This window comes from Streptomyces sp. NPDC020917 (assembly GCF_044333795.1).
GTDB lineage: Bacteria > Actinomycetota > Actinomycetes > Streptomycetales > Streptomycetaceae > Actinacidiphila.
Window position 1 is genome coordinate 339389 of the sequence record NZ_JBIRRR010000005.1, and the last position, 110569, is coordinate 449957.

The 110569-nt window shown below is 74.5% G+C and carries 103 protein-coding genes, 1 pseudogene and 1 riboswitch (2 of these 105 cut by a window edge); of the genes and pseudogenes, 56 read left to right on the forward strand and 48 right to left on the reverse strand.

The window, feature by feature from the left end:
• Together ACH4TG_RS13765 and ACH4TG_RS13770 are read right to left on the reverse strand one after the other, a co-directional pair.
• Positions 1-45 carry the 5' portion of an alpha/beta hydrolase gene (locus tag ACH4TG_RS13765; protein ID WP_398242419.1) on the reverse strand. It extends 1536 nt beyond the left edge of the window, so only the first 45 of its 1581 coding nucleotides appear in the window; it begins with the start codon at positions 43-45; its stop codon lies off the left edge, out of view.
• Positions 46-91: 46 nt separating this feature from the next.
• Positions 92-961, reverse strand: a complete 870-nt coding sequence (locus ACH4TG_RS13770) for a hypothetical protein (RefSeq protein WP_398242420.1) — start codon at positions 959-961, stop codon at positions 92-94.
• 76 nt (positions 962-1037) lie between these two features.
• Here ACH4TG_RS13770 and ACH4TG_RS13775 point away from each other — a divergent pair, with 76 nt between their 5' ends.
• A complete protein-coding gene (locus ACH4TG_RS13775) occupies positions 1038-1919 on the forward strand; it encodes a LysR family transcriptional regulator (RefSeq protein ID WP_398242421.1) in 882 nt (293 codons plus the stop codon).
• Positions 1920-1958: 39 nt separating this feature from the next.
• Here ACH4TG_RS13775 and ACH4TG_RS13780 read toward each other — a convergent pair whose 3' ends face one another.
• The 7 genes from ACH4TG_RS13780 to ACH4TG_RS13810 form a co-directional block, all read right to left on the reverse strand.
• On the reverse strand, positions 1959-2834 hold the full coding sequence (locus ACH4TG_RS13780; protein WP_398242422.1) for an urease accessory protein UreD: 876 nt from the start codon (positions 2832-2834) through the stop codon (positions 1959-1961).
• Complete coding sequence (gene ureG / locus ACH4TG_RS13785) at positions 2831-3520, reverse strand: urease accessory protein UreG (protein ID WP_398242423.1); 690 nt, start codon at positions 3518-3520, stop codon at positions 2831-2833. Before ureG ends, ACH4TG_RS13780 begins: the two co-directional genes overlap by 4 nt.
• Before the next feature lie 122 nt (positions 3521-3642).
• Entirely contained in the window at positions 3643-4314 is a 672-nt protein-coding gene (locus ACH4TG_RS13790; protein WP_398242424.1) for an urease accessory protein UreF, read from the reverse strand.
• 13 nt (positions 4315-4327) lie between these two features.
• Positions 4328-6049 carry an urease subunit alpha gene (locus ACH4TG_RS13795; RefSeq protein ID WP_398242425.1) on the reverse strand — a complete coding sequence of 574 codons (1722 nt, stop codon included), beginning with the start codon at positions 6047-6049 and terminating at the stop codon, positions 4328-4330.
• Positions 6042-6353: an urease subunit beta gene (locus ACH4TG_RS13800; protein ID WP_398242426.1), complete on the reverse strand. Its 312-nt coding sequence runs from the start codon at positions 6351-6353 to the stop codon at positions 6042-6044. Before ACH4TG_RS13800 ends, ACH4TG_RS13795 begins: the two co-directional genes overlap by 8 nt.
• Before the next feature lie 9 nt (positions 6354-6362).
• Positions 6363-6665, reverse strand: coding sequence for an urease subunit gamma (locus tag ACH4TG_RS13805; RefSeq protein ID WP_398242427.1), 303 nt, complete (start codon positions 6663-6665; stop codon positions 6363-6365).
• A gap of 80 nt (positions 6666-6745) precedes the next feature.
• On the reverse strand, positions 6746-7036 hold the full coding sequence (locus ACH4TG_RS13810) for a type II toxin-antitoxin system Phd/YefM family antitoxin (RefSeq protein WP_398242428.1): 291 nt from the start codon (positions 7034-7036) through the stop codon (positions 6746-6748).
• A 59-nt stretch (positions 7037-7095) separates the two neighbouring features.
• Between ACH4TG_RS13810 and ACH4TG_RS13815 the strand changes: the two genes are divergently transcribed.
• The 3 genes from ACH4TG_RS13815 (at position 7096) to ACH4TG_RS13825 (ending at position 9086) form a co-directional block, all read left to right on the forward strand.
• Complete coding sequence (locus ACH4TG_RS13815) at positions 7096-7731, forward strand: ATP-dependent Clp protease proteolytic subunit (protein WP_398242429.1); 636 nt, start codon at positions 7096-7098, stop codon at positions 7729-7731.
• Between the two features lie 6 nt (positions 7732-7737).
• Entirely contained in the window at positions 7738-8055 is a 318-nt protein-coding gene (locus tag ACH4TG_RS13820; RefSeq protein WP_398242430.1) for a hypothetical protein, read from the forward strand.
• 354 nt (positions 8056-8409) lie between these two features.
• Positions 8410-8585, forward strand: a riboswitch (cyclic di-AMP (ydaO/yuaA leader).
• A 3-nt stretch (positions 8586-8588) separates the two neighbouring features.
• Positions 8589-9086, forward strand: a complete 498-nt coding sequence (locus ACH4TG_RS13825) for a C40 family peptidase (RefSeq protein WP_398242431.1) — start codon at positions 8589-8591, stop codon at positions 9084-9086.
• Between the two features lie 156 nt (positions 9087-9242).
• Here the strand turns inward: ACH4TG_RS13825 and ACH4TG_RS13830 are convergent, their stop codons facing one another.
• The gene (locus tag ACH4TG_RS13830; protein ID WP_398242432.1) at positions 9243-10076 is read right to left on the reverse strand and encodes an ABC transporter permease; all 834 of its coding nucleotides are present in this window, start codon (positions 10074-10076) and stop codon (positions 9243-9245) included.
• A 147-nt stretch (positions 10077-10223) separates the two neighbouring features.
• Positions 10224-11183 (reverse strand): ABC transporter ATP-binding protein, encoded by a 960-nt coding sequence (locus ACH4TG_RS13835; RefSeq protein ID WP_398242433.1) that lies wholly within the window; start codon positions 11181-11183, stop codon positions 10224-10226.
• A gap of 55 nt (positions 11184-11238) precedes the next feature.
• On the opposite strand from ACH4TG_RS13835, the gene ACH4TG_RS13840 reads away from it, so the two are divergent.
• Positions 11239-11880: a TetR/AcrR family transcriptional regulator gene (locus ACH4TG_RS13840; protein ID WP_398242434.1), complete on the forward strand. Its 642-nt coding sequence runs from the start codon at positions 11239-11241 to the stop codon at positions 11878-11880.
• Positions 11877-12545, forward strand: coding sequence for a GNAT family N-acetyltransferase (locus ACH4TG_RS13845; protein ID WP_398242435.1), 669 nt, complete (start codon positions 11877-11879; stop codon positions 12543-12545). The genes ACH4TG_RS13840 and ACH4TG_RS13845 overlap by 4 nt, the downstream gene beginning before the upstream one ends.
• Before the next feature lie 31 nt (positions 12546-12576).
• Here ACH4TG_RS13845 and ACH4TG_RS13850 read toward each other — a convergent pair whose 3' ends face one another.
• Positions 12577-13005, reverse strand: a complete 429-nt coding sequence (locus ACH4TG_RS13850; RefSeq protein ID WP_398242436.1) for an ATP-binding protein — start codon at positions 13003-13005, stop codon at positions 12577-12579.
• Positions 13006-13268: 263 nt separating this feature from the next.
• Between ACH4TG_RS13850 and ACH4TG_RS13855 the strand changes: the two genes are divergently transcribed.
• Together ACH4TG_RS13855 and ACH4TG_RS13860 are read left to right on the forward strand one after the other, a co-directional pair.
• On the forward strand, positions 13269-14126 hold the full coding sequence (locus tag ACH4TG_RS13855; protein WP_398242437.1) for a DUF5753 domain-containing protein: 858 nt from the start codon (positions 13269-13271) through the stop codon (positions 14124-14126).
• 23 nt (positions 14127-14149) lie between these two features.
• Positions 14150-14365 carry a DUF397 domain-containing protein gene (locus tag ACH4TG_RS13860; protein WP_398242438.1) on the forward strand — a complete coding sequence of 72 codons (216 nt, stop codon included), beginning with the start codon at positions 14150-14152 and terminating at the stop codon, positions 14363-14365.
• Between the two features lie 96 nt (positions 14366-14461).
• Here ACH4TG_RS13860 and ACH4TG_RS13865 read toward each other — a convergent pair whose 3' ends face one another.
• Positions 14462-15634 (reverse strand): 8-amino-7-oxononanoate synthase, encoded by a 1173-nt coding sequence (locus ACH4TG_RS13865; RefSeq protein WP_398242439.1) that lies wholly within the window; start codon positions 15632-15634, stop codon positions 14462-14464.
• A 385-nt stretch (positions 15635-16019) separates the two neighbouring features.
• Between ACH4TG_RS13865 and bioB the strand changes: the two genes are divergently transcribed.
• From bioB to bioD, 3 genes are read left to right on the forward strand one after another with little or no spacing between them, the layout of a single operon-like run.
• Positions 16020-17348, forward strand: a complete 1329-nt coding sequence (bioB, locus tag ACH4TG_RS13870) for a biotin synthase BioB (RefSeq protein WP_398242440.1) — start codon at positions 16020-16022, stop codon at positions 17346-17348.
• Entirely contained in the window at positions 17341-18675 is a 1335-nt protein-coding gene (locus tag ACH4TG_RS13875; RefSeq protein ID WP_398242441.1) for an adenosylmethionine--8-amino-7-oxononanoate transaminase, read from the forward strand. The genes bioB and ACH4TG_RS13875 overlap by 8 nt, the downstream gene beginning before the upstream one ends.
• 59 nt (positions 18676-18734) lie before the next feature.
• A complete protein-coding gene (bioD, locus tag ACH4TG_RS13880) occupies positions 18735-19466 on the forward strand; it encodes a dethiobiotin synthase (RefSeq protein ID WP_398242442.1) in 732 nt (243 codons plus the stop codon).
• 180 nt (positions 19467-19646) lie between these two features.
• Here bioD and ACH4TG_RS13885 read toward each other — a convergent pair whose 3' ends face one another.
• Positions 19647-20018: a fic family toxin-antitoxin system, toxin component gene (locus tag ACH4TG_RS13885; RefSeq protein WP_398242443.1), complete on the reverse strand. Its 372-nt coding sequence runs from the start codon at positions 20016-20018 to the stop codon at positions 19647-19649.
• Complete coding sequence (locus ACH4TG_RS13890) at positions 20015-20242, reverse strand: antitoxin (RefSeq protein ID WP_398242444.1); 228 nt, start codon at positions 20240-20242, stop codon at positions 20015-20017. The genes ACH4TG_RS13885 and ACH4TG_RS13890 overlap by 4 nt, the downstream gene beginning before the upstream one ends.
• A gap of 101 nt (positions 20243-20343) precedes the next feature.
• Between ACH4TG_RS13890 and ACH4TG_RS13895 the strand changes: the two genes are divergently transcribed.
• The 4 genes from ACH4TG_RS13895 to ACH4TG_RS13910 all read left to right on the forward strand — a co-directional run bounded on the left by ACH4TG_RS13895 (position 20344) and on the right by ACH4TG_RS13910 (position 24163).
• Positions 20344-20772 carry a GNAT family N-acetyltransferase gene (locus ACH4TG_RS13895; RefSeq protein WP_398242445.1) on the forward strand — a complete coding sequence of 143 codons (429 nt, stop codon included), beginning with the start codon at positions 20344-20346 and terminating at the stop codon, positions 20770-20772.
• Between the two features lie 103 nt (positions 20773-20875).
• A complete protein-coding gene (locus tag ACH4TG_RS13900) occupies positions 20876-22213 on the forward strand; it encodes a hemolysin family protein (protein WP_398242446.1) in 1338 nt (445 codons plus the stop codon).
• Complete coding sequence (locus ACH4TG_RS13905; protein ID WP_398242447.1) at positions 22210-23241, forward strand: hemolysin family protein; 1032 nt, start codon at positions 22210-22212, stop codon at positions 23239-23241. Before ACH4TG_RS13900 ends, ACH4TG_RS13905 begins: the two co-directional genes overlap by 4 nt.
• A 115-nt stretch (positions 23242-23356) precedes the next feature.
• Positions 23357-24163: a GDSL-type esterase/lipase family protein gene (locus ACH4TG_RS13910; protein ID WP_398242448.1), complete on the forward strand. Its 807-nt coding sequence runs from the start codon at positions 23357-23359 to the stop codon at positions 24161-24163.
• A 39-nt stretch (positions 24164-24202) separates the two neighbouring features.
• Here ACH4TG_RS13910 and ACH4TG_RS13915 read toward each other — a convergent pair whose 3' ends face one another.
• On the reverse strand, positions 24203-25297 hold the full coding sequence (locus ACH4TG_RS13915) for a protein kinase family protein (RefSeq protein WP_398242449.1): 1095 nt from the start codon (positions 25295-25297) through the stop codon (positions 24203-24205).
• 146 nt (positions 25298-25443) lie between these two features.
• On the opposite strand from ACH4TG_RS13915, the gene purB reads away from it, so the two are divergent.
• Positions 25444-26877, forward strand: coding sequence for an adenylosuccinate lyase (gene purB / locus ACH4TG_RS13920; RefSeq protein ID WP_398242450.1), 1434 nt, complete (start codon positions 25444-25446; stop codon positions 26875-26877).
• Positions 26874-27482 (forward strand): G/U mismatch-specific DNA glycosylase, encoded by a 609-nt coding sequence (mug, locus tag ACH4TG_RS13925; protein WP_398242612.1) that lies wholly within the window; start codon positions 26874-26876, stop codon positions 27480-27482. The genes purB and mug overlap by 4 nt, the downstream gene beginning before the upstream one ends.
• On the opposite strand, the gene ACH4TG_RS13930 is transcribed toward mug, so the two are convergent.
• Positions 27479-27934, reverse strand: coding sequence for a hypothetical protein (locus ACH4TG_RS13930; RefSeq protein ID WP_398242451.1), 456 nt, complete (start codon positions 27932-27934; stop codon positions 27479-27481). The two genes, mug and ACH4TG_RS13930, sit on opposite strands and share 4 nt — an antisense overlap.
• A 151-nt stretch (positions 27935-28085) precedes the next feature.
• On the opposite strand from ACH4TG_RS13930, the gene ACH4TG_RS13935 reads away from it, so the two are divergent.
• The gene (locus ACH4TG_RS13935; protein WP_398242452.1) at positions 28086-29243 is read left to right on the forward strand and encodes an ROK family protein; all 1158 of its coding nucleotides are present in this window, start codon (positions 28086-28088) and stop codon (positions 29241-29243) included.
• Between the two features lie 138 nt (positions 29244-29381).
• Here the strand turns inward: ACH4TG_RS13935 and ACH4TG_RS13940 are convergent, their stop codons facing one another.
• Complete coding sequence (locus ACH4TG_RS13940) at positions 29382-30143, reverse strand: GntR family transcriptional regulator (RefSeq protein WP_398242453.1); 762 nt, start codon at positions 30141-30143, stop codon at positions 29382-29384.
• 290 nt (positions 30144-30433) lie between these two features.
• On the opposite strand from ACH4TG_RS13940, the gene ACH4TG_RS13945 reads away from it, so the two are divergent.
• Both ACH4TG_RS13945 and ACH4TG_RS13950 read left to right on the forward strand, forming a co-directional pair.
• Positions 30434-31180 (forward strand): SDR family oxidoreductase, encoded by a 747-nt coding sequence (locus ACH4TG_RS13945; RefSeq protein ID WP_398242454.1) that lies wholly within the window; start codon positions 30434-30436, stop codon positions 31178-31180.
• A gap of 222 nt (positions 31181-31402) precedes the next feature.
• Complete coding sequence (locus tag ACH4TG_RS13950) at positions 31403-32863, forward strand: NCS2 family permease (protein WP_398242455.1); 1461 nt, start codon at positions 31403-31405, stop codon at positions 32861-32863.
• A gap of 252 nt (positions 32864-33115) precedes the next feature.
• On the opposite strand, the gene ACH4TG_RS13955 is transcribed toward ACH4TG_RS13950, so the two are convergent.
• Positions 33116-36169: a tetratricopeptide repeat protein gene (locus ACH4TG_RS13955; RefSeq protein ID WP_398242456.1), complete on the reverse strand. Its 3054-nt coding sequence runs from the start codon at positions 36167-36169 to the stop codon at positions 33116-33118.
• Positions 36166-37977, reverse strand: coding sequence for an HSP90 family protein (locus tag ACH4TG_RS13960; RefSeq protein ID WP_398242457.1), 1812 nt, complete (start codon positions 37975-37977; stop codon positions 36166-36168). Before ACH4TG_RS13960 ends, ACH4TG_RS13955 begins: the two co-directional genes overlap by 4 nt.
• 281 nt (positions 37978-38258) lie before the next feature.
• Between ACH4TG_RS13960 and ACH4TG_RS13965 the strand changes: the two genes are divergently transcribed.
• Positions 38259-39629 (forward strand): GNAT family N-acetyltransferase, encoded by a 1371-nt coding sequence (locus tag ACH4TG_RS13965; RefSeq protein WP_398242458.1) that lies wholly within the window; start codon positions 38259-38261, stop codon positions 39627-39629.
• On the opposite strand, the gene ACH4TG_RS13970 is transcribed toward ACH4TG_RS13965, so the two are convergent.
• The gene (locus ACH4TG_RS13970; protein ID WP_398242459.1) at positions 39610-40827 is read right to left on the reverse strand and encodes a trans-sulfuration enzyme family protein; all 1218 of its coding nucleotides are present in this window, start codon (positions 40825-40827) and stop codon (positions 39610-39612) included. The genes ACH4TG_RS13965 and ACH4TG_RS13970 overlap by 20 nt on opposite strands.
• Positions 40828-40886: 59 nt before the next feature.
• Between ACH4TG_RS13970 and ACH4TG_RS13975 the strand changes: the two genes are divergently transcribed.
• The 3 genes from ACH4TG_RS13975 (at position 40887) to ACH4TG_RS13985 (ending at position 43792) form a co-directional block, all read left to right on the forward strand.
• Complete coding sequence (locus ACH4TG_RS13975; protein ID WP_398242460.1) at positions 40887-41360, forward strand: Lrp/AsnC family transcriptional regulator; 474 nt, start codon at positions 40887-40889, stop codon at positions 41358-41360.
• 87 nt (positions 41361-41447) lie between these two features.
• Positions 41448-43136, forward strand: a complete 1689-nt coding sequence (locus ACH4TG_RS13980; RefSeq protein ID WP_398242461.1) for a DUF885 domain-containing protein — start codon at positions 41448-41450, stop codon at positions 43134-43136.
• 131 nt (positions 43137-43267) lie between these two features.
• The gene (locus ACH4TG_RS13985) at positions 43268-43792 is read left to right on the forward strand and encodes a GNAT family N-acetyltransferase (protein WP_398242462.1); all 525 of its coding nucleotides are present in this window, start codon (positions 43268-43270) and stop codon (positions 43790-43792) included.
• A 4-nt stretch (positions 43793-43796) separates the two neighbouring features.
• On the opposite strand, the gene ACH4TG_RS13990 is transcribed toward ACH4TG_RS13985, so the two are convergent.
• Positions 43797-44390, reverse strand: a complete 594-nt coding sequence (locus tag ACH4TG_RS13990; protein ID WP_398242463.1) for a rhodanese-like domain-containing protein — start codon at positions 44388-44390, stop codon at positions 43797-43799.
• A 94-nt stretch (positions 44391-44484) separates the two neighbouring features.
• Between ACH4TG_RS13990 and ACH4TG_RS13995 the strand changes: the two genes are divergently transcribed.
• Positions 44485-44931, forward strand: a complete 447-nt coding sequence (locus ACH4TG_RS13995) for an Lrp/AsnC family transcriptional regulator (protein ID WP_398242464.1) — start codon at positions 44485-44487, stop codon at positions 44929-44931.
• Positions 44932-44988: 57 nt separating this feature from the next.
• Here the strand turns inward: ACH4TG_RS13995 and ACH4TG_RS14000 are convergent, their stop codons facing one another.
• Together ACH4TG_RS14000 and ACH4TG_RS14005 are read right to left on the reverse strand one after the other, a co-directional pair.
• On the reverse strand, positions 44989-48669 hold the full coding sequence (locus ACH4TG_RS14000; protein ID WP_398242465.1) for an AAA family ATPase: 3681 nt from the start codon (positions 48667-48669) through the stop codon (positions 44989-44991).
• Positions 48669-49829, reverse strand: coding sequence for an exonuclease SbcCD subunit D (locus ACH4TG_RS14005; protein ID WP_398242466.1), 1161 nt, complete (start codon positions 49827-49829; stop codon positions 48669-48671). The genes ACH4TG_RS14000 and ACH4TG_RS14005 overlap by 1 nt, the downstream gene beginning before the upstream one ends.
• A 241-nt stretch (positions 49830-50070) precedes the next feature.
• Here ACH4TG_RS14005 and ACH4TG_RS14010 point away from each other — a divergent pair, with 241 nt between their 5' ends.
• Both ACH4TG_RS14010 and ACH4TG_RS14015 read left to right on the forward strand, forming a co-directional pair.
• The gene (locus ACH4TG_RS14010; RefSeq protein ID WP_398242613.1) at positions 50071-50859 is read left to right on the forward strand and encodes an ArsR/SmtB family transcription factor; all 789 of its coding nucleotides are present in this window, start codon (positions 50071-50073) and stop codon (positions 50857-50859) included.
• A 36-nt stretch (positions 50860-50895) separates the two neighbouring features.
• Positions 50896-51411: a hypothetical protein gene (locus tag ACH4TG_RS14015; RefSeq protein ID WP_398242467.1), complete on the forward strand. Its 516-nt coding sequence runs from the start codon at positions 50896-50898 to the stop codon at positions 51409-51411.
• A gap of 6 nt (positions 51412-51417) precedes the next feature.
• Here ACH4TG_RS14015 and ACH4TG_RS14020 read toward each other — a convergent pair whose 3' ends face one another.
• Entirely contained in the window at positions 51418-52059 is a 642-nt protein-coding gene (locus tag ACH4TG_RS14020; protein ID WP_398242468.1) for a YigZ family protein, read from the reverse strand.
• 217 nt (positions 52060-52276) lie between these two features.
• Here ACH4TG_RS14020 and ACH4TG_RS14025 point away from each other — a divergent pair, with 217 nt between their 5' ends.
• On the forward strand, positions 52277-52663 hold the full coding sequence (locus ACH4TG_RS14025; RefSeq protein ID WP_398242614.1) for a CoA-binding protein: 387 nt from the start codon (positions 52277-52279) through the stop codon (positions 52661-52663).
• A 35-nt stretch (positions 52664-52698) separates the two neighbouring features.
• Here the strand turns inward: ACH4TG_RS14025 and ACH4TG_RS14030 are convergent, their stop codons facing one another.
• Positions 52699-53229, reverse strand: a complete 531-nt coding sequence (locus ACH4TG_RS14030) for a YbaK/EbsC family protein (protein WP_398242469.1) — start codon at positions 53227-53229, stop codon at positions 52699-52701.
• A gap of 44 nt (positions 53230-53273) precedes the next feature.
• Positions 53274-54122, reverse strand: a complete 849-nt coding sequence (locus ACH4TG_RS14035) for an acyltransferase (protein ID WP_398242470.1) — start codon at positions 54120-54122, stop codon at positions 53274-53276.
• Between the two features lie 237 nt (positions 54123-54359).
• Here ACH4TG_RS14035 and ACH4TG_RS14040 point away from each other — a divergent pair, with 237 nt between their 5' ends.
• Entirely contained in the window at positions 54360-54878 is a 519-nt protein-coding gene (locus ACH4TG_RS14040) for a gamma carbonic anhydrase family protein (RefSeq protein WP_398242615.1), read from the forward strand.
• A 31-nt stretch (positions 54879-54909) separates the two neighbouring features.
• Here ACH4TG_RS14040 and ACH4TG_RS14045 read toward each other — a convergent pair whose 3' ends face one another.
• Both ACH4TG_RS14045 and ACH4TG_RS14050 read right to left on the reverse strand, forming a co-directional pair.
• Complete coding sequence (locus ACH4TG_RS14045) at positions 54910-55566, reverse strand: DedA family protein (RefSeq protein WP_398242471.1); 657 nt, start codon at positions 55564-55566, stop codon at positions 54910-54912.
• A gap of 255 nt (positions 55567-55821) precedes the next feature.
• The gene (locus ACH4TG_RS14050) at positions 55822-56274 is read right to left on the reverse strand and encodes a DUF4442 domain-containing protein (RefSeq protein WP_398242472.1); all 453 of its coding nucleotides are present in this window, start codon (positions 56272-56274) and stop codon (positions 55822-55824) included.
• 72 nt (positions 56275-56346) lie between these two features.
• Between ACH4TG_RS14050 and ACH4TG_RS14055 the strand changes: the two genes are divergently transcribed.
• Both ACH4TG_RS14055 and ACH4TG_RS14060 read left to right on the forward strand, forming a co-directional pair.
• The gene (locus ACH4TG_RS14055; protein WP_398242473.1) at positions 56347-57525 is read left to right on the forward strand and encodes a hypothetical protein; all 1179 of its coding nucleotides are present in this window, start codon (positions 56347-56349) and stop codon (positions 57523-57525) included.
• 115 nt (positions 57526-57640) lie between these two features.
• On the forward strand, positions 57641-58948 hold the full coding sequence (locus ACH4TG_RS14060; RefSeq protein ID WP_398242474.1) for an MFS transporter: 1308 nt from the start codon (positions 57641-57643) through the stop codon (positions 58946-58948).
• Here ACH4TG_RS14060 and ACH4TG_RS14065 read toward each other — a convergent pair.
• Positions 58935-59798 carry a spermidine synthase gene (locus ACH4TG_RS14065; RefSeq protein ID WP_398242475.1) on the reverse strand — a complete coding sequence of 288 codons (864 nt, stop codon included), beginning with the start codon at positions 59796-59798 and terminating at the stop codon, positions 58935-58937. The genes ACH4TG_RS14060 and ACH4TG_RS14065 overlap by 14 nt on opposite strands.
• Positions 59799-59895: 97 nt before the next feature.
• Complete coding sequence (gene tuf / locus ACH4TG_RS14070) at positions 59896-61074, reverse strand: elongation factor Tu (protein WP_398242476.1); 1179 nt, start codon at positions 61072-61074, stop codon at positions 59896-59898.
• A gap of 495 nt (positions 61075-61569) precedes the next feature.
• Between tuf and ACH4TG_RS14075 the strand changes: the two genes are divergently transcribed.
• Both ACH4TG_RS14075 and ACH4TG_RS14080 read left to right on the forward strand, forming a co-directional pair.
• Positions 61570-62781 (forward strand): MFS transporter, encoded by a 1212-nt coding sequence (locus ACH4TG_RS14075; protein WP_398242477.1) that lies wholly within the window; start codon positions 61570-61572, stop codon positions 62779-62781.
• 127 nt (positions 62782-62908) lie between these two features.
• Positions 62909-63655: a TVP38/TMEM64 family protein gene (locus tag ACH4TG_RS14080; protein ID WP_398242478.1), complete on the forward strand. Its 747-nt coding sequence runs from the start codon at positions 62909-62911 to the stop codon at positions 63653-63655.
• Here ACH4TG_RS14080 and ACH4TG_RS14085 read toward each other — a convergent pair.
• Positions 63609-64223, reverse strand: coding sequence for a flavin reductase family protein (locus tag ACH4TG_RS14085; protein WP_398242479.1), 615 nt, complete (start codon positions 64221-64223; stop codon positions 63609-63611). The two genes, ACH4TG_RS14080 and ACH4TG_RS14085, sit on opposite strands and share 47 nt — an antisense overlap.
• Before the next feature lie 176 nt (positions 64224-64399).
• Between ACH4TG_RS14085 and ACH4TG_RS14090 the strand changes: the two are divergent.
• The 3 genes and pseudogenes from ACH4TG_RS14090 to ACH4TG_RS14100 all read left to right on the forward strand — a co-directional run.
• Positions 64400-64495, forward strand: a pseudogene (locus tag ACH4TG_RS14090) (30S ribosomal protein S18); the annotation flags it as partial.
• Between the two features lie 29 nt (positions 64496-64524).
• Entirely contained in the window at positions 64525-64695 is a 171-nt protein-coding gene (gene rpmF, locus ACH4TG_RS14095) for a 50S ribosomal protein L32 (RefSeq protein ID WP_398242480.1), read from the forward strand.
• 59 nt (positions 64696-64754) lie between these two features.
• Complete coding sequence (locus ACH4TG_RS14100) at positions 64755-65168, forward strand: ArsR/SmtB family transcription factor (RefSeq protein WP_398242481.1); 414 nt, start codon at positions 64755-64757, stop codon at positions 65166-65168.
• A gap of 101 nt (positions 65169-65269) precedes the next feature.
• On the opposite strand, the gene ACH4TG_RS14105 is transcribed toward ACH4TG_RS14100, so the two are convergent.
• From ACH4TG_RS14105 to ACH4TG_RS14115, 3 genes are all read right to left on the reverse strand, one after another.
• Positions 65270-66697 (reverse strand): nitrate/sulfonate/bicarbonate ABC transporter ATP-binding protein, encoded by a 1428-nt coding sequence (locus ACH4TG_RS14105; RefSeq protein ID WP_398242616.1) that lies wholly within the window; start codon positions 66695-66697, stop codon positions 65270-65272.
• Positions 66698-66735: 38 nt separating this feature from the next.
• Positions 66736-68490, reverse strand: a complete 1755-nt coding sequence (locus ACH4TG_RS14110) for an ABC transporter permease (protein ID WP_398242617.1) — start codon at positions 68488-68490, stop codon at positions 66736-66738.
• A 404-nt stretch (positions 68491-68894) separates the two neighbouring features.
• The gene (locus ACH4TG_RS14115; protein ID WP_398242482.1) at positions 68895-69839 is read right to left on the reverse strand and encodes a fructosamine kinase family protein; all 945 of its coding nucleotides are present in this window, start codon (positions 69837-69839) and stop codon (positions 68895-68897) included.
• A gap of 218 nt (positions 69840-70057) precedes the next feature.
• Between ACH4TG_RS14115 and ACH4TG_RS14120 the strand changes: the two genes are divergently transcribed.
• The 8 genes from ACH4TG_RS14120 (at position 70058) to ACH4TG_RS14155 (ending at position 78559) form a co-directional block, all read left to right on the forward strand.
• Positions 70058-71299 carry a PP2C family protein-serine/threonine phosphatase gene (locus ACH4TG_RS14120; RefSeq protein ID WP_398242483.1) on the forward strand — a complete coding sequence of 414 codons (1242 nt, stop codon included), beginning with the start codon at positions 70058-70060 and terminating at the stop codon, positions 71297-71299.
• 137 nt (positions 71300-71436) lie between these two features.
• Positions 71437-72300, forward strand: a complete 864-nt coding sequence (locus ACH4TG_RS14125; RefSeq protein WP_398242484.1) for an ABC transporter ATP-binding protein — start codon at positions 71437-71439, stop codon at positions 72298-72300.
• A complete protein-coding gene (locus tag ACH4TG_RS14130; protein WP_398242485.1) occupies positions 72297-73145 on the forward strand; it encodes an ABC transporter permease in 849 nt (282 codons plus the stop codon). The genes ACH4TG_RS14125 and ACH4TG_RS14130 overlap by 4 nt, the downstream gene beginning before the upstream one ends.
• Entirely contained in the window at positions 73103-74458 is a 1356-nt protein-coding gene (locus tag ACH4TG_RS14135; protein WP_398242486.1) for a sensor histidine kinase, read from the forward strand. Before ACH4TG_RS14130 ends, ACH4TG_RS14135 begins: the two co-directional genes overlap by 43 nt.
• Positions 74455-75075, forward strand: a complete 621-nt coding sequence (locus ACH4TG_RS14140) for a response regulator (protein WP_398242487.1) — start codon at positions 74455-74457, stop codon at positions 75073-75075. Before ACH4TG_RS14135 ends, ACH4TG_RS14140 begins: the two co-directional genes overlap by 4 nt.
• Positions 75076-75519: 444 nt before the next feature.
• Positions 75520-75867, forward strand: a complete 348-nt coding sequence (locus ACH4TG_RS14145) for an ArsR/SmtB family transcription factor (protein WP_398242488.1) — start codon at positions 75520-75522, stop codon at positions 75865-75867.
• A gap of 104 nt (positions 75868-75971) precedes the next feature.
• Positions 75972-76979, forward strand: a complete 1008-nt coding sequence (locus tag ACH4TG_RS14150; RefSeq protein WP_398242489.1) for a zinc-dependent alcohol dehydrogenase family protein — start codon at positions 75972-75974, stop codon at positions 76977-76979.
• Positions 76980-77281: 302 nt separating this feature from the next.
• Complete coding sequence (locus ACH4TG_RS14155) at positions 77282-78559, forward strand: ATP-binding protein (RefSeq protein WP_398242490.1); 1278 nt, start codon at positions 77282-77284, stop codon at positions 78557-78559.
• Positions 78560-78562: 3 nt separating this feature from the next.
• On the opposite strand, the gene ACH4TG_RS14160 is transcribed toward ACH4TG_RS14155, so the two are convergent.
• Complete coding sequence (locus ACH4TG_RS14160; protein WP_398242491.1) at positions 78563-79042, reverse strand: MerR family transcriptional regulator; 480 nt, start codon at positions 79040-79042, stop codon at positions 78563-78565.
• 69 nt (positions 79043-79111) lie between these two features.
• Positions 79112-80191 (reverse strand): MDR family NADP-dependent oxidoreductase, encoded by a 1080-nt coding sequence (locus tag ACH4TG_RS14165; RefSeq protein ID WP_398242492.1) that lies wholly within the window; start codon positions 80189-80191, stop codon positions 79112-79114.
• Positions 80192-80519: 328 nt separating this feature from the next.
• Between ACH4TG_RS14165 and ACH4TG_RS14170 the strand changes: the two genes are divergently transcribed.
• Complete coding sequence (locus tag ACH4TG_RS14170) at positions 80520-81743, forward strand: low temperature requirement protein A (RefSeq protein WP_398242493.1); 1224 nt, start codon at positions 80520-80522, stop codon at positions 81741-81743.
• Between the two features lie 91 nt (positions 81744-81834).
• On the opposite strand, the gene ACH4TG_RS14175 is transcribed toward ACH4TG_RS14170, so the two are convergent.
• Positions 81835-83889: a phosphocholine-specific phospholipase C gene (locus ACH4TG_RS14175; protein ID WP_398242494.1), complete on the reverse strand. Its 2055-nt coding sequence runs from the start codon at positions 83887-83889 to the stop codon at positions 81835-81837.
• Positions 83890-84158: 269 nt separating this feature from the next.
• Here ACH4TG_RS14175 and ACH4TG_RS14180 point away from each other — a divergent pair, with 269 nt between their 5' ends.
• Positions 84159-84896: a uracil-DNA glycosylase gene (locus ACH4TG_RS14180; protein WP_398242495.1), complete on the forward strand. Its 738-nt coding sequence runs from the start codon at positions 84159-84161 to the stop codon at positions 84894-84896.
• Between the two features lie 204 nt (positions 84897-85100).
• Positions 85101-86012: a GNAT family N-acetyltransferase gene (locus ACH4TG_RS14185; RefSeq protein ID WP_398242496.1), complete on the forward strand. Its 912-nt coding sequence runs from the start codon at positions 85101-85103 to the stop codon at positions 86010-86012.
• 48 nt (positions 86013-86060) lie between these two features.
• Here the strand turns inward: ACH4TG_RS14185 and ACH4TG_RS14190 are convergent, their stop codons facing one another.
• The 3 genes from ACH4TG_RS14190 to ACH4TG_RS14200 all read right to left on the reverse strand — a co-directional run bounded on the left by ACH4TG_RS14190 (position 86061) and on the right by ACH4TG_RS14200 (position 93559).
• Entirely contained in the window at positions 86061-88616 is a 2556-nt protein-coding gene (locus ACH4TG_RS14190) for an ATP-dependent Clp protease ATP-binding subunit (RefSeq protein ID WP_398242497.1), read from the reverse strand.
• A 353-nt stretch (positions 88617-88969) separates the two neighbouring features.
• Complete coding sequence (locus tag ACH4TG_RS14195) at positions 88970-90502, reverse strand: carotenoid oxygenase family protein (RefSeq protein WP_398242498.1); 1533 nt, start codon at positions 90500-90502, stop codon at positions 88970-88972.
• A gap of 267 nt (positions 90503-90769) precedes the next feature.
• A complete protein-coding gene (locus ACH4TG_RS14200) occupies positions 90770-93559 on the reverse strand; it encodes an NPCBM/NEW2 domain-containing protein (RefSeq protein ID WP_398242499.1) in 2790 nt (929 codons plus the stop codon).
• 281 nt (positions 93560-93840) lie between these two features.
• On the opposite strand from ACH4TG_RS14200, the gene ACH4TG_RS14205 reads away from it, so the two are divergent.
• The 3 genes from ACH4TG_RS14205 to ACH4TG_RS14215 all read left to right on the forward strand — a co-directional run bounded on the left by ACH4TG_RS14205 (position 93841) and on the right by ACH4TG_RS14215 (position 97789).
• Positions 93841-96564, forward strand: coding sequence for a glycoside hydrolase family 97 catalytic domain-containing protein (locus tag ACH4TG_RS14205; RefSeq protein WP_398242500.1), 2724 nt, complete (start codon positions 93841-93843; stop codon positions 96562-96564).
• 203 nt (positions 96565-96767) lie between these two features.
• A complete protein-coding gene (locus ACH4TG_RS14210; RefSeq protein WP_398242501.1) occupies positions 96768-96953 on the forward strand; it encodes a hypothetical protein in 186 nt (61 codons plus the stop codon).
• Positions 96954-97222: 269 nt separating this feature from the next.
• The gene (locus tag ACH4TG_RS14215; protein ID WP_398242502.1) at positions 97223-97789 is read left to right on the forward strand and encodes a DJ-1/PfpI/YhbO family deglycase/protease; all 567 of its coding nucleotides are present in this window, start codon (positions 97223-97225) and stop codon (positions 97787-97789) included.
• Positions 97790-97864: 75 nt separating this feature from the next.
• Here ACH4TG_RS14215 and ACH4TG_RS14220 read toward each other — a convergent pair whose 3' ends face one another.
• The gene (locus tag ACH4TG_RS14220) at positions 97865-98269 is read right to left on the reverse strand and encodes an STAS domain-containing protein (RefSeq protein WP_398242503.1); all 405 of its coding nucleotides are present in this window, start codon (positions 98267-98269) and stop codon (positions 97865-97867) included.
• Between the two features lie 127 nt (positions 98270-98396).
• Here ACH4TG_RS14220 and ACH4TG_RS14225 point away from each other — a divergent pair, with 127 nt between their 5' ends.
• Entirely contained in the window at positions 98397-98744 is a 348-nt protein-coding gene (locus ACH4TG_RS14225) for a helix-turn-helix transcriptional regulator (protein ID WP_398242504.1), read from the forward strand.
• A gap of 54 nt (positions 98745-98798) precedes the next feature.
• On the opposite strand, the gene ACH4TG_RS14230 is transcribed toward ACH4TG_RS14225, so the two are convergent.
• The 3 genes from ACH4TG_RS14230 to ACH4TG_RS14240 are packed head-to-tail and all read right to left on the reverse strand — an operon-like array spanning position 98799 to position 101982.
• Positions 98799-99497, reverse strand: coding sequence for a YoaK family protein (locus ACH4TG_RS14230; RefSeq protein ID WP_398242505.1), 699 nt, complete (start codon positions 99495-99497; stop codon positions 98799-98801).
• 5 nt (positions 99498-99502) lie between these two features.
• Positions 99503-100522, reverse strand: a complete 1020-nt coding sequence (locus tag ACH4TG_RS14235; RefSeq protein ID WP_398242506.1) for a cytochrome d ubiquinol oxidase subunit II — start codon at positions 100520-100522, stop codon at positions 99503-99505.
• Positions 100522-101982, reverse strand: coding sequence for a cytochrome ubiquinol oxidase subunit I (locus tag ACH4TG_RS14240; protein WP_398242507.1), 1461 nt, complete (start codon positions 101980-101982; stop codon positions 100522-100524). Before ACH4TG_RS14240 ends, ACH4TG_RS14235 begins: the two co-directional genes overlap by 1 nt.
• Positions 101983-102336: 354 nt before the next feature.
• Between ACH4TG_RS14240 and ACH4TG_RS14245 the strand changes: the two genes are divergently transcribed.
• From ACH4TG_RS14245 to ACH4TG_RS14255, 3 genes are all read left to right on the forward strand, one after another.
• On the forward strand, positions 102337-103398 hold the full coding sequence (locus tag ACH4TG_RS14245) for an NAD(P)/FAD-dependent oxidoreductase (protein ID WP_398242508.1): 1062 nt from the start codon (positions 102337-102339) through the stop codon (positions 103396-103398).
• A 208-nt stretch (positions 103399-103606) separates the two neighbouring features.
• Positions 103607-104902 carry an NAD(P)/FAD-dependent oxidoreductase gene (locus ACH4TG_RS14250; RefSeq protein WP_398242509.1) on the forward strand — a complete coding sequence of 432 codons (1296 nt, stop codon included), beginning with the start codon at positions 103607-103609 and terminating at the stop codon, positions 104900-104902.
• A gap of 117 nt (positions 104903-105019) precedes the next feature.
• Positions 105020-106372: an IS4 family transposase gene (locus ACH4TG_RS14255; RefSeq protein WP_398242510.1), complete on the forward strand. Its 1353-nt coding sequence runs from the start codon at positions 105020-105022 to the stop codon at positions 106370-106372.
• A 402-nt stretch (positions 106373-106774) separates the two neighbouring features.
• Here ACH4TG_RS14255 and ACH4TG_RS14260 read toward each other — a convergent pair whose 3' ends face one another.
• The gene (locus tag ACH4TG_RS14260) at positions 106775-108079 is read right to left on the reverse strand and encodes a PP2C family protein-serine/threonine phosphatase (protein WP_398242511.1); all 1305 of its coding nucleotides are present in this window, start codon (positions 108077-108079) and stop codon (positions 106775-106777) included.
• Positions 108080-108554: 475 nt separating this feature from the next.
• On the opposite strand from ACH4TG_RS14260, the gene ACH4TG_RS14265 reads away from it, so the two are divergent.
• On the forward strand, positions 108555-109022 hold the full coding sequence (locus tag ACH4TG_RS14265; RefSeq protein WP_398242512.1) for a hypothetical protein: 468 nt from the start codon (positions 108555-108557) through the stop codon (positions 109020-109022).
• 184 nt (positions 109023-109206) lie between these two features.
• A complete protein-coding gene (locus ACH4TG_RS14270; protein WP_398242513.1) occupies positions 109207-109632 on the forward strand; it encodes a DUF3040 domain-containing protein in 426 nt (141 codons plus the stop codon).
• Positions 109633-109715: 83 nt separating this feature from the next.
• On the opposite strand, the gene ACH4TG_RS14275 is transcribed toward ACH4TG_RS14270, so the two are convergent.
• Complete coding sequence (locus ACH4TG_RS14275; RefSeq protein WP_398242514.1) at positions 109716-110180, reverse strand: GNAT family N-acetyltransferase; 465 nt, start codon at positions 110178-110180, stop codon at positions 109716-109718.
• 80 nt (positions 110181-110260) lie between these two features.
• Positions 110261-110569, reverse strand: the 3' end of a protein-coding gene (locus tag ACH4TG_RS14280) for an alpha/beta hydrolase (protein WP_398242515.1). 822 nt of this gene lie beyond the right edge of the window; only the last 309 of its 1131 coding nucleotides appear in the window; its start codon lies beyond the right edge, outside the window; it ends in the stop codon at positions 110261-110263.

A 110569-nucleotide genomic window follows, 5' to 3' on the forward strand; every position in this document is an offset into this window, starting at 1 on the left:
GGCGAGCAGTACACCGGTCGAGACGAGCACGATCGTGCGTCTCATGGTTTCTGACCTCCCCCTGACGGACCGCGGCTTGTGGCCGCGGCGTTCACAGTGATGAGGTGCGAATCTTTTCCCCTGTGTGCCCGCTGTGAACAGGCCGGGAGGGTGATTCTTCATCAAAGCGTGATTCCATACGGGAGTTGGACTGAGCCGTACGGGTGACGGCGGCTTCGGCGAGGCCCCGGACGTAGGGGTGCGGGACCGTGCCGTCGCCGGACAGCTCGGGCTGGAAGAGGGTCGCCAGCCAGAACGGATGGGCGGTCAGCTCGGCGACCCGGACCGCGCCGTCGGGGTCGTGCCCGGTGAAGCGCAGCCCGGCGGCCTCCAGTTGCGGCAGCAGCCCGGGAACGGGCCCGTACGCGCAGTGGAACCGCTCGACGCTCTCGCGGCTGCCGAGCAGGCGCTCGGCGAGGCTGCCCGGCGCGGTCCGCAGCCGTCCCTCGTGCCCGACCAGCGAGCAGGCGAGCGGGGCGATCAGCACGGCCTCTCCGGCGCCGTCCGGGTCGTTCTCCGCGTGGCGCGCGTCCGCCAGCCCGCACACGGTCCTGGCGTACTCCAGCAGCGCGTGCTGGAAGCCGCCGCACGTCCCGAGGAACGGGATGCCCTGCTCGCGGGCGGTCCGGACGGCGGCGAGCGCGCCTGCCTCGCTGCGGTACGGGCTGCCGGGCAGCAGCCACACTGCGTCGAAACCCGCGACAGCGCCGGGTACTTCGGCGTCGGGCGTCGGGATCCAGTAGCCCTCGACGGCCAGTCCGTGGCGGTCCCGGAGCGCCCGCAGCAGGCGGGGCACGCGCTGGTGGGCGCGGACGTTCGGGGAGCGGTCGCCGACGAGGGCGAGCCGCGCGGGGCGGGCAGCGGGTGCGGCGGCGGACGCGGGCGCGGTCCTGGACGCGGGATGGGCCGGGTTCGTGGTCATGGCGTCATCCTGCGGCGCGGGGCGCTATCGCGTCCAACGATGATTCATGGTGACGACATCAGTGATACTGATGACCATGGATCCGCATCTGCTGCGTACGTTCACCGCGGTCGCCCGGCTGGGGTCGTTCTCGGCCGCGGCACGGGAGCTGGGGTACACGCAGTCCGCCGTCTCGCAGCACATCGCCGCCCTGGAGGCGGACCTGGGCGTCGAACTCCTGGGGCGCAGGCCGGTGGCGCCGACGGAGGCCGGCGCCCGGCTGCTGGACCACGCGGGCCCGCTGCTGACCCGGCTCGCCGCGGCCCGCGCCGACGTCGCGCGGGTGGCACGCACCCCCGGCGCGCGGCTGGCCGTCGGCGCCACCGCCCTGGCCTGCGGCGCGGCGACGTCGCGGGCGATCGCCGGGGTGCGGGCGGCACTGCCGCGCGCCGAGGTGTCGGTGCGGCTGATCGGCCGGAGCGCGGTGGTCCGCGGCGTCGCCGAGGGCGACTTCGACCTCGGTCTCGTGGACGGTGCCGTGGCGCCGACCGACCCGCTGCACCTGCCGGAGGCCGAGGGGCTGGCCGTGCGGGCGGCCGGGGAGGAGCCGCTCGCGGTCCTGCTGCCGCCGGGCCATCCGCTCGCCGGGCGACCGGGCCTGTCGCTGCCCGATCTCACGGACGCCCTCTGGCTGGACGCGCCCGCGGCCGCCGTGCCCCTCCCGGACCTGCGCGCCGCCGCCCCCGGCGGCTACCCGGCCGCCCTGCGCTACGAGGGCGCGGACACCCGGGTCCTGCGGCACCTGGTCGCCGCCGGGCACGGGCTGGCGGTGCTGCCGGTGTCGGCGGCGCCCCGGTCCGCCGTACCGCTGACCGGGCCGCGCCTCGTCCACCACGTGGAGGCCGTCCTGCGCCCGTCCCCGCCCGCTGCCGTCACGCTCTTCCTGGACGCGCTCCCCGAGGCGGACCCGGTGCGCTGACGTCCCGTCGGACGTACGGCAGCCCCGGCGGAGGGCCGGTCAGCGCCGGGTGGCCGCTTCCGGGCGGACGGGTGCGGTACCGCCGGCTGTTCCGGCACGCCCTTCTGCCGTCGCTTCCCCTGGCGCGAGGACGGCGTGCAGCGTGCGGGCGAGCAGGGGGCGGAGCCGGTGCGCGTCCGGGGCCAGGGCGGTGACCAGGGTGGCGGGGCCGCCGGCCAAGGGGGTGGCGACGGCCTGGACGGGATCGGCGGCATCGGTGAGCAGGACGCGCAGGCCGTCCGCCATCTCGGTGCCCACCAGCAGCAGTTGGCCCACGGCCCGGTGCCCGCCGAGGCCGGCGGGGCCGTCCCAGCCCGGGGTGGCGCCGGGGCCGAAGGACAGCTCCTGGTCGAGCAGCGGCCGGCCGTCGCGGCGCACGGTCAGGCGGGAGGCGAGCCTGCCCGGGGTCTCGCCGTGCCGGCCGAGGATCTGCTCCTCGCGCAGCACCAGGCGGGCGCCGGGGGCGAGCCGGACGCGGGTCGTCATCCGGAGGTCGCTGCCGCGCGCGGCGATCACCGGTTCGGGCAGCCACGCCAGCTCGCCGCCCTCCTCCACCGTCAACTGCACGTCGTAGTGGGCTGGTTCGCCACCGCGGCCGGGCAGGGCGAGCGTGGCGGCGGCCGAGCCGGCGGTGAGCCGCGCCCCGGCGCCCACCACCACGTCGACGTGCAGCAGGTCGCCGCCCAGCGGTGCGCTCATCGCCCCGACCAGCGTGACGGCCGCGCCGCGCGCGTCGGTCCGGGTCCTGCGGACGGCGAGGGCGCCCTGCCCCGCGAGCAGCGGCAGCGCGGTGCCGCCCCGGCCGTCCGGCACGGCCCGGATCCGGACCGCACCGGTCGGCTCGCCGGCCGCGCCGGCCCCGGCCGGCCTGCTCACGCCCCTCCCGCCCCGCCCGCCGAAACCGCGGCGAGCCGGTCGCGGACCCACGCGGCGACGGGGGCGACACCCTCACCCCGGCCCACGGACGTGAACACCGTGGGCAGGTCGCCGCGTTGGGAGGCGGCATCCCTGGCCATCCGGTCGAGGTCCGCGCCGACGTGGGCCGCCAGGTCGACCTTGTTCACCACGAGCAGGTCGGACGTGGTGACGCCGGGACCGCCCTTGCGCGGGATGTCGTCGCCCCCGGCGACGTCGATGACGAAGATCTGCACGTCGACGAGCCCCTTGGAGAAGGTGGCGGTGAGGTTGTCGCCGCCCGACTCCAGCAGCACGAGGTCGAGCGGCCCGGTGCGCTCCTCCAGCTCCTCGACCGCTTCCAGGTTGGCCGAGATGTCGTCGCGGATCGCGGTGTGCGGGCAGGCGCCGGTCTCGACGGCGACGATCCGCTCGGCCGGGAGCACGGCGTTGCGGAGCAGGAAGTCGGCGTCCTCGCGGGTGTAGATGTCGTTGGTGACGACCCCGATCGCCAGCTCGTCGCGCAGCGCCCGGCACAGCGCCGCCACCGTGGCGGTCTTGCCCGAGCCGACGGGCCCGCCGAGCCCGACGCGCAGCGCGCGTGCCCCCGCGCCGGGTGCGGACAGGGCGTACCGCTCGGGGAAGACCTCGGGGTGGTCCTGGTGCATGGTCGGCTCCTCGGCTGGCTGAGGGAACGGGGCGGCGGGCAGGCGGCACGGGCCGGCGGTCCGCGGGGAGGCGGCAGACATCGCTGGACGCTGACGCCGCTGCGGGCCGCCGCCGCGGGGCGTCATGACGCGAACAGCCGGGTCGGCCAGGCGGCATGGCGTTCGGCCGCGATGTCGAGCAGCGGAGCCGACGCGGCCGGGAGCGCGTCGGTCCCCTCGGTGCGGGCGCGTTCCGCGGCGGCCGTCGCTGCCTCCGCGACCGCGTCGATCTCGGGCGCCAGCCGGGCGAGGACCGCGGTGGCCGCGAAGGGGTCGAGGCCGAGCAGCCGTACGGTGGCGGTGGCCGGGGACCCGGCCGCCTCGTAGGCGGCGGCGCGCGCCGCGTCGAGAGGGGCGAGGCCGGCCGCGCGGGCGGTGACGCCGAGGACGACGGGCTGGTGGGCGCCGCGGGGGCGGGTGGCGGCGAGCAGGTCAAGCGCGGGTGAGGGCCAGGCGGCGCGGGCCGCCCGCAGCAGCTGTCGGCCGAGCCGGCGGGAGATCGCGCGCAGCGCAGGTGAGGGCGTGCGGGCGTCGGCGGCGTCGTCCAGCGCCGGCGGGTCGAGGCCGGCGGCCGCCGCCGCGGCCAGTGCGGCGGCGACCGGTCCAGTGGTGTGCAGCCGCCCGCGGCAGAAGGCCGCGAGGGTGGCCGCGTCGGTGATCCGGCCGTCCGCGACGGCCGCCTCCGCGCCGCCGGACTGGGCGTGCCCGCCGGCCGGGAACCGCCCGTCGGCCAGCAGGAGCAGGGCCGCAGTCATCGCCGGGGCGCCATCAGAAGAGGAAGTACCGCTGGGCCATGGGCAGTTCCGCGGCCGGAGCCGGCTCGACGACCTCGCCGTCGATGCGGACGGTGAACGTGTCGGGCTCGACCTCGACCCGGGGCAGCGCGTCGTTCTCCCGCATGTCGGCCTTGGTCACACCGCGGGTGCTGCGGATCGCGGTGAACGGCTTGGCCAGTCCGAGGCGTTCGGGCAGTCCCGCGTCGAGGGCCGCCCCGGTCACGAAGTTCACCGAGTTGCGGGCCGGGGCGGCCCCGATGGCGCCGAACATCGGCCGCGGCAGCACGGGTTGGGGTGTGGGGATCGAGGCGTTCGCGTCGCCCATCTGCGCGTAGGCGATCTGCCCGCCCTTGAGGACGAGTTGCGGCTTGACGCCGAAGAAGGCCGGGTCCCACAGCACGAGGTCGGCGACCTTGCCCGGCTCGACGGAGCCGATCTCGCCGTCCATGCCCTGTGCGGCGGCCGGGTTGACGGTGTACTTCGCCACGTACCGCCGTGCGCGGTGGTTGTCGGCCCGGCCGTCGCCCGGCAGCGCACCCCGCCGTCGCTTCATGACGTGCGCGGTCTGCCAGGTGCGCAGCGCGATCTCGCCGATCCTGCCCATGGCCTGGGAGTCGGAGCTGACGATGCTGATGGCGCCGAGATCGTGCAGCACGTCCTCGGCGGCAATCGTGGACGGCCTGATCCGGGATTCGGCGAACGCCAGGTCCTCCGGGACGGCGGGGTTGAGGTGGTGGCAGACCATCAGCATGTCGAGATGCTCCTCGACGGTGTTGACGGTGTGCGGGCGCGTCGGGTTGGTGGACGACGGCAGCACGTGCGGCCGCCCGACGACGGTGATGATGTCCGGCGCGTGGCCGCCGCCGGCGCCTTCGGTGTGGTAGGCGTGGACGCCCCGTCCGGCGATGGCGGCGAGGGTGTCCTCGACGAACCCCGCCTCGTTCAGCGTGTCGGTGTGCAGGGCGAGTTGGGCGCCGGTCTCCTCGCAGACGCCCAGGCACGCGTCGATCGCGGCGGGCGTGGCCCCCCAGTCCTCGTGAATCTTGAATCCGACCGCCCCGCCCGCCAGCTGGTCGTACAGGGCCCGCGGGTTGACGGTACTGCCCTTGCCGAGCAGCCCGATGTTGACCGGTGAGGCGTCCAGGGCGGCGAACATCGCCGCCAGATGCCAGCCGCCCGGCGTGACGGTGGTGGCCTTGGTGCCCTCGGCGGGCCCGGTGCCGCCGCCGACGAGCGTGGTGACGCCCGCGGCCAGCGCCTGGTGGACCAGGGTCGGGGTGATGAAGTGGACGTGCGCGTCGACGGTTCCGGCGGTGAGGATCCTGCCGTTGCCCGCGATCACCTCGGTCTCCGGCCCGATCACCAGGTCCGGGTGGACGCCGTCCATGGTCTCGGGGTTGCCGGCCTTGCCGAGCGCGGTGATCCGGCCGTCGCGGATGCCGACGTCGGCCTTGACCACGCCCCAGTGGTCCAGCACCACGGCCCCGGTGACGACGGTGTCGGGGGCGCCATCGGCACGGGTCGCGCGGCCCTGGCCCATGGATTCGCGGATGACCTTGCCGCCGCCGAACACGGCCTCGTCGCCGGCGAGTCCGGGCCCGCCGGCGAGGTCGCGCTCGACCTCGATCAGCAGGTCGGTGTCTGCGAGCCTGATCCGGTCGCCGGTGGTGGGCCCGTACAGGCCGGCGTATACGGCGCGGGAGAGGTCAGGCATCCAACGCTCCCCCGGTCTCGCCGCGCAGCCCGGCCACCACGCGGGTGCCCGCCACCGGCACCAGCTCGACGTCGACCGGGATGCCGGGCTCGAAGCGCACCGCGGTGCCCGCGGGGACGGCCAGCCGCAGCCCGCGGGCCGCGGCGCGATCGAAGCGCAGGCCGGGGTTGGCCTCGGCGAAGTGGTAGTGGGAGCCGACCTGTACGGGCCGGTCGGCGGCGTTGACCACCGTCAGCCGGGTGACCGGCCGTCCGGTGTTCAGGGGCACGGGGCCGTCGCCGTACAGGATCTCGCCGGGGATCACGCCGCCCCCTCAGACGATCGGCTCGTGCACGGTCACCAGCTTGGTGCCGTCCGGGAAGGTGGCCTCGACCTGCACGTCGTGGACCATCTCGGGGATGCCGTCCATGACGTCCGCGCGGGTCAGCACGGTGCGGCCGGACGCCATCAGCTCCGCGACGGTGCGGCCGTCCCGGGCCCCCTCCAGGACGTGGGCGGTGATCAGCGCGATCGCCTCGGGGTGGTTGAGCCGCAGCCCGCGGGCGCGCCGCCGTCCGGCCACATCGGCCGCCACATGGATCAGCAGCCGTTCCTGCTCATGGGGGGTCAACTGCACAGCCGCACCTCGCCGTCCTCGGATCCCGCGACCGTAGAGCGGCCGTGGGTCGGGACGGTTTCCGGCGTGTGTAGCGGCTGTTACGGACGGTGGTCCCCGGCTGACGGACCGCGGTGCTCGGCGGCGATGCCGAACCTGCGGCGTTCGCCCGTGGCGGACGCGCGGCTGCCGACGGCCGACACGGTGCTGATCACCTGCGCCTCCGCGGGCGCGTCGAGATCGCGGAGTCGCTGCAGGTCAGCAGCGGAAACCAGGGCGACCAGGGGTTTGCCGTGGCGGGTCAGCACCACCTGCTCGCCGCCGTAGACGACGCGGTTGATGAGGTCGGCGAGCTCGGCACGCGCTTGTGTCACCGGGACGTCATGGGTCATGCTCCCCATCATAACGGGACGTACGTCCTGTACATTTTTTACAGACGGAGGTGCACGCGATGTTCCGACCCACCGCCCGCTACGTGCTGCCGGAGTTCACCGAGCGCAGCAGCAACGGTGTACGCACCATGGACCCGTACTCCAAGCTGCTCCAGGAGCGGATCGTCTTCCTCGGCACCCAGATCGACGACACCTCGGCGAACGACGTGATGGCCCAGCTCATCCACCTGGAGAGCGCCGCGCCCGAGCAGGACATCCACCTGTACGTCAACTCGCCGGGCGGGTCCTTCTCCGCGATGACCGCGATCTACGACACGATGCAGTTCGTCACCTGCGATGTGGCGACCGTCTGCATCGGCCAGGCGGCGTCGGCCGCCGCGGTGCTGCTCGCCGCGGGAGCGCCGGGCAAGCGGATGATCACCCCCGGTGCGCGGATCCTGATCCACCAGCCCTCGCTGAGCGAGGCGATCCAGGGCGACACCTCCGACCTGGAGATCCAGGCCAAGGAACTGCTCCGCACCCGCGAGCAGTTGGAGACACTGCTGGTCCGGCACACCGGGCAGGACGCGGAGCGCATCACGGCCGACATCGAACGGGACAAGGTGTTCGACGCCGAATCGGCGGTCGCCTACGGCCTGGTGGACCAGCTGACCACCAGCAGGAAGTCCAACACCACCCCGTACGGCCTGCGGTGACCCGACGTGGTGCCGGAGCTGCCACCCCTGCCCGCCCTCACCCGCTCCGAGGGTGAGCTGGTCGACTGCTATCTGGAGGTCGTCGATCTGCTGGGGAAGATCAACCCCAGCCGCACGACGGACACTTACCGGGCGCTGCGCGCCGCGCAGGCGCTGGTGGGACGGGCCGCGGCTCTCAAGGAAGCGCTGACCACGATGCACCTGCGCGGCGAGACCGAACTCCATCACGCCACGCTGGGCCGGGCGCTGCGGGTCCTGGACGGTGAACGCCGGTCCGCACTCGCCACGGTGACGCCGGATCCGGGAGCGCCGCCGACGCACTGACACGCCGAGACCCGGCCCGATGACGGCCGTTCGGCCCCGACACGCCCGACACGGTGACGGATTCGCTCAGTCCATTGGGCGTATCCAACAGGGTTTGTCAATTCGGTGCTGAATTGCGCATGTCGGCTGGACCCGCCGGCAAGCCGCTTCATCGGGCCAGGTCAGAGCGACGGACGCGGCGTCAGCGGACATGCTCCGGAGCCGCGTTCACTCGGATAGGTGAAACGTGACGAGGCTCACATAGCGCGTTTTCAGTCACACATCGCACCGTTTCGTGCGTAACCATCCGTGGTGACGACAAGCCCCCGTCGCCGTGACGGGGCGGTCCGTGCGGACGCCCAATCCTGCCGCCGCACGGATGCCAGGTCGACACGAGTGCACGCGGCAGGAGCGGAGGACCCAGCACGACGGGGCGGCACCGGACCGGATCCGGACCGCCTCTTGGGGTGAAGCCGCAGGTCAGCGGCCGGGCATTCTTCGCCTGCTCGAACCCGACAGGTCATCCTTCGCAGGCTGACGACGAAGGGTTGCGCATGCTCGCGCTCCACCACATGAACGTCCATCCCGTGTCCGCACGGCTCTCCCGGTTCGGGGCGGCGTCCGTGCTCACCGCGGCGGCCGTCGCCGCACCCGCCCTGATCCCCGGCGCCCTCCCGTCCGCGCAGGCCGCCTCGCTGTCCACCCTGGCCCTGGACATCGCCGCCTCGAAGCAGGGCGCCCCGTACCAGTGGGGGGCGACCGGCCCCTACCGGTTCGACTGCTCGGGGCTGACCCAGTACTCGTTCAAGCGTGCGGGCAAGACCCTGCCCCGCACCGCCGCCGCCCAGTACAACAGCACCCGGCACATCAGCGCCTCCGCGCGCCGCGCCGGTGACCTGGTGTTCTTCCACGCCGGCTCCTCGGCCTCGTCGGTGTACCACGTCGGCATCTACGCCGGCGACGGCCGCATCTGGCACGCGCCGAGGACCGGCGCCTCGGTCCGCCTGGAGCGGATCTGGACCAGCCGCGTCTGGTACGGCCGCGTCAGGTGAGCAGCTCCGGCTCACTGGGGCCAGGACCGCTCGACGACCTCCTCGCCTTCCTCCTCGGCGGCCGCCCCGGCGTCTTCCCGGACGTCGCGGCGCGCCACAGGCCCGCGGGCGGGAGCGCGACCGGGGCCGGGGACGGTCCCTGCGACGGGTCCGCCGTCATACCGCCAGCGCCCGGCCCCAACCGCGGGCCACCCGCCAGCAGGCCACCGCACCGCATGCGGCGCCGACGGCGAGCAGCACGGCAGCACCCCGGAGGGTGGGACCCGTGTCGCCCGCCGCGGCGTGCCTCAGGGTCTGGGCCGCCCAGTACCCGGGAGAGGCCGGGCTGACCGCGCGCAGCCACCCCGGCAGCAGGTCCAGCGGGACCAGGGCGCCGCCGAGGGTGGTCAGGAACAGCGCGCCGATGTCGAATGCGGCGCTCAACTGGCCGTAGCTGCGCACCAGCACGCCGGCCGCGGTCCCCAGGCCCAGCAGCGCCAGCCCCCAGGCGCCGCAGGCGACCACCAGCAGTCCCGGTGCGGCCACCGGCATCCCGAACGCCACGATGCCGAAGCCGAGCACCACGGCCTGCTGCACCACGAGCACGCCCAGGACCGGCACGGCCTTGCCCACGAGGAGTTCCACCGGCCGCACCGGGGTGGCGCGCAACCGGTCCCACGTGCGCCACATGCGCTCGGACAGGATCGAGCCGCCGACGATGGACAGGGCCAGCAGCGAGAACGTCACCAGCGACCCGACCACGGCCTGGGCGGTCCCGCCCGGCCCCTGCGCCTGCTCGTACAGCGGCCGCGTGGCCGTCAGCAGCATGAGGGGCATCACCATCCGCCCGGCGAGCGGCCCTGGTTCGTGCAGCAGCACGGTCGTGTTGTGCCGGATCAGGACGCCGGTGCGGTGCAGGGCGTCGCGGGTGCGGCCGGGCTCGGTCAGCCGGCCGGATCCCGGCGCGCCGGCGGCCGCCACGGTTCCGCCCGGTCGGACGTCGAGGTGCATCTGAGGCTCCTTCAGGTGTGCGCGCGTCACAGGGAGTCGGGTGGGACCGCGGCGGATCGGCGGATCGGCGCGGCAGGGCGGCCGTGCGCCCGCCGCTTCCCCGCGATGCGGGCCTGCGGCCCGGAAGCAGGCCGGAGAGGGGGCCGGTCAGGCCACCCGGGCCGCAGACCCGGCGGCCCCGGCGCCGGAGGTCTCCGCGCCCGCCGTGCTCTGCGGGCCCTCCGCGGCCAGCGACCGGTACAGGTCCAGGTCGGGGCGGCGCACGTCGACACTGACCGGGGCGCAGCCCGCGGCGAGCAGTTCGGCGAGGTCCGCCGGCGGGTTGCGGGTGGCGATCCGCAGCCCGTGCGGCCCCTCCTCGCGGGTCCGCCGGTCCAATTCCGGCGACAGCACCGGACGCGCTCCCGCCGGATCCAGGCTGATCCGGATCTCCCCGGGCAGGTCGGCGGTGAGCCCGGCGCGGTCCCCTCTGGCCACCACCCTGCCGCGTCTGACGACCGCCAACGTGGCGTCCAGGTCGACCAGTTCGGGCAGGTAGTGGGTGGTGTAGAGGACGGCCGCGCCGGCCGAGGCGCGGGCCCGCACCGCGGCCAGCAGCGCCTGCCGCGTCTCGGGGTCGGCACCCGCCGTCGGCTCGTCGAGCAGCAGGACGCGCGGTGTGGCGACCATGGCGGCCGCGGCCTGGGCGCGCCGCCGCTGACCGCCGGAGAGCACCGCGCACCTGCGGTCCAGCACCTCCCCGAGCATCAGCTCCTCCGCCACGCCCTCGACCGACCGCCGGGCGGCGGCCCGGCGCAGCCCGGCGAGCCCGGCGAAGAGCTGGAGGTGCTCGCGGACGGTGACGGTCGGGTAGAGGGCGAGTTCCTGCGGCGCGACGCCGAGCAGAGCCCGTGCGGCGCGCGGGTGTTCACGGGCGTCGATGCCGCAGACCCGCACGGTTCCCGCTTCGGGCCTCACCAGCCCGGTGACGACCTCGACGAACGTGGACTTGCCGGCGCCGTTGTGCCCGATCAGCCCGGTGATCTCACCGGGGCCCACCTCCAGGCTGAAGCCGTCCAGCGCCCGGCGCTCGCCGTAGCGCATCACCAGCCCCTCGGCCGAGAGCATCGGCCACCACCCCCATAAAGTTGATCTACACCGTATAGATCTACAGTGTAGAGGCATGAGCGGGAAACGGGAAGAGATTCTGGACGCCGCCGTGGCGATCGCCGACGAGCGCGGCCTGGCCGGGGTGTCCATGCGGTCGGTCGCACAGGCCGTCGGCGTCACGCCCATGGCGCTGTATCCGCACGTCGGGGACAAGGCCGGACTGCTCGACGCGATGCTCGGCCGGCTGCTCGGCATGGTCTTCCAGACCGCGCCGGCGCTGTCCGTCGTCACCGACTGGCGTGAGCGCGTGCGGTTGTTCGCACGGACCGCGCGGACGCTGGCGCAGGGCCACCCCTGGGTGACGGGGCTGCTGTTCTCCCGTCCCGCCGTGACGCCCGACGCGGTGACCACCGTCGACCTGCTCTATCTGGCGCTGCTGGACGCCGGCGTGCCGAAGTCCCAAGTGCCGCGCCTGGAGCGGCTGGTGAGTACCTACATGCTCGGCTGGATCGCGTCGGAGGCGGGCGGCAGGTTCGGGCCCGGCACCCTCGACCCGCGCGGGCGCCGCGGCCGGCTCCCCGACGGTGCGCTGCCCGGACACGACGCGGTGATGCCGTGGCTGGCCCAACCGGTCGACTGGGACGCCGAGTTCGACCGGGACCTCGACGACCTGGTGATGATGATCGAGACGCTGGCGGCGAGGGGGCAGGAATGACGTCCGGCACCTCCACCCGCCTGGCGGGCATACTCGCGCGCGCCGCCCGCGGCACCTTCCCCCCGCCCGACGGCTCGGTGACCTTCCTCCCCCAGCCCTCCGAGCGGGACGCGGGAGTGATCGCCTTCACCGCGCACACCGTGGTGTTCACCGACGCCGACCACGCCGAACTCGCGGCGCTGCTGCCGCCGGACGACCTCGGCGCCCCGCTGTGCCCGCCGTTCCTCTCGGAGCTCACCGCGCGCACCGGGCGGGAAGTCGTCAACGTCGACCTGCTGACCGTGGCCGACCCGCTGCCGGGGCCGCCACCCCTCGACCTGCGCGAGACGAAGGACCGCGGGCACCCGCGCATCCTCCGCGCCCTGCGGCACCGCGACGAGGTGCGCGCCTGGACGGTGCCCGGCGGCACGCTGGTGATCGGGCGCGGCGTGGCCGGGCGCTGGGAGACCGCGCTGGAGGTCGATCCTGCCGCCCGCGGCAAGGGCCTGGGCCGCGCGCTCGCCGCTGCGGCCCGGCACCTGGTGCCCGGCGGCGCGCCGCTGTGGGCGCAGGTCGCGCCCGGAAACGCGGCCAGCGTACGGGCGTTGCTGTCGGCCGGCTTCGCGCCCGTGGGGGCGGAGGCGCTGATGGTGCGTCCGCACGGTGCGGCACGGACACCCGGCTGACGGAACGCCGGTGCGGCGGCCCGGCCCGGCGTCAGGCCACGGTGACGGCCCAGGGGATCGTGATCCAGACCGTCTTGCCGCCGTCCGCGGTCGGCGTCACCTCGAGCCGGCCGCCGGACTCCTGGGTGAGGTGGCGCACGATCACCATGCCCCGGCCGTTGTCCTGCTGGACGGCGGCCGGTTGCCGCTGGGGGCGGCGCGGGTGGCTGTCGGTGACGCCGATGTACAGCTGCTCGGAGCGTTCCAGGCGGACGTCGACGGTGAAGGTCGGCGAGAGCCCGGACGTGTGCAGCACCGCGTTGGTGGCCAGCTCCGAGACGATGAGCCGGACCGCGTCCGCCGCTTCGTCGCCCGGTGGCATGCCCCAGTCGGCGAGGAGGCCGCAGACGTAGCGGCGGGCCGTCGTGACCGACGCCGGGTCGCTCGGCAGCGTGACGGATGCTTCCTGAAGATCTGCCATGGCGCCGCCGTTCCCTTTCCCGCCCTGACCTCCCTCCGACGCGGGACCCGGGGCCGCGCGGCGGGCAGGCCGCCACCGCGACGCGACGGGTTCGCGCCAGAGTGACACCAATCGTGCCGCTCCTCCGGTCGCTCCACAGCTGTCTGCATATATCTGTCGCTCGAACCAGTGAACCGCGCTACCCGGATGCGCCCGCGATGGGCAGACTGGACTGACGCATGCCGCCCGGCGGACAGCCCGGAGTGCAGGAGGCGCCTGACCCCATGGAACGAGTTCCGGCCGTGCGCCGGCGGCGTCTCGGCGAGGAGCTGCGGCGGCTGCGCGACCTTTCGGGCCTCACCAGCGGCGAGGCCGCGCTGCGGGCCGGCTGGCACCAGTCGAAGGTCAGCCGCATCGAGACCGCCCGCAGCACCGTCACCGTCGCGGACGTCGGCGTGCTGCTGGACGTCTACGCGGTACGCGACCGGCGGGTGCGGGACCTGCTGACGATGCTCGCCGGGCGGGCCCACCGGCGCGGCTGGTGGCACGAGTTCCGCGAGGTACTCCCGGTGGAGTACCGGGACTTCATCACCCTGGAGACCGGCGCGGGCCGGATCCTTTCGCTGGAGAACAGCGTGGTGCCCGGGCTGCTGCAGACCCCCGCCTACGCCCGCGCGCTGACCGCGGGCGTGATGCCGCAGCTCGCCGCGGACGAGGTCGCCGCGCTGGCCGAGGTGCGCACGGCGCGGCAGTCGGTGCTGCGGCAGGACCCACCGCCGCGGCTCGAAGCGGTGCTGGACGAGGCGGTGTTGCGGCGGGACGTGGGCGGCCCCGAGGTGATGGACGGTCAGCTGGCGCACCTGGAGGAGGCCGCCCGGCTGCCCCATGTCCGGTTGCAGGTCGTGCCGTTCGGCGCCGGCGGGCACCCGGGCGTGACCAACTCCTTCGTCATCTTCGTGTTTCCGCAGATGCCCGAACTTGATGTTGTGGTGGTCGACCATCTGACCGGTAGTCTCCACGTCGATCGCACAGAGGACGTCGCGGCCTACACCGCGGCGTTCACCGGCCTGCGCGCCCGTGCGCTTCCATGCGAGGAGTCCGCGGCCCTGATCGCCGGGATCCGCGCCGGGTCGGCACGGTAGCGCTCCCGCATCGAGGAGGCATCATGACGACCGCCGGTCTGACGTGGCGGCGCAGCAGTCACAGCACCGCGGCCAACAACTGCGTGGAGACCGCCCTGCTGGATCCCGGGCGGCTCGCCGTCCGCGACTCCAAGGACCCGCAGGGCCCTGCGCTGCAGTTCACGGCGGACGCCTGGACGGACTTCGTACGGGCGCTGTCGGACGGATCCGGTGCGGCGGGCGGCCTGCGCCCGCGCTGAGCACCCCTCCCGCCCGGTACGGGACGGCGGCGCCGCGCGTGACATCCAGCCGCGCGGCGCCGCCGGTGCGTACGGGGGCGCCGCCGGGCCCGCCGCTCAACCGCGCGGCGCGGTGCGGACGATGGTGGCGACGGCGCGGTCCACCTCCGCGCCGGTCAGGTCGCAGCGCGCCGTCAGCCGCAGCCGCGAGATGCCGTCCGGGACGGACGGCGGCCGGAAGCAGCCGACGGCCAGGCCCTCCTCGCGGCAGCGGGCGGCCCACGCGACGGCGTCCTCGGGCGAGGGCGCGCGCACCGACACCACGCAGGCGTCGGGCGCCGTCGCGTCGAGCCCGGTCGCGACGAGCCTGCGGTGGAAGTCGCGCGCGACGGCCCGCGCCCGCCCCGCACGCTCCGGTTCCCGCCGCAGCACCCGCAGCGCCCCGAGGGCGGCACCCGCGGCGGCCGGGGCCAGCCCGGTGTCGAAGATGAACGTGCGGGCCGCGTTGACCAGGTGCTCGATGACCGCGGCCGGCCCCAGCACCACGCCGCCCTGCGCGCCGAGCGACTTGGAGAGCGTCGCCGTGCACACCACGTCGGGCGCCCCGGCGAGGCCCGCCGCGTCCAGCGCGCCGCGCCCGCCGTCACCCAGGACGCCGAGCCCGTGCGCGTCGTCCACCAGCAGCCCTGCCCCGAACTCCCGGCCGACGGCTGCCAGTTCGCCGAGCCGAGCGGCATCCCCGTCCACCGAGAACACCGAGTCGCTCACCACGAGGGCGGGGCCGTCGTGCCCGGACAGGGCCTTGCGCACCGCGTCGGGATCGGCGTGCGGGACGACCTCGGTGGCCGCCCGGGACAGCCGGCAACCGTCGATCAGCGAGGCGTGGTTGGCCGCGTCGGAGACCAGGAGCCCGCCGCCCGCGGTGAGCGCGGTGACCGCGGCCAGGTTCGCGGCGTAGCCGGACGCGAACACCAGGGCGGCCTCGGCGCCGGTGAAGTCGGCGAGTTCCGCCTCCAGTTCGGCGTGCAGGGCGGTGCTGCCGGTGACCAGGCGGGAGCCGGTGGAGCCGGCCCCCCAGCGCAGGCACGCCTCGGCGCCGGCGCGCGTCACCTCGGGGTGCCGGGTGAGTCCCAGGTAGTCGTTGCCGGCCAGGTCGAGCAGCGCCGAGTCCGCGCCGCGCGGGCGCAGTTGGCGGCGCAGTCCGGCGCGGCGGCGGACCGCGTCCTGCTCGGTGAGCCAGGCGAAGGGGCCGGGCCCGGATCGGTGCGCGGCCGGCGGCGTGCTGTTCACGGCGGTCCCTCGGGTCGGTGGGCGGCGGTCGGAGGCGGTGACGGCTGGGGGGCGCATGCTCGGTGTGGCGACTTCTGCGTTGCGGCTTCGGTGACGGCTTCGATGTGGCGACTTCGGTGACGGCTTCGGTGCTGCGGCCTCGGAAGGGCGCGCGGCGGCCTCGGACACCGCCGCCCACCCGGTGGCGGTCGGCGGGCCGCGGCCGTTCGGCGGTGGCCGGTCGCTGCCGCCGGTGGCAGTTCCCGGTGCGCGCCGAAGTGCGCCCTGAAGCAACGTACTGGCTGGCGACACCTCTACAGGGTGTGGTGATGCACACACCCGCGGCCACCGGTCTTGTGCGGTCCGCCATTGGCCCGGGGTGCCCGGATGGGACAGGATCGCCCGTATGGATCTGCTGACCACTCTCGTGGACAAGGGGCTGCGACGCGAGCTGCCCACCAGGGACGAGGCGCTCGCCGTCCTGGCGACCCCGGACGACGAACTGCTCGACGTGGTGGCCGCGGCAGGCCGCGTGCGCCGCCAGTGGTTCGGGCGCCGGGTCAAGCTGAACTACCTGGTGAACCTCAAGTCGGGGCTGTGTCCCGAGGACTGCTCGTACTGCTCCCAGCGGCTCGGCTCGACGGCCGGCATCCTCAAGTACACCTGGCTGAAGCCGGACGAGGCGGCCGCCGCCGCGACTGCCGGGGTGTCCGGCGGCGCCAAGCGGGTCTGCCTGGTGGCCAGCGGGCGCGGGCCCACCGACCGGGACGTGGACCGGGTCTCGCAGACCATCGCGGCGATCAAGGAGCAGAACGAGGGCGTCGAGGTGTGCGCGTGCCTCGGCCTGCTCTCCGGCGGCCAGGCCGAGCGGCTGCGCGCGGCCGGCGCGGACGCGTACAACCACAACCTCAACACGTCCGAGGGAACTTACGGGGACATCACCACCACCCACACGTACGCCGATCGGGTGGACACGGTGCAGCAGGCTCAGGCCGCCGGGCTCTCGGCGTGCTCGGGCCTGATCGCGGGCATGGGCGAGACCGACGCGGACCTGGTGGACGTGGTGTTCAGCCTGCGCGCGCTCGACCCCGACTCGGTGCCGGTGAACTTCCTGATCCCGTTCGAGGGCACGCCGCTGGCCAAGGAGTGGAACCTCACGCCGCAGCGCTGCCTGCGGATCCTGGCGATGGTGCGGTTCGTCTGCCCGGACGTGGAGGTCCGGCTCGCCGGCGGCCGCGAGGTCCACCTGCGCACGCTGCAGCCGCTGGCCCTGCACCTGGCCAACTCCATCTTCCTCGGCGACTACCTGACGAGCGAGGGCCAGGCAGGCCAGGCCGACCTCGACATGATCGCCGACGCCGGCTTCGAGGTGGAGGGCGCGGGCACCACCACGCTTCCCCGCCACCGGGCCGACGCCGCCGCCGGGTGCGGCTCCCCCGCCGGCTCCTGCGGCACGCACGGCGGTTCGCCCGAGGCGCACGAGGGCGGGTGCGGTGCGCACGAAGGGGGTTGCGGTACGTGCGCGGCGCCCCCGGAACCGGCCGGCGCGTCCGCCTCCCCGGCCGCGACTTCCGGAACCTCCGCAACCTCCGCAACCTCCGCGACGGAAACCGCGGTGGAGCCCGCCGCCGTCCCCGCCGCGGCACCGGCTGCGGCTCCTGCCGGCCCGGCCCGCACCGACCTGGTCGCCGTGCGGCGGCGCGGCGCGGGCACGGACCTCCCGCCCAATGCCTGACCCGCGCACCGAGCCGGCCGGCGGCGCCCGGCCGCTCGCGCCTAAGGCCCTGCTCGATCTGGACCGGCGGCACGTCTGGCACCCCTACGGCCCGATGCCCGGCCGCCAGGAGCCGCTGGTCGTGGACTCGGCCTCGGGGGTGCGGCTGCGGCTGGCCGCACCCGCCGAGGGGCAGCACGAACTGGTGGACGGCATGTCGTCGTGGTGGTCGGCCATCCACGGCTACCGCCACCCGGTGCTCGACGCGGCGGCCCGCGACCAGCTCGACCGGATGAGCCATGTGATGTTCGGCGGGCTCACCCACGAGCCCGCGGTCCGGCTCGCCGCGCGCCTCGTGGAGATCACGCCCGAGCCGCTGCAGCACGTCTTCCTGGCCGACTCCGGCTCGGTGTCGGTCGAGGTCGCGCTCAAGATGTGCCTGCAGTACTGGCGTTCGCTGGGCCGGCCGGAGAAGCACCGCCTGCTGACCTGGCGCGGCGGCTACCACGGCGACACCTGGCAGCCGATGGCGGTGTGCGACCCGGACGGCGGGATGCACCACCTGTGGTCGGGGCTGCTGCCCCGCCAGGTCTTCGCCGACAGCCCGCCGCCGGGCGTCGACGCCGAGCCGGACCCGGCCTATGCCGCGCATCTGCGGGAGCTGATCGGCCGTCACGCGCACGAGCTGGCGGCGGTCGTCGTGGAGCCGGTCGTGCAGGGCGCGGGCGGCATGTCCTTCCACTCCCCCGGGTACCTGCGGGTGCTGCGGGAGGCGTGCGACGCGCACGACGTCCTGCTGGTGTTCGACGAGATCGCCACCGGCTTCGGCCGCACCGGGCGGCTGTTCGCCGCCGAGCACGCCGGTGTCGCACCGGACGTGATGTGCGTCGGGAAGGCGCTGACCGGCGGCTATCTGACGATGGCGGCCGCCCTGTGCACGTCCCGGGTCGCCGACGGCATCTCGCGCGGCGAGGTGCCGGTGCTGGCCCACGGCCCCACCTTCATGGGCAACCCGCTGGCCGCCGCGGTCGCCTGCGCCTCCATCGACCTGCTGCTCGGCCAGGACTGGCCGCTGGAGGTCAAGCGGATCGAGACCGGCCTGCGCGAGGGGCTGGCGGACGCGGCCCAGCTCCCGGGCGTCCGCGACGTGCGCGTACTCGGCGCGATCGGCGTCGTGCAGCTGGACCGTCCCGTCGACATGGCGGCGGCCACCCGTGCCGCGGTCAGGGCCGGCGTCTGGCTCCGCCCGTTCCGCGACCTGATCTATACGATGCCGCCCTATGTCACCTCCGACGCCGACGTGGCCCGCATCTGCGCGGCCGTCCGCGCCGCCGCGCAGGCCGGCTGAGGGGCGCCAGCCCCGGCGGGCCGCGGACGTTCGAGGAACTTCGAGGAAGGGAGAGACCCATGGCCATCGTGGTCGTCACCGGGACCGGGACCGAGGTGGGCAAGACCGTGGCGACGGCAGCCGTGGCGGCGGCGTCGCTCGCCCAGGGGCTGAGCGTCGCCGTGCTCAAGCCCGCGCAGACGGGCGTGGCGCAGGACGAGCCGGGGGACGCGGCCGAGGTGGCCAGGCTGGCCGGCGCGGTGACGGCCGTCGAGCTCGCGCGCTACCCCGAGCCGCTGGCGCCGGCGACGGCAGCCGCCAGGGCGGGGCTGCCGCCGGTCGGGCCGACGGACATCGCCGAGGCCGCCGCCAAGCTGTCCGCCGTCCACGACGTGGTGCTGGTCGAGGGCGCGGGCGGCCTGCTCGTCCGGTACGACCAGGAGGGCTCGACGCTGGCCGACGCGGCGGCGCTGCTGCACGCGGGCGTGCTGCTGGTCGCCCCGGCGGGACTCGGCACCCTGAACGCGACCGCGCTGACCGCCGAGGCGCTCCGGGCGCGCAAGCTGCCCTGCCTCGGCCTGATCATCGGCAGCTGGCCGGCGGAACCCGACCTCGCCGAGCGGTGCAACATCGCCGACCTGCCGGTGGCGGCGTCCGCGCCGCTGCTGGGCGCGCTCCCGGAGAAGGCGGGCACCCGGGAACCCGAGGCGTTCCGCACGTCGGCGCCGGACTGGCTGGCCCCGCAGCTCGGCGGCGTCTGGGACGCGGAGGCGTTCTCCCGCGTGTACGCGCCGGCGCCCCGCGCCTCCTAGGAAGCGCCCGCCGACCCGCCGGCACCCCTGCCGGCCCGCCCGTGCCGGCCCGCCCGTGTCCGCGCGGGCCGGCGCGGTTGTCCGCACCTCCCCGACCGCACCGACGCGACCGCACCGCCGGAACCGCACCGCCCGGGCGCGTCGCGTCGCCGTGCCCCGGATGCCACCCGCGTCAGCGGGTCAGTGCGTCCAGCCACGCAGCTCCTCCGCGATCCGGTCCACGCCGGCGTGACCGTCCTTCACCAGCCGGGCCAGGTCCCGTACCTGCTCCGGGGTGGTGGTGACCTTGAGGCCGCCGGCCACCAGGTAGGCGTAGGCGACGGCGGTCGCGAACAGCGCGTTGGAGCGTTCGAGCGCGGGGACGTGGACCAGCAGCTGCAGCAGCGCCGCGGCCCGCGCGGGGGCGTCGCCGTAGACGGGGCGGCCGAAGATCTCGGCCTCGTGCCTGCTGACCGCGGCCACCAGCGCGCCCCAGTCCGTGACCTGCGGGTCCCCCGGGGTGTTGTGCTCGGCCACCATCAGCAGCCAGGCCAGGTCGATCCTGAGCGTCAACGGATGCCGTCTTCCCTGGCCTCGAACTCCTCGGCGAAGACCGCCTCGTACTTCTTCATGAACTCCGCCGCGGCCTCGACGAACGCGCGGCCGTTCTCCCCTTCGTCCTGCCGGACGAGTTCCTCGATGTAGCGGTTCACGCTGATGCCGCGCTGCGAGGCGCGTTCCCGCGCCGTCTCGGCCGTGGCTTCGTCCACCCTCACGTTCAACTGGGTCTTCGCCATACGACAAAGCTAGCGCCGTAGCGCTAGTAGCGGCAAGGGCGGGTGTCTCGGATCGCGGAAATGTCCGAGCGGGCCGCGCCGGGCCTGATGGGATGCGGGGCATGAGCGATCTCCACATCCGCCCGGCCGGCCTCGCCGACGTCCCGGCCGTCCTGGCGTTCTGGCAGGTGGCGGCCGAGGGCATCAGCATCAGCGACGACGAGGCCGGCGTCGCCCGGCTGATCGCGCGCGATCCGCAGGCACTGCTGCTGGCCGAGCGGGACGGCACGCTGGTCGGCAGCGTCGTCGCCGGCTTCGACGGGTGGCGCTGCCACCTCTACCGGCTCGCGGTGCACCCGGAGGCCCGCCGCCAGGGCGTCGCCCGGTCCCTGCTCGACGCGGCGGAGGAGCGGTTCGCGGCGCTCGGCGGCCGGCGCGGCGACGCGATGGTGCTGGAGCGCAACGAGCGCGCGCAGCACGCCTGGCAGGCCGCGGGGTACGCCCGCGAGGAGCAGTGGCGGCGCTGGACCAAGCCGCTGACGGCCGGCTGACGCAGCGGCGGGCCGCGCGGCCGGCGGCTGCCGTCCGGGCGCCGCGGCCCCGCGGTCGTGCGTCCCGGGCGGACTTGGCCGATCATGGGACCGAGGTGTCCCGATGACCGAAGCGCTCCTGCTGGTGCCGGCCCTGCTGCTCACCTTCGCCTCCGGCGTGTTCGTCGCGGCGGAGTTCTCGCTGACCACGGTCGACCGCGGTGAGCTGGAACGGGCCGCGCAGCGCGGGGAGCGCGGCGCCTCGGCCGCGCTGGCGGCCGTCCGTACGCTGACCGTCCAGCTGTCGGGTGCCCAGCTCGGCATCACCGCCGCCGGCCTGATCATCGGCATGCTCGCCCGCTCCTCGATCGCCGAACTGCTGCGCGGGCCGCTGCGCGCGGCCGGGCTGCCGGCCTCCGGCGCGTCGTCCCTGGCCCTGGTGCTGGGGACGGCGCTGTCGACGGTGGTGCTGATGGTCGTCGGGGAGCTGGTGCCGAAGAACTGGGCGATCGCCCGGCCGCTGCCGGTGGCGAAGGCCGTCGCGCCGCCGCAGCGGGCGTTCACCGCCGCGTTCGGCCTGCTGATCCGCCACCTGAACAACACCGCCAACCGGGTGCTGCGCTGGATGGGCCTGGAGCCGATCGAGGAGCTGGCGTCCGCCCGCGGACCCAAGGAGCTGGTCGCGCTGGCCCGGCACTCGGCGAAGGAGGGTGCACTGGAACCGGACACGGCCGAGCTGTTCGTCCGCACCCTGACGCTCGGCGACCTGACCGCGGAGAACGTGATGACGCCCCGCGTGCAGGTCACCGCGCTGGAGGCGCAGGCGACGGCGGAGGACGTCGCCAACGCCACCCGGGCCACCGGCCTGTCCCGGTTCCCGGTCTACCGCGAGAGCCTGGACCAGGTCGTCGGCACCGTCCACATCAAGGACGTGCTGGCCGTGCCGGCCCGCCGCCGCCATCGGCTGCCGGTGACCGAACTGCTGCGCGAGCCGCTGCTGGTGCCCGAGTCGCTCACCGTGGACCGGCTGCTCGACCAGCTGTCGGGCCGCCGGACGATGGCCGTGGTGATCGACGAGTACGGCGGCACCGCCGGGGTGGTGACGCTGGAGGACATCGTCGAGGAGGTCGTCGGCGAGGTCCGCGACGAGCACGACCCGCAGGAGCTGCCGGACCTGCTGTTCCTGCGCACCGACCCCGAGGGGCGGCGGATCTACGACGCGGACGGCGCGACGCGCACCGAGGACCAGCTGGAGCGGATCGGACTGCACGTGCCGGACGGCCCGTACGAGACGCTGGCCGGCCTGCTGGCGCAGCAGCTGGGCCGGATCCCGGAGCGCGGCGACACCGTGGAGGTCGGCGGCTGGCGGATCGAGGTGACCGAGGCGCACGGGCGGCGGGCGGCCCGCGCCCGGCTGATGTCGCCGCCGGCCGCGGGCGAGGGGGGTGGGCAGGCCGGATGACCGTCCTGCAGCTGCTGATCGGCGCCCTCACGCTGGTGGTGAACGCCTTCTTCGTGGGCGGCGAGTTCGCGATGATCTCGGTGCGCCGCAGCCAGATCGAGCCGCGGCACGAGGCCGGCGACCGGCGGGCCGGACCGGTGCTGTGGGGCCTGGAGCACCTGGCACCGCTGCTGGCGACCGCGCAGCTGGGCATCACCGCCTGCACCCTGGTCCTCGGCATCGTCGCCGAGCCGGCCATCGCGCATCTGCTGGAGCCGCTGTTCCACGCCACGCACGTGCCCGAGGGCGCGGTGCACCCGGTCTCGTTCGTCATCGCGCTGGTGGTCGCCACCTATCTGCACATGCTCGTCGGCGAGATGGTGCCCAAGAACGTGGTCCTGGCGGAGCCGGTGCGGGCCGCGATGCTGCTCGGCCCGCCGATGGTGGCCCTGACCCGGGCGCTGCGCCCGCTGATCTTCGCGGTGAACGGGCTGGCCAACGCCGGGCTGCGGCTGCTGCGGGTCGAGCCCCGCTCGGAGGTGGTGGCGGCGTTCTCCGACGACGACCTGGAGCGGATGGTGGTGGACGCGGGTGCCGCGGGACTGCTCGACGAGCGCGCGACGGGACGGCTGCGGGACGCCCTGGAGCTGGGCCGGCGGCCGGTCGGGGAGATCGTGATGCCGCCGGACCGCGTGGTGCGGGCCCCGCTGGGCATCACCCCCGAGGGCCTGGAGGCGCTCGGCGCGCGGTCGGGCTTCTCGCGCTTCCCGGTGGCCGACGACGAGGGGCGGGTGCTGGGCTATCTGCACGTCAAGGACGCGCTGGACGCGGAGCCGCGGGACGCGCCGTTCCCGCGGTCCGCGCTGCGTCCCATCACCCGTGTCGGCGCGGCCACCCCGCTCGACGACGTGCTCACCGCGATGCGCGCCGGCCGGGCCCATCTGGCCGCGGTGGTGGACGACGAGGGCCGCGGCATGGGCCTGGTGACGATGGAGGACGTGCTCAAGGAGCTGGTCGGGCGGCAGCAGAACGGCGGAAGCCAGGCCTAGGCCGCCGCACGCGGCACCGCGCGGCAGCGGCAAGCCGGCCTCGCGCACGTCCCGTTCACGGTCCCGGCGCGCTGGTTTCCCGACCGACCGAGCGGTCGCATAGGATCGCGGCGCCATGCAGACGCCTGTCACCTACACCAGCTTCGTCGCGATCGGGGACTCCTTCACGGAGGGCATGTCCGACGCGCTCCCGGACGGCTCCTACCGCGGTTGGGCCGACGTGCTCGCCGGGCGCCTCGCCGCCCGGCATCCGGACTTCCGCTACGCCAACCTCGCGGTGCGCGGCAAGCTGATCCGGCAGATCTCCGAGGACCAGGTCGACGCCGCCGCGGCGATGGGCGCGGACCTGGTGACGCTGGTCGGCGGGCTCAACGACGTGCTGCGCCCCAAGTGCGACGTGGACGAGGTGTGCGCGCAGCTGGAGAGTTCGGTGCGGCGGCTGGCGCCCTCGTGCCGGCAGCTCGTGCTGATGCGCAGCCCGGCCCGCAGGGGTCCTGTGGCCACCCGGTTCGCGCCGCGCATGGAGCAGCTGTTCGACTTCGTCGAGGACCTCGCGCGGCGGCACGGCGCGCTGGTCGTGGACCTCTACGGGGCGGAGGCGCTCGGCGACCCGCGCATGTGGGCGGACGACCGGCTGCACCTGACGGCCGAGGGCCACGCACGGGTCGCCGAGGCGGTGTGGCAGCGCCTGGGCCTGCCCGCCGAGTCCGACTGGACCGTCCCGCTGCCGCCCGCCGAACGAGCCGGCTGGGTCGCCCGCCGCACCTCCGACGTGCGCTTCACCCGCACCCACCTCCTCCCGTGGATCGGGCGCCGCCTCACCGGCCGCTCGTCGGGCGACGGCCGTCCCGCCAAGCGCCCGGACCTGCTCCCCTACCCCTCGTCCGGTGCCGCGCCGGAGACCGCCGCTTCCGACGCCTGAGCGGCCCCGGGCCCATGCCCCGTCCGGGCCGCGCCCTCCTCAGCCGGACTCCGGCGCGCCCTGCGGACCGGCGCCGTCCAGGGCCTGGCGGATCTCCCGTGCCGGGAACGGCGTGCGCTTGGTCTCGCCCACCAGCCGGCGGGCGAAGTCGTCCATGACCGCGGCGTGCCGCGCGTGCCGGTCGACGAGCGCGCCGATCCCCGGGCTGACCCCGTCCGGCCGGCGCCCCGCGGCCCACGCGCGCAGGAACGCCGCGTGCTCCGCGCCGCCGGGCACGGGCGGCGGCAGGTGGTACCGCAGCAGATGCCACGGCACGTAGCTGCGGTCGTAGACCAGGTGGTCGTCGAGGAACCGCGCTTCGGCGGCCGAGAGCGCGAAGTCCCGGCTGAGGGCGAGCCCGAAGTCGGCGAAGTACACCTGCCGGCCGTCGGTGAGCACGTTGAGGAAGTGCGCGTCGAAGTGCACCAGACCGCGGGCGCTCATGAACCGCGTGCCCTCCGCCAGCTGGGCCTCGACCCGCAGGTACGCGGCATCGCGGTCGCCGTCCGGGGCGGCCGTGCCGCGGACGTCGCCCAGCCGGGCCGCGAGCGTGGCGGGCAGGTGTTCCAGGAACAGCACCAGGCTCTGCGACGACCGCCCGATGGCCTCCAGGCGGGCGCGCACCGCGGGTGATCCCTCCCAGTGCGCCACGGCTCCGTCGACGCCGCCGAACTCACCGGCGAGGTCGGCGGGCGGCCGGTCGGGCAGGATCCGCCAGTGGTACAGCAGCGGGAAGCCCGGGTACCCGCCGCCGAGGGCCCAGGCGGTGGTCATCCGATGGGCGGCCAGCTCCCGCCACGCGCCGAAGCCCGCGGACCCGACGCCGTACTGGTAGTACAGCGGCAGCCCGAAGAGGTTGGCCGTCGCGTGCGCGTTCGCGGGCCGCGCCTCCAGCTCGGTCAGCGGCACGCGCTTGACGAAGACCGGCGTGCCCGCGATCTCCAGCTCGCCCCGGCGGCCGCCGATGCCCGAGCCGAGGGCCCGTGACGCGGCGACGGCGCCGGAGAGGGCGCGGTCGCCGAGCCCGGCGAGCCGCGCTCCGACGGCCGCGTGGGCGGCGGCGCGCGCGGCCAGGCGCTCCCCTGTCTCGTGCATCGGCGGCTCCCCACGTCCGGCGGTCCGTTGCCGAGGATCATCCCAGCACGCGGCTCGGCCGCGCGGGGAAGCGGGCCCGGCGCGGTCCGCGGGCGGGCCGGCGGCGGGGCCGGGACCAGCGGCGACGCCCGGTAAACTCTGCTCTTGTGACTGCCAAGCCGCGTATTCCGAACGTTCTCGCCGGCCGCTACGCCTCCGCGGAGCTCGCCGCCCTGTGGTCCCCCGAGCAGAAGGTGGTGCTGGAGCGCCGGCTGTGGCTGGCGGTGCTGAGGGCCCAGAGGGACCTCGGGATCGAGGTGCCGGAGCAGGCGCTCGCCGACTACGAGCGGGTGCTGGAGCGGGTCGACCTGGCATCGATCGCGGAGCGCGAGAAGGTCACCCGGCACGACGTGAAGGCGCGGATCGAGGAGTTCAACGCGCTCGCCGGACACGAGCAGGTCCACAAGGGCATGACCTCGCGGGACCTGACGGAGAACGTCGAGCAGCTGCAGATCCGGCTGTCGCTGGAGCACGTGCGGGACCGCACGGTCGCGGTGCTCGCCCGGCTCGGGCAGCTGGCCGCGCAGTACGCGGAGCTGGTCATGGCCGGCCGCTCCCACAACGTGGCCGCGCAGGCCACGACCCTCGGCAAGCGCTTCGCGACGGCGGCGGACGAGCTGCTGGTGGCCTACGAGCGCGTCGAGGACCTGATCGCCCGCTACCCGCTGCGCGGCATCAAGGGCCCGATGGGCACCTCGCAGGACATGCTGGACCTGCTCGGCGGCGACAGCGGCCGGCTGGCCGAGCTGGAGCACCGGATCGCCGACCACCTGGGCTTCTCCCGGGCGTTCACCTCCGTGGGCCAGGTGTACCCGCGCTCGCTGGACTACGACGCGGTGACCGCGCTGGTCCAACTGGCCGCCGCGCCTTCGTCGCTGGCCAAGACCATCCGCCTGATGGCCGGTCACGAGCTGGTGACCGAGGGCTTCAAGCCGGGCCAGGTCGGCTCGTCGGCCATGCCGCACAAGATGAACACCCGCTCCTGCGAGCGGGTCAACGGCCTGATGGTCATCCTGCGCGGCTACGCGTCGATGACCGGCGAGCTGGCCGGCGACCAGTGGAACGAGGGCGACGTGTCCTGCTCGGTGGTGCGCCGCGTCGCGCTGCCGGACGCGTTCTTCGCCTTCGACGGGCTGCTGGAGACGTTCCTGACGGTGCTCGACGAGTTCGGCGCGTTCCCCGCGGTGGTCGCCCGCGAGCTGGACCGCTACCTGCCGTTCCTGGCCACGACCAAGGTCCTGATGGGCGCGGTGCGGGCCGGGGTCGGCCGGGAGATCGCGCACGAGGCGATCAAGGAGCACGCGGTGGCGGCCGCGCTGGCGATGCGCGAGCAGGGCACCGAGGGCAACGACCTGCTGGACCGGCTGGCGGGCGACCCGCGCATCCCGCTCGACCGGGCGGCCCTGCAGGGGCTGATGGGCGAGCCGATCACCTTCACCGGCGCCGCCACCGGCCAGGTCGCCGAGGTGGTGCGCCGTATCGAGGACGTGGCCAAGGAGCGCCCGCAGGCGGCCGCGTACCGGCCGGGGGCGATCCTCTGACGCCGGAGCAGCTCGCGCAGGCTCGCGACCGCACGCTGGCGGACGTGGTCGGCGACGGGCTGCGGGTGCTGTTCTGCGGCATCAACCCGGGCCTGATGTCGGCCTGGACGGGTCACCACTTCGCCCGTCCCGGCAACCGCTTCTGGCCGGCGCTGCACGCCTCCGGCTTCACGCCGCGGCGGCTGGCGCCGGCCGAGCAGCAGCAGGCGCCGGCCTTCGGGTTCGGGCTCACCAACGTGGCCGGGAGGGCGACGGCGCGCGCCGACGAGCTGTCCGCCGAGGAACTGGTCGCCGGCGGCCGCCTGCTGACCGCCAAGGTGCTGCGGTACCGGCCCGGTTGGCTGGCGGTGCTGGGCGTCACCGCGTACCGCACCGCGTTCGGGGAGCGGCGGGCGCAGGTGGGCCCGCAGGAGCGGACGATCGGCGGCACCCGGATCTGGGTGCTGCCGAGCCCCAGCGGCCTCAACGCGCACTGGACGCCGGCCGCGCTGGCCGCGGAGTTCGCACGGCTGCGCACCGCGGCCTGGGCGGAGCCGGTGGCCCCGGCGGAGAGGGCGCCGGGCCCGGCGACCAGCACCGCGGGCCGCGCGGCCCGGCTGCCCTAGGCCGGCCCGGCGGTCGGCAGCGCGGCGCTGTCCCCCACGGCCAGCACCAGCTGGAACGGCAGTTCACGGTCCCCCTGGCCGACGCCGAGCGCTATCCAGCGGCCGTCGACCGTCCAGCCGTACACCTCCGAGACGTAGCCGCAGAGCATGTCCAGCGGCGGGGGCACGCGCCCGCCCTCCTCCATGCGTATGAGGTACGGGTACAGGTCGAGCGGTTGCGGTTCGCCCCAGCGCTGCGCGAGGAGTTCGATCAGGGCCTGGCAGGCCGCCTCGAAGTCGTCGGCGACCGCCTCCACGCGGTCGAGGTCCTCCTCGTGGAAGTCCTGGCTGACGGCGAGGTCCGCGAGGTGGTAGCCGGGGCCGCTCTCGACGGCGGGTGAGGTGACCCGCTGCGCCGGGAACTCCCGGGAGCGCAGCCGGTCCACCTCGGCGAGCTGGGCAGCAAGATCCATGTGTCCAGTAAAGCCCGACCCTCTGACAATTGGCAGTCCGTCAGCCTGCCGCCCGCCCGACGTCACGCAACCGGTACCCGTCCGTACTCGCCGTGTGGCGCCTCGCCGGGTACGATCCGCCACACACAGGTACAGGCTGGGAGGACAGACCTTGGGGCGACTCACCGGCGGGGATCCGTCCCTGCTCAGGCGGATCAACTCCGCGGTCGTCCTCCACGCGCTGCGCGGGGCGCAGACCCCCACGCTCACCGAACTGGTGCAGAGCACCGGACTGTCCCGGCCGACCGTCGAGGGCGTGATCGAGGGCCTGTCGGAGTCGGACCTGGTGGTCGAGGTCGCCCCGGAGACCGCCGACACCCGCAAGCAGGGCCGGCCGGCGCGCCGCTTCCGCTTCCACGCCGAGGCCGGGCACCTGCTCGGCATCGAGATCGGCGCCCACCAGGTACGGGTCGTCCTGGCGGACCTCGGCGGCGAGGTGCTCGGCTCGCACAGCCGGGAGGTCCCGGAGGCCGCGTCGGCCGACGACCGGCTCGAGCGGGTGCGCGGCACGGTCGCGGAGCTGCTGCGGAAGGCGGGCGTGGCGCGCAGCACCCTGTGGGCGGTGGGCGTCGGCAGTCCCGGCATCGTCGAGGCGCACGGCGAGGTGCGGCTGGGCACCGCGCTGCCCGGCTGGACCGGGCTGCCGCTCGGCGAGCGCCTGCAGCGCTCGTTCCGCTGCCCGGTCCTGGTGGAGAACGACGCGAACGTGGCGGCGGTCGCCGAGCACTGGAAGGGCGCCGCGGTCGGCACCGACGACGTGGTGTTCGTGCTGGCCGGGCTGAGCCCGGGTGCGGGGTCGCTGATCGGCGGCCGGCTGCACCGCGGTTTCGGCGGCGCGGCCGGCGAGATCGGCGCGCTGCACCTGCTGGGCCGCGAGGTGACGCCGGAGCACCTGCTGTCGACCACCGGTACGCCGCTGCATCCGCTGGACGAGCCCGCCGTGGAGCGGGTGTTCGCGCTGGCGCGGGAGGGCGACGCGCAGGCCAAGGACGCGGTGGAGCGATTCCTGCGGCGCCTGGTGCACGACGTGGCGGCCCTGGTGCTGGCGATCGATCCGGAGCTGGTGGTGATCGGCGGCTGGGCGTCCGGGCTGGACGGCGTGCTGGAGCCGCTGCGGTCCGAGCTGGCCCGGTACTGCCTGCGGCCGCCGAAGGTGGTGCTGTCGGCGCTGGGTCAGGCGGCCATCGCCACCGGTGCGCTGCGGCTGGCCCTGGACCACGTCGAGGAGCAGTTGTTCGCCGTCGAGCAGACGGCGCTGTCGCGGCACTGAACGTGGTGCTGCGGCGGCACTGACCGGTACCCCACCGGCAACTGACCCGGCGCAGGAAAGAACCCCGGCACAGGGCCCCTGGACGCACGGCTGCGGCCCGCCTCCTGGGAGGCGGGCCGAGGCGGGTCGTGCGGTCGGTCAGGAGGCCCGGCGGCTGTCCGACTGGTGGTGGGTGACCTCCAGGTCACCGGAGTCGCCGAAGGTCAGCCGGCAGGTGTCAGCACGGTAGGTGGCCACCGAGGCGGCGGCGACCCGGCCCTGCGCGAAGTAGCGGGTGGTGACGACGAGGACGGGCGCGCCGGGCAGCCGGTCGAGGTGCTTGGCGTCCTCCGCGCGCGCGGAGCCGAGCTCCACCGCGCGGTCCTCGCCCTCCAGCTCCAGCGCGTGCAGCTCGCGCAGCACCGCGGGGGCGTGGTTCGCCGGGGTGAGCATCGGCGACAGCTCGGGCACCGAGGCGGTGGGGACGTAGAGCAGCTCGGTGGCGACCGGCTGGCCCTGCATCACGCGCTCGCGGTGCAGGGTGTGCACGGCCTCGTCGGACGCGGTGCCGAGCAGCGCGGCGACCGCCGCGGGGGCGACGGCCTCGACGCAGCCGATGGTGTGCCAGGCGTCACGCCCGGCACCCGGCCAGTCATTGGCGGAGGGCCCGACCGAGATGCCCATCCGCGGGGGCGCGACCGTGGTCCCGACGCCGCGGCGGCGCTGCAGCCGGCCCTCCAGCTCCAGTTGCTCGAGCGCCTGGCGCAGCGTGGCGCGGGCGACTCCGAAGCGCGCGGCGAGGTCGCGCTCGTTGGGCAGGATCTCGCCGACTTCGAACTCGGAGTCGAGGGCGTCGATCAGCACGGTCTTCAGGTGCCAGTACTTCGGCTCCTGCACCGCTTCGAGCTGCGTGGTCCCCACCCTGTCCTCGCAATCGCCACTGGTTTGCGGCCGGGGCGGCCGGGCTTCGACGCGCCGGCGGTCCGCTTGTCCAACCTTGTTTAGGAACCCCTGTTTATTAAAGGTCCTTGCACTACTGGGACCATAGAGCGCGGGCGCGAACTTGGTCAAGACCAATCCTCGTTTCCCGCCCAGGGCGGCCGGAACCGGATACATGAGACGTTCATGCGGTGTTGACGGGGCGCTGCGATAGCGTTCGTGATCTCCGCGGGACATGAACGGCAGGTCCCGGGCACTGGGAGGGAACGTCGATGGAGCAGGTCACGGTGGTGACGGGCGGCAGCCGGGGGATCGGCGCCGCGGTGGCGGTGCGGCTGGCCGCGGCCGGCCATCGTGTCGGCATCGGCTACGAGCGGGCCGCGGACAAGGCGGAGGAAGTGGCCCGCGCGGTGCGCCAGACGGGCGGCCAGGCCCTGGTGCACCAGGTGGACACCAGCGACGAGGCGCAGGTCGACGCGTTCTTCGACGCCGTGCGCGACGGCCTCGGCCCGGTCACCGGGCTGGTCAACAACGCGGGCGTCACCGGGCCGCTGGGCCGTTTCGCCGAGACCGGGGTCGAGGTGATCCGGCGGGTGGTGGACGTGAACGTGATGGGCGCGATGATCTGCGCGCGCCGGGCGGTCCGGGAGATGTCCACCGCCTACGGCGGCAAGGGCGGCGCGATCGTGAACATCTCCTCGGGCGGCGCGACGCTGGGCAGCCCCGGCGAGTACGTGCACTACGCGGCCAGCAAGGCGGCCGTCGACGCCATGACGCTGGGCCTGGCCAAGGAGCTGGCGCAGGAGGGCGTGCGGGTCAACTCCGTGCAGCCCGGCATGATCGTCACGGACATCCACGCCGCGATGGGCGACCCGGAGCGCCCGTGGCGCAACCCCGACCGCATCCCGATGCGCCGTCCCGGCGAGCCGGACGAGGTCGCGGGCGCGGTGGCCTGGCTGCTGTCGCCGGAGGCGTCCTACACCACGGGTGCGGTACTGAGGGTCGCCGGCGGGATGTGAGGGGCACCGGCGGGCCCTGGGGTCCGCCGTCCTCTCCCCTCTTCCGGGCCTTCTCGACCGGTCCCGGGCATTGACGTGACCATGGCTGAAACTGGACGGTGATACGGGGTAACGCCGCGGTAACCCGCGCGTGTCCCGGCACGGGCACAATCCGTGTCCGCCCGCCTGTTCGCCGTCCGGGCCGGCCCGCGCGAACGGGCCGGCCGAGCCCGAAGGAGCACGATGCCCGGAACCCCCGTGGACACCGTGAAGCCCACGTCCGCCCCACCGCCCGCCGGCCGCGGGCTCGACCGCTGGTTCCGCATATCCGAGCGCGGCTCGACCCCGGGCCGGGAGGTCCGGGGCGGCCTGGCCACGTTCTTCACCATGGCCTACATCCTGGTGCTCAACCCGATCATCCTCGGCAGCGCCGCGGACAAGTACGGGCACCACCTGTCCTCGGCCCAACTGGTCACCGCCACCGCGCTGGTGGCGGCGGTGATGACGGCGGTGATGGGCGTCGGCGGCAACCTGCCGCTGGCCATCGCGGCCGGCCTGGGCCTCAACGCCGTGGTGGCCTTCCAGCTCGCCCCGCGGATGAGCTGGCCGGACGCCATGGGCCTGGTGGTCCTGGAGGGCCTGCTGATCTGCGTGCTGGTGGCCACCGGCCTGCGCGAGGCGATCATGAACGCCATCCCGCAGGCGATCAAGCAGGCCATCAGCGTGGGCATCGGCCTGTTCATCGCGTTCATCGGCTTCATCGACGCGGGCTTCGCCAGCCGCATCCCGGACGCCGCCAAGACGACGGTGCCGGTCCAGCTGGGCGGGACCGGAACGCTGACCGGCTGGCCGGTGCTGGTGTTCTGCCTCGGCGTGCTGCTGACCGTCGCGCTGGTCGCACGGCGGGTCAAGGGCGCCATCCTGATCAGCATCGTGGCGATGACGGTGGTGGCGATCATCGTCAACGCCATCGCCGACATCCCCGCGGCGGCGTGGGGCCTGACCGTCCCCAAGGTCCCGCACGACGTGGTGGCCACCCCCGACTTCGGGCTGCTCGGCCACTTCAGCCTGCTCGGCGGCTTCTCCGCGGCGGGCGTGGTCACCGCCTCGCTCTTCGTCTTCACCCTCGTGCTGTCCGACTTCTTCGACGCGATGGGCACGATCGTCGGCATCTCCAACGAGGCCGGGCTGCTGGACGACCGCGGGCGGGTGCCGAACATCGGGCGGGTGCTGTTCATCGACGGCGCGGCGGCCGTGGCCGGCGGCGCCGCGTCCTGCTCGTCCAACACCGCCTACGTCGAGTCGGCGGCCGGGGTGGGCGAGGGGGCGCGCACCGGGCTGGCCAGCGTGGTGACCGGGGCGCTGTTCGCCGTGGCCCTGTTCCTGGCGCCGCTGGCCGCGGTGGTGCCCTCCCAGGCCGCGGCACCCGCGCTGGTCGCGGTGGGCTTCCTGCTCATGGCGCAGGTCAGGAACATCGACTGGACCCAGTACGACATCGGCATCCCGGCGTTCCTGACGATCGCCGTGATGCCGTTCACCTACAGCATCACCAACGGCATCGGCGCCGGGTTCCTGTCCTTCGTCGCCATCAAGGCGGTGCTCGGCAAGTGGCGGGAGGTGCACCCGCTGGTGTGGGGCGTGTCGGTGTGCTTCGTCGCCTACTTCGCGATCGACCCGCTGCAGCAGCTGCTGGGCGCCAAGTAGCGGGAGGCGGGGCGGCGCTCGGCGCCGGCAGGAGGAGGGGACCCGCGGGCGCCGAGCGGTACGGCGCCCCGACCGGGACGGGGGCGCCCGGTCGGGGCTGCTGGCCGGGCCGGCGACACGCACCGGCCCGTACTGTCACAACTCCCCCCAACCCGGCGGAGTTCCCGGTGGACGCCAGGGAATTCACCGCCACTTCCCCGCCGCCGTGCCCGCCCCCGCCCGAGGTGGCGGTCGCCGGTGCCCGCCCCCAGGTCAGACGGGGTCGTCGGCGGGCAGGTGGGCGATCAGACCGGCCGCCTCCTCGCGGCAGGAGACGGCCTCCGGCGTGTCGATCCCCTCGTACTCGGCGGTGGCCGCCTCGGCGCTCCTGCGGGCCTCGGGCAGCCGGTCGAGCGCGGACTCCAGGCGGGCGGCCAGCAGCAGCGCGGCCGCCCGGTCGTCGCGCCCGGCCGGGCCCAGCGGCGCCAGGACCCCGCCGGCCCGGCCCACCAGGGCCAGGGCCGCGTCGTAGGCGGGCCGCGGGTCCTCCTGGGCGGCGGTGCGGATCACCATCTCCGCCGTCTGGCGGTAGGTGTCGGCCAGCGCCAGGCCCATGTCGACGGCGTCCGGCCCGTCGTCCGCCGCTTCCAGCGACTCGCGGGCGCACAGCAGCGCACCGGTCATGTAGGCATGGGCGGCCGGGAGTCCGCCGCGGCCGTCCGCCAGCTCGATCCAGGCGCGCGCCCGCAGCGTCCTGACGACCGCCAGCGCGGCCTGCTGGGGTTCGCCGGTGCCGGCCGCCGGCAGCTCCCCGACGGCGCGCCACAGCTCCTCGGCGCGGGCGTACGCCTGCACCGCCTCGTCGTGCAGGCCGGCCCGGTTCAGCGCGTCGGCGGCGAGGTTGGCCAGCATGGCGTGGTCGTGCGGGTCGTCCCAGCCCTCGGCGACCCGGGCGGCCAGCAGGAACTGCTCCGCGGCCTCGCGGCACTCGCCGAGATCGAGCTGGCACTCGGCGAGCCACCAGCGCGCCTGGACGTACTCCCCTTCATCGTGGGCGAGTTCGAGGTCCGGCATGACGGACTCCAGGACCGAGGCGGCCTCCTCGGCGCGGCCCAGCCGGCGCAGGGCGCCGCCGAGGCGGAGCCGGGCGCTGGCCCCGAGTCCCTCGCTGTCCCCCGCGTCGTCGGCCCACTGCGCGGCCTCCAGGGCCTGCCGCACCACCGCGTCGTCCTCGCCGAGGACGGCGTGCCCCTGGGTGGCGATCATGTGCAGGTGGGCGCGGTGCGGGGCCTTGAGGACCTCGCCGCCGTGGCCGAGCGCGGCGAGCGCCCAGCGGGCGGCGCCCGCCGGATCGTCCTGCCGCAGGGCCAGTTCGGCGAGCGCGGCCTCGGGCTCGACGGCGTACCAGGGCTGTTCGGCCTCCAGGTGGAGGGCAACGGCCCGGGTGAGCAGGGCGATCGCCTCGGGGCCGTCGCCCCGGCCGGCGGCCAGCCGCCCGAGCAGGATCGCGGCGTCAGCCATCCGCCCGGCCACGCCCGGCTCCGTGCGGTGCCGGGCGCCGAGCACCAGTACCTCCTCGGCCTGCGCGGCGACGGCGGCCAGGGCGTCGTCCCGCCGCTCGGGGTCGCCGGCCTGCTGGAGCAGGATGCGGCAGCGCATCAGGATCGCCCCGAGGTGCTGCCTGGGGGTGGCCCGGTCGAGGACCAGCAGCCGCTCCAGCCGGGCGCACTGCTCGTCGGCGGCCTCCAGCGCGGCGTCGGCGGTGCTGCCGCTCATCGCCCGGGCGTAGGCGGCGCGCACCTGGCACGCGGCGGCCTCGCCGAGGTCGCCCTCGGCCTCGAACTGCTCGGCTGCGGCCCGGAAGAGCGCGAGGGCCCGCTCGGGTTCGCCGATCGCGGCCATGGCCGCGTAGTCGGCGATCTCGGCGCGGGCGAGCGCGTCGGGCGCCGTGCCGGTGCGGTCCGCGGCGGCCTCGACGGCCGCCCAGGCCGCCTGGGCGCGGGGGTGCCCGGCCTCGCTCAGCCGCCGCGCTTCGGCGACCAGCGCGGGCACGTCGTCGGCGGTGGATCCGGCGCCGTCGGCGGAGGCCGTCCGTGCGTCGGCGGTCGCGGCAGCGTGCGGGGGCGCGGCGGATCCGGCGGCCGGGTCCGGGGTTTCGGCCGCCTGGCGGGGCGGGGCGCTCCCGTCGAGGACGGCGGGGCCGGACAGCGGCGCGGCCCGCAGGCCCAGCGGGAGCCGGGCGGTGAACGGCTGCTGGGCCATGCGGGCGCGCACGCCCTCCGACACGGCCGTGCTGCCGTTGCGGGTGTCGAAGCGCGCGGCGAGGTCGAGGGCGCGCCCGGTGGCGTGACGGTGCAGCCGGGCGGCGGTCCAGGCCTCCGCGCCGGGTCCGGGGACCGGCTGGTCGGCGTGCCCGAGGGCGACGATGCGGCCGGTGAGCAGCGCGGTGACGGCCATGTGGTCCATCAGGCTGTCGGGGTCGCCGGTGGTGGTGAAGTGGGCCGGCTGCGCGGCCAGGATCTCCAGGCCGCGCGGCTCGTTGCCGGTGAGGGCGCAGAACTCCACGTGCCGGGCGACGGCCGAGCGCATGCTCTCCATGGACCGCACCATGCGGTAGCCGCGCAGGTGGTGCGCGCGGGCGGTGTCGCCGCGGCCCAGGCGCAGCAGGGGGAGCAGCGAGGAGGCGAGCACGGCGTGCGGTTCGTGCGCGCAGTGCAGTGCGCCGTCGAGCACCGGCTGCCAGCTGGCGAGCGCCTCCTCGTCGCGTTCCCGGCCGGCCTGCCAGCTGCCGCTCAGGTGCAGTTCGCACGCCTGGCAGTCGGTCATCTCGTCGCGGTCGGCGGACTGCCAGGCGGCGTAGGCGCGTTCGGCGCGGGCCGTGTCGCCGATGTGCCGGGCGATCCTGAACTCGCCCTGCCGCACGGCGCGTTCGGAGTGCCCGGCGAGGCGGTAGCGGTGCTCCATCTCGGCCTGCCACTTCTCGATGGCGGCGAGCGGGATGTGCGGCTGGTCGAGCATGCCGCTGGAGACCCACTTGAAGTACCAGTGCAGGCTGTGGGACGCGAACTCGTCGAAGTCGGCCGGGTTCTCGTCCCACATCCGGAGCGCCTTGGCGAACGGCACGAACTTCTTGTCGGACTCGGAGCTGTAGTTGTAGGCGGTGAGCAGGTTGAACAGGGCCTCGATCAGCAGCGGCCGGTCGCCGGTGCGCTCGGCCTCCTCGGCCAGGCGTTCGGCGTGGGCGTTGCGGGCGGGGCCCTCGCACTCGGCGCGGTTCTCCTCCAGCGCCTGGCGGAGGGCGTCGGCGTCGCGGGCGGGCGTGCTCATCGGCCCTCCTCCCGGTCGCCGTCGGGGTGGGTGGCCCACTGGAGCAGGTCCAGGAAGGCGCGGTTGAGCAGCGCGGAGTCGGCGGGGCGCAGCGGGCGCTGGGCCCGCAGCAGCGCCTGGCCGTACAGCGCCTCGACCGCGGTGCCGACGAGTTCCCGGGTGGGCAGGGTGCTGATCGTGCGGATCAGCGGGTTGAGGTGGTTGAGTACCAGCCGGGCGCGGGGCGCGCTGCTGCGCAGGCTGCCGAGGATGCCGGCCCACAGGTCGTCCGCCTGCTCCTGCTCGTCCTCGCGGGCCCGTTCGTGCCTGGCCGAGCGGTCGTCCAGGTGGAGGGCGGGGACGGACAGGGGGTGGAAGGTGCGCAGCGCGACGTCGCAGCCGAGCGGGTCGAGGGTGGCGCGCGCGGTGCTGAGGAAGCCGGCCAGCGCGAGCTCCTCGCCGGGCTCGACGGTGTCCAGGTGCGCGGTGACGGTGTCCGCGTCGAGTTCGGCGACCGGGGTGCCGGGCAGCACCAGCGGCAGCTGCTCGACGAGTTCGGCGTCGTAGGTGTAGCCGCCGTTGACCACGCCCATGCCCTGGGCGCCGGCGATCGCCGCGACCTGGCGGAACTCCTCGACGGTGCGGGTGAAGTGGACGGTGGGGTGGCGGCGGGCGAACTCCTCCAGCGACATCCGGCCGTCGGTGGTCTCGAACGGCAGCCAGGGCAGCATCACCCGCAGCAGGTCGGGGTCGTGCCGGGCGAGCGTCTTGACGCCGAGGTGGTGCACGCCGAGGAACCGCGCGAGGCGGTCGGGCTCTGCGGCGGCGAGCCGGGTGATCCAGCCGCGGATGCGGTCGCCGAGCGCGTCGCGGACCGCGGCCAGGGTCTCGTCGGCGTACAGCGTCTCCCGGGAGGCGGTGGGGCGCAGGGTGTCGGTGTCGATGACGCAGCGGACGAAGAAGGCCCAGTCCGGCAGGAGTTCGTCGGCCCGGTCGGTGAGCAGCATGCCCTTGAGGTGCACCCGGTGCCCGGCGCGCTGGGCGGGGCTCACCGCGGAGGGCAGTACGAAGGCCACGCCGCGGACGCCGGCGAGCGGCACGTCGAGGTCGATGGTGTCGAGCGGTACGAACCCGAAGCGTTCCCGGCAGTAGCGGGCGAGTTCGGCGGCGCGGGCGGCGGCGCCGGGGTGGCTGCGCTCCCAGACCGGCGGCCGGTCGGTGACGACCTCCCCGTCGACGCGGACGTCGTAGGGGAGCAGGGAGCCGAAGTCCCGTGCCAGCGCCGCGACCCGCTCGCCGGTGAACCACTCGGCGGCGCCCGGCCGTGCGGTGAGGTGCACGGTGGTGCCCGGTTCGGTGCGGGCGTCGGCGGGCAGGGTGCGCACCGTGTAGGAGCCGTCGTCGCGGGCGGTCCACTCCACCGGCGGGGCGTCGGGGGTGCGTGCCGAGCGGCTGACTACCCGCACGGTGCCGGCGACGACGAAGCAGGCGAGCAGCCCGATGCCGAACTGGCCGAGGAAGTCGCTGCGGGCGCTCTCCACGGACTGCCGTTTGGAGCTGCGCCCGATGGTGGCGAGCAGGTCGTGCACGTCCGCCTCGGTGAGGCCGACGCCGCTGTCCTCCACCCGCAACCCGCCGGGGACGGTGTGCAGATGGACGCGGCAGGGCGCGTCCGGATCCTGCGCCCTGCGCGCGGTGACCGCGTCGACGCCGTTCTGCAGCAGTTCCCGCAGATAGACCTTCGGACTGGAGTAGAGGTGGTGGGAGAGCAGGTCCACCAGACCGCGGAGGTCGACCTGGAAGGTGTGCGGAGTCTGTTCTGCAGTCATCGTCGCTGCGCCGTCGTGGTGCCGGGGGCGGCGCGGGGTCGGGCGGCACGGGCCGCGGAGATCAGGTCGGGCCATCGTAGGGGCCGCGGGGCGCTGTTGACCATGGCGCCCCCGGCCGCCGGCCCTGCGCGGGCCGCACCGCCGGGGCACCCGGCGGACCGCGGGGCGGCCTAAGGGGGGCATAAAGGTTGAAAGCCCAAGTTAACCGAAACGCCCGGTCCTTTACCGTCTGGTCACGGAACGTTCGTGATCGCGCAACACGGCTTCGTCATCGTACTTGTATGCCTCACACGCCAGCAGCGCAGACCCGTTCCCGCCACCGCCGCTGGGGCCGCGACCTCGTGGAGGTCGCCGCCGTGTTCACGGCCATGGCGGCCGCCGACTTCGCCGCGGACCTGGTCGGCCACGGGCCCGACGGCCGCATGCTGCTGGCCGGTTCGGCCGCGGCCCTGCTCTCAGCGGCCGGCGTCCACACCTGGTGGGCGCATCGCAACGGCCGCGCACACGACGCGGGGAGCCCGCAGGATGCCGCACCGCAGGTCGGCACGGAGGGCGGCGACGAGGAGTACGCGCTGTGGCGGATGCGCACCACCGTGGCGGACGCGCCGGGCAGCCTGGGCCGGGTGTGCACGGCGCTTGCGGCCAGCCGGGTCGACATCGTCACCCTGCAGACCCACCCGCTGGGCGAGGGCACCGTGGACGAGTTCCTGCTGCGGGCCCCGTCCGCGCTGCCGGCCGCCGCCCTGGTGCTGACCGTCGCCGACGCGGGCGGCACCGACACCTGGCTGGAGCGGGCTGACGCCCACGATCTGGTGGACGCGCCGACCCGGATGCTGGCCCTGGCCACCCGCACCGCCCTGGACGCCGCCGAACTGCCGCTGGCGCTGCGCCGGTTGTTCGGCCGCTGCACCATCAGGTCCACGCCGCCGGTGCCGGGCGGGGAACCCCCGGAGGACGCCCTGGAGGCCACCGAGATGCGGCTGCGCGACCCGTCGGGCGGCACCATCACCGTGCGGCGCGACTACCTGCCGTTCACCCCCACCGAGTTCGCCCGCGCCCGCGCCCTGGTCGAGCTGGACGCCCGGCTCGGCGTGCGGATGCCGGCTGTCCGCAACGTCGTGACCCTGCCCGAGGGCAACGAGATCACGGTGCGCCGCGCGGGCCCGGAGGACCGGGCCGCCGCGCTCGCGATGCACGAGCGGTGCTCCCCCGCGACGCTGGCCATGCGCTACCACGGCCCGGCCGCCGACGCCGACCGCTACCTGACGCATCTGCTGGGCCCGCGGTTCGGCCGGTCGCTGGCCGTGGAGACCGCCTCGGGGCGGCTGGTGGCCCTCGGCCACCTGCTGTGGGACGGCGAAGAGAACGAGGTCGCGCTGCTCGTCGAGGACGCCTGGCAGCGGCGCGGCATCGGCGCCGCGCTGCTGCGCCGGCTCGTCGAACTCGCCGCGGAGGCCGGCCGGGAGTCGGTCTACGCGGTCACCACGTCGGGCAACACCGGGATGGTGGCGGCCATGCGCGAGCTCGGCCTGCCGCTGGACTACCAGGTCGAGGACGCCACGCTGGTGATCACCGCGTCCCTGCCGCGGGCGGAGGGCGCCGACACACCGTCGGTCGACGCCCTGCCCTGGGTCACGAGCCGCCGGCGTTGATCCGCCCGGCCGGGCCTGCCGCCTCCCGCGCGGGCGCACCGGCCGCGGCGGCGCCCAGCGCGGCGTCCAGGTCCTGCCACAGGTCCTCGACGTCCTCAAGGCCGACCGACATCCGCAGCAGCCGGTCGCTGATCCCGCCGCGCCGCCGGTCCTCGGCGCCGACGATGCGGTGGCTGATCGAGGCCGGATGCTGGATGAGGGTGTCGACGCTGCCCAGGCTCACCGCCGGGGTGATCAGCCGCACGGCGCGGATCACCTCGTGTGGGTCGCCCAGCACCTCGAACGACACCATCGCCCCGCCGATGCGCGGGTAGTACACCGCGCCCACCCGGGGGTCGGCCGCCAGCCGGGCCGCCAGGTCGGCGGCGGTGGCGGACGCGGCACGCATCCGCACCGGGAGCGTGGCCAGTCCCCGCAGCAGCAGGTATCCGGCGAGCGGGTGCAGCACGCCGCCGGTGGCGAAGCGCACCTGGCGCAGCTGCCGGGCGAACTCCTCGTCGCAGGCCACCACGCCGCCGAGCACGTCGCCGTGCCCGCCGAGGTACTTCGTCGCGCTGTGCAGCACGATCCGCGCGCCGGCCTCGGCCGGCCGCTGCAGCACGGGCGTGGCGAAGGTGTTGTCGGCCAGCAGCGGCACCGCGCCGCAGGAGTGGGCGACGGCCCGCAGGTCGAGTTCGGCGAGCGTGGGGTTGGCGGGGGTCTCGACCATGACCAGGCCGGTGTCGGGGCGGATCGCGTCGGCGATGCCGGCCGGGTCGGTCCAGGTGACCTCGGTGCCCAGCAGTCCGGCGGTCAGCAGGTGGTCGCTGCACCCGTACAGCGGCCGGACGGCCACGACGTGCCGCAGCCCCGCCGCCGACCTGGCCAGCAGGCAGGCGCTGAGCGCGGCCATCCCGCTGGCGAAGGCGACCGCCGCCTCGGTGCCCTCCAGCCGCGCCAGCGCGGTCTCGAAGCGGGCGGTGGTCGGGTTGTCGAGCCGTCCGTAGATCGGCGGTCCGGCCGGCTGCGCGCCGGTCGCGGCGAAGGCGTCGATCCGGGCCGCCTCGCCCCGGCTGTCGTGCGACGGGTAGGTGGTGGACAGGTCCAGCGGTACGGCGTGCACGCCCAGGTCCGCGAGGTCCTCGCGTCCGGCGTGCACGGCCTCGGTGGCGAGGGCCTGTTCGGGGCCCCGCGGGGTTGCGCGCTGATACGTCTGCATGCGTCCAGGCTGAACGTCCACCGGCTCTGGCCGGGAGAACTCCGTGCTACGTTCGGCCGATGACCGATTCCGTCGCACTCGATCCGGTCGATCTGCACATACTCCGCCTGCTGCAGAACGATGCCCGGACGACGTACCGCGACCTGGCCGCCGCGGTCGGCGTGGCGCCGTCGACCTGCCTGGACCGGGTGGCCCGGCTGCGCCGCAGCGGGGTGATCCTCGGCCACGAACTGCGCCTGGACCCGGCGAAGCTGGGCCGCGGCCTGGAGGCGCTGCTGCTGGTGCAGGTGCGGCCGCACCGCAGGGATCTGGTCGGCCCGTTCGTGGACCGGCTCCGCGAGCTGCCGGAGTCGCGCGCCCTGTTCCATCTGACCGGCCCGGACGACTTCCTGGTGCACGTGGCCGTGACCGGCACCGCGGACCTCCAGCGGCTGGTGCTGGACGAGTTCACCGCCCGCCCCGAGGTGGCCCGGGTGGAGACCCGGCTGATCTTCCAGCAGTGGGAGTGCGGCCCCCTGATGCCGCCGGCGTGACGTTCGTCGGGATTTCGCGTGACGCGTAAGGAACACGGCACTTTTTGGTGGTGACGCGAGGGCCCTCGCCGTACCAGGATGGGCCGCATGTCCACTACTACCAGCAGCCCGCTGCCCCGCGAGGTCGCCGACGGCTACGTCGACGCACTCCTCGAACTCGACCCGCTGCTCGGCACCTACCTCGGCGTGCCCGGCAGCGCCCGCCGCCTGCCGGACTTCTCACCGTCCGGCGCGGACGCCCGCGCCGCCCTGGCCCGCACCACGCTGGCCGGGCTGTCCGAGGCCGAGGCGCTGTCCGGGGCGGAGAGCGACGCCGAGCGGCGCTGCGCGCGGCTGCTGCGCGAACGCCTGACCGCGGAACTCGCCGTGCACGAGGCGGACGAGCACCTGCGCGCGGTCAGCAACCTCAACTCCCCGGCGCACGCCGTCCGCGAGGTGTTCACGCTGATGCCGAACGCCACCGCGGAGGACTACGCGGACATCGCCGCCCGCCTGCGGGCGGTGCCGGCCGCCCTCGACGGCTACCGGGCGTCGCTGGCCGAGGGCCTGGCCCGGAACCTGCCGGCCGGCCCGCGCCAGGTGGAGACCGTCGTCGGCCAGGTCACCGAGTGGGTCGGCGACGGCGCCGGCGGCAGCTGGTTCGCCGGGCTGGTCGCGGACGGCCCGCAGGAGCAGCGGGCGGACCTGGACGCGGCGGCGGCCGACGCGACCGCGGCGTTCACCGCGCTGCGCGACTGGCTCAAGGACACCTACGCACCGGCCGTCGCGGGCGCGCCCGACACCGTCGGCCGCGAGCGCTACGCGCTGTGGACCCGGCTGTGGAACGGCACCGACCTGGACCTCGACGAGGCGTACGACTACGGCTGGTCGGAGTTCCACCGGCTGCACACGGAGATGGTCGCCGAGGCGGGCAAGATCCTGCCGGACGCGACGCCGTGGGAGGTGCTGCGGCACCTGGACGAGCACGGGCAGGCCGTCGAGGGCGTCGAGGAGGTGCGCGCCTGGCTCCAGGCGCTGATGGACGAGGCCATCGAGGCGCTGGACGGCACCCACTTCGAACTGGCCGACCGGGTCAAGCGGGTGGAGTCCCGGATCGCCCCGCCCGGCGGCGCCGCGGCCCCGTACTACACCGCGCCCTCGGAGGACTTCAGCCGGCCGGGCCGCACCTGGCTGCCCACCATGGGCAAGACCCGCTTCCCGATCTTCGACCTGGTGTCCACCTGGTACCACGAGGGCGTTCCCGGCCACCACCTGCAGCTCGCGCAGTGGGCGCACGTCGCCGAGACCCTCTCCCGCTACCAGGCGACGGTCGGCATGGTCAGCGCCAACGCGGAGGGCTGGGCGCTGTACGCGGAGCGGCTGATGGACGAACTGGGCTTCCTCACCGACCCCGAGCGGCGGCTGGGCTACCTGGACGCGCAGATGATGCGGGCCAACCGCGTCATCGTCGACATCGGCATGCACCTGCAGCTGGAGATCCCCGCGGACTCCCCGTTCCACCCCGGCGAGCGCTGGACCCCTGAGCTGGCCCGGGAGTTCTTCGGCAGGCACAGCGGACGCCCGGCCGCCTTCGTCGACAGCGAGCTGATCCGCTACCTGGGCATGCCCGGCCAGGCGATCGGCTACAAGCTGGGCGAGCGGGCCTGGCTGACCGGCCGCGCGGCGGCCAGGGCCGCGCACGGCGACGCGTTCGACGCCAAGGCGTGGCACATGGCCGCGCTGTCCCTGGGGTCGCTGGGACTGGACGACCTGGTCGCCGAGATCTCCGCGCTGTAGGGCGCCCCGGCCACCGGTGGGACCCGGGAGCGCGTACTCCCGGCCCCACCGGAACCGGCCGCCGTGCCGGGCCGTTACCCTGCTGCCTCCGGCGCGCGCCGGACGCTGTGACGACAAGGCGGTACGCACCGATGACCCTGCACGCTTCCCAAGACGGCGGACGGCTGGTGCTGACGCAGGGGCGGTTGGTCCTGCGCGAGCAACTGCCGGACGACGCCGCCCAGCTGGCCGACGGCAAGCCCGCCTCGCTGGTGTGGATCGACGGGGTCCCGGGCGACGGCACGACGGGCGCGGCGTCCATGACGGTCGCCGCGGCCGGCGCCGGCGTGTACCGGCCCGGCTGGGGCCTGTTCGCGGTCATACGCGCCGAGGACGGGGTGGCCGTCGGCGGCGCGGGCTTCCACGGCCCGCCGGACCGCGGCGCCGTGGAGATCGGCTACGACCTGTCCGTCTCGGCGCGCGGCGCGGGGTGGGCCACGGACGCCGCCCGCGTCCTGTGCCAGTGGGCCCTCGCCCAGCCCGAGGTGATCGTGGTGCTGGCCACCACCGAACCCGGCAACGGCGCCTCGCAGGCGGTCCTGGAGCGCGTCGGGTTCGCCCGGGTCGCCGACCGCGGCGAGTTGTGGGCCTACGAGCTGACGTCGCCGCCGGCCTGAGCGGTCAGCAGCCGCAGTCGGCGATGCCGACGGGCGCGGTGAGCGGGTCGGCGTCGCGCCGCGCGGCGCCGCCGGCCGTCTCGTGGGCGAATCCCTCGCGGATCCAGTACTCCATGCCGCCGAGCATCTCCTTGACCTGGTAGCCCAGGACCGCCAGGGCGAGGGCGGCGCGGGTCGCGCCGTTGCAGGCCGGGCCCCAGCAGTGGACGACGACCGGGCGGTCGCGGTCGAGCAGCAGGCCGGCCTGCTGCGGGATCAGCGCGGTGGGCAGGTGGAGCGCGCCCGGGATGTGGCCCTGGTCCCAGGCGGCGGTGCTGCGGGTGTCGACGAGCGTGAACCCGGGGTCACGGCCGGCCGCGAGCGCCGCGGCCACGTCGGAGACGTCGGTGTGGAAGGCGAGGCTGGCGGCGAAGTACGCGGCGGCCTCCGCGGGGGTGGCGGGCGGGACCCGCAGCACCGGGTTGCCGGTGGGTGCCGTGGTCCCGGCGGGCGCGCCGTTCCCGGCGGGCTCCGGCGCGTTGCTCCCGGTGTGCGCCGGTCCGTCGGCGCCGGGCGGGATCGGGCAGGTGGCGGCGGTGAGCTGCTGCTGTGCTGTCATGCCGGGAAATCTACGGCGGCCGGCCCCCGCATTGAATGGGCATTCCCCGGGGCTCGTGTTGCTCCGCCGGGGATTCACCTGCTATCCCTCGGGCATGACCGTGTTTTCCCTGGACGCCACCGACTGGCGCCTGCTGGAGGCCCTGCAGCGCGACGGACGGGCGAGTTACGCCGAACTGGCCCGTACCGTCGCGATGTCGCCGAGCGCGGTGACCGAGCGGGTGCGGCGACTGGAGGAGGCGGGGGTGATCACCGGTTACACCGCCGTCGTCGACCACGAGCGGATCGGGCTGCCGGTGCTGGCGCTGGTCAGGCTCCGCTACCCCACCGGCAACTACAAGCCGTTCCACGACCTGCTGGCGACCACGCCCGAGGTGCTGGAGGCCCATCATGTGACCGGCGACGACTGCTTCGTGCTGAAGGTGGCGGCGCGCTCCATGCGGCACCTGGAGGAGATCACCGGGCGGATCGGCGGGCTAGGCTCGGTCACCACGAGCGTGGTCTACTCCTCGCCGCTGGAACGGCGGCCGCTGGTGCTGTGAACGACCGTGGGGACGCGCCTGTGAACGGCCCTGTGACGGGCCGGTGAACGACCGCGTTCACGGCGCGGGCGCGGCAGCCTGCTCGTGGTCCTGGTCCTGGTCCGGCACGGCACGGCCGCCCCCGGCGGCGCGCAGCCGGATCGTGGAGCCGTTCCTGCCCTTGTCGACGCGGAGTTGGGCGGGGATGCGGTGGCGCAGGTCCGCGACGTGGCTGACGATGCCGACGGCGCGGTCGCGTTCGCGCAGGCCGTCGAGCACGTCGAGCACCTCGTCGAGGGTCTGGTCGTCCAGGCTGCCGAACCCCTCGTCGATGAAGAGGGTGTCCAGCCGGGTGCCGCCGGACTCGTCGGTCACCACGTCGGCCAGGCCGAGCGCCAGGGCGAGGGAGGCGAAGAACGTCTCGCCGCCGGAGAGGGTGGCGGTGTCGCGTTCGGTGCCGGTCCAGGCGTCCACGACGACCAGGCCGAGGCCGGAGCGGGCGCGCCCGGAGCCGCGGGCGTCGGAGTGGACGAGCGTGTAGCGGCCCGCGGACATCCGCTGCAGGCGCACGCCGGCCGCGGCGGCCACCTGTTCCAGCCGGGCGGCCAGCACGTAGGTCTCCAGGCCCATCCGGTACCGGTTGTCCGCGGACGTGCCGGCGGCCAGTTCGGCCAGCCGCCGGATCCGCTCGTGGGCGGCGCGCGCCGGGGCCAGCGCGCGGATGCGGGTGGTGGCGGTGGCGCTGAGCCGGTCGAGTTCCGTGCAGCGGTCCCGTGCGGCGGACGCGGTGGCGGCCGCGTGCTGCAGCCGGCGGTTGGCCGCGTCCAGGGCGGCCTGCGCGGCAACGGGATCCGCCGCCGGGCGTGTTGCGGCGGCGGCCGGTTCCGGGGCGGCCAACTCGGCCTCCAGCGCGGCCTCTTCCTTCGCCCATGCCGCGGTCTGCCGTTCGGCGTCCCAGAGCCGGGACTGCGGCATGAGGGCCGCCGACGCCTCGGCGGGCGTGGCGAATCCGGCGCGGGCGGCGGCCCCGGTGAGGGCGGCGTCGGCCTCGGCGAGCCGTGCCGCGGCCTCCCCGCGGCCCCTGACGGCCCGCTCGGCCCGCTCCAGCAGCGAGATGCGGGCGGCCAGGCTCGCGCGGCGCGCGGCGACGCTGGCGTGGCCCGCCCGGGCCCTGGCCAACTCGCCGCTCAACCGCTGGTGCTGCTCGTCGAGTTCCTCCCTGCGGGAGGTGCGGGCCGCGCTGCGGCTGGCGGCCTCCTGCCGCCGGGCGGCGTGCTCGTCGCGTTCTGCCTCGGCGCGGCCGAGCGCGGAGCGCGCCTGCCCGGCGTCGGCGGCCTGTGCGGCGGCGGCCGCATGGGCCTCGGCCGACCGGTCGTGCGCGGCGCCGAGTTCGGCGAGCGGCGTCTCGCCTGCGGCGGCGACGGCGGCGTCGCGGGCAGCTGCCAGGCGCTGGGCGGCGTCGCGGGCCCGCTCGTAACGGGCGGTCTCCGCCTGGAAGCCGGCGTAGGCCGCGTCCTCGTCCGCCCGGCTGACGTGGTGTGCGGTGGCGCGGGCCGGGGCGGGGTGCTCCTCGGCGCCGCAGACGCGGCAGGGCGCGCCGTCGACCAGGTCCGCCGCCAGCTCGGCGGCGATACCGGAGATCCGGGACTCGCGCAGGTCCTGCCATGCCTCGCGGGAGGTCGCCGCGCGGTCGCGGGCGTCGCGGGCGCCGTCCTCGGCCGCCGCCAACTCGCGTGTGAGCCGGTCGCGTTCGGCTGCGGCGTCCATCCGCCGGCGGGCGGCCGCGGTGTCCGCGGCGAGTTCGGCCGCGCGGGCCGCACCCTCCATGGCGGTGTCGACGCGGGCCTGCAGTCCGGCGCGCAGCCGCGGCCAGCTCTCCAGCCACGCGCGGGCCTCCCGGACGGCGTCCTCGTCCTCGCCCTCTTCCCGCTCCAGCAGGTCGCGCCGCGCCGTGATCTCCGCGAGCCGCGCCTCGCTCTCCGATGCGGCCCCCAGCCCTCCGAGCACCTCGCGCAGCTCACCCGCCCGCTGCGCCAGCGCCTCCGCCCGCGCCACGCTCGCCGGGTCCACGACCGAGATCGCCCCCCGTCGCGCCCTTCCGGCAGCCGCACTCCCCCCACGCCCGCCCAACAGGCCGTCCGCAGTGTCCCGTTCCTCGTCCGGCACCTCCGCGCGCGGCGCACCGACCGGGCCCGTGGCCGAGTCCGCCCCGGCAGCCGCACTCCCCCCACGCCCGCCCAACAGACCGTCCGCAGTGTCCCGTTCCTCGCCCGCCACCTCCGCCCGCGGCGCACCGACCGGGCCCGTGGCCGTCGCCCCTCGCCGGGCCGCCCCGGGACCCGCACTCCGCCCACGCCCGCCCAACAGGCCGTCCGCGGCATCCCGTTCCTCGCCCACCACCTCCGCACGCGGCGCTGCGTGTCCGTCGGCCGGGTCGGCGGTTCGTGCGTGCGGCACGCCGGCCGCTGGACCGCCGGTCGCCGGACCGCAGCCGGACTCGGCCGCCTCCTTCCGGGCTCCGGAGGTGGGGGCCTGCTCGGGCGCGCTCGGGGTGATCGGGTCTCCCGGGGGGCCGGCGGTGCGGGCCGCCGGGAGAGTGGGGGGCAACGCGTCCGCGGTCGTCGCCAGTTCGGCAAGGACGCGGGACTCGAGGGCCGCGGCCTCGGCGTGCTGGGTGGCGGCCTTGTCGCGCAGGGAGAGGGCGGGTTCGACGGTGGCGGCGCGGTGCGCGGCGTCGAGGGCGGCTCGGGCCCTGGCGCGGGCGGGGAGGTGCCCGGCGAGCGCGGCGGCGCGTGCGGTCGCCTCGCGGTGGCGGCGCTGGAGGGCGTGCAGGTCGCGGGCCGCGGAGTGCGCCGCTGCGGCACGGCCGTGGTCGGCCTCGGCCGCCGCGGCGGCGAGGGCCGCGATGGTGGCGTGCTCGCGCGCGTCGCACCGCAGCCCGGCGGCCCATTCCAGCAGGGCCTCGGGCGTGTCCTGCTCGGTGTCGGCAGCGGCGTCGGAGCGGTCCGCGCGATCCGGGGGACCCGCGAGAACCGGGCGATCCGGGATTCCACTGCGATCCGCCGTGCCGCTGCGGCCGGAGCCGTCCGCACGGTACCCCGCGGCCTGCCGCAACGCCGCGCCGAGCTGGAGCAGTTCCTCGTCGCTGCGGGCGAGTTGCTGCGCGGCCTGCTGCCGGCGGTCCCGCAGCCACGCCTCCACCGAGGTGAACCGCCGGGTGTCGAAGAGCCGCCCGAGCAGCGCGCCGCGCTCCGTCGCGCTCGCCCGCAGGAAGGTCGCGAACTCGCCCTGGGGCAGCAGCACCACCTGGCAGAACTGCTCGCAGCTCATGCCGAGCAGCTGCTTGACCTCCTCGCCGATCTCCTGGTGCGAGGTGGACAGCCCGCGCCATTCGCCACGGGACAGCTCCCGCAGCAGGGTGACCGGCTTGTCCATGGTCGTGCCGGTCCCTCGCCGCTTCGCGCGCGGCTGCTCGGGCCTGCGGGTGATCTCCAACCGCCGTCCGCCGACGGTGAGTTCGAGGACGACCTCGGTGGGCGTGCCGGGCGCGGCGTGGTCGCTGCGCAGCCGGTTGGCGGGCCGGGCGCCCGGCACCTGGCCGTAGAGCGCGAAGCACACGGCGTCCAGCACGGACGTCTTGCCGGCGCCGGTGGGCCCGTGGAGCAGGAACAGGCCGGCGGAGGACAGCTCGTCGAAGTCGACGCTCTGGGCGCCCGCGAACGGCCCGAACGCGCTGATGTCCAGGCGGTGCAGCCGCATCAGCGGGCCTCCTTGCGTACCGCGTCGGCGCCGACCGCGTCGAACGCGTCCTGGAGCAGGGCGCTTTCGCCGGCGTCGGGCCCCTCGCCGCGCACGTGGGCCACGAAGTCCTCCGCGATCTGCCGGTCGGTGCGGCCGCGCAACCGCTGGGCGTAGGAGGCGAGCCGGTCCTCCTCGGTGCGCTCGGGCTCGAAGACGAGGCTGAGGACGTGCGGGAAGCGCCGGGCGAGCGCGGCCATCGGCTCGTGGGGGCGGGCCGGGTCGGTGAGCGTCGCCTCGATCCAGGAGCCGGTGTGCGCTTCCAGCGCGGGGTCGTCCAGCAGGTCCGCCAGCCGACCGCGCAGCCGCGCCAGGGGCCGCGGCACGGGGGTGTCGACGCGCTCGGCCGCGACCGCGCCGCCGCCGTCGAGGGTGACCAGCCACATGCTCTTGCGGTGGTGCTCCTCGGAGAAGGAGTAGGCCAGCGGCGATCCGGAGTAGCGGATGCGCTCGGCGACGGTCTGGCAGCCGTGCAGGTGGCCGAGGGCCACGTAGTCGACGCCGTCGAAGAGTTCGGGCGGCACGGCGGCCACTCCCCCGGCGGTGATGTCGCGTTCGCTGTCGCAGGCCGCGCCGCCGGTGACGAAGGCGTGGGCCAGGACGACGCTGCGGGTCCCGGCCGGCCGGGCGGCCAGGTCCGCGCGCACCCGGTCCATCGCGGCTCCCAGCACCGCGACGTGGTCGGCGCGTTCGGCGGCGAACTCCTCGCGGACCAGCACGGGTTCGAGGTACGGCAGGCCGTAGAGCGCGACGTCGCCGTGCTCGTGCGACAGCACGACCGGCCGGTGGCAGGTCGCCGGGTCGGTGCGCAGGTGGATGCCGGCGCGCCCGATGAGGCCGGCGCCGACACCGAGGCGCCGCGCCGAGTCGTGGTTGCCGGAGATCATCACGGTGGGGACGCCCAGGTCGGCGAGCCGGTGCAGCGCGTCGTCGAAGAGTTCGACGGCGGCGAGCGGTGGCACGGCCCGGTCGTAGACGTCGCCGGCGACGAGGACGGCGTCGACGTCCGCACTGCGCACGGTGGCCACGAGGTGGTCCAGGAACGCCCGTTGCGCGTCGAGCAGGCTCACCCGGTGGAAGGACCGCCCGAGGTGCCAGTCCGAGGTGTGCAGGAAGCGCATGGTCTCCAGAGACTAGCGCCCCCGTCCGGCCGCCCGTGCAGGGACCCGCGGGAGTCACCCGCGCGTGCCCGCAGGGGGCGGCGCGGGAGTGCGAGCAGGATCTCCACGGCGCCGCGGCCGGGGATCTCCATCCGCCACATGGGGGACCGCAAGGCCCGGCGCGACACCTTCCGAGCAGGACGTTTGACAATAGGCAGGCAAACACCTGCATAATCGAAGGGTGAGCTTCGAGGCGCAGGAGATGGACGCGGTGTTCAAGGCGCTGGCCGACCCCACGAGGCGGCTGCTCCTGGACCGGCTGCGCGAGCAGAACGGCCAGACCCTGCGGGAACTGTGCGACCGCCTCGGCATGACGCGGCAGTCGGCGACCCAGCACCTCGACGTCCTCGGACGCGCCAACCTCGTGACGGTCGTGCGGCGCGGTCGGGAGCGGCTCCACTACCTCAACCCGGTGCCGATCCAGGAGATCGACGCCCGCTGGATCGCGGGGTTCGACCGGCCCCGCCTGCACCTGCTCAGTGCCATCAAGAACCAGGCGGAGGAGTACGCCATGACCGACTCGTCGACTTCAGTGCCGGACTACGTCTACGTCACCTACATCCGTGCGAGCGCCGAGCAGGTGTGGCGGGCCCTGACGGACGCCGATCTGACGGCCCGCTTCTGGGGGCACCGCAACCTCTCGGACTGGCAGCCGGGTTCACGCTGGGAGCACCACCGCGCCGACGACTCGGGCGTGGTCGACGGCGTCGGGACGGTGCTCGCCGCCGAACCCCCGACGCGCCTGGTCATCACGTTCGAGGACCGGCCGGAGGCCGAGCTGCAGCGGGAGCCGTCGGTGGTCACCTTCCTGGTCGAGCCGCACCAGGACATCGTCCGCCTGACCGTGACCCACGAGAAGCTGCCCAACCTGGAGATGTTCGGCGGTATCTCGCAGGGCTGGCCGGCCGTGCTGGCCAACCTCAAGTCGCTGCTGGAGACGGGCGAGGTGCTGCCGCAGGCGCCGTGGGAGATGTCGTCCGCGCACTCCTGACCGGACCGCCGCATTCAACCGAGAGGAAGGCCACCGATGGACCCGATGGACACCGCACCGCTCGGGACCGCGTACCGCACGCTGCTGGACGCCGCCGCCACGGTGGCCGGCGCCGGCGCGCCCGGACCGGTCCCCCCGCCCGGCGAATGGGACGCCGACCACATCCTGGCCCACGTCTCCGTCCTCACCGCGACCACGCTCGTGACGGTGTCGACCGTCGCCTCGGGAGCCGGCGCCACCTATGACAACCGCGGCGCGCTCGACGAGTGGAACCTCGACCGCACGATCGCGCGGGCCGGCGGCGGCGAGGGCCTGCCGGAACGCATCCGCCGCCAGGCAGAGGCGCTGTGCGCCGCGGGCGCGGCGCTCAGCGAGCCCGAACTCGACACGCCGGTACCGACCCTCCTGCTGTCCCACGGCGCCCTGATGCTCGACCGTCCCATGCCCCTCCGCGACCTCCTCACCGGCCTCGCCGAAGCCGAACTCCCCGGCCACACGACCCAGTTGCTCTCCCTGCTCCCCCAGGAAGCATCAGCCCGCCCTGGGGCCTGACGGAGGTCAGGGGGTGGAGGGGTGGACGTCGACGTAGTCGGTGCCGTCGGTGGTGAGGAGGGCGGTGCCGGACGTGCTGTCGGCGAGCCAGGAGCGGAACGCGGGGACCTCGGGCTCGGGGATGCCGAGGTGGAAGGTGACCTCGGCGCCATAGGAGACGTCGCGGACCGGGTGGCCCGCCGCCCGCAGGTCGTTCTCCAGCCGGCCGGCCCGCTGGTGGTCGGCGGTCACCGTGACCAGAGCAAGGCGGCGGCGCTCGATGGTGCCGATCTCGTCCAGGGCGGCGGAGACCGCCCCGCCGTAGGCGCGGGCCAGGCCGCCGGCGCCGAGCTGGATGCCGCCGTAGTAGCGGGTGACGACCGCGACGGTGTCCCGCACCTCGCGGCCGAGCAGCACCTGCAGCATGGGCGTGCCGGCGGTGCCGCCGGGCTCGCCGTCGTCGCTCGCGCGGTGCAGCCGGCCGTCCGGCCCGATGACGTACGCGAAGCAGTTGTGGCTGGCCGACTGGTGCTCCTTGCGCACGCGGCGCACGAACTCCTGGGCCGCCTCCTCGCTCCCGGCGGGCGCCAGCGCGCACAGGAAGCGCGAGCGCTTGATCTCGCTCTCGTGGACGCCCGCGCGCGCCACCGTCAGATACCGGTCGACCATCCGTTCAGCCTAACGCCAGGGGAATGGCCCGGCGCCGGGCGGCGTTCGTGCAGGTAGGAGCGCAGGACGAGGACGACGTGCGGCCTGGCGGCCGCACGGAGGGCAGGAGGACGGCGTGTCAGGCGTGGACGGCATCGAGGGCAGCGACGGCAACCAGCAGGACCGTGGGGACCAGGGCGGCACGACCGGCTGGGAGCCGCAGGACGACAGGGAAGCGGTGCGCCGGATCCTCACCGCGACCGGCGACACGTGGGCCGTGGTGGGGCTGTCCGGCAACACCCGCCGCGCGGCTTACGGCGTCGCGGCGGTGCTCCAGCGCTACGGCAAGCGGATCGTGCCGGTGCACCCCAAGGCCGAGACGGTGCACGGCGAGCAGGGGTACGCCTCCCTCGCGGACATCCCGTTCCCGGTGGACGTGGTGGACGTGTTCGTCAACTCCGGCCTGGCCGGCGGGGTCGCCGACGAGGCGGTGGCGATCGGCGCCAAGGCGGTCTGGTTCCAGCTCGGGGTGGTCGACGAGGCCGCGTACGCGCGCACCCGCGCGGCCGGGCTGGACATGGTGATGGACCACTGCCCGGCCATCGAGATACCTCTGCTGGACTGAGCGCGCTCAAGGTCCCGGGCCTCGGGCGTCGATCCTCAGATGCCGAGCCCCTCCAGCAGCGCCGCGCCCGGCAGCGCGGCAAGGGTCTTCCCGGGGACGATCAGCTTGCCGCGGCGGGCGCCGCTGCCGATCACCAGGTAGGGCGTGGCGGCGACCGCCGGGTCGATCAGCAGCGGCCAGTGCGCGGGCAGGCCGACGGGCGTGATGCCGCCGTACTCCATGCCCGTCTCCCCCACCGCGGTGTCCATCGGGGCGAACGACGCCTTGCGCACGCCCAGGTGCTTGCGGACGGCGTTGTTGACGTCGACCCGGGTCGTGGACAGCACCAGGCAGGCCGCCAGGGTGATGTCCTGGCCGCGCTTGCCCGCGACCACGACGCAGTTGGCTGACTGGTCGACCAGTTCGGGACCGTACGCGGCGACGAAGTCGGCGGTGTCGGCCTTGGCGGGGTCGGTGTCGACGAAGACCATGTCCGGGGTCACGGCGGCGGCGACGGTTGCGGGGAGCAGGTCGCGGACGTCGGTGGCGGGGTGGGCTTCCTCGAAGTTCCCGATGGGTGCGCGCATGCCGGGAACCTAACAAAGTCAGCGGGGGTGGCCGCCACGCGGCCTCAACTGCGCTCGTCGATCCCCTCGTTGACCGGCTCGTGCTGCGGGCCCGGCACGGCGCCCGGCGGGGGGCCCTGCAGCACCTCGGTCAGCCGTGCGCCGAGCTGCTCGTCCAGCGTGCGCAGCGCGACGAGCTGGTCGGGCGTGACGTCGTCGGGGATGGGCACGGGTGCCGGGGTGCGCAGGGGCGGCTGCCAGCCGGTCTCCGGCTCCCAGCGGCGGACGATCCGGGCCGGGGCGCCGGCCACCACCGCGAAGTCCGGCACGTCGCCGCGGACCACCGCGCCCGCGGCGACGACGACGTTCCTGCCGAGCCGGGCGCCGGGCAGGATCACGCAGCCGGAACCGAGCCAGCTGCCCGCGCCGATCTCGACCGGCGCGGTGCGCGGCCACTGCTTGCCGACGGGTTGCGCGGTGTCGTCGTAGGAGTGGTTGTCGCTGGTGACGTAGACGTACGGCCCGCAGTACACGTCGTTGCCGAAGACGACGGGCACGGACGCGACGACGTGGCTGCCGCGGCCGAGGACCACGCCGTTGCCCAGCCGCAGGATCGGCTCGGGGCCGAGGTCCAGCCCGGGCATCATGCCCGCGGTCAGCGTGACCTGCTCGCCGATGATGCAGTAGTCGCCGAGGTGGATCCACGGCTCGCCGAAGACGGTGCCCTGGGGGAAGGCCAGCCGGGTGCCGTGCCCGATCGCCCCGAAGCGGTACGGGCCGGGGCGCGCCGCGGTGACCGCGCCGGCGCTCTGCAGCCGCCGCCAGCCGGCGTGCACGAGGCGCGAGGCCACCCGGTGGCGCCAGGCGCCGGCCCGGGCGGCCGCGGAAAAGAACACGTTCTCGTTCTTCGGCACGAGCCCACCGTATACGGTGCCGGGAGCGCAGCGGCCGCTTCTCCGGCCGGGGCGGCGTGTGCCCTGCGGCACACGGGTGCCGGGCCCGGGTGCGCGACGACTCTTCAGGACAGGACGGTGGCCATGACAGACCGGGCGGAGGAGCCTGAGCAGCCGGAGCAGTCCGCACAGGAGCGCGGGCAGGGCCTCGGCCGGGAGCCGGACGCAGGCCGAGGCGGTCCGGGCGCGGGCGGCGCCCTGGTGGCGGCGGTCGCGGGCCGCACCCCGGTGGTCGATCCCGCCGCCTACGCGGCGCCGACCTCCGTGGTGCTCGGCGACGTCACGCTCGCCGCGGACGCGAGCGTCTGGTACCACGCGGTGCTGCGCGGCGACTGCGAGTCGATCAGAGTCGGGGCGGGCTCCAACATCCAGGACAACTGCACGGTGCACGCCGATCCCGGGTTCCCCGCGGTGATCGGCGCGGGCGTGTCCGTCGGCCACAACGCGGTGCTGCACGGGTGCGTCGTCGAGGACGGCGTCCTGGTGGGGATGGGGGCGACGGTGCTCAACGGCGCCCGGATCGGCGCCGGTTCCCTGGTGGCCGCGGCCGGCCTGGTGCCGCAGGGGATGACCGTGCCGCCGGGGTCGCTGGTCGCCGGGGTGCCGGCGAAGGTCCGCAGGCCGCTGACCGAGGAGGAGCAGGCGGCCCTCGCCCTCAATGCCGAGCATTATGTGGCGCTGGCCACACTCCACCGGGACGCGCTGGGCGGCTCCTGACGCAGGCTCCGGCCGGGGAACGGGGCGTGGTTCAGTCCACGGCCGGGGCGACGGCGACTTCCTGTGCGGCGGCCGCCTCCAGTTCGGCCTGCGCCTTCGCGGCACGCCGCTTGACGAACACCAGCGAGGCGATGCCGAAGAGCACCGCGATGGCGAGCCCGACGTACCCGAACCGCTTGAGCCACGGCTCGGCGACCACGCCGACGTAGTAGATGATCGCGGTGATGCCGCCGGCCCAGACGATGCCGCCGAGCGCGTTGGCGAGCAGGAACCTCGGGTAGGGCATGCGCAGCACGCCGGCCAGCGGTCCGGCGAAGATCCGCAGCAGCGCCACGAACCGGCCGAAGAACACCGCCCACACGCCCCAGCGCTGGAACGAGCGCTCGGCCGTGGCGATATGGCCTGGTGAGAAGTGCCTGGGGAAGCGGCGGCCCAGCCGTTCCAGTAGCGGTTTGCCGCCGCGGTGGCCTATGGAGTAGCCGATCGAGTCGCCGCCGACCGCGCCGATGATGGCGCTGATGCCGACGAGCCAGGGGTTGGCGTGCCCCTGGGAGGACAGCAGGGCCGCGGTCATCAGGACGATCTCGCCGGGCAGGGGGATGCCGAGGCTCTCCACGCCGACCACCAGTCCGACCATCAGGTAGACGGCGACCGGCGGGATGCCGTCGAGCCAGTCCTGGACGTGCACAGCCGGTCCCCTCCCCGCGACAACGATCAGGTGTGCGCAGTTCGCGCGCCCCGTCGAAGCCTAACCGACCCACCGGACAAACCACTCCCGGCGACGAGCGATCCGCCGGCCCCCGGCCACCGCACGTCCGGCCGGACGAACACCGCGCGCCCGGCCGGACGAACGCCGCGGGCGGGCGCACAGCGCACCCGCCCGCGGCCTGCGGGCGCCCAGCGTCCCCGACCGGCCACCGGGCGCCCAGCCACGAGGGGGCCCTCAGCTGTTGGGGCGGAGCGTCCAGACGATGGTCATGTGCGAGGTCTCGGCGCCGTCCTCACGGCGGACGGACACCTCCACGGGGAACTCCGGGCGCTGCCCGGCGTCCAGTTCGGCGACCACGTCGGCGGCCGGCCGGCCCAGCACGGCGGTGGCGGTCACCGGGCCCTTGGCGAGCTTGGTCCAGGCGAGTTCGCAGCGGACCGGCAGCGGCACCGCGCGGCCGAGCTGGTCGCCGAAGGCGCCGAGCACGACCGCGCCGCTCGCCGACTCGGCGAGGGTGAACATCGCGCCCGCGTGCGGGCCGCCCACATGGTTGCGGTACTCGGGCTGGTCGGGCAGCACGACCACGGCGCGCTCGGCGGTGGTCTCGGTGTAGTCGAGGTTGAGGGTGCGGGCCATCGGCACGGTGGCCGCCATCAGCTCGCCTATGGAGGGCATCGTCTCGGACATGGCTGGATGTTACCAGTCAGTAGCGGGATCCGGCATGGAACCGCGGGCCGCCCTCCCCTAGTGTTTCCAGCCATGTGGCCAGGAGACCAGCAGTCCGGGGGACAGCAGTACCCGCAGGGCGCACCGACACCCCCTCAGCAACCGCCAGGCGGATACGGGCAGCCGAATCCCTACGCCCAGCCCGCACCGACGCCCCCGCCCGCCCAGCCGCCGGGCTATCCGCAGCAGGGCGGCCAGCCTCCGGCCCCGCCGTCCGGCCAGCAGCCGCCGCCGTACGCGGCGCCCACGCAGCCGTACGGGACCCCGACGCCCTCGCCGTACGGCCAGCCCGGGTACCAGCAGCCAGGTTCGGGCTACCCCACGCCGCAGCAGTGGGGTCCCCCGGTTCCCGGAGGGCCGGACGCGCAGCCGCCGAAGAACCGCAACAACCTGACCATCGCGATAGCGGTCACGGCCGCGGTCGCGGTGATCGCCGCGGTGATCGTGGGCGCGGTGTACTTCACCGGCGGAGACAAGAAGAAGGACGCGCAGGACGACAAGTCCCCGACGGCGACCGCCACGGTCTCCACGTCGCCCACCCCGACGCCCACGCCGACCGACACCAGCGGCACCTCAAGTTCCGGGGGCAGCGACGACAACTCGCGCGGTGCGCCGGTGGACGTCAAGCCCGTGATCCCCGGGTGGAAGGTGGTCGAGCGCGACGAGCGCAACGTGCTGTTCGACGTCCCGCCGGACTGGAGCGTGGCCAGCCAGGGCATGACCATCGGCTTCGAGGACAAGAGCGGCAACCCCGCGGTGGCCATGAGCGCGCCCGCGTACTTCAAGCACGACTTCTGCAAGGCGGGCAACAGCACCTTCGACCGGGCCGCGGTGGGCACCAAGGGCGCCAACGGCGCCACCAGCGTGCGCAACGCCGCCGAGGTCCAGGCCAAGTCGTGGGCCTACTGGGCTTACCAGGACAACGGCAAGGGCACCTTCTCCAACGTCCTGGACAGCAAGGCGTTCCACAACTCCCACGGGATCAGCGGCTGGCAGGCGCGGGCGACGGCCACGAACATCCCCACGCCGACCAAGTGCTCGTCGCCGGGCGGTGAGGCGTTCACCGTCGCCTGGCTCGACCCGACGCAGTCCGACCCGACCAAGAAGCTCGTGGTGTGGGTGCTGTACGCCGACCGCGGGGTCTCCGACGCGCTGGCGCAGTCGACGATCGACAAGATCAAGAGCACCATCCGGCTGATCAAGACGCAGTGACGTAGGGCACCTGCGAAGGCGGCGGCCACGGCGTTCCGGACATCTCCGGGCGCGTGGCCGCCGCCTTCGCCCTAATCACGTTGCGGTACGGCCGCCGCTCCGGGACAGTGCCCCAATGGCCGGCGACGACTCCCCCACCGCACTCCCCCGCATGCCCTCGTGGGCGAACCGCAACTTCCAGTTGCTGGTCTCGGCGTCGTTCATCAGCGGCCTGGGCAACTCGGGCGCGACCATCGCCGCCGCGTACGCGGTGATCAACGACGGCGGCAGCGCGACCGACGTCGGCCTGGTGGCCGCCGCCCGCACGCTGGCCATGGTGGTCTTCCTGCTCGTCGGCGGGGCGATCGCGGACCGGGTGTCGCGGCAGCGCGTCATGGTCACCGCCAACACGGCCAACGCCCTGTCCCAGGGCCTGTTCGCGCTTCTCGTGCTGACCGGGCACCCGCCGCTGTGGCAGATGGCCGCGCTGACCGCGGTGGGCGGCACGGCGCAGGCGTTCTTCTCGCCCGCCTCGCAGGGCCTGGTGATGTCGACCGTCGAGCCGGCGCACGCCGGCAAGGCGTTCTCCGTCTTCCGGCTCGCGACGAACGGCGCCAACATCGGCGGCGCGGCGGTCGGCGGCGCGCTCATCGCCGCGCTCGGACCGGGCTGGGTGCTGGCGGTCGACGCGGCCGGCTTCGCGGTCGCGGCCGGCCTGCGCGCCCGGCTGTCGGTCAAGGAGGTCGCCCGCGCGGGCGGCAGCGGGATCGTGCGCGATCTGCGCGAGGGCTGGCGCGAGTTCGTCTCCCGGTCCTGGCTGTGGGGCATCGTCGTGCAGTTCTCCGTGGTCAACGCGATGACGAACGCCGGCGAGGCGGTGTACGGGCCGCTGGTCGCCCGCGACCACCTCGGCGGCGCGGGGCCGTGGGGTCTGGCGCTCGCCGCGGGCGGCGTCGGCACGGTCGCCGGCGGCGTGCTGATGATCCGCTGGAAGCCGCGGCGGATCCTGCTCACCGGCACCCTCGGCGTCTTCCCGCTGGCCCTGCCGCTGATCGGCCTCGCACTCGCGCTGCCCCTGTGGGCGCTGGTGCTCGCCATGCTCGGCGCGGGCGTGGCCATCGAGGTGTTCGGCGTCGGCTGGATGGTCGCGCTGCACCAGGAGATCCCGGAGGACAAGATGTCCCGGGTCTCGGCGTACGACTGGCTCGGCTCGATCGCCGTCATGCCGCTCGGCCTCGCGCTGGCCGGTCCCGCGGCCGCCGCCTTCGGGCGGACGCAGGCGCTGTGGGGTGCGGCGGCGCTCGTCGTGGCGCTGACCGGCGCCGTGCTGCTGCTGCCGGACGTGCGGCACCTGGAGCGCAGGGAGGGCGGGGCGCACACCGCCGCCTCCGGCGCGGACGACACCGCGCCGCGGGGGGCGGCGGAGCCGGTCACCCCACAGTGAAGGCGCCGTCCGGCGGTTCCGGTGACGGCACCGCCGCGGCGTCGTGCACCGGCCGGCGGACGAGGTCGTCCACGGCCGCGCCGGCCACGACCCGCGCCGGGAACGCGTCGCCGGCGCACAGCCGCGCCAGGGCGTCCAGCGGCAGCGGGCGGCGCGCCGCGGCCAGCACCGCGTTGCCGTAGCGCCGGCCGCGCAGCACGCCGGGTTCGGCGAGCAGGCACACATGCGCGTCCTGGCCGCCGAACGCCTCGCGCACGTTGGCCAGTTGGCCGCCGACGAAAGCGAAGGGCGCGGAGTCGGCCAAGTTGGCCACGTAGAGCCCGTCCGGGCGCAGGACCCGGGCCGCGTCGCGCGCGAACTCCACGGACGTCAGGTGCGCCGGCACCCGGGAGCCGCCGAAGACGTCGGCGACGACCAGGTCCGCGGTGGCGTCGCCCGCGGACGCCAGCCAGGTCCTGGCGTCGGCGGTGTGCACGGTGACGCCCGGGCCGGGCAGCGGCAGGTACTCGGCCACCAGCGCGGCCAGTTCCCGGTCGGCCTCCACGACCTGCTGCCGGGAGCCGGGCCGCTCGTGCGCGAGCCAGCGCGGCAGCATCATCCCTCCGCCGCCCAGATGGACCGCGTCCACCGGCCCGTCGGGGAAGGCACTCGCGATCGCGTAAGCGATACGCCGTGCGTACTCGAACTCCAGGTGCGCCGGATCGTCCAGGTCGACGTACGACTGGGGCGCGCCGTCCACGGTCAGCAGCCAGGCCCGCTCCCGGTCCACGTCCGGCAGCAGCCGCGCCTCCCCGAACGCCACATCCCGCCGCACGGGCACCGCTTCCGCTGCCCCGCGCTCCCGTTCCATCCCGCCATTCTCCCCCACCCCCGGCACCGGACGGACGTCCGCCCGCCGCGGCCCCGTACCTGCGTACGGGACCGCGACGGACCGGCGGGCGAGCGCGTCACCCGACGGCGGACACCGTCCCGGCGCCGACCGTGCGCCCGCCCTCGCGGATGGCGAAGCCGAGCCCGGGCTCCAGCGGCAGGGCCCGCCCGAGCTCGACGGTGATGTCCGCCGTGTCGCCGGGCAGGGCGATGCCGCCGGGACCGAGGTCCACGTCCCCGACCACGTCCGCGGTGCGGATGTAGAACTGCGGCCGGTACCCGGTGGACACCGGCGTGTGCCGTCCGCCCTCCGCCGCGGGGACGACGTAGACCCGCGCGGTGAAGCGGCGGTGCGGCGTCACGCTGCCCGGCGCGGCCAGCACGTCGCCGCGCCGCACCTGGCTGCGCTGCACACCGCGCAGCAGCAGCGCCACGTTGTCCCCGGCCTGGGCGGACTCCATCGGCTTGCCGAAGGTCTCCAGCCCGGTGACGACGCTGCCGATCACCTCGGCGTCCTCGCCGTGGAGTTCGACGCGGTCGCCCGGCCGCACCACGCCGCGCTCGACCGCGCCCGTCACGACCGTGCCGCGCCCGGTGATGCTGAGCACGTTCTCCACCGAGAGCAGGAACGGCGCGTCGGTGTACCGCTCGGGCATCGGCACGTAGGTGTCAACGGCGTCGAGCAGCGCCTCGATCGCCCGGATCCACCGCGGGTCGCCCTCCAGCGCGCGCAGCCCGGAGACCCGCACGACCGGCAGGGTGTCGCCGGCGAACCCGTGCGCGGACAGCAGGTCGCGCACCTCCAGCTCGACCAGGTCGGTCAGCTCGTCGTCGCCGGCGTCCGCCTTGTTGAGCGCGACGACGATGTGCCGGACGCCGACCTGACGGGCCAGCAGGACGTGCTCCGCGGTCTGCGGCATGACGCCGTCGAGCGCGGAGACGACCAGGATCGCGCCGTCCAGCTGGGCCGCGCCGGTGATCATGTTCTTCACGTAGTCGGCGTGACCGGGCATGTCGACGTGCGCGTAGTGCCGGGTGTCCGTCTCGTACTCGACGTGCGAGATGGTGATGGTGATGCCGCGGGCCGCCTCCTCCGGGGCCCGGTCGATGCGGTCGAACGGCACGAAGGTGCCGGTGCCGCGGTCGGCCAGGACCTTGGTGATGGCGGCGGTGAGCGTCGTCTTGCCGTGGTCGACGTGACCCATGGTGCCGATGTTCAGGTGCGGCTTGGTGCGGACGTATGCCTGCTTGGGCATCGGAAGTCTCTTCCTCGCGAACGGGAGTGGCGCGATGGCCGGGACCCCTGGCGGGACCGACCCTCCCCCTGCGGGGTCCGCCGGTCGGTCTGTCCGGGGAGGGTCAGCGTCGCGCGCCGTCGAAGAAGGCGTTCCGGGCGTTCTCGGCGATCCGGGCAGCCTTCGGCGCGACCGCTGCTGCGGTGGCGTCTGCGAGGAAGGCGAGCCGGAACATGCAGGGATCATGACTCCGGGCCGGGTCCGGCGTCCAACTGTTTTCCGCGGCACGCCCGTTGCGCCCGCCCGCAGGAGCACCCGGGCGCCGTGCCCTGACCGCGAGGCCGCGAGGGCGTACCCGGTCCCCTCAACGGGGGCGCCCGGCGCATCCGTGCGCGCTGTGTGCTTGTCGCCCTGACGTCATCTCATGGTGACCGGCTGGAATCAACGGCGTGCGAGAATTTGTTCCGCGAGTGAACTTAGAAGCTCGCACCTGTCCCCGTTCATGAAGGAACATCCATGCCCTTGGCCATCCTGGCCCTGGCGGTCAGCGCCTTCGGCATCGGCACCACCGAGTTCGTGATGATGGGCCTGCTGCCCGACGTCGCGCACAGCCTCGGTACGTCGGTGCCGACCGCCGGCTATCTCGTCTCCGCCTACGCGCTGGGCGTCGTGGTCGGCGCGCCGCTGCTCACCGGGCTCGGTGCCCGCGTCCCGCGCAAGCGGATGCTCCTGCTGCTGATGGCGCTGTTCACCCTCGGCAACCTCGGATCGGCCCTGGCGCCCGGCTACGTCACGCTGCTGCTCGGCCGTTTCCTCGCCGGGCTCCCGCACGGGGCGTTCTTCGGCGTCGGCGCGGTGGTGGCCGCGCGTCTCGTCGCCGAGGAGCGCAGGGCGCGGGCGGTCGCCGCGATGTTCCTCGGCCTGACCATCGCCAACATCGTCGGCGTCCCGGTGGCGACGGCGCTCGGCCAGCACCTGGGATGGCGGGCCACGTTCCTCGTGGTGTCCGTGGTCGGCCTGCTGGCGCTCGCCGCGCTGGCCGCCCTCATCCCGCACCTGCCGCCGGAGGAGCACACCGGGGTGGTCCACGAGCTGCGCGCCCTGCGCGAGCCGCAGGTGCTGCTCGGTCTGCTGACGGCGGTCTTCGGCTTCGCCGGGGTGTTCGCGGTCTACAGCTACCTGTCGTCGATGATGACCGAGGTCACCGGCTTCGCGGAGTCGTCCGTCACCCTGCTGCTGGCCCTGTTCGGCATCGGCATGACGCTCGGCGCGCTGGCCGCCGGCCCGCTCACCGACCGGGCGCTGCGGCCCACGCTGTACAGCTCGCTCGGCGCCCTCGCCGTGGTGCTGGTCGGCTTCCACTACGCCGCGCCGTCCAAGGTGGCGGCGCCGATCGCGGTCGTGGTCCTCGGAGCCGTCGGCTTCCTGACGACGACGCCGCTGCAGATGCTGGTGATGAACAAGGCCAGGCGGGCGCCCACGCTGGCCTCCGCCTCCAACCACTCCGCCTTCAACCTCGCGAACGCGGGCGGAGCGTGGCTCGGCGGCGCGGCCATCTCGGCGGGCTGGGGCTGGACGTCCCCCGCCCTTGTCGGCTCCGTCCTGGCCGTCGCGGGCCTGGCCATCGCCGTCACGGCGGGCGTCCTCGACCGCCGCGCCCCCCGCACGGCGTCCGCCGTCATCGCCACGAGCCGGCCCGTCAGCCGCGAGGGCGTCAGGGCCGAATAGCCCCTGCCCGGCACGGGGTTGCCGATGCGCCTCCGGCGCCGGGCTCGATGCCCGCCCCGCGCCCCGGCGTGCGTCCTCCCCGGGCCGAGGCCGTGGCAACGCGCACCCGCTCGGATAGGCTCGGCGCGTGCCGGTTGAGACGTCCTCGCTTGCGGCCGCCGCACGCCGGTGGGCCGGGCCGCTGCGCGCGGTGGGGTCGCCCTGGGGGCGGTTCGCCGTGCTGGTGCTGCTGCTCGCGGCGGGTATCGCGGGAGCGGTCCTGCTGGAGCCGCAGCGGCTGCTGACGCACGGCTGGCCGCCGGGGACCTCGGGGACGGCGGCCGTCGTGGTGTTCGCCGTCGCGTACGGGGTCGCCACCGTCGCCTTCGTGCCGCGCCCGCTGCTGAACGCCGCCGCAGGGGCGCTGTACGGGATCCACGCCGGGCTGCCGGCGGCGATCGCCGGCACGATGCTCGGGGCGGGCCTGGCCTTCGTGCTGGGGCGGTTCCTCGGGCGCGACGCGCTGCGGCCGCTGCTGCGCGGCCGGCTGGTGCTGTCCGCCGACCGCCAGCTCAGCCGGCACGGCTTCCGCAGCACCCTCGCGCTGCGGCTGTTCCCCGGCGTGCCGTTCGCCGCCGCGAACTACGCGGCGGCGATCTCCCGGGTCCGCCTGCTGCCCTTCCTCGCCGCGACCGGCGTCGGCTCGGCCGCGAACACCGCCGCGTACGTGGTGGCGGGCAGCCGCGCCGCCTCCCCGACGTCGCCGGTCTTCCTGCTGGCGGTCGGCTTCATCGGGGTGACGGGCGTGGCCGCCGCGGCGGTGGCGCGCCGCCGGCGGGGTGCCGGGGTCAGGCGTGCAGACCGTCGGGCCACTCCGCCAACGGGATCCGCTTGATCTCCAGGACCTCGCCGACGGTCCCCCACTCGTCCTTGCCCATGCGCGTCAGCGGTCGCAGCTGCCGCACGTCGGGGTGCTCGCCGTCCATGACGGCGTCGGACACCGCGGCATGGACCACGCGTCCGAAGACCACCGTGGAGTCGCCCAGCCGGACGGTGCTGTGCAGCTCGCACTCCAGCGCGACCGGGGAGGCGGCCACCCGCGGCGGCTTCACCCGCAGGCTCGGCTCGCGCGCGATGCCCACCGCGTCGAACTCGCTGACCCCGCGCGGGAAGTCCGTGGCGGTCGCGTTGATCTGCTCGAAGAGGTGCTCGGGCGCGAGGTTCACCACGAACTGACCGGACTCCTCCACGTTGCGCACCGAGTCCTTGCGCCCCACCGACGTGAACTGCACGACGGGCGGGCTCACGCAGGAGACGGTGAAGAAGCTGTGGGGGGCGAGATTGTCCGTGCCGGCGGCGGAGGTCGTGGAGACCCACGCGATCGGCCGCGGCACCACCGTGGCGGTGAGCAGCCGGTAGAAGGAGTTGCGGTCCATCTCGCTCGGATCGAAGTCGATGCGCATGGGGTCAGTATCCCCGCCCTCCCCTCGGCCCCTCACAGCGGATCGCTGTGGCGCCGAGCACAACCGCACCGCCGGCCTCCGTCCCGGCACCCGGCCCGCCGATCCGCTGATCCGCCGATCCGCACCCACCGCTCGGCGCCGGGACGACCCGGCTGACGAGTTGGACATGAAAGCGGCGGCTGACCGTCCGGCAGCAGCGGCAGATGGCCCGGGCCGTCAAGAACGCCCGCGAGATGGCCCTGCTCCCCTACACCGAACCCGTCGGCCGCTGAGCCGGCCGCCGCTCCGGAGGATCCCGACCATGGCCGTGCCCAAGCGCCGGATGTCCCGCAGCAACACCCGCCACCGTCGCGCCCGGTGGAAGGCGGGCACGCCCGACCTGGTGACCGTCACCGTCGACGGCCGCGCCCATCTCGTCCCCCACCACCTGAGGCGCGCCTGCGAGCGCGGGCTGCTGCGTCCCGACGGGTGAGCGACCGCCGCGGGCCGCCTCCACCTGCCGCCCCACTCGGCACCGGCTACCATATTTGCATGGAGACGCAAGTACCACAGTGGGACGAGGAACAGGCCGGCCGGTCGGTGGCGGTGCTCAAGGCCGTCGCCGATCCGTCGCGGTACCGGCTGCTGTGGGCGCTCTGCGAGCGGGAGCTGCCGGTCAGCCGACTGGCGGGGCTGATCGAGGCGCACGTCGCGGCCACCTCCCAGCACCTGGCGAAACTGCGCGCGGCCGGGCTGGTCACGTCGCGGCGGGAGGGCACCCGGATCTTCTACCGCGCCACCGGCCCGCAGGTGCGGGCGCTGCTGGAGAGCGCGCTGCTGGCGGCGGACGAGGCCGCCACCGCCGGGGACGGCGAGGTGGCCGAGGCGCCCGAGGCGGCGGCCGTACGGGAGCCGGGGGCCGCGGTCCGCAGGGCCGGCGTACGGCGCACGGCCGCCGGCCACTGAGGCCCCCGCGCCTGGCCCGTCGGTCCGGCGCTCCTGCCCCGCCCGGCCGGTGCCGGCCGTCCTGCCCGGGACCGCTCCGCCCGGCGCGCCGGCCGCCGCGGTCAGTCCCGCCCGGCCGCGAGCGGGGCCGGCAGCGCGGCGTCGTTCTCGTCGAGGTGGTACTCCTGCGGCTCCGCGTCGTAGGAGTACAGCTCGGCGTAGCGGCCCCAGTCGGTGGCCGTCTCCAGCTGGCGGGTGACCTGCTCGCCGGTGAAGTGGTGGGCGAGCAGGTCGCGGAAGAAGCCGGCGCGCAGGGTCCCGGCCGGGTTGGTCCGCAGGCTCCTGGTGATCAGCGTGACGAGCGGGGCCCGCGACACCGCCTCGGCGAAGATCCTCTTCGACTCCTGGACGTCGGCGCCGGCGAACGCGGTGCCGCTGCCGGTGAGGACCAGGTCGTCGGCGCTCAGGGTGGTGAAGCCGAGCAGGTCGAGGGCGTCGACCTGCGGCAGCAGATCGTCGACCTCCAGGCCGAGTTCGTCGGCGAGGTCGGCGAGGTCGCAGCGCCCGCCGCGGTGGAGCACCATCTCGGCGAGTCCTGACAGCCCGTCGACGCTGGCCCTGGGCAGCGGGGTGTTGGCCGGAGTGCGCTTCTCCAGTTCCACGGGCTCGTGCCTGCCGGGGACGCGCCCTTCCTTGTGGCGTCCGGTCATGGTCCGGTAGACGCGGTCGATCAGCTCGTCGAAGGCGGCGGAGTCCCGGTCGCGGGGCCGGTCCAGGCCCACGTCGAAGACCTCGCGGATGGTGCCGTAGGGGCGGGCGCCCAGCACGATGATCCGGTCGGCCATCAGCACCGCCTCCTCGATGTTGTGCGTGACCAGCACGATGGCGCGGGTCGGGAACTGCCCGGACTCCCACAGCTCCATCAGCTCGCCGCGCAGGTTCTCCGCGGTCAGCACGTCGAGGGCGGAGAACGGCTCGTCCATCATCAGCACGTCCGGCTCCACGACCAGAGCGCGCGCGAAGCCGACGCGCTGGCGCATGCCGCCGGAGAGCTCCTTGGGGTAGGCGGTCTCGAAGCCGTCCAGTCCGACGAGGTCGATCGCCTGCCGGGCGGCGTCGGCGCGTGCGGCAGCGGGCACCCCCTTGGCCTCCAGGCCGAGTTCGACGTTCTGCTGCACGGTCAGCCAGGGCAGCAGCGCGAACGTCTGGAAGACCATCGCGGTGCCGGGGTTGGCGCCGGTCAGCGGGGTGCCCTTGTAGGTGACGGTGCCGGAGCTGGCGGGCAGCAGGCCGGCCAGGCAGCGCAGCAGGGTGGACTTGCCGGAGCCGGACTTGCCGAGCAGCGCGACGACCTCGCCGGCCCGCACCTGCACGTCGATGCCGGACAGCACGGGCAGTTCGCCGTCGGCGCCCGCGTAGGACTTGGTCAGGCCGACGGTCTCCAGCAGCAGTTCCCCGTCGGCCGGCCCGGCGGGCCCGGCGGGCCCGGCGGCGAGGCCGGCCCGCGCCCGGCGGTCGGCGCGGACGTTGCGCAGGGTCTTCATCAGCACCATGGCGTGCTCCACAACACTCGGGTTCGGCGGGAAGGTCAGAGGGAGTACCGGGTCTCGGCCAGCCGGTACAGGCGGCGCCACAGCAGGCGGTTGAGCGCGACGACGTAGAGGCTCATCACCGCGACCCCGGCGAGCAGGTGCGGGTAGTCGCCGTGCTCGGTGGCCCTGGCGATGTACGCGCCCAGGCCGGCGGCGGTGAGCGTGGTGCCGCCGAAGGTGACGACCTCGGAGACGATCGAGGCGTTCCAGGCGCCGCCGGAGGCGGTGATCCCGCCGGTGACGTACGCGGGGAAGATGCCCGGGATGATCAGCCGGCGCCACCGCTGCAGGCCGCGCACCCCCAGGTCGTCCATGGCCTCGCGCAGGTCGGTCGGGATGGCCATGGCGCCGGCGATGGTGTTGAACAGGATGTACCACTGGGCGCCCAGGGCCATCAGCAGCGTGCCGCCGACGTCGATGGACACGCCGCTCCTGAGGAAGAACCAGACGGCCAGGGGGAACAGGAAGTTGGCGGGGAACGACGCCAGCACCTGGACGACCGGCTGGGCGATGCGGGTCAGCCGCGGCGAGAAGCCGATCCTGACGCCGATCGGCACCCACACCACGGTGGCCAGCGCCACCATCACCACGACCCGGGCGAGGGTGGCGAGCCCCAGGAGCAGGGGCTCGCCGAAGACGCCGAGGCCGGTGCGGTCGTCGAGGTAGTGGCCGAGGTCGGCCAGTCCCCACAGGATCAGCCCGCCCGCGACGACGGCGAAGACCACGTCTCCGGTGCGCTGCCGGGTCCGGTCCACCACCAGGGCCCGGTCGTCCCGGCCGAGGACCCGGCCGGCCGTGCCCATCGCCCGGCCCACCGGGCGCAGTGCCCGGCCCAGCAGTTGCGGCCAGTGGGAGCGGCGCAGGAAGTCCAGCACGAGGGACCGCTGGACCTCGCTCGCCTCGGACTGCTCATTCTTGAACTTCTCCGCCCACGCGGTCAGCGGCCGCCAGAACAGGAAGTTCACGCCCATCACCATGACCGCCATGGTCAGGATCGCCCAGCCGACCCGGCCGAGGTCGCCGTCGGCGATGGCGGCGCCGGCGTAGGACCCCACGCCGGGCAGCGCGAAGCGCTGGTCGTCGACGGTGATCGCCTCCGAGGCCACCAGGAAGAACCAGCCGCCGCCGAAGCTCATCATGCCGTTCCAGACCAGGCTGATCATCCCGGCCGGCACCTCCACCTTCCAGAACCGCATCCAGCGGGTGAACCCGAACGACCTGGACAGCTCGTCGAGTTCACGCGGGAGGGAGGTCAGGGAGCAGTAGAAGCCGAACGTCATGTTCCAGGCCTGCGAAGTGAAGATCGCGAAGATCGCCGCGCATTCCAGGCCCAGCATCGAGCCGGGGAACAGGGCGATGAACCCGCTCACCGCCACGGTCAGGAAGCCCAGCACCGGCACCGACTGCAGGATGTCGAGGGCGGGGATGAGGATCCGCTCCAGCCGCCTGCTCCTGGCCGCCGCGTAGCCGTAGCCGAAGGTGAACGCGACCGACAGGGCGAGCGCGGTGAACATCCGCAGCAGCGAGCGTGCCGCGTCGTACGGCAGCCGTGCCGGATCGGTGTCGACACGCACGCTCTGGTGGGTGGTGAAGGCGACCGTGGTGCCGTGCCCCACCCTCAGCACCGCGTACACGAGCACCAGTACGGCGGCGGCCACCGCGGCGTCCACCCACGAGAGACGGGACAGGCCCCTCGGCGGCCTCGCCGCCACGGGGGTGCGCACCGCCGTCTCGGCGGGCCGGTCGTCCATCCGGATCGGCATCACGGAACTCCTCCGCCGCCCTGGACACGACGGGACGCCGCACGCGGTCGACACGACGGCGGCAGGCCGGAGCCCGTCCGGGCAGCACGGAAAAACGGGTGGGCGGGAAGAAGGGCCCGGGCGGGTGGCGGTCGCGGGGGCGCCGCGACCGGGCGTCACCCGCCGCGGGTGGCAGGGGCGAGACGGCCCCGGCGGGAAGCGTCAGCGAATGCCCGGGAGGCAGCGCGGACTGGGAGGGTCTGCACCCATGGCCGCCTCCGTTCCGTGATGTGGCTGCGCCCCACGCGCCGCTCGGCATGCGCGCAGGGCCCGACACCAAGAGTGTGCCCCTTGTTGCATTTACACGCAAATAAGCAGGTGGGAGGCCGGAACGGGCCGTTGTCCCGCAGCTGTCAGGGTCGGCGAGCGATCCCGTGGGCTTCCTGCCGCGGGATCCCCGGGGCCGACTGCGGCGGGCGGGTCCGGCGCGTCACGCGGAACGGGGCGACGACCTCGCGCACGTAGCCGACGGCGTCCCAGTCGTCGTCGCCGTGGGCGATGGTGCTGAGGACCTCGCGCAGGTGCAGCACGCGCATCCGCTCCTGCCAGCCGTCGGCGAGCGTTCCGGCCTCGGCGTACGCGGCGAAGAAGCGGTCGGAGCGCGGCGGCCGGGGGGAGCACCACATCATGCTCAGGTCGACCTCCGCCCAGGTGTAGGAGACGGCGGGGTCCACGACCGCGACGCCGCCCTCGGGGGTGCCGAGGATGTTGCCCGGCCACAGGTCGCCGTGGGTGAGGCAGGCGGGCAGGTCCGGGACCAGGTCGGGCAACCGGGCGCAGAGCCGTTCGACGGCCCGGCGGTCGCCGGCGTCCAGCTTCCCGTCGATCGCCGGCAGCCAGCGCAGGATGCGGTGCGCGGCGAAGAACGCGTGGCCGTCGGAGGTCCAGGTGTTCACCTGCCGCATCCGGCCCAGCCATCCGTCGCGATGCCAGCCGAACCGGTCCTGCACGGTCGAGCCGTGCAGCGCGGCGACCGCCCGGCCCAGCGACTCCCATGCCTGGTCGGTGTCGGGGAAGGCCGGGAAGGCGGCGAGGACCAGCAGGCCGGACGAGGCCGACAGCACGTCGGGGGTGTTCAGGCCGGCGCCGCGGAGGGCGGCGAGTCCCGACGCCTCGACGGCGAACAGGTCCTGGACGTCGCCCGGAAGGGTCTTCGCGAAGACCCTTCCACCGTCGCGCAGGGTCGCGATCCCGGCCTGGGCGACCACTCCCCCGCCGGCCGGGCGCACGCTGTCGGCGTCGAATCCGGCGTCCCTCAACCGCCGTAGCAGCAGGGGCGGTTCAGGATGATCCGTCATGCGGGCCAGGATAGGCGGCGGCCGGACGGCCGGCGCCGGCCCGCGGGACGCGGCGTCCGCTGCCGCCGGGCCCGCCACCTGGGCGGCGGGCCACCGCGTGTGCTCTGTTAGGGCGAGTGGTGGGCCGCGTCCCCTGCCGGTGGCGGACGGCCGGGGTTTCCTGGGGGGACGGCGGAGCAGGCCCTGCCGCCGGGCGGACCAGGAAGGGTGGCACCCGGGTGAGTGAGCCAGGACATGGCGGAATCGACTATGCCGCGCTGTTCGCCGCCATGCCGATCGCCGTCGTGGTGCTGGACCGCCGGCTGCGCATCGTCGCCGCGAACGACGCCTATCTCGCGGTCACCGAGCGCCGGTCCGACCAGCTCCTCGGCCGCAGCTTCTTCGAGGCCTACCCGCCCGATCCCGAGGACCCCACCTCGCACGGCGCCGAGATGCAGCGGCGCTCGCTGGAGGCGGTGCTGCGCACCGGCGAGCCCAGCCTTCTGCTGCTGCACCGCTTCGCCATCCCGCGTCCGAACGCGTCCGGCTCGTACGAGCCCCGCTGGTGGAACGTGGTGAACCAGCCCGTGTGCGGCGCCGACGGGCAGGTCGAGCTGATCATCCACCGGATCGAGGACGTGACCGCGTTCGTGAAATCCCCCCGCTCCGACACCGGCGAGCCGCCGGCGGTCACCGCGCCCCGTGCCGAACTGTTCAACCAGGCACAGGAGTTGCAGCTGGCCAACGCGAGGCTGCTGGCATCCACGGCGGAGGTCCGCGACACCGCGCTGCTGCTGCAGCAGGCCATGCTCGCGACGCCCGACCTGGCCGGCCATCCGGAGATCGCGGTGCGCTACCGGCCCGCCGTGGAGGGCATGAACGCCTGCGGCGACTGGTACGACGTGGTGGACCTGCCCGAGGGCCGGCTGGTCCTGACGGTAGGCGACGTGGTGGGGCACGGCGTCGCGGCGGCCAGCATCATGGGCATGCTGCGCAGCGCGCTGAGCGCGGCCGTGCGGGTCGCCGACGGGCCCAGCGGCGCCCTGGAGACGCTCGGGCTGTACGCGCGGGCCCACGAGGGCGCGCTGGCGACCACCACCTTCGCCTGCCAGGTGTTCCCGGCCAGCCGCCTGCTGACCTACAGCAACGCCGGCCACCCGCCGCCCGTCCTGGTGCACCGCGACGGCACCCACGAGTTCCTCGACGGGGCCACCGACCCGCCGCTGGGCGTGCGGTCGGAGCACGTGCCGCGCCCGCAGGCCACCGTCGAGTACGCGCCGGGCGACACCCTGGTGCTGTACACCGACGGGCTCGTCGAGCGGCGCGGCGAGGACATCGACGCCGGGCTGGCCCGGCTGACCCGCGCGCTGGACGAGTTGCACCAGGAGCCGGTGCAGGACCTCGCCGACGTGCTGCTCGCACGGCTGGCCGACCCGGCCGGCCAGCGCGACGACGTCTCCCTGCTGGTGGCCCGGTTGTAGCCGGCCCCCTTCGGCGGCCGGCGGCGCGGGGCCGGTGGGACGCAGGCGACCCGGTGCCGGGTGTCCACCGTTCGATGGACAGCACAGGGGCCGGTCGGGCGATGTCCCCCGGGCCCGCGCCGCGGGACGCTGGCGGCATGACGGAGTACGCGGTGAGGGTACGGGGGCTTCGCAAGCGGTACGGCGAGGTCACCGCGGTGGACGGGGTGGACCTGGACATCCGCAGGGGCGAGGTGTTCGGGCTGCTGGGGCCCAACGGGGCGGGCAAGAGCACGACGGTGGAGATCCTGCGCGGCCATCGGGCCCGGGACGGCGGCGAGGTGAGCGTGCTCGGCGCGGACCCGGCGCGCGCCGGGCGGGCCTGGCAGGCCAGGATCGGCATCGTCTGGCAGGACGAGTCGGCGGCGGAGGAGTCGACGGTCGCCGAGACCGTACGGCACTTCGCGCGCTACTACCCGCGGCCGCGCGACCCCGAGGAGGTCATCGCGCTGGTCGGCCTGGAGGCCAAGGCCCGCTCCCGGACGAAGACCCTGTCCGGTGGGCAGCGCAGGCGGCTCGACGTGGCGCTCGGAGTCATCGGGCGGCCCGAGTTGCTGCTGCTCGACGAGCCGACCACCGGGTTCGACCCGGTGGCACGCCGCCGGTTCTGGAGCCTGATCCGGGCGCTGGCCGAGGAGGGCACGACGATCGTGCTCACCACGCACTACCTGGAGGAGGCCGAGGCGCTCGCGGACCGGCTCGCGGTCATCGCCGCAGGGCGGCTGCTGGCGACCGGCGAGCCGGCCACGCTCGGCGGGCGCGGGGAGGCCGAGGCGCTCGTGCGCTGGACCGGCCCGGACGGCACGGAACGCGAGTCGGCGACCGCGCACCCGACCGCGCTGATCGGCGAGTTGGCCGCGACGTTCGACGGCGAGATCCCGGGCCTGCAGGTCACCAGGCCCACCCTGGAGGACGTCTACCTCGGCCTCATCGGCCACGACCGCGACGGGAGCACCCGATGACGACCACTGCCGTTAGCACCGCGCGTGCCGCCACGGGAGCCGAACCGCTGCCGAGCGCCTGGCGGTTGGGCCTGCTGCGCGGCGCGATGGAGATCCGCCTGTTCTTCCGCCAGCGCGAGCAGGTGGTCTTCACCTTCGCGTTCCCGATCGTCTTCCTCTTCCTGTTCGCGTCGATCTTCCGGGACGACATGGCGCACACCGGCGCCACCGCCTCGCAGTACTACGTGGCGTCGATGACGGCCGCCGGCATCATGTCGACGAGCTTCCAGTCGCTGGGCGTGTCCATCGCGATCGAACGCGAGCAGCACGCGCTGCGCCGGCTGCGCAGCACCCCGATGCCGCCGGCCGCGTACTTCCTCGGCAAGATCTGGCTGGTGCTGGTCACCGGGGCGCTGGAGACCGCGCTGCTGCTGGCGTTCGGCGCGACCGTCTACGACGTCAGCCTGCCCACGGACGTGACGGGCTGGCTGACCTTCGGCTGGATCTTCGTGCTGGGCATCACCGGCTGCGCGCTGCTGGGCATCGCGATCAGCAGCGTGCCGAAATCCGCGGCCAGCGCCTCGTCGGTGGTCGTCCTGCCGTTCCTGGTCCTGGAGTTCATCTCCGGGGTGTACATCCTGGTAGACACGCTGCCGAACTGGATGCTGACCGTCGGCTCGTTCTTCCCGCTGAAGTGGCTGTGCCAGGGGCTGCGCGGGGTGTTCCTGCCGTCGGCCGCCGCCGCCCTGGAACCGGCGGGCAGTTGGGAGTACGGCAAGGTCGCCCTGGTGCTCGGGGCCTGGTGCGTCGGAGGATTGCTGCTGTGCCTGCTCACGTTCCGGTGGAAGCCACGCAGCGAGAAGTGACGGCGGCGGCCGTCCCCGCCGAGGGCGAAGTGCACGCCTGGGAGCGCACGTTCGCGCCCTGGGACGGGTACTTCGCCCTCGCCTGGATCGCGACCGTGCTGTTCGCCCTGGCCGCGGAGAAGCCGGGCTGGCCGGTCCGCCTGGTCGCCGCGGCGCTGTTCGTGGTGCTCGTGCCCTGGTACGTGGTGGCCGGCCGCCCGGCGATCCTGGAGGAGAACAGCGACTCCCCGCAGGCGCTGCGCTTCCCGGAGGGCGGCGACAGCCCGGCGGCGCTGCGCTACCTGGGCGTGCTGATCACGGTGTTCACGGCCGCCGCCACGCTCGTCGGCGAGCTGCGCCTGGGGACCTTTGCCCTGGTCCCGCAGTGCTTCATGCTGCTGCGGGTGCGCAGCGCGCTGGTCGCGGTCGCGGTGATCAACGTCGTGCCGGTGGCGGGCTGGGCGGTGCTGTGGCGGCCGAGCGAGCACGACCTCTACTACAACTCGGTGTTCGCGGTCGTCACGCTCGGCTTCTCCATGGTGGTGGGCAGCTGGATCATGCGGGTCATCGAGCAGAGCGCCGAACGCGCCGACACCCTGGCGGAGTTGCAGGCCAGCCGGGAGGAGGTGGCGCGGCTGTCGGCCGAACGCGGCGCGCTCGCCGAGCGCGAGCGGATGTCCCGGGAGATCCACGACACCCTCGCGCAGGGCTTCACCAGCCTGCTGATGCTGGTGCAGGCCGTGGAGTCGGAGGTCGAGCGGGATCCGGCGGCGGCCCGCCGCCATCTGGCGCTGATGGCCACCACCGCGCGGGAGAACCTGGCCGAGGCCCGCGCGCTGGTCGCCGGCGGCACGCCGGCCGACCTGGCCGACGGCGCCTCGCTGCCCGACGCGGTGCGCCGGCTGGCCGCCCGGCACCACGACCAGGCGGGCGGGCCGGCCGGCGCGGGCGCGCCCGGCGGTTCCACCGTCGCGGTGGAGGTGACCGGCGCGGTGCGCGGGCTTCCGGCGGCGGTGGAGGTGGTGGCACTGCGTGCCTGCCAGGAGGCGCTGGCCAACGTCCGCCGGCACGCCGGGCCGGGCGTGCCGGCGCGGGTGCGGCTGGCCTACGGGGAACGGGAGTTGACGGTGACGGTGCGCGACGAGGGGTGCGGGTGGACCCCGGAGGCCGCCGGGGAGGCGGCCGGCGAGCCGGGGGCGCGGCAGGGCGGCGGTTTCGGCCTGCGCGGTCTGCGGGCGCGCGCCGCGGAGCTGGGCGGCGCCGCGCATGTCGCCGCGGCGCCGGGGAAGGGCACCACGGTGACCGTCGTGCTGCCGCTCGGGGACGCCCGGTGATCCGGGTCCTGCTCGCCGACGACCATCCCGTCGTCCGGCAGGGCCTCGCGGCGATGCTCGGCGCCGAGGAGGGCCTGGCCGTGGTCGGCGAGGCGTCGAGCGGGCCGGAGGCCGAGGCGCGGGCGGCGGCGCTGCGGCCGGACATCGTGCTGATGGACCTGCGCATGCCGGGCGGCGACGGCGTGGAGTCCATCGAGCGCATGACGTCGGCCGGCCTGCCGTGCCGGATCATCGTGCTGACCACCTACGAGACCGACACCGACATCCTGCGGGCCGTCGAGGCCGGCGCCGCCGGCTACCTGCTCAAGGACGTCACGCCCGGCGAGCTGGCCGGCGCGATCAGGGCTGCGGCCCGCGGCGAGACGGTGCTGGCGCCGTCGGTGGCGGCCCGGCTGGTCGACCGGCTGCGGTCCCGTCCCGACGCGCCCCGGCTGTCCGAGCGGGAGACGGCGGTGCTGCGCCTGGTCGCCCAGGGCTGCACCAACGCCGAGATCGGCCGCCGGCTGTTCATCGGCGAGTCCACCGTCAAGACCCATCTGCTGCGCGCCTTCGGCAAGTTGGACGTCACCGACCGGACGGCCGCGGTCACCAGTGCCATGCGGCACGGGCTGCTGTGACCGCGGCCGGCCGGCGGACTGCGCCGGGCGGCCCGGGCCGCGGCACGGCTCAGGCGCCCCTGGGGAAGGCGTACGGCAGGCAGCGCCGCGTGCCGGGGCTGCGCCGGGAGGAGCTGGCCCGTCCCCGCGGCGTACTGCACCCGTCTCGAGCCACGGCAGCATGCGGCCGGCGCATCCGCTGGTCGGCGAACTGACGCTGCGCTAGGAGACGTTCACGCTGCCCGGCGATCCGGAGCAGTCGCTCACCACCCACCACGCCGAGCCGGGCTCGGCCGCGCAGGAGGCGCTGCGCCTGCTGGCGAGTGGGGCGAGGACGCCGCGCGGGACTGGCCGGACGCCGCGCCGGAGTGAGCCCCCGTGGCCCTCGCGGCCCGGAGCCGGGCGGGACTTCGACGGCGGTCGTACGATGGGCGGACCGCACCGCAGCACCCCAGGGAGTTCACCGTGACCCGCCCCCGTACCGCCGCTCGCACCGTGGAGCACCCCGACCTGTCGGAGGTCTCGCTGCAGCAGGTCATGGAGGCGCTGGTCGATCCGGTCCGCCGGACGCTGGTGTCCCAGCTGGCGCGGGCGGGCGAGGACCTCACCTGCGGCACCTTCGAGGCACCGGTGGCGGCGTCGACGCTGACCCACCACTTCAACGTGCTGCGCGAGGCGGGCGTGATCCGGCAGTACTACCGCGGCACGGCGAAGCTGAACGCGCTGCGCGCGGACGAGCTGGAGGAGCGCTTCCCCGGTCTGCTGTCCGCGGTGGTGGGCGCGTCCGTGGCGGAGGGCGCGGAGGTCGCTTAGTTTGATGCGCATCAAAATTTGACGCCCATCGAACTTTGGGTCAGGGTGGAGGCCGCACCGGCTGCCGGTGCGCTTCGGTGTCCCTTCTCCAGGACGGATCCACCATGGCAAGGATCGTGCAGTTCGACCGGACCGGCGGCCCCGAGGTCCTGACCCTCCGCGACGTGGAGGTGGGCGCGCCCGGGGCCGGAGAGGTGCGGATCCGGGTCGAGGCCATCGGCCTCAACCGGGCGGAGATCATGTTCCGCGAGGGCGCGTACTTCGACCGCCCCAGCTTCCCCTCGTCGCTCGGCTACGAGGCCGCCGGCACGGTCGAGGCGCTCGGGCAGGGCGTGACCGGCTTCGCCCCGGGCGACCCGGTGGCCGTCGTCCCCGGATTCGCGCAGAGCCGCTACGGCACCTACGGCGACCTCGTCCTCGTCCCGGCGACCGCGGTCGTCCCGCGCCCGGCGGACGTCGACCCGGTGCAGGCCGCGGCCGTGTGGATGGCCTACCTGACCGCGTACGGGCCGCTCGTCGAGTCCGGCCAGGTCCGCCCCGGCGACCACGTGCTGATCACCGCCGCCTCCAGCAGCGTCGGCACGGCCGCGATCCAGATGGCGCGCCACATCGGCGCGGTCCCGATCGCCACCACGCGCGGCGCGGCGAAGAGGCAGCGCCTGCTGGACGCCGGGGCCGCGCACGTCGTCGTCACCGACGAGGAGGACCTCGTCGCCCGCGTCAAGGAGATCACCGGCGGGGAGGGCGTGCGCCTGGCCTTCGACCCGGTCGCCGGCCCCGGCGTCGAGACCGTGGCGCTGGCCGTCGCGCCCGGCGGCACCCTCGTGGTTTACGGCGCTCTCGACAAGCGGCCGACCCCGCTGCCCAACGCGCAGTCCTATCCGGCTCTGAGCACCAGGACCTACACGCTGTTCGAGATCACCATGGATCCCGAACGGCTGCGCCGCGCCGTCGCGTTCGTCAACGCCGGGCTGGCCGGCGGCTCCTTCACCCCGGTCGTCGACCGCACCTTCGACCTCGCCGACATCACCGGGGCCCACCGCTACATGGCGGCCAACGGCCACGTCGGCAAGATCGTCGTGACCGTGGGCCGCGAGGACGCGGATTCCTGAACCGTCCGCGGCGGTGAGCGGCCGACCGCGGCGGGTGAGGCCGGTGGCCGTCCGGAAGGGGCCGCCCGGCGCGACCGGGACGGCCTTGCGTACGCCGGCGGCCAGCCCGGCACGGCCTGCCCCGCGCACGACCTGCGTGGCGCGGTTCGCCCGGCCGGGTGATCCTGGATCCACGGAGTTGCACGGGGACGCGCGGGCCGGAGCCCGCGGCCGCACGGTGCCGTGCCGGCCCGCGGACGGCCCCGCGGCGGCGTTCCGCGGCCGGGCGGGGCCCCGAGGGGGACGCCCGGGAAGGAGGCACGGTGTCGCTGTGGCGCCTGCGGGAATTCCATGACGACGACCTCGACCAGGCCATCCGCCTGTGGGACCACGGGCGGGCGGCCGACCCGTCCACCGAGGTGTTCCCGGTGTCCGAGGTCGTCTCCGCCGCGCGCAGCGGCGAACCGACGATCGTGGCCGTGGTCGGCGAGGAGCTCGTCGGCATGGTCGTCGCCCGGCTCGAGGGCGAGCGGGCGTGGATCCTGCTGCTCGCGCTGTCCGGCGGCTGGCGCAACCGGGGCCTCGGCAGCGCCCTGATCACCGAGCTCGAACGGCGGCTGCGCGCCGCGGGGGTGCGCCGCTTCGGCGCGCTGCTCGCCCCCGGCGCGACCGGGACGACCGCGCTGGAGCACTGCGACTACCGCCAGGTGAGCGGGCTGGTGTACTTCGAGAAGCTGGAGCACCTGGACGCGACCGACGCCGGCCTGCTGACGGAGCTGGGCGGCCGGGTCCTCCCGCACGGGCTGTGGGAGCGGCTCGCCGGGATGCACGAGGCGAAGGGCACCATCGAGCGGCGCATCGTGCTGCCGCTGGTCGAGCCCGAGGTCGCCGACCGGTACGGGGTCTCCCCGCCCAAGGCGGTCATCCTGTTCGGGCCGCCGGGCACCGGGAAGACGAGCTTCGCCAAGGCCGTCGCGTCCCGGCTGGGCTGGCCGTTCGTCGAGCTGTTCCCGTCGCGGATGGCGGCCGGCGGCGACGGCCTGGCCGCGTCCCTGCGCGAAGTGTTCGCGGACCTGGCCGAGCTGGAGAGCGTGGTGCTGTTCATCGACGAGGTGGAGGAGATCGCCGCCGCGCGGTCGGGCGCCGCCGTCGACCCAGGCCACGGCGTCACCAACGAACTGCTCAAGCTCATCCCCGCGTTCCGCGAGTACGACAACCGGCTGATGATCTGCGCCACGAACTCGCTGCGCACCCTGGACGCCGCCTTCCTGCGCCCGGGCAGGTTCGACTACATCCTGCCGGTGGGCCCGCCTGACGAGGCGGCCCGCGAGGCGATCTGGCGCCGCTACCTGGACTCCGCGGTCCGGACCGTCGATCTGGGCCGGCTCGTCGACGCCAGCGCGATGTTCACCCCCGCGGACATCGAGTTCGCCGCCCGCAAGGGCGCCCAGCGGGCCTTCGAGCGCGAGGTCTCCGCCCGCACCGGTACGCCGGCCGGCACGGACGACTACCTCACCGCGATCGCCGACACCCGGCCCACCCTCACCGAGGCGGCGCTGACCGCCTTCCACGAGGACATCGAGCGCCATCTGCGTACCTGACCCTCACCCGGGAGGACGGGACTCGCCCTCCCCCGCCGGGCGTTGCAGGGCCTTCAGCGCGTCCCTGAGACGGGTGAGCCGCGCGATCTCGTCGTCGAGCGCGGCGATGCGCCGGTCGACGACGCACCTGCCGGCGGTGGACCCGGCGGGCGCGGGCGCGGCGGCGGACAGCGTGGCGGACGCTCCCGCGGGGGTCGCAACCGCACCGGAGCGCGCGGGCCGAGCGCTCGCCGGCGAGGTGCAGTCCGGGGCCGGTTCGGCGGCGAGCATCGGCAGGCTGTCGGCGATGCCGTGCAGGTCCTCCACGGTGAGCCCGAGGCCCAGCAGCCGCCGGATGACGCGCAGCAGAGCGAGTTCGTCCGGCGAGTAGTCCCGCTGGCCCGCGCCGGTGCGCCGCGGCGGCGGCAGCAGGCCGCGCTGCTCGTAGAAGCGCAGTGCCCTGGGTGTCGTCCCCACCGCTGCCGCCGCGTCGGCGATCCGCATGCCGTCTCCCTCCCCGTCCCGCCCGGTCGCGATGCCGCCCCCGGCGCCGGCTCCGTGGCGTACCGGCGGTCAGCCGCGCCCGTCCTGCTCGACCACGACCGTGCCGAAGTACGCGCCCTCCATCAACTGCTCGAACGCCCGCGGAGCCTGTTCGATGCCCGCGATCCGGGTGACGGGCAAGCGGATCCCGCCGGAGCGCAGCCAACCGGCCAACCTCGTCCGCCACTCGGCCTCCACGTCGGGGTGGTCGCTGCCGAGGTAGCCCCTGACCGACGCGCCCAGCAGGACGAGCCGGTAGGCGTCGATCTCCGCCGGGGCCCTCCCGCCGCCGCCCTCCGCGACCAGCTGCCCGGAGAGCGCGCCGACCAGGGCGATGCGGGCGCCGGGCCGGGCCGCGTCCACGGCCGCGCCGAGCTGCGGGCCCGCGACGAGGTCGAGCACCACGTCGACGCCGTCCGGCGCCGCCTCGGCGAGTCGGCCCGCGAACTCCCGGTACGCCGCCGCCCGTTCGTCCGGGCTCCCGCCCTTGCGCAACGACTCCGCGGTCACCACCGCGTCGTAGCCCGCCTCCGACCTCAGGCGCGCGGCCTTCGCCGGCGTTCCCGTCGTTCCGATCACCCGGGAGGCGCCCAGCAGCCGCGTGATCTGTCCGGCCAGGGTGCCGACCCCGCCGGCGGCCCCGGTGACGAGGACGACGTCACCCTCCCGGACGGGCGCCACCCGGGTCAGTGCCCCGTAGGCGGCGGATCCGGCGGAGAGCAGGGCCACCGGATCGGGGAACGCCGGGTCGACCACGGCGCATTCGGCCACGGGCACCAGGGCGTACTCCCGCCAGCCGAGCATGTGGACCACCAGGTCGCCGGGGCGCGCCGGGCTGCCGGGCGGCGCGGTGACCACCTCGCCGAGCGCGGGCCCGAACAGGCTGGCGCCCGGGCGCAGTGCGGGCAGCGGCGTGCCCTGGACCGCCCCGCCGATCAGCGTGCGCAGGGCGGCGAAGACCAGGAACTGCCGGTTGCGCACCAGGAGATGGTGGGCGTCCGCCTCGGGCAGCGGAACCTCGGCGACGGCCAGGTCCGAGGCGGCCGGCAGCCCCTCGGGGGTGACGGTGAGCCGCACCTCGCGGCTGGTTCGGGGCAGGGGGGACGCCATGGTGGGCCTCCTCGGGAAGGGAGCGGGCGCGGCGGCGGTCCCCGCGGCACGGCCGCCGGGCGCCTCCGCCCGCCGCGCTCGGACGTGTCGGGCGCCCGGACGCTAACCCCTGACCCGCGCGTCAAGGGCAACCCCGACCGGTCCGTGGCGAGGGGAAGGCGGCCCGGGCCGGAACGGGCTCGGTCCGTGGCGAGGGGAAGGCGGCACGCGAAGGTGGCTCCGCGCGTGTCCCTGGGGGCGTGCGGTGCCGCCGGGCACTTCAATGGCCGCAGCGCCGTCAGCGGGACGGCGGCGGGGCCACGGGCGGGAGTTCCTTGGAGTCGACGCGATGAGCGGTGCAGCGGGGCCCGCGGTGAACGGCGGCGGCGCGTCGTGGTGGCGGCGGTTGCGCCGCCAGCTGTGGCAGCCGCCGCGGCCGCACGGCGAGCAGCCGCGCGAGCGGGTGGTCGGGCCGCTGGAGCTCTTCTACGACCTGGTGACCGTCGTGCTCGTCGCCCAGGCCGCACACCACCTGTCGGCGCGGCTCGACTGGCGCGGCGTCGGGCAGTACGCCGCGGTCTTCGGGCTGGTGTGGCTCGCCTGGGTCAGCGGGAGCCTCCACCACGAGCTGCACGGCCGGGAGGACGCCCGCGGCCGCACCGCGTTCCTGGCGCAGATCCTGGTGCTGGTCCCGCTGGGGGCCTTCATCCCGGAGGCGGGCGGGGAACGCGGTGCCGCGTTCGCCGTGACGGCGGGGATCCTGTTCGCCGTGCTGGCGCTGCTGTGGCTGCTGGCCTCGCGTGGCGACCAGCCCGAATTCCGGCGCCTGAGCGAGGAGTTCGTCGCGGGGACCGCGGTCTGCGCGGTCGCCCTGGGGCTCAGCGCCCTGCTGCCGGCCGGCGCCCGCGTGTGGACCTGGGGGCTGGTGGACCTCGCCTACCTGGGCGGCTTCGCGGTCACCATCCGGCAGGTCATGGGGAGGTCGCCGGCCGCCTTCACCGTCACCGACGCGGTCGTGGAGCGCTTCGGGCTGCTGATCATCATCGTGCTCGGCGAGACCGTGACCGGGGTCGTCACCGGGCTCGAGGCGCAGCCGGTCGGCGCGCTCGTGCTGGCCGTCGCCCTGGTCTGCGTCGTGGTCGGCTTCGGCGCGTGGTGGACGTACTTCGACTTCTCCGGCGGGCGCGAGCCCCGGCGGACACCCGCGGCGTCCCTGCAGTGGATGCTCGGCCATGTCCCGCTGACGGCGGCGGTGGCCGCGATGGGTGCGGCGATGGTGGACCTCGTGGAGCAGGCGCACCACGCACGCACCTCGGCCGCCACCGCCTGGGTGCTGTGCGGCGGCGCCGCGCTGGTGCTCGCCGGCACCCTCGTGGTGGCCGGCAGCCTCAAGGACTGGCGCGCCAAGTGGGCGCTGTACCGGCGCCTTTCCTGGACGTGCGCGGCGACCGCGGCGGCGTGCCTGGTGCTGGCCGCGCTCCGCCCCGAGCCGCTGGTGCTCGGCATCCTCCTGGTGGTGCTGTTCAGCATCCCGTGGAGCGTGGCGGTGGCCTACCGGGTGCGCCGGGCCTGAGCATGCGGGCCGGTTTCGGTCCCGCGCGGCGCCGGACCGGGCCGGTGCCGCGCGGGACCGCGCCGTGCGGGGCGAATGCCGCCGTGCGGGTTCAGACGGTGGCGGTCGCGGGGTCGCTGGTGCCGGCCGCGCCGGTCTCCACGTGACCGGCGAACCGCCGGACGAACGCGCTGTCGGTGTCGGAGGTGACGGTGACGTCGTACCAGTGGTGGCCGGCGGCCACGCCCCAGGCGGCGACGGTGCGGGAGGCTCCCGGCTGCACCGTGTACGAGTAGTGGTCATCCGGCGCGTACGCGTCGGTCGCGGTGAAGGTGACGGCGGCGCTGCCGGCGTTGGTGAACGTCAGCGTGACCTGTCCGGCGGTGTTGTCGTGGCGGGCGGTGACCTCGGGGCCCACGGCGGTGTTGGTGCCCGCCTGGCGGCGCAGGAAGCCGTTGGGGCCGTGGACGGAGAAGTCGTAGCGGGTTCCGGGCAGCGCCCAGCTGTCGGTCAGGCTCTTGCCGCCCTCAACGGTGTAGGGCCAGGGGCCGTCGCTGCGGGTCGCGGAGGTGACGTGGAAGGCGGCCCCCGCGGCGCCGAGGCTGGCGAAGGTGAACTGCATGCGGCCGCCGACCGCCTTGGTGTCCACGGCGAGGTCGTAGGGCAGCGGCCGGGCGTTGCGCAGGCCGCTCTCCTGCTTGGGCAGCGTGCCGGTGGCCGGTGGCGCCGGCACGTAGTCACCGGGGTTCCCGTGGTCCGGCGGCGCGTAGCCGGTGGTGTCGGGCAGGCCGGGGGCGCCGGCGTCGCTGCGGGAGAAGTCGAACGCCGACGTCAGGTCGCCGCAGACGGCGCGGCGCCAGGCGGAGACGTTGGGGTTGTGCACGCCGAACCGCTTCTCGATGAACTGCACGATGGACGTGTGGTCGAAGGTCTGCGAGCAGACCCAACCGCCGGTGCTCCAGGGGGAGATGACCAGCATCGGCACCCGCGGCCCGAGCCCGTAGGGCCCGGCGGCGTACCCCGACGATCCGCCGAACAGGTCCTGCGTGACGTCGGCGGTGGACAGGCCGCGGGCCGCGGAGGCGGGCGGGAACGGCGGGATCACGTGGTCGAAGAAGCCGTCGTTCTCGTCGTAGGTCAGCAGCAGGACAGTGCGGCTCCACACGTCCGGGTTGGAGGTGAGCGCGTCCAGGACCTGCGAGACGTACCAGGCGCCGTAGTTGGCGGGCCAGTTGGGGTGCTCGCAGAACGCCTCGGGGGCGGCGATCCAGGAGACCTGCGGCAGGGTGCCGGCGGCCACGTCGGCCCGCAGCCGGTCGAAGTAGCCGTCGCCGCCGGCCGCGTGGGTCCCGGTGCGGGCGCGGTCGTAGAGCGGGTCGCCGGTCTGGGCGTTGCGGTACTGGTCGAAGTACAGCAGCGAGTTGTCGCCGTAGTTGCCGATGAACGCGTCGCTGGTCCAGCCCCAGCCGCCCGCGGAGTTCAGCCCCGTCCCGATGTCCTGGTAGACCTTCCAGCTGACGCCGGCCTGCTGGAGGATCTCGGGGAACGTCGTCCAGGAGTAGCCGGCCTCCTCGTTGCCGAGCACCGGCCCGCCGCCCTTGCCGTCGTTCCCCGAGTAACCGGTGTACATGTAGTAGCGGTTGGGGTCGGTGGAGCTCAGCATCGAGCAGTGGTAGGCGTCGCACACCGTGAACGCGTCGGCGAGGGCGTAGTGGTACGGGATGTCCTGGCGGGTCAGATAGGCCATCGTGGTCGTGGACTTGGCCGGGATCCAGCGGTCGTACGCGCCGCCGTTCCACGCCGCGTGCGTGCCCGACCAGCTGTGGTCGAGGTCCTGGATGAACTGCAGGCCGAGGTCGTCGGCGTCCGGGCGGAACGGCAGGGTCTCGTGCCCCGAGGTGGCGGCCTGGTGGAAGGCGGTTCGGCCGGAGGGCAGCACGAGCGGGCGCGGGTCGCCGAAACCCCGCACCCCGCGCAGCGTCCCGAAGTAGTGGTCGAAGGAGCGGTTCTCCTGCATCAGGACGACGACGTGCTGGACGTCGGCGAGCGTGCCGCTCCCGGCGGCGGGCCGGATCGACGCGGCGCGCGCGATCCCGGCGGACAGGCTGGTGGCCGCGGCTGTGCCCGCGGCGAGTTGCAGAAACCTACGGCGGCTGACGTCGGTCACAAACTCTCCTGGAGGTCCGGTGGGGGGCTCAGACTCAAGGGCGGCGCACATCCGGGTGCGTGAGTGAGCAACGCGTCACGGTCCGCACACGTGACGCGGACATGATGTGGACCGCGGTGATGTGCTGTCAATGACGCCTTCGGCGGGCGTACCGTCCGCCCGAGCGCCCTCACGCGCGGCGCGTCATGCGCGAAGGTGCGTGAACCGCGGTCGCCCCGCGCATGTCCGCTCGGCGGAGGCCGGGCAGGCCGGGGCCGTACGGTGGAGGTATGGAGGGCAACGGTCTGGCGGACCTGGACGCGCGCATCGCCGGGTGCCGGGCCTGCCCGCGGCTCGTCGCCTGGCGCGAGGAGGTCGCCCGCACCAAGCGCGCCGCCTTCGCCGACCAGACGTACTGGGGGCGGCCGGTCCCCGGCTTCGGTCCCGCCGACGCCTCGCTGCTCGTCGTCGGCCTCGCGCCCGCCGCCCACGGGGGCAACAGGACCGGCCGGATGTTCACCGGCGACCGGTCGGGCGACGTGCTCTACCGTGCGCTGCACGACGTGGGGCTGGCCTCCGCGGGCACGGCGGTGAGCAGGGACGACGGGCTGGAGCTGTACGGGGTCAGGATCACCTCGCCGGTGCACTGCGCGCCGCCCGCCAACAAGCCGACGCCGGCCGAGCGGGACACCTGCCGGCCGTGGCTCGTCGAGGAGCTGGAGCTGCTGCGCCCGACGCTGCGGACCGTGGTGGTCCTGGGCGCCTTCGGATGGCAGGCGGCTCTGCCCGCGTTCGCGGCGGCGGGCTGGCAGGTGCCGCGGCCCAGGCCCGTCTTCGCCCACGGCGCCCGCGTGTCACTCCCCCGCGACGGGGCGCGGGACGTGCCGGGCGCCGCCGGCGCCCTCGAACTGTTCGGCTGCTTCCACGTCAGCCAGCGCAACACGTTCACCGGGCTGCTCACCCCCGAGATGCTGCGGGACGTGCTCAGGGCCGCAGCGTCGGCCGCCGGTCTGCCCACACGCGGGTAGGCCCCTGGCTGCCTCCGCCCCTGAGAACGCCCCGCCCAGGCGGGGCTTTATTGCGTTGCCGCCGCTGCCCGCGACCGATAGCGTCGCCGCGCCGTCCGCAGCGGGCGGCCGTCGAGGAGGAGGTGTGCAGCAGATGCGCAGGAGCCGTCGGCACCAGAACCCGGGTACCGCCCTTCACCTTTTCCCCTTCTCGATGGAGTCACCTTGTCGATCCGCATCACCGCACTGACCGACGCCGACACCGGGACCGTCACCGGCACGGACGGCGGCGCCGGACCCACCAGCAGGCGGCTGGCCTGGCTGGCGTCCCGGGACGCCGGCATCCCCGTGGGCTCCGCGTTCCTGCGCCTGCAAGCCTCGCCCGGCCGCGACCACGTGGCCGAGCTGGAACTGGCCGTCCATCCGGCCGAGCGGCGCGCCGCGACCGGCACCCGGCTGCTGGACGCGGCCGTGGCCGCCGCCCGCGCCGACGGCCGGCGCTGCGTCACGGCCCAGGCCGAGGCCGGCTCGGCCGGCGACGGCTTCCTCGCCGCGCGGGGCTTCCGCCCGGTGCTCACCCTGCTCTACACCCGGCTGCCGCTGGCCGGGGCGGACGTCCCCGCCCTGCGCGGCACCGTGGAGCGGCCGCATCCCGGCTACCGGCTGGAGTCCTGGGACGGCACCGTCCCCGACGACCTCGCGGACACCTTCGCCGCGTCCCGCCGGGCCATGGACGACATGCCGATGGACGACTGCGACTACGGCACGGTGGTCTGGGACGTGGACCGGGTCCGCGCGGCGGCCCTGGCCGTCGAGCGGCGCGGCGAGCATCTGCACACCGTCGCGGCCGTCGCCGAGGCCGACGGGACGATCGCCGGGTTCACCGAACTCGTCGTCCCGGCCGACGGCACGGGCGACGCCCAGCACTACGGCACGGGCGTGCTGCCGGAGCACCGCGGGCGCGGCCTGGCCCGCTGGATGAAGGCCGCCGCGATCCTGCAGGCCCGCGAGCGCCACCCGCGGCTCGACGGCCTGCTCACCGACACCGCGTCGAGCAACCCGCCGATGCGGGCTGTCAACGACGCGCTCGGCTACCTGCCGACGCACACCTCGTTGATGTACCAGCTCGACGTGTAGCGACCGCCGGGCCCGGGGAGCGCGGCGGAGCTCTCCGGGCCCCCGGGCTCAGCCGGCGGGCGCGGCAGGGGGTGCGGGGTCCCCGTCCTGGGTGCGGAACTGCAGCCGGCCCTCGGCGGCGTCCACCGTCATGGTGCTGCCCTCGCCGACCTTGCCGTCGAGCAGCAGCCGCGACAGGTGGTTGTCCACCTCGCGCTGGATGGTGCGGCGCAGCGGCCGGGCGCCGTACTCGGGCTGGTAGCCACGCTGGGAGAGCCACTCCACGGCGGCGCCGGTGAACTCCACGGTGACGCCCTGCGCGTGCAGCAGCCGCCGGGTCCGCTCCAGCAGCAGGTCGGTGATCTGCCGCAGCTGCTCGGCGGTGAGCTGCCGGAAGACCACGATCTCGTCGATGCGGTTGAGGAACTCGGGCCGGAAGTGCTCCCGGAGCGGGCGGAGGATCTGCTCGCGCCGTGCCTCCTCGTCCGCGTCGGCGCCGCCCGCGCCGAAGCCGATGCCGGCGCCGCGCCGGGTGATGGCCTCGGAGCCGAGGTTGCTGGTCATCACGATGACGGTGTTGGTGAAGTCCACCGTGCGGCCCTGGGAGTCGGTCAGCCGGCCGTCGTCCAGCACCTGGAGCAGGATGTTGAAGACGTCGGGGTGCGCCTTCTCCACCTCGTCCAGCAGCAGCAGCGAGTACGGGTGGCGGCGCACCACCTCGGTGAGCTGGCCGGCCTCCTCGTGGCCGACGTACCCGGGCGGGGCGCCCACCAGCCGGCTGACGGTGTGGCGTTCCTGGTACTCGCTCATGTCCAGCCGGACCATGCGGTCCTCGCTGCCGAACAGCGCCTCGGCGAGCGCCCGGGCCAGCTCGGTCTTGCCGACGCCGGTCGGGCCGAGGAACAGGAAGCTGCCGATCGGGCGGTCGGGGCTGGCAAGGCCCGCCCGGGACCGCAGCACCGCGTCGGCGACGACGGTCACCGCCTCCTCCTGGCCCACCACCCGCTCGTGCAGCCGGTCCTCCAGGCCCAGCAGCCGTTCCTTCTCCTCCTCGGTGAGGCTGCTGACGGGGATGCCGGTCTGCCGGGACACCACCTCGGCGATGGCCTCCGCGGTGACCTCCAGGTGCTGGCCCTCGTCCGCCTCGTCCTCGCCGCCGGCCTCGGTGATCCGCTTGTTCAGCTCGGCGATGCGGTCGCGCAGCTTCGTGGCCTGCTCGTACTCCTCGCTGGCGACGGCCTGGTCCTTGTCGCGGGTCAGCCGCTCGGTCTCCCGCTCCAGCGCCCGCACGTCGGTGCCCCTGGTCCGTGCCTGCAGCTTGACCCGGGCGCCCGCCTGGTCGATGAGGTCGATGGCCTTGTCGGGCAGCCGCCGGTCGGTGAGGTACCGGTCGGACAGCTCGACCGCGGCCACCAGCGCCTCGTCGGTGTACCGCACCTGGTGGTGCGCCTCGTAGCGGTCGCGGAGCCCGCGCAGGATCTCCAGGGTGTCGGGGACGGTCGGCTCGGGCACCAGGATCGGCTGGAACCGCCGGGCGAGCGCCGCGTCCTTCTCGATCCGCCGGTACTCCTCCAGCGTCGTGGCGCCCACGATGTGCAGTTCGCCGCGGGCCAGGGCGGGCTTGAGGATGTTGGCCGCGTCCATCGAGCCGCCCTCGCCGCCCCCGCCGGCGCCGACGACGGTGTGCAGCTCGTCGATGAAGATGATCAGTTCGTCGGAGTGGGCGCGGATCTCCCCCACGATGCGGTTCAGCCGCTCCTCGAAGTCGCCGCGGTAGCGGGTGCCCGCGACCACGGAGCTCATGTCGAGCGCGACCACCCGGCGGCCGATGAGCACGTCGGGAACGTCGCCGTCGGCGATGTGCTGGGCCAGTCCCTCGACGACGGCGGTCTTGCCGACACCCGCGTCGCCGATCAGCACCGGGTTGTTCTTGCCGCGCCGGGACAGCACCTCGATGGTCTGCTCGATCTCCTGGTCGCGCCCGATCACCGGGTCGATGCGGCCGTCGCCGGCCAGCTCGGTCAGGTCGCGGCCGAAGCCGTCGAGGGTCGGGGTGGTGCTCGCCCGCTCGCGCTCGGCCCCGGCGGGAGCCGCCGCGTCCGGCCCCTCTGCGGGCAGGCGCCCGGCCTCGAAGCGGGCCGCGTTCAGGATGTGCCCGGCGGCGGAGTCGGGGTTGGCGGCCAGCGCGGTGAGCACGTGCTCGGGGCCGATGTACCCGGCGCCGCCGGCCCGCGCGACCTCGTGCGCGTCCAGCAGGGCGCGCTTGACGGCCGGGGTGAGGGAGAGCGCGGTCGGCGGCTGCTGCCCGTTGCCCTGCTGCGGCCGCACGGGCCCGGAGCGCGCGTCGATCTGCGAGGCGAGGGAGTCCGGGTCCGCGCCGGCCCTGCTGAGCAGGCTGCGGGTCGGTTCGAGGGCGAGCGCCGCGCGGAGCAGGTGCTCGGTGTCCAGGTCCCGGCTGCCGTGGTCACTGGCGTACTGGGCCGCGCCCTGGACCAGCTCCCGGGCCGGCTGGCTGAGCAGCCGGCCGATGTCGACCTGCCGCGGGCCCTGGCGCGGGCCGCCGAAGAAACGGGCGAAGAAGTCGCCGAAGGGGTCGTCCTCCGGGCCGGTGAAGCCATTGGTCATCGTTCCGTCCGTCCCTTCCCTTGCGCCGCTGCCCTGGCTGACGGCCGGCCCGCCGGGATGGCCCGCGCGAGCCGCGCACGACGGTGCGGGTGCCCGTCCGGGCCAGGAATATGCGGATTCGTCCCAGAGGGACGCGGCGGTACCCGTCGTGGCAGGCCGGGGCCGCCCTCGCCCGGGAAGGCGCTCGCTCCGCAAGGGCGCCGCCTCCGCGCCGCCGTCACCCGCGGCGCGGGGATGCCCGCCGCCCTGATCGCCGCCGCGCCGCTTGCCCGGGGGTACGCCCGGCCCGTCACGGTGCGTGACGGGCCGGCAGCGGTGTTCCCGCCGGCGGACCTCGCCCGCGCCGGGCGCGGTCAGCGGATGGCGGGCACCCACGAGCCGTGGAGGCCGAGCGGGACCCGCGCGGGCAGGTGGATGCGCGCCAGGGGCGGGCCGGTGAAGTCCTGGGCGGACAGGATCACCAGGTCGGCCGCCCCGCGGTCGGGGTTGTGGACGTACGCCATGGCGTATCCGTCGTCCTCCGCGCCCGCGCCGCGGGAGCCGTCGCGCGGGACGAACACGGCCTCTCCGGCGGGCGAGTTCCGCGGGAAGCCGTGTACCTCGGTGGTGCCGCGCAGCAGGTCGTGCTTGAGGAGGGCGTTGCCGAACGCGGTGTCCGGCGGCACCCCGTCGACCGTCTCGTAGGCGCGCCACATGTCGGCGGCCGTCGCGGTGTAGGCGTAGCGGTGGCGGCGCGAGACCAGGTCCTCGCGCACCCGCGGGAACTCCTGCGGGCGGTCGTCGATCCGCCGGGTGCGCAGCCGGCCGCGCTCCAGGTCGATCGTGCAGCGCTCAAGGAACGGCGTGCCGACCGACGAGGGCCCGTCGGCGCCGCGGCCGGCCGCGAAGAACGGCGTGGGCATGCCCGCGTAGTCGACGATCAGGTGGTGGCCGTCGTCATAGGCGTTGAGGGTGTGCGAGTAGTACGTGCGCGGGTCGGCCTCGAACCACCGGACGGGACCGCCCGCCCGCGGCATCACGCCGATCCGCGCCGGGTGCCGGTCGTTCCAGGTGTAGGGCACCAGCGCGCCGGCCTGGGCGGCGGCCGCGTCGAAGACGACGGGCGTGTCGAAGATGACCACGTACCGCTCGGTGAGCGCGAAGTCGTGCATCATCGGGCTGTCCGCGACCGGGACGCGGGTGGTGCGGGCGACCTTGCCGGACCGGTCGACGACCAGGTGCCGCACGTGGTCCCACGTCGGGTAGTAGGTGACCGCGTGCAGCTCGTCCGCGGCCGCGTCGTACTTGGTGTGCGCGGTGTAGGCGCCGCTCAGCGACCCGCCGAAGTCGTACGGCCCGAGGGTGTTCAGCTCCTCGTCCAGCTCGTACGGCATCGGGCCGCTCTCCTGCAGGGCCAGCACGCGGCCCTTGTAGCCGATGACGTGGGTGTTGTTCGCGAAGTCATTGTCCGGCACCTGCCACGGGTAGGGCTCGCCGAGCCTCGCGGCCACGCCCGCCGACCTGATCCAGCGGTTGCGGTACCACTCGGCGCGGCCGTCGCGCACCCGCACGCCGTGCACCATGCCCTCGCCGAGCATCCAGTGGTGCGCCCGCGGGTCCTCAAGGCCGAGGACGTTCGGGCCGGTCCGCAGGTAACGGCCGTTCAGTTCACGGGGGATGCGGCCGGTCACCGGCAGGTCGAAGGCCGTCACCTCCTCGCCGACCGGCGCGAAGTTGCCCGCCAGGAAGGGATACCGGTCGCTGCCGCTCACCTTTCGCCCCCTTCCGCCGGCCGCGGCGGCGGCCGTGCCCGCGCCCGGCCCCAGCACTCCGTGCAGGGTGGCCAGCCCGCCGGCCGCCGCCACCGCGCCGCTGCGCAGCATGTCCCGTCGCGTGAACCCGCCCATGGTCGCACTCCCCGTCAAGTTCGCTCCGCCCCGCGCCCTCCGCGGTGCCTCCACGACCTTCCCGCGCGGCGCGGGCCCGGGTCACTGCGGCCAGCACCCATCCCGCGGGCCGGAACCTTCCTTCCCAGGGGTGCGGAAAAGTGGAGTACCGCGGGCCGACAGCAGGGCGTCCGCCCGGCTGGATGCCGGGCGGACGCGGTGGCCGGACGGATGATCGGGCGGGCCGCCCGCCAGCCGATGTGACGGGGTGTCAGGACCGGCTGCCGGTCACCCCGCGCAGGTCAGCTTGGGCTCCGCCCAGTCGCCGTGGTCGTAGGCGTTGCCGTCGCCGGCGTCGCCCACGACGAGGTCGAGGGTCTGCACGCCGGTGAGGTCCGCGCTGATCTGCTGGGCCGGGTCATGGCCGCGGATCGTGCCCGTCGCGGCGAGGGACTTGCCGTCGCCGAGCACGCTGAAGGTCATGGATCCGTTGCCGCCCGCGTCGTCGTCGTTGCCGACCGTGGCGGTGAACTTCGAGCAGTTGCCGCCGAGGTAGATCGTCACGTCGCTGACGGAGTTGGTGCCCAGGCCCTTGGGGTAGACGGTGCCGTTGATGGTCAGCGGGGTGCCGTCGCCGGCGTTGGTGCCGCCCACGGACTGGTCGCGCTCGACCGGGCCCCAGCCGTTGGTGGAGGTGACGAAGTCGAGGTCGCTGACGTCGTTGACCCCTGACGGCGGGGGCGGGTTGACCACCTGGACCTGGGCGTCCTGCCGCAGCACCTGGGCCACGCCCTGCTGGGCGAAGGTGGCCGTGGCGGTGAGCACCGGCTTGGAGGCCGCGCCGGTCGGCGCGGTCAGCTGCCAGACCGCCGTGGCGCTGTGCCCCGGCTGGACGGACCCGAACACCTGGGCCATGGAGTCGTAGACGAACCCGGCGGGCGCGTCGAGGGTCATGTTGACGCCGTCCGCGGGCTTGCCCTGCTTCGGGACGGACACGGTGGTGGTGACGGTGAGCTGCTTGCCGCGCTGCACGGTGGACGGCGACGGGGTCACGGTCAGGGCTGCGGCGGGCCCGGCGTGCCGGACCGGGGTGAAGGACAGGTTGTCGAACTGGTCGGTGTCGTAGGAGGTCAGGCCCAGCCCGCCCAGGCCGGCGGAGTAGCTGCCGTCGCTGACCGTGCCGAGCTCCCTGCCGTCGACGGACGCGGTGATCGAGGGGCCGTCGAAGGACAGTGCGAGGGTGTGCCAGGTGCCGGTGCCCAGCGGCGTGGTGGCGGACCGCATCAGCGCGGTGCGCTTGCCGTCGGCGTCGCTCTTGAGGATGCTCCATGCGCCGGTGTCGCTGATCTGGAAGAAGTAGCCCTGCTGGTGCGACTGGGGCCGGTTCTGGGTGCCGGCCCGGCCGATCAGCTCCAGCGTTCCCGGCTTGGCCAGTTCGGCGTCGGTCTGCAGGGTGTAGTCGCTCCAGGTGGTGTCGCCGACGAGCGTGAACAGGTCGGAGTCGTCCTGCCATTCGATGGGCTTGACCGGCGCCATCTGCTGCAGGCACATCCCGCGGCGTCCCGCCGCGCAGGGCTGCACCTCGAACGAACCCTGCATGTCGGACAGGTACCGGGCCTCGGTGCCGGCGGCGTCGCCGTCGAACGAGTCGCGGTACGGGAGCGCGAGGGCGTGCGCGGCCGGCGCGCTGGCGGTGCCCTTGCCCTGACCGGAGGTCGTGGTGACCGTGTAGACGTGGCCGGGCTGCATCGTCAGGGAGTAACTGCCGTCCGCCGCAGGGGTGATGTCCTGGCCGCGGACGAACGACGTCGCGGGGTCGGGGGTGTTGACGTCGGTCGACCAGACGTGGACGGTCCCGGTGGACAGCCCGCCCTTGACCTGGACGTTCACGGTCTGCGGGGCGGTGGCGGTGGTGGTCTCCAGCACCGTCGAGTAGTCCGACCCGTTGGGTGACTTGAGCGTCACGTAGCTGCCGTTGGACTCGCTGCCGCCGAGGTAGCCGGAGGCGGAGTCGACGAACGTCCAGCCGGGCTGGGCGAACTGGGTGACCTGGGCGGTGGCCCAGGTACTGGCGCCGATCGTGTAGTTGCCGGACCAGGGCGAGTTCGCGGTGGCCAGGCCCACGGTGCCGTACGGCAGGTTGGGGTAGATCGCGGCGATCAGCGGCCAGTTGAAGTAGCTGGTCATCTTGGCGTCGAGGTAGCCGCGGGTGATGGCGCGGATGAGGGCGGGCGCGCCGGTGTTCATGTCCTGCGAGCCGTTCTCGCTGTCCCACAGCGGTTTGCCGCTGTTCTTCGCGGTGGTGGTGCTGGAGCAGGTGTGGGCGTTGCCGCCGTCACCGCCCTCGCACGAGTAGTGGGTGCCGATGATCGACACGGCGTCGTTGAACGCCGGGTCCTTGGCCATGTCGTCCGCGACGCCCCATCCGCTGTCGTCCGCGACGAGCTGGATGTCGCGGTAGCCGTGGGCGTCGAGGGCCGCGCGCAGCTGCACGAACCAGTCGGCGTCGTGGCCGCGTTCGTTCCAGCCGCCGAGGTAGCTGATGTCCAGGCCGTGCTGCTTGGCGCAGCCGAGCCAGGAGATCAGGTAGTCGATCGTGTCGGTGGACCAGAACCCGCCGTTGATCCATCCCGGCGCGGCCCAGGCCAGCCCGTACAACTTGATGCCGGGGTTGCGCGCCTTGGCCTGCTCGGCGAGCCAGAACTCGTAGCCCGCGTCGCAGTTGACCGTGCCGCGCGCATGCTCGATCGACGGTTCTGAGCCATCGGTGGAGTTGGCGTCCCCGCCGATCTCCAGCTTGAGCAGCTGAAGGTTCGCGCCGTACCCGGGCTTGAACAGGTAGTCCAGGATCTGGGCCTGCTGGGCGGCCGGATAGTCGCGCAGCAGCCGGGAGTTGCCGCCACCGCCGCTGATCGCCCCGATCCCGTCGAAGGTCCGGCCGCCCTGGGATCCGTCGACGACCACCGAGGTGTCCGGCGCGGCGTGGGCGGGCGTGCTGCCCACGGCCAGCAGGGCCGCGAGGAGCGCGAGGATCCACATCGGGGCGAATCTTCGGACCGCGAGGATTGCTGTGGGCATGCGTGGGCCACCCTTCGTCGCTCGGGAAAGACGGCCGTCAGTGTGACGTCGTGTTTGATTCCGGGTCAATGGCCGTACAAGACCAACATGATTGAACAGAATTGAAAACCGACATCCCTGCCCCACTCCACCGGAATCGTCCACTCGGCCCCTGAAAAACCGCTCCCGGTCATCCTGTGCAAAGCCTTGACATCGTTGTCCTGAGCGACTGTCATGTGACCCGTTTCGTTTGGATGCGTGCGAAGTTGTTGATCCATGGCCGTGACACCGAGGGGACACCGATGGGACGACGATGGCAACGGGCGCGGCGGGCGGTCGCCTTCGCCGCGGTGGCGGCGCTGGCCGGCGGCGGGCTGGCCGTCGCGGCGGCGGCACCGTCCGCGGCCGAGCAGGACACCGCGGACAGCTGGACGGTCGCAGGCCCTCCCGGCTCCCAACTGACCGCGGAACTGGGCCTCGACGCCGGCGGCGACCTGCGCCTCGCGGTCGACCGCGGCGGCTCCCCCGTGCTCCTCCCGGGCCGGTTGGGCATCCGCACCGACCAGCACGACCTGACGACCGGGCTGCACTTCACCGGGCGCAAGGACCGCACGGTCCACGAGAACTACCGGATGACCACGGGCAAGCAGCTCCAGCGCTCGGCCACCATGCGGGAGGCCACGCTCTCCTTCACCGGCGCGGACGGCGCCCGGCTCGGCGTGGTCGTGCGGGTGTCCGCCGACGGCGTCGCCTACCGGTACCAGCTGGACGACCCCGGCCAGGTGACGGTGGAGCAGGAGGCGTCGACGTTCGAGGTGCCCACCGACGCCAAGGCGTGGGTGCAGCCGTATCAGCCCAGTTACGAGACCGAGCGGACCGAGACCACCGCGGGCGGGGCGAACGCGGCGCAGCCCGCCACCTGCAGCGGCGACACCTGCTCGTTCGGCTACCCGACACTGTTCGACGTCGGCGGCACGTACGTGCTGCTCACCGAGGCCGACGTGGACGGCCGGTACTCGGGCAGCCACCTCGACCACCAGGCCGGCAGCTCGTCGTACCACGTGGCCCTGGCCGACGGCGCCGCGGTGACCGCGCCCGGGCCGCTCGCGACGCCGTGGCGGACCGCGATCGTCGGCTCCCTCAACACGCTGGTCGGGTCGACCCTGGTGGACGACCTGGCGCCGCCGTCGAAGGTCAAGGACACCTCGTGGATCAGGCCGGGCGTCGACGACTGGTCGTGGCTGAGCGACGGCAACAGCCCCGGGAACTACGCCCGGCAGCGGGACTTCGTCGACTACGCGGCGGCCCACGGGCTGGAGTACACGCTGGTCGACGCCGGCTGGCAGGCGAGCTGGGTGCCGGAGCTCGTCCGCTACGCGCGGGCCCGCGGCGTGGACGTGCTGCTGTGGTTCGACTGGAACGACCTGAGGACCCAGGCGCAGCGCGACGCCTGGCTGCCGAAGGTCAAGGCGTGGGGCGTGGCCGGGGTCAAGGTCGACTACATGTACTCCGACGCGCAGTCGACGTTCCAGTGGTACGACGCGATCCTGCACGACACCGCCAGGCTCAAGCTCATGATCGACTTCCACGGCGCCACCATCCCGCGCGGCCTCCAGCGCACCTGGCCGCAGGTGATGGGCGTGGAGGGGGTGCGCGGTGAGGAGAACGGGCAGAACGCGACGCGCGACATCTTCCTCGCCTTCACCCGCAACGTCGTCGGGTCGATGGACTACACCCCGACCTGGTTCTCCCGGCCGAACCGGCAGGACACGGCGGCGCGGGAACTGGCGCTGCCCGTCGTCTTCGAGTCCGGCTGGACGAGCCTGGGCGACAAGCCGGAGGGCTTCGCGACCCAGCCGCTCGCCGAGGACTACCTGGAGCAGCTGCCCACCGCCTGGGACGAGACGCACCTGGTGTCCGGCGGGCCCGGGCAGCAGCCGGCCGGCGACCGGCAGGTCGTCATGGCACGGCGCAGCGGTGACCGGTGGTTCGTCGGCGGGATCCTGGCCGGGTCCGGCGACACCATGAAGGCGCCGCTGGGCTTCCTGGGCAAGGGGCCGTGGCTGCTGGAGACCGTCGAGGACGGCGACGGCGGGCAGTTGCAGCGCAGCGTGCGCACGGTGACCTCCGCGGACACCCTCACCGTGGCCGCGGCGGCCAACGGCGGGTTCGCCGCGCTCGCCTGCCCGGCGGTCAAGGGCCGCACCGACTGCGACGAGAAGGTCGTCACCGCCCCCGAAACCACCCTGACCCTGGACCCGGCGACCACCACCGCGGGCCCGGGCGCGGGCGTGGGGATCGACGCGCGCTTCGAGCTGCCGCAGGGCGACGCGCTGCGCCAGGTGCGGATGACGGTGGACCGCGGCCGGCTCCCCGCGGGCTGGACCGTGACCGGCCCGGAGGTGTCCGGCGGTTCGCTGCCGGCCGGGCAGGTGCTGAGCGGCCACTGGACGGTGACGGTCGGCAAGGACCAGCCGGGCGGCACCGTGGAGGTGCCGGTGTGGGCGGAGTACGCCAACCCCGCGGGGAACGGCGCCCCTCCGGTCCACGTCGAGCAGGTCGTCCGGGTGTCGATCCCGCTGCACGGCACGGTCTACGCCAGCGACCAGCCGTTCCTCACCGAGACCAACGGCTGGGGCCCGGTCGAGCGCGACCTGTCCAACGGCGAGACCGGCGCGCAGGACGGCAAGCCGCTGACCATCGACGGCACGGTGTACGCCAAGGGCCTCGGGATGAACGCGGACGCCCGGGTGGACATCGACGTCCAGGGCCGCTGCACGCGGTTCGAGGCGCACGTCGGGGTCGACGACGAGGTCGGCGGGAAGGGCAGCGTCACGTTCACCGTGATCGGTGACGGGCGCCAGCTGGCGGCCAGCGGCGTGGTGCTCGGCGGCCAGCCGGCCGTCGAGCTGACCGCCGACGTGACCGGCGTCCACACGCTGGGCCTGGTGGTCGGCGACGGCGGCGACGGCAAGAACTTCGACCACGCGGACTGGGGGCTGGCGCAGCTCACCTGCGCCGACTGACACCGCACCCGCACGGCGGCCGGGCTCCTCATCAAGGGGCCCGGCCGCAGCCGTGTGCGGCAGAAGCGGGCGGGCGCGCCCGGCCGCGGCCCGAACTGGCGTGCGTCATGGGGCGGTTCGGGGGCAGCCGACCGGTGAGGGCGCGACAGCGCGCCCGACCCGAGCGCCGGCCCTGCGCCGGCCACCCCAAGGAGGCATTCGCCATGCTGGCAGCCGTGGGCGCCGTCATCCTCGCCATCGCCTATCTCCTCAACGTCACGAGCACGCACACCGACGCGGCCTTCACGCCGTTCAGCCTGCTGGTCGCCGGGGCGTTCTTCGTCGCCCTGCACCTGGCCGGGTTCGGCTGGTCCACTTCGGGGTCCAGCAGACGGCGCTGGCGCCGCTGAGTCCCTGCGGGACCGACGCCCGAACCGAGGAAGGCCGCCGCGGAACGGCGCGACGGCAGCGATCCCTGCCCGGGCCCGCGCCGGACGGGCCCGCCCTGCCGGTCGTGCGCCGGGACCGCCGGCCGTCCACGGGTCCGGCGGCGGCGCCGCGTTTCGCCGTGGACGCGCCGGGCAGCCGACACAGAGGACCGCAAGCCGCCGGCGGCTCGTGTGCGTCCTGCGCGACGGGTCGCCCCCTGGGCGGCACGACCCGTTCGAGAGGCATGACCATGGCAGCGAACGACCTGAAGGGCCGCAGCGTCCTCGCGATCGTCAGCACCTACGGCGTGGAGCAGGACGAACTCCTGGTTCCCGTCGGCCATCTGCGGGACAACGGCGCCACCGTCGATGTGGCGGCCACCGCCGACGAGCCGGTGCGGACGCTGGTCGGCGACAAGGATCCGGGCAAGACGGTGCAGCCGGACACGACGCTGGACGAGGTGGAGCCGTCCGGCTACGACCTGCTGCTCATCCCCGGCGGCACGCTCAACGCCGACACCCTGCGGCAGGACGGCAGGGCCGTGGCGGCCGTCGAGTCCTTCGCGATGACCGAGCGTCCGGTCGCGGCGATCTGCCACGGCCTGTGGACCGTGGTCGAGGCGGGGGCCGCGCGCGGCAAGATGCTGACGTCCTACCCCTCGCTGCGGACCGACATCCGCAACGCGGGCGGCGACTGGGTGGACCAGCCGGTCGTCTCCGACAGCTCCGGGGGCTGGACGCTGATCACCTCGCGCCGGCCGGCCGATCTGGACGACTTCCTCCGCGAGACGGAGAAGGCACTGGTCACGGCGCCGTGACCGAGCGCCGCGGCTGGCGCGCCGCTCCGCGCCGGATGTTCCGGATCCGCACGGCCGGAGCCCAGCGCCCGGCCGTCAGCGGAACAGCGCCCCGGAACGAGTGAGTTCGAGGACGCGGACGACGGCCGGCGACATCCGCACGACCGCGAGCGGCACCCCCAGCCCCCGCGCCTGCGCGCGCAGACGCAGCAGGACGTTCATCCCCGAGCAGTCGAAGAACCTCACGCCCGACAGGTCGAGGTCCAGGCCGCCGGGCGCGGAGGAGAGGGTGTCCTGCAGGACGTGCTGGAGCATCCCGGCGCAGCCGAGGTCGACCTCCCCGATCACGGTGGCGCGTGTGCGTGCGCCGGCCTCGGTGAGCCGCACCTGCAGTCCGGAGTGCAGATCCCGGACCACGCGGACGGGAGGAGGTGTGTGCTGCTGAGCAGCGGCGGAGTCGTGGCGTGCGCTCGCGGCAAGGGCACGCTCGATGCGGATCATCACACCGCTCCCCTCGATGGCGGACAGGTGCGTCCAGGATGCGCACCCGGAAGGAACCCGTCAAGGAATACACGAAAAACAATTCGCGTGTGTGCTGTCCGGAATCAGGCGTCGTACGATGTCGGCCATGGACGATGCCGAACTCCCCCGGACGGGATGGACATTCCTGACCAATCACGCGCGCGTCCTGGCTGCCATCGCCCGCGATCCCGGCGTCCGCGTCCGCGACATCGCCGCGCGGTGCCTGCTCACCGAACGCGCCGTGCAGAAGATCATCGCCGATCTCGAGGCCGACGGTTACCTGACGCACACCAGGAACGGCCGCTCCAACCGCTACCAGATTCCCGAGGGCACGGTGCTGCGGCACCCCGCGGACGCCGGCCCGACCGTGGCGGACCTGCTGTCCCTGCTGTCGGTGCACCAGGGCGGCAACGCGGTCCGGGACGAGCAGCCGCCGGACCGCCCGGCCGGCTGACGCCGGCCCGGCTGCCCGCTCGGCCGGTCCCGTCCCGGTTCCGCGGCCGTGCGGCTACCGCGCGCCGCTCGGCGCCGCCGCTCCGCCCCGGGCCCGGCCGCCGCGCCCCACGGAGAGGTGCAGGCCGAGCGCGGCCGTCACCAGCACTGGGGGCAGCAGGACGGCGCCGTCGTGGGCCCACCGGAAGAGGGCCCCCGTCGCTGCCGCGCCGGCGATCAGCAGGAGCACCACGACCGCGTTGCGCACCGGGGCGCGCCCCTCGGTGACCAGGCCGGCGATGATCGACGTGACCATGCCGGTCAGATACGCCGTGGTGGCCTCGCTCCCCGCCGCCACCCGCAGTCCCGCGTTCTGGCAGCCCATGGCCGCGGCGGACAGGAACAGCAGGGTGTCGCGCTCCGCGCCGTCCGGTCCGGTGTGCCAGGCCAGCCAGCCCGCGGCCACCAGCCACAGCAGCAGGCACTCCAGCGCCAGCACGCCGCCCATGCCCGCCGCGGGCAGGCGCCCCCGGCCGCCCGCCGCCAGGCTTCCCACGACCGCGCCGCACACGTAGGCCAGCAGGGCCAGCGCCACCGGCCGGGCGGCGCCGAACTGGGCGGCGCCCAGATGGAGGCCGACGGCCGCGGAGTTGGCGGTGACCACGCTGGTGAACACGCCGCCGAGCGCGAGGAAGCCGAAGGCGTTCACGCTTCCGGCCGCGAGCGACAGCAGGCCGCGGGTCCACCCGGGCCCGCCCCTGCGGGACGTCGGCACGCGGGCTATCCGGACGCCTGGTCGGCGGGGGTGCCCAGCCGGCCGCGTTCGGCGAGCCGGAAGAGGAGGATCGCGGAGGGCAGGATCAGCGCGCCGGCGACGATGGCCACGGCGACCAGCACCCAGAGCACCGAGTGCGGCGCGGCGGCGGCGTCGATGGAGAGATGGGTGCCCAGCAGGTAGGGGTACTGGGCCACGCCCCACCCCAGGACGACGAGCGCGACGGCGGCGCCCGCCGTCTCGCGCAGCCCGAGCGGCCTGCGGACGGGCCGTGCCAGCACGATGACGCTGGCCACCCCGCCGGCGGCCGCGAGGATCACCAGGGGCAGCGCGCGGTGGCTGAGCTCGTGGAACAGGCGGGGGGCGTCGCTGCGCAGGACGAAGATGCCACCGATGCTGACCGCGCCGGTGACGAGGGCCGCGGCCAGGCCCCGCACCCGGAAGTACTCCGCCAGCGCCGGGTCGCCCGCCCGCACGGCCGCGACGCACAGGTAGACCGCCGCCAGGTAGGCGCACACCAGGACGGCGAGGACACCGCCGAGCGCGGACGTGGGGTTGAGCCAGCTCGTGATCGCGTCGCCCTTGCCCTGCGTGGGCACGCGGCCGGACGCGATACCGCCGGTGACGGCGCCGAAGCAGAACGGGGTGAGCAGCGAGCACAGCGCGAACGCGGCGCCGTACAGGCGCTGTTCTGGCGTGCGGATCGACGCGTGACGGAAGGCGAACCCGGCCCCGCGCAGCACGATGCCGAGCGCGGCGATGCCCAGGGGGAGGTAGAGGGTGGTGGTGATGGCCTCGAAGGCGGTGGGGAAGCCGGTCCACAGCATGACGAGGCAGTAGATCAGCCAGGTGTGGTTGGCCTCCCACACCGGGCTGAGCGAGGCGTCGACGAGCGCGCGGGGCGCCCGGCCGCGTTCGGCGCCGCCGGCGGTCAGGTCCCAGAAGCCCGCGCCGAAGTCGGCCCCGCCGAGCAGGCTGTAGGCGACGACGCCGATGAACAGGAACACGGCGACCAGTTCGGGCATCAGGCTCCCGCTTCCTGCGGCGCACCGGCGGTCTCGCCGCGCGGCCCGTAGGGGACGTCCACGCTGTCGCCGCCCTCGGTGCGCCAGCGTCTCTTCATGGAGATGAGGACGGCGCCGGCGGTCAGGCCGACGGCGACGTAGATGGCGAGGACCGCGGCGAACCAGGCCCAGAGGTTGCCACGGGTGGCCACCGCGTCCCTGGTGAGCAGGTGCCCCACCACGATCCACGGCTGCCGGCCGACCTCGGTGACGATCCATCCGGTCTCCAGGCAGGCGACCGCGGCGAGCCCGCTGAGCGCGCTCGCCCGCAGGAACCAGCGCGCGCCGGTGATCGGCCGGTGCCGCCACAGCAGCCAGGCGTACCAGACGGCGAGCAGGAGCAGCAGGAACGACAGACCCACCATGACGTCGAACGCCAGGTGGACGGTGTTCACCTCCTGGTCGGAGGGCCGGTACTGGGCGGGGATGGCGTCCAGGCCCTTGATCCGGGTGTTGACGCTGAAGCCGGCCAGCAGCGACGCGCCGTCGGGGATGCGCAGCCCGTAGCGGATCTTCCCGTTGACGAGCACGCCGCCCAGCGTCTCGGGCACGTGGGTGCCGGTGGTGGGCAGCAGTTCCACGGCGGAGAACTTCGGGGACTCGGCGTCGTACACGTACCGGGCGATGGTGTCGCCCATGACGATCTGGAACGGCACGGCCACCGCGGCCGTCACGAAGCCGATGGTGAAGCCCATCCGGTGGTAGCGGGAGGTGCGTCCCCGCAGCATGCCGACGGCGTAGACGCTGGCCACGCAGAACCCGGCCACGATGTACGCGGCGAGCAGCATGTGGAACAGCTCGTACCAGAAGGCCCCGTTGAAGAAGACCCTGCCGGGACTGACCGTGTCCACCTGCCCGTTGCGCAGGGTGAAGCCGGCGGGCTGGTTCATCCAGCTGTTGGCGGCGATCACCGCCGCGGCCCCGCCGATGCTGGACAGCGAGACGACGACCCCGGTCCAGAAGTGCGGCCAGGGGCGCAGCCGCTTCCAGCCGTAGATGTAGATCGAGACGAAGATCGCCTCGAGGAAGAAGAACAGTCCCTCGATGGCGAACGGGAAGCCGAACGCGGCGCCGTAACGGCCCATCATGCGGGGCCAGAGGATGCCGAGCTCGAAGGTGAGGACGGTGCCGGTGATCGCGCCCACCGCGAACAGCACGGCGGCGACCTTGGACCAGCGCCGGGCCAGCAGCATCGCCTGCTCGTCGCCGTGCTTCAGGCCGCGGTAGTTCGCCACCAGCATCAGCGAGGTCAGCGCCACGCCGAAGGGGACCAGGATGATGTGGAACCCCAGGGTGAACGCCATCTGCTGCCGGGCGGGGAGCAATTGGGAGGGATCGCCGGCCGCCGCCAGTCCGCCGTGCGGCACGGACGGCGCCAGGTGCGCGGCGAGTGCGGGCAGCGCGGAGAGTGCGGCGGTCATCGGTGGCAGCACTCCCCCGCGCCGACGCCGGGCCAGGTCGCGACGGCCCGCCGGCCTCGCTGCACGTCCATCCGCCGCACCCACCCTGAGGATGACCCAATGTGATTGAGTTGGCACTCTACGTCACAGAGGGGAACGAGTGCGGTACCGACGCCACCGACCCTGTCCGGCGAGCGGGTGCGGTGCCCGCGCGCAGCGCGGCGGGAGGGGCGGACGCGTTTGCGCGGGAGGCCGGTGAACCCGCCACTTTCTTGCGCGATACGCAAGGAAGTATGCGTCTCGGACAGAGTCTACCTACGGTCGTCGGCAGAGCCCGGCTTCGGGTCCCCTCCTGCGAACGAAAGGGCGCGTCTCATGGCCGCGACACCGACGACCTCCACTCCGACGACTCCCCAGCCGACCGCCTCGACCGGGGCGGACGCTCCGGCGTACGACGCGCTGCCCGACGGCACCGTGGACGCCGTGGTGATCGGCGGCGGAGCCGCCGGCCTCAACGGCGCGCTGATGCTGGCCCGTTCGCGCCGGAAGGTCGTCGTCATCGACAGCGGCACGCCGCGCAACGCCCCGGCCGACGGCGTGCACGGCCTGCTGGGCCTGGACGGCACGCCGCCGGCCGAACTGCTGGCGCGCGGCCGCGCGGAGGTGCGCCACTACGGCGGGCGGGTCGTGGCCGGCGAGGTGGCGTCCGCCGTCCCGGCCGACCCTTCGGCCGAGGGCGACCCGCGCTTCACGGTCACGCTGACCGGCGGCGGGACCGTGCGGGCGCGCCGTCTGCTGGTGGCGACCGGCCTGCGGGACGTCCTGCCGGACATCCCGGGCCTGGCCGGGCACTGGGGGCACGGCGTGGTGCACTGCCCCTACTGCCACGGCTGGGAGGTGCGCGACGAGCCGATCGGCGTCCTGGCCACCAGCCCGGGCTCCGTCCACCACGCGCTGCTGTTCAGCCAGTTGACCGACGACCTGGTCTACTTCACCCGCGGCACCGAACTGGACGCCGAGACACGCGAGCGCTTCGCCGCCCGCGGGATCCTCGTCGTCGACGGCCCGGTCGGCGAGGTCGTCACCGCGGAGAACGGCGAGATCGAGGGCGTGCGGCTCACGGACGGCCGGCTGGTCGCGCGGCGCGTGCTCGCGGTCGCCACCTCCCTGCAGGCCCGCACCTCCGGGCTTGCGGACCTCGCACTGCCGATGGAGGACCTGCCGGGCGGGATCGGCCGGCGCTTCGTGACCGGCACGGCCGGCACCACCGACGTCCCCGGTGTCTGGGTGGCGGGCAACGCAACGGACCCGATGGCGCAGGTCGGCGCCTCCGCGGCGGCCGGCGCCCTGGCCGGGGCGCACATGAACGCGGACCTGGCCACCGCCGACACCGACGCGGCTCTCGCCGCCACCCGGCGCGCACCCGCACCCGCCTGAGAGGCCGTCGGCGCGGGGGTCGCTCACGCGCCGGCGGGGCCGTCCAGCAGCAGGCCCATGGAGTACTCGCCCACGCGGCGCCCCGGCAGGTCCGTCCTCGCACATGCCGGCCGGATCGTGGCCCGGCGACCGCATCCTGAACGCGGCCTCCCGCGGCGGGGTGTTTGGCGGCGGCAGCCACGGGCACGCGCCCGGACGAGGTGACGTCATGAGCCGACCGCGCGTAGTGATCGTCGGAGCCGGGTTCGCCGGCTACCAGGCGGCCCGCCGCCTCTCCCGCCGGGAGAAGGACCAGGTCGAGGTCGTCCTGATCAGCCCCGAGGACTACTTCCTGTACGTCCCGCTGCTGCCCGAAGTGGCCACCGGCGTGCTCGAGGCGCGCCGGATCACCGTGCCGCTGGCGGGGACGCTGCCGGAAGTCCGGATGGTGCTGGGAACCGTCGACGCGGTGGACCTCGACCGGCGGCAGGTCGGCTTCACCGACCCGGAGGGCCGGCGTGGCGACATCGGCTACGACCGGCTGCTCCTCGCCGCCGGCAGCGTCAACAAGCTGCTGCCCATCCCCGGCGTCACGGAGCACGCCCACGGCTTCCGCACCCTGCCCGAGGCGCTGTACCTGCGCGACCACGTCACGCGGCAGATCGAGCTGGCGGACACCGCCTCCGACGCCGCCGAGGCCACCGCCCGCTGCACGTTCGTCGTCGTGGGCGCCGGCTACACGGGCACCGAAGTCGCCGCGCACGGCGTGCTGTTCACCCGCGCCCTCGCCCGGCAGCACCCCCGGCTGGAGCGTGCCGGCATCCGGCCGCGCTGGCTGCTGCTGGACGTGGCGGACCGGGTGCTGCCCGAACTCGGCGAGCGGCTGTCCGCCGACGCCGACCGGGTGCTGCGCCAGCGCGGTGTTGCGGTGCGGACGGGCATGTCCGTGGCGGAGGCCGGCCACGACGGTGTACGGCTGACCGACGACACCTTCGTCCGGACCCGGTCGCTCATCTGGTGCGTCGGGGTGCGCCCCGACCCGCTCGTCGCGGACGTCGGCCTCGAGACGGTCCAGGGCCGCCTCGCCGTGGACTCCTACCTGAACGTGCCCGGCAGGCCCGAGGTGTTCGCCGCGGGCGACGCGGCAGCGGTGCCGGACCTGACGCACCCCGGGGCCATCACGCCGATGACGGCCCAGCACGCCACCCGGCACGGCGCCGCGGCGGCCCGCAACATCGCCGCCTCGCTCGGCCACGGCGAGCGGCGCCCCTACCGCCACCGCGACCTGGGCTTCGCCGTCGACCTCGGTGGCCTGCAGGCCACCGCCGACCCGCTGCACGTCCCGCTGTCCGGACCGCTCGCCAAGGCCGTCACCAGCGGCTACCACCTGCTCTCCCTCCCCGGCAACCGCGTCCGCGTCACGGCCGACTGGCTCCTCGACGCCATGCTCCCCCGCCAAGCCGCCCAACTCGGCCTGGTCCGCGGCCACGCCGTCCCCCTCGAACACGCCAGCCCCCACCCCTAGAGCCAACGCCGTTCAGTTAGGCGTGGGTGCTGTTGGTCAAGGCTGGTGAACGAGGCAGCGGAGCTGCTGTAGAAGAGGTTTGTCCTCCAAGACATCCTCACTACAGGAGCTCCGCTGTTGGAACAGGCTGCCATAACCAGGATGATCGGGGTAGCGGGCGGGGTGTTTGCGCCGGGGCATATCGGTGAGCTGACCCGGATCGTGCCGTTCGAGATGGTCGACGAGGTGCTGGCGGCCACGGGTGCGGTGCAGCGCAGGGTCCGGCTGGTGCCGGCTCGGGTCACGGTGTACTTGCTGCTGGCCGCAGCACTCTTCAACGAGCTGGGCTACCGGCAGGTTTTCGACCGCTTGTGTGCCGGGCTGGCCGACTTGCCGCTGCTGCGGCCCAGTGGCAGTGCTCTTCGCCAGGCCCGGCAGCGGCTGGGCCCGGCACCGATGAAAGCGCTGTTCGACCTGGTCAGCGGTCCGGCGGCCACGAATGCTGCGGCCGGGAGGTGGCGGGGGTTGAGGGTGGTCGCGGTCGACGGCACTTTGCTGCCGGTCTCGGACTGTCCTGCCAACCTGGCGGTGTTCACCCGGCAGCGGCTGGGCAACGGGATCTCGGGCTACCCGCAGCTGCGGTTGGCCGCACTGGTTGCCTGCGGGACCCGGTCGGTGATCGCGGCCGTGTTCGGTCCGGCCACGACCGGTGAGCTGGAGTACGCCCGCCGCCTGTCGGAAAACCTGCGGGCCGGGATGCTGCTGCTGGGCGACCGGAACTTCGCTGCCGCAGCACTGCTGAACCAGCTGGCCGCCACCGGTGCCGATCTGCTGGTGCGCTGCAAATCCGGGCGGAACCTGCCCCCCGTGGCCCGCTGCTGCGACGGTTCGGTACTGGCCCGAGTCGGCGCGCTGACCGTGCGCGTCATCGATGCCGAGATCACCATCCGCACCGCCCAGGGCACCCGCACCGGCCACTACCGGCTGCTGACCACTCTCACCGACCCCGCAACCCACCCGGCCGGTGAACTCATCCGGCTTTACCACGAGCGCTGGGAGATCGAGACCGCCTACGCGGAGTTGAAGTCCACGATGCTGGGCGGACGCGTCCTGCGGGCCCGCACCCCGGACGGCATCGAGCAGGAAGTCTGGGCCCTGCTGACCGCCTACCAGGCGTTACGCACCGCGATGACCGACGCCACCGACAGTGTCCCGGGCACCGACCCGGACCGGGCCGGATTCACCACCGCACTGTCCTGCGCCCGCGACCAGCTCGTCCTGGCCGCCGGCGTGATCACCGGCACCACCATCGACCTGGTCGGGACCATCGGCCGTCACGTCCTGGCACACCTCCTGCCCCAACGGCGGATCCGCACCAAAGACCGCATCGTCAAACGCGCAATCTCCAAATACAACGCCCGCGGACCCGCCATCGACCGCACCACCTACAAGGCCACCATCAGCATCAACATGCTCACAGCCAACCCTTGACGCAGCCCAGCCCGCCCTAACTGAACGGCGTTGCCCCTAGAGCCCCCAACCCGCAATCCCCCACCGGCCTCCCCGCGGCCGACGAGACCTCGGGAGGGGGTGGGGAGGAGGGGTCCCCGCAGGAACTGTGCATCCCCCCGGCCCACCCAAAGGAAGGGGCCGCACGCACAGTTCCGAGGAGACCCGTCCGGACGGCCCCCGACCCCACAACCGTGCGGCACGCCCCCAGGGGCGCGGGGAACTGCGCGACCAGCCACGACGGCGCGGCAGACGGCAACGCACCCCCAGGGGGCAGAACGGGCCCCGCAGGGGCGCGGGGAACTGCGCGACAAGCCACGACGGCGCGGCAGACGGCAACGCACGCTGAGGGCACCCCCGTTGTACGGCCACCCACACCCCGCTCTACCCAGAAGGCACGGTCCGCGGCAACCGCAAAGCCAGCAACGCCACATCGTCGTGCGAGTCCGCCGCCAGCCCCTCCAGCAACGCGTCGCACATCGCCTCCAGCCCGTAATGGCAGAGGCCGGAGGCGTGCTGGCGCAACCGCGTGAGACCGTGGTCGAGGCCCTCGCCGCGCCGCTCGATCAGCCCGTCGGTGTACAGCAGGAGTGTCGACCGCCCCGGAAGATCACTGACCGCACCGGTCCGTTCGGCGTCCGGGTCGACGCCGAGCAGCAGCCCGTCGCCGCCCTCCAGGAAGCGCGTCTCGCCGTCGAACGTGACGAGCAGCGGCGGAAGGTGCCCCGCCATCGACCACGCGAACTGGTACGGGCCGCCGACCGCACCCTTGACCAGGCCGTAGACGCAGGTCGCGGTGCGCAGCCCGTACAGCGCGGTGACGGCGAGGTCCAGGCGCCGCAGGATCGCGGCCGGCGGCTCCTCGCGGTCGCACGCGATGCCGCGCAGCATGTTCCGCACCTGCGACATGACCACTGCCGCCTGGAGGTCGTGCCCGGTGACGTCGCCGATGATCAGCGTGGTGTCGCCCTGCGGGAGGACGAAGCTGTCGTACCAGTCGCCGCCGACCTGCGCGGTGTCCGCGGCCGGTGCGTACCGGGCCGCGATGCGCAGGCCCTCGACGTCCGGCAGCTTCGGCAGCAGGGACCGCTGGAGGCGCTCGGCGATGTTGTGCGTCTCGGCGTGCAGCCGCGCGTTGTCCAGGGCCAGCGCGATGCGGTGGGCGAGGTCCTCCACCAGCACCAGGTCCGACGTGCCGAGCGCCGGGCGGTCCGGGCCGCGGACCGCGGTGAGAGCGCCGAGGACCCGGCCGCGGACCCGCAGCGGGGCCACGATCAGGGTCCGGCCGCCCAGCCGCGCGAACATCTCCAGGTTCACCCGGTGGAACGCGTCGACCGCCTCCTCCACCGGCGGCACCTCGGCGTCCGAGAGGACCGCCGTACCGGCTCCGCGCAGCACGCGCGAGAGCGGCCCGGACGGGGCGTCGGGCAGCGGCGGGAGTTCGCCGGTCAGGTCGGACACCTTCAGGCTCGGGTCGCGGTGCAGGACGCACACCCGCTCCACCCGGTCGTCGGGCTCCAGCAGGTCGGCTGCGCACCAGTCGGCCAGCGACGGCACCAGCACCCGGCACACCCGCCGCAGGCTCTCCACCGCGTCCAGGGTGCTGGACAGCACGCCGGCCGCTTCGTTCACCAGGGTGAGCCGGTCCAGGGCGTCCTTCAGCGCGGCGTCCACGTCGTGTTCGCCCACGCTGACCACCTCCCCGGCTCGGACCCTCCCGCGCGTGACGCGCGGCGGCTCCGGACCGCGGTGCCGGCCCGGCGACGAGCCCGGCCACCCGCAGCCCGGTGGCCGCCCTGAAGTGTGCGGGAGTCCCTTTGTCCACCTTGGCACTTTCCACGCCACGCGGCGCGCCCTGCGGGCGACGGCCACGGGGCCCGGGCCCCGGATCGCGGACCGCCGCACACCCCCGCCGTGGCGGAAGGACACCCTGGCCGGCCCGGGAAGCCGCAGCCCGGCCGGAGCACGGAGCCGACGGCAGAGGCTGCGCGGCGCCGTGCCCCCGCCGAGCCGCTCCCCGCAAGTCGTGCGGGCCGCGGCCTGACCGCGCCGGCCGGCCCCGTCCCTCGCCCGCCTCAGGCCGCTTGCCCGGCCTGAGGTCCGCTGCCGCGGACGGGACCCGGCCCGGGTGTTTTCCCCGGTGCCGCAGGGGCACTCGGGGAGCATGAACGGAGCCCTCGGTCTGCTGACCCGCGGCGCTCTCGCCGGCGCCGCAGGAACGACCGCGCTGAACGCGGTCTCGTACGCCGACATGGTTCTGCGCGCGAGACCGGCGAGCGGCACGCCGGAGCAGACGGTGAGCACGCTGGCGGACAAGGCGGGGGTGGAGATCCCCGGCGACGGCAGCCAGCAGCAGAACCGCCTGGCCGCGCTGGGGCCGCTCAGCGGCATCGCCGTGGGGATCGGCGTGGGGGTCGTCGTGGGCGCCGCCGCGGCGGCGGGTGCGCGGCCCCCGTGGTGGGCGCAGGCGCCGCTGGTCGGCCTCCTCGCCATGGCGGCGGCGGACGTTCCGCTGGCCGCGCTGGGGATCAGCGATCCGCGGACGTGGTCCGCCACCGACTGGCTCTCCGACGCGGTGCCGCATCTGGCGTACGGCCTGGCCACGACGGCGGCGCTGCCCGCGGAGCCCTGACCGTGCGGCACCGGAGGCGGCGGAACCGCGGAACGGGCCGCGGCGGAAAGGGCCGCGGCAGGACCGGCCGGCACGTCCGGCCGAGGAGGAAACAGGGCCTCGGCCCGCGCATCCTTTGCGCATCCGGGGGTACACGAGGGGAGCGGTTCTCGGGGCCCGCCCAGGACATCGGCTGGAGGCAACGATGAGCCTTTCGGTGCGCGAACGCAGGGTGCTGGCCGACATCGAGCAGACCCTGGCGGAGGACGATCCGCGCCTGGCGCGGCAGATGCGGCAGATGCGGCTGTCGCCCGCGGCCGGGGAGCCCGCGCCGCCGCGCCCGCCGGCGCGACCCGCGCCGCCGGAGCAGCAGCCCGCGGCAGGACTCGGACCACCAGCGGAGGCGGCGCCGGCTCCGTACCCCGACGAGCGGCCGGGCAAAGGAGCCCGCCGCGTCTCCCGATGCTGTACCGCGCTCGCCCTGGTCCTGCTCGTCGCGTCCGTCATGGCGGGATCCACCGGCGTGCTGCTCGCCGCGGGTGCCGTCGCGGTGGTCTCGTGCGCTGCGGCGGTGGCCGCGCGCAGGGCAGGAGCTAGGGACCCCGGGGCCCGGGGTCCCGGACCGGGTTAGCACGGCCGACCGGCACGATCGACCAGCACGGCCAGCAGGGCCGACCAGCACGGCCGACCAGCACGGCCGGTGCGCGGCGCCGGTCAGTCCGCCCGCGGGGCGTCGAACGGCAGCGCGCGGTGGAAGACGGCCATGGCCTTCCCCGGGCCGTTGTAGTCGTCGACGATCTCCACGTCGAACCCGAGGCTGCGGTGAAACGCGATCGACCTCGTGTTGCCGACCGAGGTGATCGCCTTCAGACGCGTGGCGCCCTGCCGCTGCGCGACGTCCGCGAACTCCGCCCAGAGCCGGCGTCCGAGCCCCGTTCCGCGGGCGTCGTCACGGGTGGCGACGATGTGCACGTACCCCGTCCCGGTCGGGGTGACGAAGCCGATCACGTACCCGAGGATCCCCTCCTCCCCCCGCGCGACGAAACACGTCTCGCCGAACTCCTGCACCAGCGCGAGCAGGTGCAGGGAGCGCAGGTCGCGTTCACCCCAGTACCGCTCGTGATCCTCCAGGACCTGCTGGACGTCGGTGACCCGGGCAGGCGTGATCCGCGCTCGCATACCGGCGATCATGGCACTCCCCCGTGCGCGAAGCGCCGCCGGGGGGCGCCCTGCCGTGTGCCCGTCGCCGGGGCCCGCGGTCACGTCCGCTGACGGCCGCTCTTCACGGGGCCGGGGTCGTCGCCGGTGCTCGCGGTGAGTTCGGCGAAGCGCACCACCGCGTCGGTGACCGCGTGGAACCGCACGGAGTGGAACAGGTCGAAGTTGTGGTGGGTGCCGGGGAGTTCCGCGTGGACGACCGGCCGGTGGGAGACCGCGCGGAGCCGGTCCGCGAACCGCCGGGCGTCCTCGCGGAGGACGAGGGTGTCCAGGGTGCCGTGGACGATCAGGAAGGGCGGGGCGGACGCGTCCGCGTAGGCGGACGGCGAGGTCGGCTCCGGGTCGGGCCG

What these genes read in the sequence shown, in the direction of transcription:
- ACH4TG_RS13770 (WP_398242420.1), bottom strand. Translation starts at nt 961, where the DNA reads ATGACCACGAACCCGGCCCATCCCGCGTCCAGGACCGCGCCCGCGTCC.
- ACH4TG_RS13775 (WP_398242421.1), top strand. Translation starts at nt 1,038, where the DNA reads ATGGATCCGCATCTGCTGCGTACGTTCACCGCGGTCGCCCGGCTGGGG.
- ureG (WP_398242423.1), bottom strand. Translation starts at nt 3,520, where the DNA reads ATGCACCAGGACCACCCCGAGGTCTTCCCCGAGCGGTACGCCCTGTCC.
- ACH4TG_RS13790 (WP_398242424.1), bottom strand. Translation starts at nt 4,314, where the DNA reads ATGACTGCGGCCCTGCTCCTGCTGGCCGACGGGCGGTTCCCGGCCGGC.
- ACH4TG_RS13795 (WP_398242425.1), bottom strand. Translation starts at nt 6,049, where the DNA reads ATGCCTGACCTCTCCCGCGCCGTATACGCCGGCCTGTACGGGCCCACC.
- ACH4TG_RS13810 (WP_398242428.1), bottom strand. Translation starts at nt 7,036, where the DNA reads ATGACCCATGACGTCCCGGTGACACAAGCGCGTGCCGAGCTCGCCGAC.
- ACH4TG_RS13815 (WP_398242429.1), top strand. Translation starts at nt 7,096, where the DNA reads ATGTTCCGACCCACCGCCCGCTACGTGCTGCCGGAGTTCACCGAGCGC.
- ACH4TG_RS13825 (WP_398242431.1), top strand. Translation starts at nt 8,589, where the DNA reads ATGCTCGCGCTCCACCACATGAACGTCCATCCCGTGTCCGCACGGCTC.
- ACH4TG_RS13830 (WP_398242432.1), bottom strand. Translation starts at nt 10,076, where the DNA reads ATGCACCTCGACGTCCGACCGGGCGGAACCGTGGCGGCCGCCGGCGCG.
- ACH4TG_RS13835 (WP_398242433.1), bottom strand. Translation starts at nt 11,183, where the DNA reads ATGCTCTCGGCCGAGGGGCTGGTGATGCGCTACGGCGAGCGCCGGGCG.
- ACH4TG_RS13840 (WP_398242434.1), top strand. Translation starts at nt 11,239, where the DNA reads ATGAGCGGGAAACGGGAAGAGATTCTGGACGCCGCCGTGGCGATCGCC.
- ACH4TG_RS13845 (WP_398242435.1), top strand. Translation starts at nt 11,877, where the DNA reads ATGACGTCCGGCACCTCCACCCGCCTGGCGGGCATACTCGCGCGCGCC.
- ACH4TG_RS13850 (WP_398242436.1), bottom strand. Translation starts at nt 13,005, where the DNA reads ATGGCAGATCTTCAGGAAGCATCCGTCACGCTGCCGAGCGACCCGGCG.
- ACH4TG_RS13855 (WP_398242437.1), top strand. Translation starts at nt 13,269, where the DNA reads ATGGAACGAGTTCCGGCCGTGCGCCGGCGGCGTCTCGGCGAGGAGCTG.
- ACH4TG_RS13860 (WP_398242438.1), top strand. Translation starts at nt 14,150, where the DNA reads ATGACGACCGCCGGTCTGACGTGGCGGCGCAGCAGTCACAGCACCGCG.
- bioB (WP_398242440.1), top strand. Translation starts at nt 16,020, where the DNA reads ATGGATCTGCTGACCACTCTCGTGGACAAGGGGCTGCGACGCGAGCTG.
- ACH4TG_RS13875 (WP_398242441.1), top strand. Translation starts at nt 17,341, where the DNA reads ATGCCTGACCCGCGCACCGAGCCGGCCGGCGGCGCCCGGCCGCTCGCG.
- bioD (WP_398242442.1), top strand. Translation starts at nt 18,735, where the DNA reads ATGGCCATCGTGGTCGTCACCGGGACCGGGACCGAGGTGGGCAAGACC.
- ACH4TG_RS13890 (WP_398242444.1), bottom strand. Translation starts at nt 20,242, where the DNA reads ATGGCGAAGACCCAGTTGAACGTGAGGGTGGACGAAGCCACGGCCGAG.
- ACH4TG_RS13895 (WP_398242445.1), top strand. Translation starts at nt 20,344, where the DNA reads ATGAGCGATCTCCACATCCGCCCGGCCGGCCTCGCCGACGTCCCGGCC.
- ACH4TG_RS13900 (WP_398242446.1), top strand. Translation starts at nt 20,876, where the DNA reads ATGACCGAAGCGCTCCTGCTGGTGCCGGCCCTGCTGCTCACCTTCGCC.
- ACH4TG_RS13905 (WP_398242447.1), top strand. Translation starts at nt 22,210, where the DNA reads ATGACCGTCCTGCAGCTGCTGATCGGCGCCCTCACGCTGGTGGTGAAC.
- ACH4TG_RS13910 (WP_398242448.1), top strand. Translation starts at nt 23,357, where the DNA reads ATGCAGACGCCTGTCACCTACACCAGCTTCGTCGCGATCGGGGACTCC.
- ACH4TG_RS13915 (WP_398242449.1), bottom strand. Translation starts at nt 25,297, where the DNA reads ATGCACGAGACAGGGGAGCGCCTGGCCGCGCGCGCCGCCGCCCACGCG.
- ACH4TG_RS13930 (WP_398242451.1), bottom strand. Translation starts at nt 27,934, where the DNA reads ATGGATCTTGCTGCCCAGCTCGCCGAGGTGGACCGGCTGCGCTCCCGG.
- ACH4TG_RS13945 (WP_398242454.1), top strand. Translation starts at nt 30,434, where the DNA reads ATGGAGCAGGTCACGGTGGTGACGGGCGGCAGCCGGGGGATCGGCGCC.
- ACH4TG_RS13950 (WP_398242455.1), top strand. Translation starts at nt 31,403, where the DNA reads ATGCCCGGAACCCCCGTGGACACCGTGAAGCCCACGTCCGCCCCACCG.
- ACH4TG_RS13955 (WP_398242456.1), bottom strand. Translation starts at nt 36,169, where the DNA reads ATGAGCACGCCCGCCCGCGACGCCGACGCCCTCCGCCAGGCGCTGGAG.
- ACH4TG_RS13960 (WP_398242457.1), bottom strand. Translation starts at nt 37,977, where the DNA reads ATGACTGCAGAACAGACTCCGCACACCTTCCAGGTCGACCTCCGCGGT.
- ACH4TG_RS13965 (WP_398242458.1), top strand. Translation starts at nt 38,259, where the DNA reads ATGCCTCACACGCCAGCAGCGCAGACCCGTTCCCGCCACCGCCGCTGG.
- ACH4TG_RS13970 (WP_398242459.1), bottom strand. Translation starts at nt 40,827, where the DNA reads ATGCAGACGTATCAGCGCGCAACCCCGCGGGGCCCCGAACAGGCCCTC.
- ACH4TG_RS13975 (WP_398242460.1), top strand. Translation starts at nt 40,887, where the DNA reads ATGACCGATTCCGTCGCACTCGATCCGGTCGATCTGCACATACTCCGC.
- ACH4TG_RS13980 (WP_398242461.1), top strand. Translation starts at nt 41,448, where the DNA reads ATGTCCACTACTACCAGCAGCCCGCTGCCCCGCGAGGTCGCCGACGGC.
- ACH4TG_RS13985 (WP_398242462.1), top strand. Translation starts at nt 43,268, where the DNA reads ATGACCCTGCACGCTTCCCAAGACGGCGGACGGCTGGTGCTGACGCAG.
- ACH4TG_RS13990 (WP_398242463.1), bottom strand. Translation starts at nt 44,390, where the DNA reads ATGACAGCACAGCAGCAGCTCACCGCCGCCACCTGCCCGATCCCGCCC.
- ACH4TG_RS13995 (WP_398242464.1), top strand. Translation starts at nt 44,485, where the DNA reads ATGACCGTGTTTTCCCTGGACGCCACCGACTGGCGCCTGCTGGAGGCC.
- ACH4TG_RS14000 (WP_398242465.1), bottom strand. Translation starts at nt 48,669, where the DNA reads ATGCGGCTGCACCGCCTGGACATCAGCGCGTTCGGGCCGTTCGCGGGC.
- ACH4TG_RS14005 (WP_398242466.1), bottom strand. Translation starts at nt 49,829, where the DNA reads ATGCGCTTCCTGCACACCTCGGACTGGCACCTCGGGCGGTCCTTCCAC.
- ACH4TG_RS14010 (WP_398242613.1), top strand. Translation starts at nt 50,071, where the DNA reads ATGGACGCGGTGTTCAAGGCGCTGGCCGACCCCACGAGGCGGCTGCTC.
- ACH4TG_RS14015 (WP_398242467.1), top strand. Translation starts at nt 50,896, where the DNA reads ATGGACCCGATGGACACCGCACCGCTCGGGACCGCGTACCGCACGCTG.
- ACH4TG_RS14020 (WP_398242468.1), bottom strand. Translation starts at nt 52,059, where the DNA reads ATGGTCGACCGGTATCTGACGGTGGCGCGCGCGGGCGTCCACGAGAGC.
- ACH4TG_RS14030 (WP_398242469.1), bottom strand. Translation starts at nt 53,229, where the DNA reads ATGCGCGCACCCATCGGGAACTTCGAGGAAGCCCACCCCGCCACCGAC.
- ACH4TG_RS14050 (WP_398242472.1), bottom strand. Translation starts at nt 56,274, where the DNA reads ATGTCCGAGACGATGCCCTCCATAGGCGAGCTGATGGCGGCCACCGTG.
- ACH4TG_RS14055 (WP_398242473.1), top strand. Translation starts at nt 56,347, where the DNA reads ATGTGGCCAGGAGACCAGCAGTCCGGGGGACAGCAGTACCCGCAGGGC.
- ACH4TG_RS14060 (WP_398242474.1), top strand. Translation starts at nt 57,641, where the DNA reads ATGGCCGGCGACGACTCCCCCACCGCACTCCCCCGCATGCCCTCGTGG.
- ACH4TG_RS14065 (WP_398242475.1), bottom strand. Translation starts at nt 59,798, where the DNA reads ATGGAACGGGAGCGCGGGGCAGCGGAAGCGGTGCCCGTGCGGCGGGAT.
- tuf (WP_398242476.1), bottom strand. Translation starts at nt 61,074, where the DNA reads ATGCCCAAGCAGGCATACGTCCGCACCAAGCCGCACCTGAACATCGGC.
- ACH4TG_RS14075 (WP_398242477.1), top strand. Translation starts at nt 61,570, where the DNA reads ATGCCCTTGGCCATCCTGGCCCTGGCGGTCAGCGCCTTCGGCATCGGC.
- ACH4TG_RS14085 (WP_398242479.1), bottom strand. Translation starts at nt 64,223, where the DNA reads ATGCGCATCGACTTCGATCCGAGCGAGATGGACCGCAACTCCTTCTAC.
- rpmF (WP_398242480.1), top strand. Translation starts at nt 64,525, where the DNA reads ATGGCCGTGCCCAAGCGCCGGATGTCCCGCAGCAACACCCGCCACCGT.
- ACH4TG_RS14100 (WP_398242481.1), top strand. Translation starts at nt 64,755, where the DNA reads ATGGAGACGCAAGTACCACAGTGGGACGAGGAACAGGCCGGCCGGTCG.
- ACH4TG_RS14110 (WP_398242617.1), bottom strand. Translation starts at nt 68,490, where the DNA reads ATGGACGACCGGCCCGCCGAGACGGCGGTGCGCACCCCCGTGGCGGCG.
- ACH4TG_RS14115 (WP_398242482.1), bottom strand. Translation starts at nt 69,839, where the DNA reads ATGACGGATCATCCTGAACCGCCCCTGCTGCTACGGCGGTTGAGGGAC.
- ACH4TG_RS14125 (WP_398242484.1), top strand. Translation starts at nt 71,437, where the DNA reads ATGACGGAGTACGCGGTGAGGGTACGGGGGCTTCGCAAGCGGTACGGC.
- ACH4TG_RS14130 (WP_398242485.1), top strand. Translation starts at nt 72,297, where the DNA reads ATGACGACCACTGCCGTTAGCACCGCGCGTGCCGCCACGGGAGCCGAA.
- ACH4TG_RS14150 (WP_398242489.1), top strand. Translation starts at nt 75,972, where the DNA reads ATGGCAAGGATCGTGCAGTTCGACCGGACCGGCGGCCCCGAGGTCCTG.
- ACH4TG_RS14160 (WP_398242491.1), bottom strand. Translation starts at nt 79,042, where the DNA reads ATGCGGATCGCCGACGCGGCGGCAGCGGTGGGGACGACACCCAGGGCA.
- ACH4TG_RS14165 (WP_398242492.1), bottom strand. Translation starts at nt 80,191, where the DNA reads ATGGCGTCCCCCCTGCCCCGAACCAGCCGCGAGGTGCGGCTCACCGTC.
- ACH4TG_RS14170 (WP_398242493.1), top strand. Translation starts at nt 80,520, where the DNA reads ATGAGCGGTGCAGCGGGGCCCGCGGTGAACGGCGGCGGCGCGTCGTGG.
- ACH4TG_RS14180 (WP_398242495.1), top strand. Translation starts at nt 84,159, where the DNA reads ATGGAGGGCAACGGTCTGGCGGACCTGGACGCGCGCATCGCCGGGTGC.
- ACH4TG_RS14190 (WP_398242497.1), bottom strand. Translation starts at nt 88,616, where the DNA reads ATGACCAATGGCTTCACCGGCCCGGAGGACGACCCCTTCGGCGACTTC.
- ACH4TG_RS14195 (WP_398242498.1), bottom strand. Translation starts at nt 90,502, where the DNA reads ATGGGCGGGTTCACGCGACGGGACATGCTGCGCAGCGGCGCGGTGGCG.
- ACH4TG_RS14200 (WP_398242499.1), bottom strand. Translation starts at nt 93,559, where the DNA reads ATGCCCACAGCAATCCTCGCGGTCCGAAGATTCGCCCCGATGTGGATC.
- ACH4TG_RS14205 (WP_398242500.1), top strand. Translation starts at nt 93,841, where the DNA reads ATGGGACGACGATGGCAACGGGCGCGGCGGGCGGTCGCCTTCGCCGCG.
- ACH4TG_RS14210 (WP_398242501.1), top strand. Translation starts at nt 96,768, where the DNA reads ATGCTGGCAGCCGTGGGCGCCGTCATCCTCGCCATCGCCTATCTCCTC.
- ACH4TG_RS14215 (WP_398242502.1), top strand. Translation starts at nt 97,223, where the DNA reads ATGGCAGCGAACGACCTGAAGGGCCGCAGCGTCCTCGCGATCGTCAGC.
- ACH4TG_RS14220 (WP_398242503.1), bottom strand. Translation starts at nt 98,269, where the DNA reads ATGATCCGCATCGAGCGTGCCCTTGCCGCGAGCGCACGCCACGACTCC.
- ACH4TG_RS14225 (WP_398242504.1), top strand. Translation starts at nt 98,397, where the DNA reads ATGGACGATGCCGAACTCCCCCGGACGGGATGGACATTCCTGACCAAT.
- ACH4TG_RS14235 (WP_398242506.1), bottom strand. Translation starts at nt 100,522, where the DNA reads ATGCCCGAACTGGTCGCCGTGTTCCTGTTCATCGGCGTCGTCGCCTAC.
- ACH4TG_RS14240 (WP_398242507.1), bottom strand. Translation starts at nt 101,982, where the DNA reads ATGACCGCCGCACTCTCCGCGCTGCCCGCACTCGCCGCGCACCTGGCG.
- ACH4TG_RS14245 (WP_398242508.1), top strand. Translation starts at nt 102,337, where the DNA reads ATGGCCGCGACACCGACGACCTCCACTCCGACGACTCCCCAGCCGACC.
- ACH4TG_RS14250 (WP_398242509.1), top strand. Translation starts at nt 103,607, where the DNA reads ATGAGCCGACCGCGCGTAGTGATCGTCGGAGCCGGGTTCGCCGGCTAC.
- ACH4TG_RS14265 (WP_398242512.1), top strand. Translation starts at nt 108,555, where the DNA reads ATGAACGGAGCCCTCGGTCTGCTGACCCGCGGCGCTCTCGCCGGCGCC.
- ACH4TG_RS14270 (WP_398242513.1), top strand. Translation starts at nt 109,207, where the DNA reads ATGAGCCTTTCGGTGCGCGAACGCAGGGTGCTGGCCGACATCGAGCAG.
- ACH4TG_RS14275 (WP_398242514.1), bottom strand. Translation starts at nt 110,180, where the DNA reads ATGCGAGCGCGGATCACGCCTGCCCGGGTCACCGACGTCCAGCAGGTC.